The 115,343-nt window shown below is 43.4% G+C and carries 101 protein-coding genes and 1 tRNA gene (1 of these 102 running past the window's edge); 42 read left to right on the forward strand and 60 right to left on the reverse strand.

Annotated elements, in window-relative coordinates; translation table 11 throughout:
• Positions 1-561 precede the first annotated feature (561 nt).
• Together Q4486_RS05105 and Q4486_RS05110 are read left to right on the forward strand one after the other, a co-directional pair.
• Entirely contained in the window at positions 562-1,125 is a 564-nt protein-coding gene (locus Q4486_RS05105) for a SecY-interacting protein Syd (protein ID WP_303518591.1), read from the forward strand.
• A 4-nt stretch (positions 1,126-1,129) separates the two neighbouring features.
• A complete protein-coding gene (locus tag Q4486_RS05110; RefSeq protein ID WP_303416602.1) occupies positions 1,130-1,708 on the forward strand; it encodes a YajG family lipoprotein in 579 nt (192 codons plus the stop codon).
• Between the two features lie 59 nt (positions 1,709-1,767).
• Here Q4486_RS05110 and Q4486_RS05115 read toward each other — a convergent pair whose 3' ends face one another.
• Both Q4486_RS05115 and msrB read right to left on the reverse strand, forming a co-directional pair.
• The gene (locus Q4486_RS05115) at positions 1,768-2,436 is read right to left on the reverse strand and encodes a DNA-3-methyladenine glycosylase I (protein WP_303416603.1); all 669 of its coding nucleotides are present in this window, start codon (positions 2,434-2,436) and stop codon (positions 1,768-1,770) included.
• Positions 2,437-2,440: 4 nt separating this feature from the next.
• Positions 2,441-2,851 (reverse strand): peptide-methionine (R)-S-oxide reductase MsrB, encoded by a 411-nt coding sequence (gene msrB / locus Q4486_RS05120; RefSeq protein WP_303518592.1) that lies wholly within the window; start codon positions 2,849-2,851, stop codon positions 2,441-2,443.
• Between the two features lie 188 nt (positions 2,852-3,039).
• Here msrB and Q4486_RS05125 point away from each other — a divergent pair, with 188 nt between their 5' ends.
• The 3 genes from Q4486_RS05125 (at position 3,040) to Q4486_RS05135 (ending at position 5,704) form a co-directional block, all read left to right on the forward strand.
• Complete coding sequence (locus Q4486_RS05125; RefSeq protein ID WP_303416605.1) at positions 3,040-4,254, forward strand: pyridoxal phosphate-dependent aminotransferase; 1,215 nt, start codon at positions 3,040-3,042, stop codon at positions 4,252-4,254.
• A gap of 108 nt (positions 4,255-4,362) precedes the next feature.
• Positions 4,363-4,734 carry a hypothetical protein gene (locus Q4486_RS05130; RefSeq protein WP_067866935.1) on the forward strand — a complete coding sequence of 124 codons (372 nt, stop codon included), beginning with the start codon at positions 4,363-4,365 and terminating at the stop codon, positions 4,732-4,734.
• A gap of 145 nt (positions 4,735-4,879) precedes the next feature.
• Positions 4,880-5,704, forward strand: coding sequence for an HDOD domain-containing protein (locus tag Q4486_RS05135; RefSeq protein WP_303518593.1), 825 nt, complete (start codon positions 4,880-4,882; stop codon positions 5,702-5,704).
• Between the two features lie 71 nt (positions 5,705-5,775).
• On the opposite strand, the gene Q4486_RS05140 is transcribed toward Q4486_RS05135, so the two are convergent.
• A complete protein-coding gene (locus tag Q4486_RS05140) occupies positions 5,776-6,267 on the reverse strand; it encodes an exonuclease domain-containing protein (RefSeq protein WP_303416607.1) in 492 nt (163 codons plus the stop codon).
• Positions 6,268-7,173 carry a class I SAM-dependent methyltransferase gene (locus tag Q4486_RS05145; protein ID WP_303518594.1) on the reverse strand — a complete coding sequence of 302 codons (906 nt, stop codon included), beginning with the start codon at positions 7,171-7,173 and terminating at the stop codon, positions 6,268-6,270.
• 200 nt (positions 7,174-7,373) lie between these two features.
• Between Q4486_RS05145 and htpX the strand changes: the two genes are divergently transcribed.
• The 9 genes from htpX (at position 7,374) to Q4486_RS05190 (ending at position 20,928) form a co-directional block, all read left to right on the forward strand.
• A complete protein-coding gene (gene htpX / locus Q4486_RS05150; RefSeq protein ID WP_303416609.1) occupies positions 7,374-8,267 on the forward strand; it encodes a protease HtpX in 894 nt (297 codons plus the stop codon).
• Between the two features lie 443 nt (positions 8,268-8,710).
• Positions 8,711-9,523, forward strand: coding sequence for a formate/nitrite transporter family protein (locus tag Q4486_RS05155; RefSeq protein WP_303416610.1), 813 nt, complete (start codon positions 8,711-8,713; stop codon positions 9,521-9,523).
• A gap of 90 nt (positions 9,524-9,613) precedes the next feature.
• The gene (locus Q4486_RS05160; protein ID WP_368500061.1) at positions 9,614-11,338 is read left to right on the forward strand and encodes a protein kinase; all 1,725 of its coding nucleotides are present in this window, start codon (positions 9,614-9,616) and stop codon (positions 11,336-11,338) included.
• A gap of 256 nt (positions 11,339-11,594) precedes the next feature.
• Positions 11,595-13,049, forward strand: a complete 1,455-nt coding sequence (locus tag Q4486_RS05165) for a circularly permuted type 2 ATP-grasp protein (protein ID WP_303416902.1) — start codon at positions 11,595-11,597, stop codon at positions 13,047-13,049.
• Positions 13,050-13,051: 2 nt separating this feature from the next.
• Positions 13,052-14,056: an alpha-E domain-containing protein gene (locus tag Q4486_RS05170; protein WP_303518595.1), complete on the forward strand. Its 1,005-nt coding sequence runs from the start codon at positions 13,052-13,054 to the stop codon at positions 14,054-14,056.
• A 60-nt stretch (positions 14,057-14,116) separates the two neighbouring features.
• Positions 14,117-16,681: a circularly permuted type 2 ATP-grasp protein gene (locus Q4486_RS05175; protein WP_303518596.1), complete on the forward strand. Its 2,565-nt coding sequence runs from the start codon at positions 14,117-14,119 to the stop codon at positions 16,679-16,681.
• Positions 16,678-17,562 (forward strand): transglutaminase family protein, encoded by an 885-nt coding sequence (locus Q4486_RS05180; RefSeq protein ID WP_303518597.1) that lies wholly within the window; start codon positions 16,678-16,680, stop codon positions 17,560-17,562. Before Q4486_RS05175 ends, Q4486_RS05180 begins: the two co-directional genes overlap by 4 nt.
• A 229-nt stretch (positions 17,563-17,791) precedes the next feature.
• Positions 17,792-18,598, forward strand: coding sequence for a formate dehydrogenase accessory sulfurtransferase FdhD (fdhD, locus tag Q4486_RS05185; protein ID WP_303518598.1), 807 nt, complete (start codon positions 17,792-17,794; stop codon positions 18,596-18,598).
• A 17-nt stretch (positions 18,599-18,615) separates the two neighbouring features.
• The gene (locus tag Q4486_RS05190; protein ID WP_303518599.1) at positions 18,616-20,928 is read left to right on the forward strand and encodes an FdhF/YdeP family oxidoreductase; all 2,313 of its coding nucleotides are present in this window, start codon (positions 18,616-18,618) and stop codon (positions 20,926-20,928) included.
• A 14-nt stretch (positions 20,929-20,942) separates the two neighbouring features.
• Here Q4486_RS05190 and eutC read toward each other — a convergent pair whose 3' ends face one another.
• From eutC to Q4486_RS05220, 6 genes are all read right to left on the reverse strand, one after another.
• Positions 20,943-21,785: an ethanolamine ammonia-lyase subunit EutC gene (gene eutC / locus Q4486_RS05195; RefSeq protein WP_303518600.1), complete on the reverse strand. Its 843-nt coding sequence runs from the start codon at positions 21,783-21,785 to the stop codon at positions 20,943-20,945.
• A 1-nt stretch (position 21,786) separates the two neighbouring features.
• Positions 21,787-23,172, reverse strand: coding sequence for an ethanolamine ammonia-lyase subunit EutB (locus tag Q4486_RS05200; protein WP_303518601.1), 1,386 nt, complete (start codon positions 23,170-23,172; stop codon positions 21,787-21,789).
• Between the two features lie 126 nt (positions 23,173-23,298).
• Positions 23,299-23,466, reverse strand: coding sequence for a hypothetical protein (locus tag Q4486_RS05205; RefSeq protein WP_197468053.1), 168 nt, complete (start codon positions 23,464-23,466; stop codon positions 23,299-23,301).
• An 11-nt stretch (positions 23,467-23,477) separates the two neighbouring features.
• Positions 23,478-24,830: an ammonium transporter gene (locus Q4486_RS05210; protein ID WP_303416618.1), complete on the reverse strand. Its 1,353-nt coding sequence runs from the start codon at positions 24,828-24,830 to the stop codon at positions 23,478-23,480.
• A gap of 310 nt (positions 24,831-25,140) precedes the next feature.
• Entirely contained in the window at positions 25,141-25,500 is a 360-nt protein-coding gene (locus Q4486_RS05215; protein WP_303416619.1) for a cupin domain-containing protein, read from the reverse strand.
• A gap of 46 nt (positions 25,501-25,546) precedes the next feature.
• Positions 25,547-27,919, reverse strand: coding sequence for a DUF1989 domain-containing protein (locus Q4486_RS05220; RefSeq protein WP_303518602.1), 2,373 nt, complete (start codon positions 27,917-27,919; stop codon positions 25,547-25,549).
• Positions 27,920-28,201: 282 nt separating this feature from the next.
• Between Q4486_RS05220 and Q4486_RS05225 the strand changes: the two genes are divergently transcribed.
• From Q4486_RS05225 to Q4486_RS05245, 5 genes are all read left to right on the forward strand, one after another.
• Positions 28,202-29,395 (forward strand): sensor histidine kinase, encoded by a 1,194-nt coding sequence (locus Q4486_RS05225; protein WP_303416621.1) that lies wholly within the window; start codon positions 28,202-28,204, stop codon positions 29,393-29,395.
• Positions 29,388-30,071, forward strand: coding sequence for a response regulator transcription factor (locus tag Q4486_RS05230; protein ID WP_303416622.1), 684 nt, complete (start codon positions 29,388-29,390; stop codon positions 30,069-30,071). The genes Q4486_RS05225 and Q4486_RS05230 overlap by 8 nt, the downstream gene beginning before the upstream one ends.
• Positions 30,072-30,075: 4 nt before the next feature.
• Positions 30,076-30,870: a PAS domain-containing protein gene (locus tag Q4486_RS05235; RefSeq protein WP_303416623.1), complete on the forward strand. Its 795-nt coding sequence runs from the start codon at positions 30,076-30,078 to the stop codon at positions 30,868-30,870.
• 171 nt (positions 30,871-31,041) lie between these two features.
• Positions 31,042-32,406: an NAD(P)-binding domain-containing protein gene (locus Q4486_RS05240; RefSeq protein WP_303518603.1), complete on the forward strand. Its 1,365-nt coding sequence runs from the start codon at positions 31,042-31,044 to the stop codon at positions 32,404-32,406.
• Positions 32,407-32,525: 119 nt separating this feature from the next.
• Entirely contained in the window at positions 32,526-32,873 is a 348-nt protein-coding gene (locus tag Q4486_RS05245) for a cupin domain-containing protein (RefSeq protein ID WP_303416625.1), read from the forward strand.
• 81 nt (positions 32,874-32,954) lie between these two features.
• On the opposite strand, the gene Q4486_RS05250 is transcribed toward Q4486_RS05245, so the two are convergent.
• The 17 genes from Q4486_RS05250 to glnT form a co-directional block, all read right to left on the reverse strand.
• Positions 32,955-33,266, reverse strand: coding sequence for an EthD family reductase (locus tag Q4486_RS05250; RefSeq protein ID WP_303518604.1), 312 nt, complete (start codon positions 33,264-33,266; stop codon positions 32,955-32,957).
• A gap of 37 nt (positions 33,267-33,303) precedes the next feature.
• A complete protein-coding gene (locus Q4486_RS05255; protein ID WP_303518605.1) occupies positions 33,304-34,194 on the reverse strand; it encodes a dienelactone hydrolase family protein in 891 nt (296 codons plus the stop codon).
• Positions 34,195-34,379: 185 nt separating this feature from the next.
• The gene (locus Q4486_RS05260; protein ID WP_303518607.1) at positions 34,380-34,865 is read right to left on the reverse strand and encodes a GNAT family N-acetyltransferase; all 486 of its coding nucleotides are present in this window, start codon (positions 34,863-34,865) and stop codon (positions 34,380-34,382) included.
• Between the two features lie 31 nt (positions 34,866-34,896).
• Positions 34,897-35,211 carry a multidrug efflux SMR transporter gene (locus tag Q4486_RS05265; protein WP_303416629.1) on the reverse strand — a complete coding sequence of 105 codons (315 nt, stop codon included), beginning with the start codon at positions 35,209-35,211 and terminating at the stop codon, positions 34,897-34,899.
• 134 nt (positions 35,212-35,345) lie between these two features.
• On the reverse strand, positions 35,346-36,365 hold the full coding sequence (locus Q4486_RS05270; protein ID WP_303518609.1) for a DUF3445 domain-containing protein: 1,020 nt from the start codon (positions 36,363-36,365) through the stop codon (positions 35,346-35,348).
• A gap of 12 nt (positions 36,366-36,377) precedes the next feature.
• Positions 36,378-37,325: a PDR/VanB family oxidoreductase gene (locus Q4486_RS05275; RefSeq protein ID WP_303518611.1), complete on the reverse strand. Its 948-nt coding sequence runs from the start codon at positions 37,323-37,325 to the stop codon at positions 36,378-36,380.
• Entirely contained in the window at positions 37,325-37,852 is a 528-nt protein-coding gene (locus Q4486_RS05280) for a dimethylamine monooxygenase subunit DmmA family protein (RefSeq protein WP_303518612.1), read from the reverse strand. Before Q4486_RS05280 ends, Q4486_RS05275 begins: the two co-directional genes overlap by 1 nt.
• Positions 37,853-38,182: 330 nt before the next feature.
• On the reverse strand, positions 38,183-38,854 hold the full coding sequence (locus tag Q4486_RS05285; protein WP_303518613.1) for a sarcosine oxidase subunit gamma: 672 nt from the start codon (positions 38,852-38,854) through the stop codon (positions 38,183-38,185).
• A 2-nt stretch (positions 38,855-38,856) separates the two neighbouring features.
• On the reverse strand, positions 38,857-41,760 hold the full coding sequence (locus Q4486_RS05290; protein ID WP_303518614.1) for a 2Fe-2S iron-sulfur cluster-binding protein: 2,904 nt from the start codon (positions 41,758-41,760) through the stop codon (positions 38,857-38,859).
• Positions 41,757-42,059, reverse strand: a complete 303-nt coding sequence (locus Q4486_RS05295; RefSeq protein ID WP_303518615.1) for a sarcosine oxidase subunit delta — start codon at positions 42,057-42,059, stop codon at positions 41,757-41,759. The genes Q4486_RS05290 and Q4486_RS05295 overlap by 4 nt, the downstream gene beginning before the upstream one ends.
• Positions 42,060-42,077: 18 nt before the next feature.
• On the reverse strand, positions 42,078-43,325 hold the full coding sequence (locus Q4486_RS05300; protein ID WP_303518616.1) for an FAD-dependent oxidoreductase: 1,248 nt from the start codon (positions 43,323-43,325) through the stop codon (positions 42,078-42,080).
• A 137-nt stretch (positions 43,326-43,462) separates the two neighbouring features.
• The gene (gene folD / locus Q4486_RS05305) at positions 43,463-44,329 is read right to left on the reverse strand and encodes a bifunctional methylenetetrahydrofolate dehydrogenase/methenyltetrahydrofolate cyclohydrolase FolD (RefSeq protein ID WP_303416636.1); all 867 of its coding nucleotides are present in this window, start codon (positions 44,327-44,329) and stop codon (positions 43,463-43,465) included.
• A gap of 11 nt (positions 44,330-44,340) precedes the next feature.
• Entirely contained in the window at positions 44,341-45,207 is an 867-nt protein-coding gene (purU, locus tag Q4486_RS05310) for a formyltetrahydrofolate deformylase (RefSeq protein ID WP_303416637.1), read from the reverse strand.
• 118 nt (positions 45,208-45,325) lie between these two features.
• On the reverse strand, positions 45,326-46,654 hold the full coding sequence (locus Q4486_RS05315) for an FMN-binding glutamate synthase family protein (RefSeq protein WP_303416638.1): 1,329 nt from the start codon (positions 46,652-46,654) through the stop codon (positions 45,326-45,328).
• 25 nt (positions 46,655-46,679) lie between these two features.
• Complete coding sequence (locus tag Q4486_RS05320; protein ID WP_303416639.1) at positions 46,680-47,363, reverse strand: protein glxC; 684 nt, start codon at positions 47,361-47,363, stop codon at positions 46,680-46,682.
• A gap of 23 nt (positions 47,364-47,386) precedes the next feature.
• Positions 47,387-48,289 (reverse strand): glutamine amidotransferase family protein, encoded by a 903-nt coding sequence (locus tag Q4486_RS05325; RefSeq protein WP_303416640.1) that lies wholly within the window; start codon positions 48,287-48,289, stop codon positions 47,387-47,389.
• Positions 48,290-48,328: 39 nt separating this feature from the next.
• Complete coding sequence (gene glnT, locus Q4486_RS05330; RefSeq protein ID WP_303416641.1) at positions 48,329-49,660, reverse strand: type III glutamate--ammonia ligase; 1,332 nt, start codon at positions 49,658-49,660, stop codon at positions 48,329-48,331.
• Positions 49,661-49,934: 274 nt separating this feature from the next.
• On the opposite strand from glnT, the gene Q4486_RS05335 reads away from it, so the two are divergent.
• The gene (locus Q4486_RS05335) at positions 49,935-50,528 is read left to right on the forward strand and encodes a cupin domain-containing protein (protein ID WP_303416642.1); all 594 of its coding nucleotides are present in this window, start codon (positions 49,935-49,937) and stop codon (positions 50,526-50,528) included.
• Positions 50,529-50,921: 393 nt separating this feature from the next.
• Complete coding sequence (locus tag Q4486_RS05340; protein ID WP_303518617.1) at positions 50,922-54,281, forward strand: DUF2126 domain-containing protein; 3,360 nt, start codon at positions 50,922-50,924, stop codon at positions 54,279-54,281.
• A 73-nt stretch (positions 54,282-54,354) separates the two neighbouring features.
• Here the strand turns inward: Q4486_RS05340 and Q4486_RS05345 are convergent, their stop codons facing one another.
• The gene (locus tag Q4486_RS05345; RefSeq protein ID WP_303518618.1) at positions 54,355-55,344 is read right to left on the reverse strand and encodes a YeiH family protein; all 990 of its coding nucleotides are present in this window, start codon (positions 55,342-55,344) and stop codon (positions 54,355-54,357) included.
• A 412-nt stretch (positions 55,345-55,756) separates the two neighbouring features.
• Between Q4486_RS05345 and Q4486_RS05350 the strand changes: the two genes are divergently transcribed.
• Positions 55,757-56,113: a DUF3127 domain-containing protein gene (locus tag Q4486_RS05350; RefSeq protein ID WP_303416645.1), complete on the forward strand. Its 357-nt coding sequence runs from the start codon at positions 55,757-55,759 to the stop codon at positions 56,111-56,113.
• A gap of 189 nt (positions 56,114-56,302) precedes the next feature.
• On the opposite strand, the gene Q4486_RS05355 is transcribed toward Q4486_RS05350, so the two are convergent.
• The 4 genes from Q4486_RS05355 to Q4486_RS05370 form a co-directional block, all read right to left on the reverse strand.
• Complete coding sequence (locus tag Q4486_RS05355) at positions 56,303-57,358, reverse strand: SEL1-like repeat protein (RefSeq protein ID WP_303518619.1); 1,056 nt, start codon at positions 57,356-57,358, stop codon at positions 56,303-56,305.
• 92 nt (positions 57,359-57,450) lie between these two features.
• Positions 57,451-59,088: an autotransporter outer membrane beta-barrel domain-containing protein gene (locus Q4486_RS05360; protein WP_303518621.1), complete on the reverse strand. Its 1,638-nt coding sequence runs from the start codon at positions 59,086-59,088 to the stop codon at positions 57,451-57,453.
• 334 nt (positions 59,089-59,422) lie between these two features.
• The gene (locus tag Q4486_RS05365) at positions 59,423-61,087 is read right to left on the reverse strand and encodes a GMC family oxidoreductase (protein WP_303518623.1); all 1,665 of its coding nucleotides are present in this window, start codon (positions 61,085-61,087) and stop codon (positions 59,423-59,425) included.
• A complete protein-coding gene (locus tag Q4486_RS05370) occupies positions 61,087-61,581 on the reverse strand; it encodes a gluconate 2-dehydrogenase subunit 3 family protein (RefSeq protein ID WP_303416649.1) in 495 nt (164 codons plus the stop codon). Before Q4486_RS05370 ends, Q4486_RS05365 begins: the two co-directional genes overlap by 1 nt.
• Positions 61,582-61,658: 77 nt before the next feature.
• Here Q4486_RS05370 and Q4486_RS05375 point away from each other — a divergent pair, with 77 nt between their 5' ends.
• Positions 61,659-62,495 carry an alpha/beta fold hydrolase gene (locus tag Q4486_RS05375; RefSeq protein ID WP_303416650.1) on the forward strand — a complete coding sequence of 279 codons (837 nt, stop codon included), beginning with the start codon at positions 61,659-61,661 and terminating at the stop codon, positions 62,493-62,495.
• A gap of 226 nt (positions 62,496-62,721) precedes the next feature.
• Here Q4486_RS05375 and Q4486_RS05380 read toward each other — a convergent pair whose 3' ends face one another.
• Positions 62,722-63,393 carry an HAD family phosphatase gene (locus Q4486_RS05380; protein ID WP_303416651.1) on the reverse strand — a complete coding sequence of 224 codons (672 nt, stop codon included), beginning with the start codon at positions 63,391-63,393 and terminating at the stop codon, positions 62,722-62,724.
• Between the two features lie 207 nt (positions 63,394-63,600).
• Between Q4486_RS05380 and Q4486_RS05385 the strand changes: the two genes are divergently transcribed.
• On the forward strand, positions 63,601-65,001 hold the full coding sequence (locus Q4486_RS05385; protein ID WP_303518624.1) for an FAD-dependent oxidoreductase: 1,401 nt from the start codon (positions 63,601-63,603) through the stop codon (positions 64,999-65,001).
• A gap of 67 nt (positions 65,002-65,068) precedes the next feature.
• Here the strand turns inward: Q4486_RS05385 and Q4486_RS05390 are convergent, their stop codons facing one another.
• The 7 genes from Q4486_RS05390 to Q4486_RS05420 form a co-directional block, all read right to left on the reverse strand.
• Positions 65,069-65,974, reverse strand: a complete 906-nt coding sequence (locus tag Q4486_RS05390; protein WP_303518625.1) for an EamA family transporter — start codon at positions 65,972-65,974, stop codon at positions 65,069-65,071.
• Positions 65,975-66,142: 168 nt separating this feature from the next.
• Positions 66,143-66,973: a phosphonoacetaldehyde hydrolase gene (phnX, locus tag Q4486_RS05395; protein ID WP_303518626.1), complete on the reverse strand. Its 831-nt coding sequence runs from the start codon at positions 66,971-66,973 to the stop codon at positions 66,143-66,145.
• Positions 66,974-66,999: 26 nt separating this feature from the next.
• On the reverse strand, positions 67,000-68,109 hold the full coding sequence (locus Q4486_RS05400; protein ID WP_303518627.1) for a 2-aminoethylphosphonate--pyruvate transaminase: 1,110 nt from the start codon (positions 68,107-68,109) through the stop codon (positions 67,000-67,002).
• A 189-nt stretch (positions 68,110-68,298) separates the two neighbouring features.
• Positions 68,299-70,026 (reverse strand): putative 2-aminoethylphosphonate ABC transporter permease subunit, encoded by a 1,728-nt coding sequence (locus Q4486_RS05405; protein WP_303518628.1) that lies wholly within the window; start codon positions 70,024-70,026, stop codon positions 68,299-68,301.
• Positions 70,023-71,099 (reverse strand): putative 2-aminoethylphosphonate ABC transporter ATP-binding protein, encoded by a 1,077-nt coding sequence (locus Q4486_RS05410; protein WP_303518630.1) that lies wholly within the window; start codon positions 71,097-71,099, stop codon positions 70,023-70,025. Before Q4486_RS05410 ends, Q4486_RS05405 begins: the two co-directional genes overlap by 4 nt.
• A 92-nt stretch (positions 71,100-71,191) precedes the next feature.
• Entirely contained in the window at positions 71,192-72,220 is a 1,029-nt protein-coding gene (locus tag Q4486_RS05415) for a putative 2-aminoethylphosphonate ABC transporter substrate-binding protein (RefSeq protein ID WP_303518631.1), read from the reverse strand.
• A 243-nt stretch (positions 72,221-72,463) separates the two neighbouring features.
• Complete coding sequence (locus Q4486_RS05420) at positions 72,464-73,183, reverse strand: UTRA domain-containing protein (protein WP_303518633.1); 720 nt, start codon at positions 73,181-73,183, stop codon at positions 72,464-72,466.
• Between the two features lie 191 nt (positions 73,184-73,374).
• Between Q4486_RS05420 and Q4486_RS05425 the strand changes: the two genes are divergently transcribed.
• A complete protein-coding gene (locus Q4486_RS05425) occupies positions 73,375-74,754 on the forward strand; it encodes an aspartate aminotransferase family protein (protein WP_303518635.1) in 1,380 nt (459 codons plus the stop codon).
• A gap of 140 nt (positions 74,755-74,894) precedes the next feature.
• On the opposite strand, the gene Q4486_RS05430 is transcribed toward Q4486_RS05425, so the two are convergent.
• The 7 genes from Q4486_RS05430 to Q4486_RS05460 all read right to left on the reverse strand — a co-directional run bounded on the left by Q4486_RS05430 (position 74,895) and on the right by Q4486_RS05460 (position 81,397).
• Positions 74,895-75,137 (reverse strand): hypothetical protein, encoded by a 243-nt coding sequence (locus tag Q4486_RS05430; protein WP_303416661.1) that lies wholly within the window; start codon positions 75,135-75,137, stop codon positions 74,895-74,897.
• 177 nt (positions 75,138-75,314) lie between these two features.
• Entirely contained in the window at positions 75,315-75,845 is a 531-nt protein-coding gene (locus Q4486_RS05435; protein ID WP_303416662.1) for a DUF6515 family protein, read from the reverse strand.
• Positions 75,846-76,110: 265 nt separating this feature from the next.
• Positions 76,111-76,761 (reverse strand): peroxiredoxin, encoded by a 651-nt coding sequence (locus Q4486_RS05440; protein WP_067866844.1) that lies wholly within the window; start codon positions 76,759-76,761, stop codon positions 76,111-76,113.
• A gap of 187 nt (positions 76,762-76,948) precedes the next feature.
• Positions 76,949-78,667 carry a SulP family inorganic anion transporter gene (locus Q4486_RS05445; protein WP_303518637.1) on the reverse strand — a complete coding sequence of 573 codons (1,719 nt, stop codon included), beginning with the start codon at positions 78,665-78,667 and terminating at the stop codon, positions 76,949-76,951.
• Positions 78,668-78,746: 79 nt separating this feature from the next.
• Positions 78,747-79,169, reverse strand: a complete 423-nt coding sequence (locus Q4486_RS05450) for a TIGR01244 family sulfur transferase (RefSeq protein WP_067866840.1) — start codon at positions 79,167-79,169, stop codon at positions 78,747-78,749.
• Between the two features lie 13 nt (positions 79,170-79,182).
• Positions 79,183-80,073, reverse strand: coding sequence for an MBL fold metallo-hydrolase (locus Q4486_RS05455; RefSeq protein ID WP_303518639.1), 891 nt, complete (start codon positions 80,071-80,073; stop codon positions 79,183-79,185).
• 112 nt (positions 80,074-80,185) lie between these two features.
• A complete protein-coding gene (locus Q4486_RS05460; protein WP_303518641.1) occupies positions 80,186-81,397 on the reverse strand; it encodes a hypothetical protein in 1,212 nt (403 codons plus the stop codon).
• 233 nt (positions 81,398-81,630) lie between these two features.
• On the opposite strand from Q4486_RS05460, the gene Q4486_RS05465 reads away from it, so the two are divergent.
• From Q4486_RS05465 to Q4486_RS05480, 4 genes are all read left to right on the forward strand, one after another.
• Complete coding sequence (locus Q4486_RS05465) at positions 81,631-82,191, forward strand: rhodanese-like domain-containing protein (RefSeq protein ID WP_303518642.1); 561 nt, start codon at positions 81,631-81,633, stop codon at positions 82,189-82,191.
• A 447-nt stretch (positions 82,192-82,638) separates the two neighbouring features.
• Positions 82,639-83,982, forward strand: a complete 1,344-nt coding sequence (locus Q4486_RS05470) for a hypothetical protein (RefSeq protein WP_303518643.1) — start codon at positions 82,639-82,641, stop codon at positions 83,980-83,982.
• A gap of 268 nt (positions 83,983-84,250) precedes the next feature.
• Positions 84,251-85,132 (forward strand): radical SAM protein, encoded by an 882-nt coding sequence (locus Q4486_RS05475; protein WP_303518644.1) that lies wholly within the window; start codon positions 84,251-84,253, stop codon positions 85,130-85,132.
• Complete coding sequence (locus Q4486_RS05480; RefSeq protein WP_303518645.1) at positions 85,129-87,024, forward strand: AAA family ATPase; 1,896 nt, start codon at positions 85,129-85,131, stop codon at positions 87,022-87,024. Before Q4486_RS05475 ends, Q4486_RS05480 begins: the two co-directional genes overlap by 4 nt.
• A 134-nt stretch (positions 87,025-87,158) precedes the next feature.
• Here the strand turns inward: Q4486_RS05480 and Q4486_RS05485 are convergent, their stop codons facing one another.
• The 4 genes from Q4486_RS05485 to Q4486_RS05500 all read right to left on the reverse strand — a co-directional run bounded on the left by Q4486_RS05485 (position 87,159) and on the right by Q4486_RS05500 (position 94,561).
• Positions 87,159-90,443 carry a type I restriction endonuclease subunit R gene (locus Q4486_RS05485; RefSeq protein WP_303518648.1) on the reverse strand — a complete coding sequence of 1,095 codons (3,285 nt, stop codon included), beginning with the start codon at positions 90,441-90,443 and terminating at the stop codon, positions 87,159-87,161.
• A gap of 75 nt (positions 90,444-90,518) precedes the next feature.
• On the reverse strand, positions 90,519-91,550 hold the full coding sequence (locus Q4486_RS05490) for a virulence RhuM family protein (protein WP_067985520.1): 1,032 nt from the start codon (positions 91,548-91,550) through the stop codon (positions 90,519-90,521).
• Entirely contained in the window at positions 91,543-92,973 is a 1,431-nt protein-coding gene (locus tag Q4486_RS05495; RefSeq protein WP_303518650.1) for a restriction endonuclease subunit S, read from the reverse strand. Before Q4486_RS05495 ends, Q4486_RS05490 begins: the two co-directional genes overlap by 8 nt.
• Positions 92,963-94,561 carry a class I SAM-dependent DNA methyltransferase gene (locus Q4486_RS05500; RefSeq protein ID WP_303518652.1) on the reverse strand — a complete coding sequence of 533 codons (1,599 nt, stop codon included), beginning with the start codon at positions 94,559-94,561 and terminating at the stop codon, positions 92,963-92,965. Before Q4486_RS05500 ends, Q4486_RS05495 begins: the two co-directional genes overlap by 11 nt.
• Before the next feature lie 115 nt (positions 94,562-94,676).
• Here Q4486_RS05500 and Q4486_RS05505 point away from each other — a divergent pair, with 115 nt between their 5' ends.
• A complete protein-coding gene (locus Q4486_RS05505) occupies positions 94,677-94,841 on the forward strand; it encodes a hypothetical protein (RefSeq protein ID WP_303518654.1) in 165 nt (54 codons plus the stop codon).
• Between the two features lie 22 nt (positions 94,842-94,863).
• On the opposite strand, the gene Q4486_RS05510 is transcribed toward Q4486_RS05505, so the two are convergent.
• From Q4486_RS05510 to Q4486_RS05520, 3 genes are all read right to left on the reverse strand, one after another.
• A tRNA-Ala gene (locus Q4486_RS05510) sits at positions 94,864-94,939 on the reverse strand.
• Between the two features lie 196 nt (positions 94,940-95,135).
• The gene (gene gltX / locus Q4486_RS05515) at positions 95,136-96,638 is read right to left on the reverse strand and encodes a glutamate--tRNA ligase (RefSeq protein WP_303518655.1); all 1,503 of its coding nucleotides are present in this window, start codon (positions 96,636-96,638) and stop codon (positions 95,136-95,138) included.
• Positions 96,639-96,770: 132 nt separating this feature from the next.
• Positions 96,771-97,160 carry a diacylglycerol kinase gene (locus Q4486_RS05520; protein WP_067866797.1) on the reverse strand — a complete coding sequence of 130 codons (390 nt, stop codon included), beginning with the start codon at positions 97,158-97,160 and terminating at the stop codon, positions 96,771-96,773.
• 183 nt (positions 97,161-97,343) lie between these two features.
• On the opposite strand from Q4486_RS05520, the gene dusA reads away from it, so the two are divergent.
• The 3 genes from dusA to Q4486_RS05535 all read left to right on the forward strand — a co-directional run bounded on the left by dusA (position 97,344) and on the right by Q4486_RS05535 (position 101,381).
• The gene (gene dusA, locus Q4486_RS05525; RefSeq protein ID WP_303416668.1) at positions 97,344-98,327 is read left to right on the forward strand and encodes a tRNA dihydrouridine(20/20a) synthase DusA; all 984 of its coding nucleotides are present in this window, start codon (positions 97,344-97,346) and stop codon (positions 98,325-98,327) included.
• A 20-nt stretch (positions 98,328-98,347) separates the two neighbouring features.
• A complete protein-coding gene (gene tal, locus Q4486_RS05530) occupies positions 98,348-99,298 on the forward strand; it encodes a transaldolase (protein WP_303518656.1) in 951 nt (316 codons plus the stop codon).
• Between the two features lie 364 nt (positions 99,299-99,662).
• On the forward strand, positions 99,663-101,381 hold the full coding sequence (locus Q4486_RS05535; RefSeq protein WP_303518657.1) for an HAD family hydrolase: 1,719 nt from the start codon (positions 99,663-99,665) through the stop codon (positions 101,379-101,381).
• Positions 101,382-101,389: 8 nt separating this feature from the next.
• On the opposite strand, the gene Q4486_RS05540 is transcribed toward Q4486_RS05535, so the two are convergent.
• Positions 101,390-101,728 carry a DUF2956 domain-containing protein gene (locus Q4486_RS05540; protein ID WP_303518659.1) on the reverse strand — a complete coding sequence of 113 codons (339 nt, stop codon included), beginning with the start codon at positions 101,726-101,728 and terminating at the stop codon, positions 101,390-101,392.
• Between the two features lie 154 nt (positions 101,729-101,882).
• Here Q4486_RS05540 and Q4486_RS05545 point away from each other — a divergent pair, with 154 nt between their 5' ends.
• The 3 genes from Q4486_RS05545 (at position 101,883) to Q4486_RS05555 (ending at position 105,010) form a co-directional block, all read left to right on the forward strand.
• Positions 101,883-102,815, forward strand: coding sequence for a DUF808 domain-containing protein (locus tag Q4486_RS05545; protein ID WP_303518661.1), 933 nt, complete (start codon positions 101,883-101,885; stop codon positions 102,813-102,815).
• 156 nt (positions 102,816-102,971) lie between these two features.
• The gene (gene mgtE, locus Q4486_RS05550; protein WP_303518662.1) at positions 102,972-104,402 is read left to right on the forward strand and encodes a magnesium transporter; all 1,431 of its coding nucleotides are present in this window, start codon (positions 102,972-102,974) and stop codon (positions 104,400-104,402) included.
• 260 nt (positions 104,403-104,662) lie between these two features.
• Entirely contained in the window at positions 104,663-105,010 is a 348-nt protein-coding gene (locus Q4486_RS05555; protein ID WP_303416674.1) for a hypothetical protein, read from the forward strand.
• A gap of 189 nt (positions 105,011-105,199) precedes the next feature.
• Here the strand turns inward: Q4486_RS05555 and Q4486_RS05560 are convergent, their stop codons facing one another.
• A complete protein-coding gene (locus Q4486_RS05560; protein WP_303416675.1) occupies positions 105,200-106,804 on the reverse strand; it encodes an ABC-F family ATPase in 1,605 nt (534 codons plus the stop codon).
• 547 nt (positions 106,805-107,351) lie between these two features.
• Here Q4486_RS05560 and Q4486_RS05565 point away from each other — a divergent pair.
• From Q4486_RS05565 to Q4486_RS05575, 3 genes are all read left to right on the forward strand, one after another.
• The gene (locus Q4486_RS05565) at positions 107,352-108,500 is read left to right on the forward strand and encodes a Na/Pi symporter (protein ID WP_303416676.1); all 1,149 of its coding nucleotides are present in this window, start codon (positions 107,352-107,354) and stop codon (positions 108,498-108,500) included.
• Between the two features lie 14 nt (positions 108,501-108,514).
• Entirely contained in the window at positions 108,515-108,739 is a 225-nt protein-coding gene (locus tag Q4486_RS05570) for a hypothetical protein (protein WP_067985494.1), read from the forward strand.
• 415 nt (positions 108,740-109,154) lie between these two features.
• Positions 109,155-111,200, forward strand: coding sequence for a methyl-accepting chemotaxis protein (locus tag Q4486_RS05575; protein ID WP_303518664.1), 2,046 nt, complete (start codon positions 109,155-109,157; stop codon positions 111,198-111,200).
• 71 nt (positions 111,201-111,271) lie between these two features.
• Here Q4486_RS05575 and Q4486_RS05580 read toward each other — a convergent pair whose 3' ends face one another.
• Positions 111,272-111,835: a hypothetical protein gene (locus Q4486_RS05580; protein WP_303518665.1), complete on the reverse strand. Its 564-nt coding sequence runs from the start codon at positions 111,833-111,835 to the stop codon at positions 111,272-111,274.
• A gap of 39 nt (positions 111,836-111,874) precedes the next feature.
• Positions 111,875-112,711 (reverse strand): 23S rRNA (adenine(2030)-N(6))-methyltransferase RlmJ, encoded by an 837-nt coding sequence (locus Q4486_RS05585; RefSeq protein WP_303416679.1) that lies wholly within the window; start codon positions 112,709-112,711, stop codon positions 111,875-111,877.
• Between the two features lie 328 nt (positions 112,712-113,039).
• On the opposite strand from Q4486_RS05585, the gene Q4486_RS05590 reads away from it, so the two are divergent.
• Complete coding sequence (locus Q4486_RS05590; RefSeq protein ID WP_303518667.1) at positions 113,040-113,279, forward strand: hypothetical protein; 240 nt, start codon at positions 113,040-113,042, stop codon at positions 113,277-113,279.
• Positions 113,280-113,777: 498 nt separating this feature from the next.
• Complete coding sequence (locus Q4486_RS05595; RefSeq protein ID WP_303518668.1) at positions 113,778-114,152, forward strand: hypothetical protein; 375 nt, start codon at positions 113,778-113,780, stop codon at positions 114,150-114,152.
• A gap of 34 nt (positions 114,153-114,186) precedes the next feature.
• On the opposite strand, the gene Q4486_RS05600 is transcribed toward Q4486_RS05595, so the two are convergent.
• Complete coding sequence (locus Q4486_RS05600) at positions 114,187-114,486, reverse strand: hypothetical protein (RefSeq protein WP_303416683.1); 300 nt, start codon at positions 114,484-114,486, stop codon at positions 114,187-114,189.
• A 289-nt stretch (positions 114,487-114,775) separates the two neighbouring features.
• Positions 114,776-115,210 carry a MarR family winged helix-turn-helix transcriptional regulator gene (locus Q4486_RS05605; protein WP_303518670.1) on the reverse strand — a complete coding sequence of 145 codons (435 nt, stop codon included), beginning with the start codon at positions 115,208-115,210 and terminating at the stop codon, positions 114,776-114,778.
• 101 nt (positions 115,211-115,311) lie between these two features.
• On the opposite strand from Q4486_RS05605, the gene Q4486_RS05610 reads away from it, so the two are divergent.
• Positions 115,312-115,343, forward strand: the 5' end (the start) of a protein-coding gene (locus tag Q4486_RS05610; protein ID WP_303518671.1) for a DUF2798 domain-containing protein. It continues 457 nt past the right edge of the window; the window shows 32 of its 489 coding nt (coding positions 1-32); its start codon is at positions 115,312-115,314; the stop codon falls past the right edge of the window.

The following is a 115,343-nucleotide window of genomic DNA, read 5'->3' on the forward strand; positions in this document are numbered from 1 at the left end:
GAATGGACGGGACTCGAACCCGCGACCCCCTGCGTGACAGGCAGGTATTCTAACCAACTGAACTACCACTCCACGTAATACGGGACTCGAACCCGCGACCTCGATCTCCACCTTAAGTGACAGACCGCTATCCCAACGAAGTGAACTACCACTCCACGTATACGGGACTCGAACCCGCGACCTCGATCTCACCTTAAGTGACGACCGTGATCCCAAACCCGCCAAAGACATTAACTTAGCGCCTCAAACGGAGTGCGAATTTTACGGGTTTTAATGTGCATGTCAAACGTTTCAAATAAAAAAAAAGAAAAAGATCATTACTGCTTATTCTTTGTACAAAATCAGTAAGTTAAATAGAAACTTTAATGAAATCATTATGTTCCCATAAATAGTAAACCAAGCTATCCACCCAGACCTAACCTCTAGCTAATAAACCAATATACCCATTCTGAGCACCAATCCCCATATATCGGTATTTATAAATCAAATACGTTAAAATAGCGTTTAACTTAACCCGATCAGTAACACTTACTAACGTTCGAATAACAACTAAGGTATCGCATGTCAGAAAGCTCTGTTAGTTATGCAATGGATCAGTTTATTAACAAATTGATAACCATACAGCCCACACCTCCCAAGATGAGATTTGATGAGGACTGGCCCTCCCTTTGCTATCTAAATAAAGGCAGTGACGGATCTTTAGTCGATTGGCGTCCAACACGCCAACTAAAAGCCAATGATATGTTTACTCGTTTAAGCGCAGCACTTGAAGAAGAGATACATCAAGATATTATTGATTACTACAGTCGCTACTGGTCTGATCCTATCCCTGCAAAATCAGCGGATGGCGATTTAAGCTTACTGCAATCCTGGAATGAAGAAGATTTAGAACGGCTACGAGGCAACTTAATAGGTCATGCACTCTCTAAACGACAGCAAAAACGGCCACTGACTTTTTTTATTGCATGCCCAGAACCTGATAATGATTACTTTATCAGCGTCGATAATTACAGTGGCGAAGTATGGCTAGAAAAACCAGGCAAACCACCAATACGAAAACTAGAAGATACTTTAGCCGCTTTTATTAACGGCCTAAGCCCACGCCCTATAACGGATATGGAGTAATTTAATGCTATCGACTTATTCTTTAAAAATGATGATTCCTGCAGCATTACTAATGCTATTCACAGGCTGCGCATCCTTAAATTCACAAGTGATAGATATCCACCCCGAACTGCAAGTCTCGCGAAAGCTGGATAAAGAGATACGTATAGACGTCCAAGCCCAAGATCTAAGAGCAAACAAAGTCGTAGGTTACCGAGCAACAGACAAAACACCATCCCCTGAAATCATCCTAAAAGACAGTGTAGCCCTACTAAAACACTCCACCGAACACGCTTTAGAGGATATGGGGATTCGCCGCTTCTTTAAAGGCGAATATACAATGAAAGTGAATCTTATCAGTCTAAATTACCAAGTAGAAAAACATGGACTCAAGCAAATCGTTAATTTAGATATGAAAATTAATGTAGACCTAACAAAAGGCAGTAAACGCTACACAGGCAGCTATACAAATGAGAAACAGCACACATTTGTTGGCACTCCATCAGAACAAGAAAATATTAAAATAATTAATGAACTAGTGACTGAAAATATGAATCTAGTCGTGAATGACAAACAACTGCTGGACTTTATTCAATTCAACTAAACCTAAAAACAGGGATATCAGGGGGTAAAGTCTCTGATATCCCTACTAAAACGCAACAACTACCAACCGACAGTAAATGATAATAAACGGCTAATTTGACTTAAAGGCCGCCCCGATTCTACTTGCCAAAGATTAAAACAATCCTGCACTTTTTGCAGATCACGCTTGGCCGTCGGCTTTTTATCGATAATCCCTTGAGCTTTCAATGCTGCGACCACATCATCGGTTAGAATAAAAGAATCTTTCCCCACCATTCTTAAAAAATAAGCACCTGAATTACCACCAAGCTGCTGACCATGTTTTTTAAGGTAAGCCCACAAACCAACAATATCTGAAGTGGGCCAATCAGCTAAAAATCGTGCAAAGCTACCCTTATTTAGAGCTAACTCATGGACCATTAACGCATTATTGCGAGTCGCTTTAATCTTACCCCAATGCCTAATAATCTTATCATTCTGCATCAGTTTTTCGAGCTGCTCATCACTCATCAAACTAATCTTTTCAGGATCAAAGCCAAAGAAAGCTTTCTCGAATTCAGGCCATTTACTGTCAACTAAAGCGTGTTTCAATCCAGCGCGAAACACCCTTCGTGACATAACACTCAACAAGCGATCATCTGCTATCAAAGCAAGCTCTTCTGTTTCTAAAGGCTGAGGGAGTAAAAACTCTATATCATCCTCCAGCTTATGCTGCTTTGCATGCTCATAAATCCACTGAAAACTCTTCATGGTTTTAAACAGACTCCTCATCAAAATCCAATGAGGCTGAGTTAATGCAATAACGAAGCCCTGTAGGCTGCGGCCCATCAGTAAAAACATGCCCTAAATGTGCATCACACCGCGCACAAGTAACCTCTGTTCGCACCATGCCATGAGAAGCATCATGATGTTCTGCTACAACACTTTCCATATTAGGCTGGAAAAAACTAGGCCATCCACAGCCTGAATCGTATTTATGCTCCGAGCTAAATAAAGCCTCACCGCAACATTTACATAAATAAGTACCCTTCTGGTGGCTATTATAATATTCACCGGTAAATGGCCGTTCAGTTCCTTTTTCACGACACACATTGAACTCAGCTGGCGATAAAACTTCGCGCCATTCATCATCTGTCCGACTTATTTTTTCTTTTTTATCACTCATAACTTCTCCAGAACCTTAAATAATCTACAACTAATAATGCTACAGAGCCCTGTATCTATAGGTTTCGCGAAATAAAAGGCGTATGATTATTCTCTTTTTTTAGAGGCTAATCATACCGATTTAGCCACATTGTAATAGGACAACATACAGCTCTATAGATTCCAGCTGATGTTCCGCAGGACATAAAAATGCCAGTAATCCGTAAATCAAACAAGCTAATCAATGTTTGCTATGACATTCGCGGACCTGTTCTTCAAGAAGCAAAACGCCTTGAAGAGGAAGGCCAACGAATTCTTAAATTAAACATTGGCAACCCAGCCCCATGGGGATTTGATGCGCCAGAAGAGATCGTACAGGATGTAATTTACAACCTACCCGCCTCCCAAGGCTATATCGATTCAAAAGGTTTGTTTTCCGCCCGTAAAGCGGTGATGCAAGAGTGTCAGAAAAACGGAATCCGTAATGTAGGCATAGAAGACATTTATATAGGCAATGGTGTATCAGAGCTGATCGTCATGGCCATGCAAGGCCTGCTTAACGATTCAGATGAGATGCTAATCCCTGCACCCGATTACCCACTATGGACCGCCGCAGTTAGTTTAAGTAGCGGGACCCCAGTGCACTACCACTGTGATGAGGAAAAAGGCTGGGCGCCGGACATCGAAGATATCCGCAACAAGATAACTGAGCGCACCAAAGGCATAGTGGTTATCAATCCAAACAACCCTACAGGTGCGGTCTACCCCAAAGCAGTGCTTGAGCAGATCGTTGATCTCGCTCGCGAACATAACCTTATTGTTTTTGCTGACGAGATATACGACAAGATCCTTTATGATGAGGTGGAACACACTTCGCTCGCTTCACTGGCGGAAGATGTTCTGTTTATCTCTTTTAATGGTTTATCAAAATCATACCGCGCCGCAGGTTTTCGCTCTGGTTGGATGATTGTCAGCGGGCCTAAGTATCATGCACGAGACTACATTGATGGTTTAGATATGCTATCAAGCATGCGTTTATGCTCAAACGTACCTACGCAGCACGCAATCCAAACAGCCTTAGGTGGATACCAGAGCATTAATGAATTAATCACTCCCGGTGGCCGTTTATATGAGCAGCGTAACTTAGCTTGGGAGATGCTTAACGACATTCCTGGGGTCAGCTGCGCAAAACCCGAAGGGGCTCTATACCTATTTCCAAAGCTGGATCCAGAAATACACCCGATTCAGAATGACGAAAAAATGGCGCTTGATCTTCTCCTTCAACAAAAAGTATTAATTGTTCAAGGTAGCGGATTTAATGTTCCAGACACTCAACACTTTAGGTTAGTTTTTTTACCTAGAGAAGATGTGCTTGAAGATGCCATTGAACGTATTGGGGTTTTTCTGAAAACCTATAAGCAATAATCAACTAGGCCACTCATTGAGTGGCCTATTTTGTAAAGACATTGTCACGAAACCGTCTTATACTAAAATCGTAATATAAATAAGCCTTTTGAATTAGTGGAACTAAACATGTTTATTAAGGTAAGAAAAAACTGCGGCATCTACATGGAACATAATGGTTTGGAGCAGCGTCACTTAGTGCCTGTTACATCGAACTTTCTTATTAACCTTACGCATGTAGCAGAAATATCGTTTTACACGATTAAAGAAAGCAAGGTTCGCTTTGATCTTGAACACCATGAAGTGACTGTACCACCTCACACTCGTGTAATTCACCTCCAGATGAATTACCTGTACGGTTCATACAAAGAAACAGTTAATGATAAAAAAGCGCGCTTAATTGACCGCTGCTTTTACAAGCTGTACTTCATGCCTGAAGAGATGGGGCAATACGAAGAGATTCGTGAGCAGATTGAAGGCTTAGTTCTCAATCAGCAATGAGAAATCAAAAGGCGGCTAACTTAGCCGCTTTTTCTCAGCACCGCCCTCTTGTGAAGCCTCCCCGACTAATAAAAATAGCGTACATCAAAATATATTTAACCTCCGCCTGAAGTACCTAATAAAAATCTGAGCTCTAAGGGATATTATGGAGATTCGTGAACTACTCAAACAAACGGATAGATTACCTAACGTTCCAGACGTAGTTAGACAACTAATACAGCAGTTAAACAATCCCGCAGCTGATTACGGTGAAATTGCTAAAAAAGTATCTAACGACCAAACCCTCTCTTTAAAAATTCTTCGACTCGTCAACTCCGCCCATTTTGGTTTAAGCCGCAAAGTGTCATCCATTGAGCAAGCTGTAGTCATGCTAGGTATGGTTCGCCTCAAAACACTCGTCATTGCATCAGGCATCGCCGGTTCAGTTCAAGAAGTAAAAGGTATCGACCTTAAAAAATTCTGGAGCGATGCATTTCAAGTTGCCGCATTGTCAAAATGGTTTGCGGAACAAGGTTCTCAAATTAACCCTGACGTAGCGTTTACTGCTGGATTAATTCATAACATCGGGCAACTCTTACTTCATCTAGCCGACCCCATAAAAGCTCAAGCTATCCAAGCTTTAATTGAAGAATCGAACTGTAGTCCTGATGAGGCAGAGAAAGAGTGTTTTGGCTTTACCTCACAAGAAGCGGGGCAAGCACTGCTTGATATGTGGAAGTTTCCTAAAGAACTAGGCGAAGCAGTACTGCAATATAAACATCCTGCCAGCGCTGACAACCCCTCACCTCTTGCAGCTATTGTAAACTTAGCGACATTAGTGCATTTAGCCACACACAAAGGTGAATCGGCGGAAATTTTACAAGCAAAATTTCCTGAAGATATAGCCGTTTTAGCTGGAATTTCATCTAATACTTGCGATGTGCTCGAAGAAGCGCTGATTTTAGACTCAGGCTTAAGCAGTCTAGCTTAATTTATATCGCGGTAAATAAAGCGACGGATAACAGATTATTCTTGTCGCTTTTTTATACCAATCAAAATCGATCAGGCAGTTTCAGGCCCTTGTAGCGTCACCGCTTTAATACATTTAATAATATCTTCAACATCCTGCAACGCACGATGACGTCTTAACTGTGCTTTTGCTAAAAAGCTGAACTGAATACGCTGCTCTTTATTTAATATTCGATCTAAACCCGCCATTCTAAAACTCGGCTGAATACCTGTAGCCTCAAATAAACGGCTTAGCCAAAACAGATCAAATTCAAAGGCATCGCTAATCAACGTTTTTCCTGTCAGCATTTTATTCATACGCTTACAGGCATTAACTATATCTAAACCTTTGCTGACCAAATCATCACGATCTATACCATGCACCTCTTCCGCATGCTCATCCCAATAATGCCAGCCAGCAGCTGATTCAGGATTAATTAGAAAACTATCCTGTTCACCGGTTTTATCATTAATCCAAGCAATCTCAATGGGATAAGACTCCGCGCCCAATCCACTTGCTTCTAGATCAATACAAATTAATTCCACTCATCTCTCCCTAACATACAACAACACTTTTAACCCTTTTTCTAACTCAGCTTCTGGAAAGTCTTCAGGGTTACTTAAACGCTCAACAAACGTAAAGTCTGGGCATTCGTCTAACATCAGCTGTTTTAAAAACTCAGTGCCATTTTTAGGGTCATTATGGCATGCCAAAACTTGGCTTCCCGATTCAGTGAGATCACTCAAACGTCGGATCACTTTACGATAATCTTTTTCTGCGACAAAACTGCCTGGCTGAAAACTAGGTGGATCTATAACAATCACATCATAAGGCCCCAGTTGACGTACACGCTTCCAAGATCTAAATAGATCATAAGCCAGAAACGTGACTCTATCACCTTTAATACGATTTAAACGGTGGTTATCACGCCCAGTACTTATCGCCCCTTTAGACATGTCTACATTAACAACATGATCTGCACCCCCAGCAATGGCAGCAACAGAAAAGGCACAGGTATAGGAAAAAAGGTTAAGCACACGCTTTTGGTTCCCATTCTCTTTAATCCACCGTCGGCCTTCACGCATATCTAAAAACAAGCCACTGTTTTGATTGCGTTGCGGCTTAACATAATAAGACAATCCAAGTTCCTGAGTTTCCATTAGCTCTGGAACCTCTCCCCAAGCCACATCTTGGTTTGCCCCTTTGCCACGCGAGCGTCGCTGCACGACCAATCCCTTAATCTCCGGCAGCGTTTTAAGTGCCTCACTTAACGTTTCAATCCAATCAGGCTCTACATCACGATAAAATCTAGCAACCGCGTAAGGAGGAAACCAATCAATAACCAAATGCTCAAAGCCTTCAAAGCAGTGCCCACGCCCGTGAAAAATTCTACGCGCTTCATTGTCTGAATTAGACAACTGCTTTTTAACTTCGCTCAAGATTGTATGCATTAAGATTCCTAGATAATGAGGATCAAAAAAATCACGCATTATATGCGTGTGTTGCGCTCTACACCAGCGATGATCAAAGTTATTATATTTACCTAATCAATCGAAAAAACTATGCAAACAAACAGGATTAATTCACTTGAAACTTTTCCCTTGCGCCCTAATCTAAGTAACAACTTTTTATCATAGGAACATAGACACAGATGATGCGTATCGGCCTTTTTCTACTCACTAATATTGCCGTACTAATTGTAGCCAGTATCACACTGAATTTACTCGGTGTGGAGCACTACATCTCAAGTTCCGGCCTAAACTTAACCAGCCTACTTATTTTTTGTGCTGTATTTGGCTTTATTGGCTCTTTTATCTCCCTTTTCCTATCCAAAAAAATGGCCAAAATGTCCACAGGTACGGAGATCATAACTCATGCCCGTAACGCTGATGAGCAATGGTTACTTGATACAGTAGCTGAACTGTCCGAAAAAGCAGGTATAAAAATGCCTGAAGTTGGCATCTTCCCTGCCCAACAAGCTAATGCATTTGCTACCGGTTGGAATAAAAATAATGCTTTAGTTGCCGTAAGCTTAGGATTACTACAGCGCTTCCAACGAGAAGAAGTAAAAGCAGTTATGGCCCATGAGATTGGCCATGTTGCCAATGGTGATATGGTAACTATGACCTTAGTGCAGGGGGTCATTAATACTTTTGTTATGTTCTTCGCTCGTATTGCTGGTTACGCTGTAGATAGCTTTTTAAAGAACAGTAACGATAACAGCCCAGCAGGTAGCGGTATCGGCTATTACATCACTGTATTTATCTTTGAAATGATCTTCGCTTTTCTGGCCTCGTTTATTGTTGCTTGGTTCTCCCGTTATCGCGAGTACAGAGCAGACGCAGCTGGCGCGCACCTATCAAGCAACCACGCAATGATCGGTGCTTTACAACGTCTAAAAGCTGAATATGATATGCCAGATCAGATGCCTGGACAGCTCACCGCATTTGGAATAAGCAGCCATATGAAATCTGGGTTGATGGCACTCATGGCAAGCCACCCTCCTTTAGATCAACGTATCGCCGCACTTCAATCAATGAAGTGAAGCTTTTATAGAGTATTTAAATAGATTTCCCCTATGACTTGTAAGGCGAAAATTACGCCTTACAAGTCTTAATAAACCAATACTCCCTACCTATCAATCTCAATATCAAAGCAACACCCAATCCTTGCCCCACAAAAGCGCACAAACCTCAAGCAAGCACTATTAGCTAGCAACTATTATTTTATTTACCTCAAAAAAACATAAATAAATAAATTAAAAACAAGCATAACCATCTGTTTTAAAAGATAATAATAAAATAGGCACAGCTTATGCTTTAAATAAATTCAGATGGTTCTCTAACGAACCAATATTACAGTGAACTAGGACAATGGCGTCCACTAGCTACTCTTTAAGAGAGATAGATAGTGTGCGCTTTTTTTTGGCCAAAAAAACGTGTAATTACTCGATTTAAAAAATTCTAAACATTGAATGAGGCAATAAATATGGCTTACTTACTCCCCTCCGAATTTGTCACGAAGATGGTGGACGCTGGTGAATCTAAGGTTCATATGTCAACACGTGACACATTGATCCGAGCCTATATGGCAGGCGCAATTTTGGCGCTCGCTGCTGTATTTGCAATTACTATCGCCGTTCAAACTGGTGTCTTTCTAATTGGCGCCATGTTGTTCCCCGTTGGTTTTTGTATGCTTTATCTTATGGGCTTTGACTTACTTACAGGGGTTTTTGTCCTCACTCCTCTAGCCTTACTTGATAAACGTCCTGGAGTAACCGTCAACGGTGTATTAAGAAACTGGGGACTTGTTTTCCTTGGTAACTTTGCTGGCGCATTAACTGTAGCTGTCATGATGGCCTTTGTTTTCACCTATGGTTTTAATACGGATCCTGGTGCTGTCGGTGCAAAAATTGCCAGCGTAGGTGAAGCCCGTACTTTAGGTTATGCCGAATATGGCGCAGCCGGTTGGTTCACTATTTTTATACGCGGTATGCTATGTAACTGGATGGTATCTATGGGTGTTGTTGGCGCAATGATATCTACATCAGTAAGCGGTAAAGTCATCGCAATGTGGATGCCAATTATGCTGTTCTTCTTTATGGGGTTCGAGCATTCTGTAGTTAATATGTTCCTTTTCCCATCAGGCATTATTATGGGTGGTGATTTCTCAGTTATGGATTACTTTATCTGGAACGAAATTCCTACAGCACTAGGTAACTTAGTCGGCGGCTTAGCATTCACTGGCTTAACCCTGTACACAACTCATATTAAAACAGCCAAAAAACGTACTATCGCTTAATTTCTTGTACTTTTTTGCTTAGCGTTTTGTGCAACGATACATAAAATAATAAAAGCCCCTATCATTACATGAAGGGGCTTTTTGGTGGATATGATGATAGCCAAACTTAAAGTATCAATTGGGCAGTATTCTGACAAAGGCCGCAAAGAGAGCAATCAGGACTTCCACGGCTTTGTTATCCCAACCAATGCCCAATTGAACCTTAAAGGTATTGCTTGCGCCGTTGCCGATGGCATCAGTAGTAGCCAAGTCAGTCATATAGCAAGCGAAACAGCGATAAAAAGCTTTCTCGATGACTACTACTGCACATCCGATGCTTGGTCAGTACAAACATCAGGCGAGAGAGTGCTATCTGCAGCAAACGCTTGGCTTTACGCACAAACGAGAAACAGCGATTTCCGCTACGATAAAGATAAAGGTTATGTCTGTACCTTTAGTGCAATGATCATTAAAAGTACGACGGCTTATCTATTTCACATTGGTGATTCTAGAATCTATAAATTTCATGATCATGCTTTAGAGCAACTCACTAAAGACCACCGATTATGGATCTCCCAAAACAAAAGCTACCTCAGTCGTGCACTCGGTATTGAGCCACAACTAGAACTTGATTTTTTATCGGTACCAATCGTAAAAAACGACATCTTCATCTTAGCAACCGATGGCGTTTATGAGCATGTAGACGCCACCTTTATAGACAGCGCATTAAAAGAAAACAGTAACGACTTAAACCAAGCAGCCAAAAACATTGTTGAACATGCATTTGAATCGGGTAGTGAGGATAACTTAACTATCCAAATTATCCGTATTGATTCTGTACCACAGCAAGATACAAATGAGATACAACTTCAGGTTGATGATCTCCCTCTCCCCCCCATACTCGTGGCCCGCGAACAGTTTGATGGGTATAAGATTATTCGCGAAATACATGCAACCAGTCGCAGTCATGTTTACCTTGCGGTAGATGATGAAACTAATGAGCACGTTATTCTAAAAATCCCATCGATAGATCTACGCGGTGATCCAGATTACCTTGAGCGCTTTTTAATGGAAGAATGGGTCGCTCGCCGCGTCAATAGCGCCCACGTGTTAAAAGCAGGCAGGCAAACAAGAAAAAGGAACTTCCTCTACACCACGACTGAATATATAGAAGGACAAACATTAAAACAGTGGATGATTGATAACCCTAAACCAAGTATTGAAGCAGTCAGAGCTATTATAGAGCAAGTTGCAAAAGGGTTACGGGCTCTGCATAGAATGGATATTCTTCATCAAGATATAAAACCCGATAACATTATGATCGATGCATCCGGCACAGTAAAAATCATTGACTTTGGTTCAGTTAGAATAGCCGGCATTGTAGAATCTTCCGCAACTCAGGAGCAGTGCGAAATACTAGGCACTGCACTCTATACAGCCCCAGAATACTTTTTGGGCGACATAGGCACTAGCCGCTCAGATCTATATTCACTAGGTGTCTTAACCTATCACATGCTATCTAGTCGTTTCCCTTACGGCACTCAAGTTTCTAAGTCCCGCACTCCCTCTGCGCAAAAGAAGCTCAACTACAACTCGGTCTTAGACGAGGATAGAGAAATACCCGCCTGGATCGATGAGACACTCAAGAAAGCTGTACATCCAAATCCCTATAAACGATATGAAGAGCTATCAGAGTTCATATTTGACCTTAGACACCCCAACAAAACATTCCTTAATAAAAGCCGTCCCCCCTTAATGGAGCGCAATCCCGTACTCGTTTGGCAAGCCATAACCGCTCTACTAACCTGCATCATTATCTACCTACTCAACAAATAGTTGAGTAAACATAACGTAATATTGAGAATGTCCTATAATCATAATGGCTTACCGATCATGTCATCATTTTGCCAAACGCCCCATATATGATCATGCACCAATACTGGCCTGAAACTTGCTGATCCCTATATATACGGCGAATTAAACGCTTAGATAAGATATGCAAACGGTTTAAGCACAATATTGGTGCAGTCAGTATAAATTGGTGCGTATTTAACGTTCGATAGCGCTCAACATTAAGATCAATAATCTGGGTATAGGTATGATTTGGGATAATTATCAATCTAAGCAGCATTATGACGAACTCATCACCCCCACAGGACGTGCTAGAGATTCCGCAAATAAATTAGTGAAACATATCTCCGAAATGGACGAAAAAGATCTTGATAGACGCCGCCAAATGGCTGAGGTGACAATTCAAGAGATGGGGATTTCATTTACCGTTTATACTGAAGAAGGAAACATAGATAGAGCTTGGCCTTTTGACATCATCCCCCGCACAATTCCTGCTCCTCTATGGAAAACAACTGCAGATGGTTTAAAACAGCGTTTGAAAGCCCTCAATATGTTTATTGATGATCTCTATCACGATCAAAATGTAATTAAAGATGGCATCATTCCTGAACATATAATCAAAGAGTCAAAAAACTTTAGACCTGAGTGCGTAGGCGTGAACCCAGCACATGGTGTATGGGCGCACATATGCGGAACCGATTTAGTCAGAGATGCCGACGGACAATTTTACGTTTTAGAGGATAACCTAAGGGTCCCTTCCGGCGTTTCCTACATGCTCGAAAACAGAGCAATAACTAAACGTGTCCTGCCTGAAATGTTCGAAAAAGAAAACATCTTGCCCTTAGATGATTACCCTGAACAACTATTTGATATGCTGCTATCTCTCTCACCCCGAGAGATAGAAGAGCCAGAAATTGTTGTCCTTACACCGGGTATTTTTAACTCCGCTTATTTTGAACATGCCTTTCTAGCACAACAGATGGGGGTCGAGCTCGTTGAAGGCAGTGATCTGTTTGTTGACGATGATGATTGTGTTTATATGAAAACCATCTCCGGCCCTGAAAGAGTCGATGTAATTTATCGTCGTATTGATGATCTTTTCATCGACCCAGAAGTATTCGATAAAGAATCAGTTCTAGGCGTTCCGGGCATGATGAGAGCTTGGAAAGCAGGCAACGTTGCACTGGCCAATGCACCTGGCGCGGGCGTAGCCGATGACAAAGTCATTTATGCCTATGTACCTGAAATTATTGAGTATTACCTCAATGAGAAGCCAATATTGCCTAATGTAGAAACTTTTCTCTGTGAAGATCCAGAGCAAAGAGCTTATGTTTTAGAGCATCTAGATGAACTGGTGATTAAGCCAGCCAATGAATCTGGCGGATATGGAATGCTCATTGGGCCTCACTCGACTAAAAAAGAGCAGGCAACCTTTGCAGAGTTAATTCAAGAAAACCCACGTAACTATATTGCTCAACCTACGCTAAGCTTATCTACAGCTCCAACATTAATTAGCTCTAACACAATGGAACCTAGGCATTTAGATCTGCGCCCTTTCATTCTCCAAGGAAAAAATACTTATGTCACCACGGGAGGCCTTACCCGTGTTGCCATGAAAAAAGGCTCATTGGTTGTCAACTCATCACAAGGTGGTGGCAGTAAAGATACTTGGATCGTCGATACAGAGGATAAATGATTATGCTATCTCGAGTTGCAGAAAGAATTTATTGGAGCGCACGTTACCTAGAACGTGTCGAAAATACAGCAAGATTAGTAGGGGTATACGATAACCTTTTATTCGATTTACCCCGTGATACCAATATTAGTTGGTTTAATCTTATTAGAATAAATAGCTGTACTGATACATTTTCAGAACGCTACAAAGTACAAACTGAGCACAACGTTGTTAAATTCTTATTGGCTGATGATACCAACCCAAGCTCAATGCTATCCTCATTAAAACACGCTAAAGAAAATATCCGAACCACTCGAGATGTACTCCCACAAGATACATGGGAGCAGATAAACGAATTAGACTTATACGCACGCAACAATATCCGCCAAGGTATTAACCGCACGGATCGTCATAAGTTTCTCAACAATATTATCCAACGTTGCCAAGAGATTAACGGCCTTTTTGAAGGCGCTATGAGCCGTGATGCCTCCTGGCAGTTTATGACCCTCGGTCGTAACCTTGAACGGGCTGATATGACAACCCGTATTCTCGATGCGGGCGTATCCATTATGCTACAACCCAATCAAGGTACCCGAATCAATCTCAGCCAAGTGGTATGGGGGAATGTTTTACGCTCACTCAGTGGTTATATGAACTACAGACGAAGCGTTCGTACCGCCATTGAGTCAAAAAAAGTGGCCCGCTTCCTATTAGAAGATGAATATTTCCCTAGAACCATTAACTTCTGCATTAATGAGATGGAAACCGCAGCCAAAAAACTACCTCGTTCAAAAAATATTCTGAAAGATATGAGCGAGTTTAAAAAGCTTCATTACTCTCTTGCCAATGGCAACCCACTTGATGAGAAGTTTCGTGATTACCTCAATCAACTACAGATCAGTATTTCCGACCTACATACTGCCCTTATGACCAATTGGTTTGCCTTCAATATGGGTGATCCACAGGAAGAAATTGTTACTCCTAAGAAACTAGTTCAAAAAGAATATCAGTTTGCTTGCCAGGCATAGCCCTTTATCATCAGATAGGGGCTATAATGAGCCCGAATTTGTTAATTAAAGAGTAAACCAGTGCAAAGCAAGCAGACGCAATCGCAATCGCAAACTCAGGGCGTTCAAGGCCAAAATTTACATTGGTCTTTATCGCCTAATGGGCATTACAACGAAGCTTATGATGAGTTTGGTCAGCCTCGTGCGCACTGGGAGTATCTACTCAATAGTATTAATGCACTCGGCTCATCCGGCTTACAAGACCGTTACCAAAAAGCATCACGTATTTTGCGTGATGATGGTGCAACTTATAATCTAGTCAGTGATCCACTAGGAAAAAACACTTGGGAACTTGATCCCATTCCTATGTTGATCTCCAGTGACGAATGGAGCCAAGTTGAACAAGGCTTAATAGAACGAGCAGAACTCCTAAACTTAGTTCTAAAAGATATTTATGGGCCTCAAGAACTCATAAGACAAGGGGTCATCCCTCCTGAAGTCATCTACAGCCACCCTGGATTTCTCCGCCAATGCAAAGGCATACCAATGCCTGGAGAACGCAGCCTAACACTACATGCTGCCGATATGACTCGCGGTCCCGATGGTAATATGATTATTATTGGTGATCGTACTCAAGCTCCCAGTGGCGCTGGCTATGCGCTAGAAAACAGAACTGTACTCACCCGTGTAATACCGAGCCTTTTTCGCGACAGTCAAGTTCACCGTTTAGCCCTATTCTTTCAGTCACTACGCGTGACCTTGAACGCTCTATCGCCAACCTCGGGTGATGATCCACAAATTGTAATTCTGACACCTGGTGCTTATAGCGAAACTTATTTTGAACATACTTACCTATCAAACTATCTCGGCTATCCGCTTGTTCAAGGCAGTGATTTAACCGTTAGAGATGGGCATGTATGGTTAAAGTCACTCAATGGTCTTCGTAAAGTCGATGTTATTCTGCGCCGTGTAGACGATATATATTGTGATCCAGTCGAACTTAAATCAGATTCCTATCTTGGCATTCCAGGCCTAGTTGAAGTTGTAAGGGCTGGTAATGTTGTCGTCACTAACCCTTTAGGTTCTGGCATATTAGAAACACCAGCCCTCCTGAAATTTATGCCTGCAATTAGCCAGCATTTTTTTGGGCATGAGCTAAAACTACCTTCTGTAAATACATGGTGGTGTGGTGACCCGCAAGATATGCTTTATATCAAAGAGAATATTGACTCTCTGATTATAAAACCGGCAATGCGACAAACAAAAAGCCCAAGCATACACGGCCACACTTTATCAGACTCAGATAAACAAAAAGTACTCGCACGTATTGAAAAAGCACCCTATAACTTTGTGGCGCAAAGCTATATATCGCCGTCATATATACCCGCTTGGCAAGAGCAGCAATTAAAAACACGCCCTTCTATATTCCGTACATTTACCGTTGCAAGTGAAAGTACCTACGCCGTTATGTCTGGCGGGCTCACCCGCGTAGGGCTGTCAGGACAAGATAGTTTTGTATCAAATCAAGTCGGGTCGCAAAGTAAAGATACATGGATATTAGCTTCAGAGCCTGAAAAACAACTATCTCTGGTCGAAGATAGAAGCATCGCGCAAGAATCAAATCTACCTAGCCGTGTCGTTGAAAACCTCTTCTGGTTAGGTCGCTATGCTGAACGGGCGGAATCAACTATACGCTTAATACGTACTGTCTTTATGCAGTTAAATAGTATTGACCCTCTTCCGACGGCCAGTAAAAATCTGCTATTACAAGCACTCTCTAAACAAACAAACTGTTTGCCGGGCTTTATGGCAAGCAGCACGTTATTAAATCAAGATCAGGAATTAATTAAACTCATATTAGATACACAACGTCCTAATAGCATTAAATCCTGCTTATTGTCTGTCTTAACCTGTTCAGAAGAGGTTAAAGAGATGCTTTCGGCAGATACTCACCGTATCGTCAACGATCTACGTGATAACCTTTATGACTTAGAACGTGCCTATGTCGGCGGCATGCCTTCAGCACCGGAAGAGACACTCGATCCATTAGTGACAACACTACTAGCCCTCTCTGGGCTCAGTCATGAAAGCATGCTGAGAGGTATAGGCTGGAAATTCCAAGAAATTGGCCGTCGTGTCGAACGTTCACTACAAACATCGCGCCTAATTCAATCCCTATTAACACCTGAATTAGCTAATGCAGATCAACCGCAAATGTTAGAGGCTGTTCTGCTAAGTGTCGAGGCCTTAATCACCTTTAGACGCCGCTATAGAACCTATAATGATATAGCCCACGGATTAGAACTGTTGATGCTTGATGAAACAAATCCGCGTTCAGTCTTTTTCCAGATTAAGCGTCTACAAACACATTTTGAAGAACTACCGCAGGCAATATCACCGCAGAAACCCGGCTTAAACCCTGCACAAAAAACGATTATTAAATCACTTAATGAGATTCAGCTCGCTGATTTAAATGACTTAGCAAAAGCGGATCCGCAAAGTAAAAAACGCATTGAGTTAGACCGTCTATTAACCGATGTCCGCAAGCAAGTAGAAGAGTTTTCAGTCCTTCTTAGCGACCAATATTTTGACCATAGTGCAGGGCCTCAACAGCTGGCAGAAACACAGGAAATTATCTCCATATGATCTATAAAATAAGACATATTACCGAGTATAAATACCATAGCCCAGTATCTCTATGCTACAACCAGGCTCACCTGCTTCCACGGGACACGCTAGAACAAAACTGCGCACCGAGTAATGTGGTTATTACACCAAAACCTAATTACATGGCCCAACATAGCGACTACTTTGGCAATCACTATATTTATTTCTCTCTACAAAAACCTCACACAAAACTTGTGATCGACGTAACAACAGAGATTAGTAGCCAAAATGAACGAGCTGCATTTGCCCTTGAGCTTGGCATCAGCTGTAAAGCTGCACGCGATATGCTTATGTACAACCAAGATGCAGATACAATTCAGGCCAAAGAATATATCTTAGATTCACCGATGATCCGCCCAAACGCTAACTTAAAATCCTACGCTGAATCACTTTTTCAGGATGATATACCTCTTTTATCTGCTGCTCGCGCGCTCACCACGAAAATATTTAACGACTTCAAATACGATCCAAGTTCTACAACGGTAGCCACCCCTTTAGATGAAGTGTTACAACGAAAAAGTGGTGTTTGCCAAGATTTCGCACATATAGCGATTGGCTGTTTACGGGCGTTAGGCTACCCCGCACGTTACGTTAGTGGCTATCTTGAAACACTACCTCCGCCTGGCCAAGAAAAACTAGTTGGTGCCGACGCATCCCATGCATGGTTTGCTATTTATTCCCCCGGCGAAGGGTGGTTCGAATTCGATCCAACTAATGACGACATACCGAAAGAGCAGCATATTACAACGGCATGGGGACGTGACTATTCTGATGTCACGCCACTTAAAGGCGTTATATTTGATGGTGGCAATAGCCATCAACTAAGCGTATCTGTAGATGTCCGACGCTTAGAACAATAATGTTAAAAGCTTAATTTGATAGCTTCAGCCACAGAAGGTGGGCGACTTGTAGCACTAAAGCCGCCTTCTTATCAGCGACAGTAATTCAGCCCAGTCGGAATTACACCCTAAGTAGATATATTTTTTTAATTTCTTGCTGGGAAACTATATTTACCACTGTTAAATTACTACCCCATTCGCTATGATTCATGTATATATTATATGAAACAGACAAATCTATTTTTGGCTTATGGAATCTAGCCCACATAACTCCGCAAACTTACTCAACATTGAACACCCCTATACTGCAAGCGATCTAGCGCAGGAGATCCCTGTCGCCATATCAGTCAATGATATTTCTCACGCGGTAATGATGTTGACTCCCATCGACCTTGAGTATTTCGCAATCGGTTTTGCATTTAGTGAAGGTATTATTGATCATTATTCGGATCTTCGAGATCTCGATATTTACCAGCATAACGTCGCGCTGCAACAAGGAGAGGGTTTTCAGCTGCCCGCCTACAACATAGCTATGAAAATTAGTCCGAGACAATCTATACGCTATAACAAACAGCATAGTTTTAGACAAGGATTAACCGGCTGTGGTATTTGCGGAACAGCGGCTCTCGACGTAGCGATCCCTGATTTAAACAGCCTTCCGCATTCTGCTTTACCACCAAAAAAGCAGCTACTTCACCTACCTAATACGCTGTTTAGTCTACAGAAATTAAAAGGGGTACATGCAGCATTGTTGCTCTCCCCAGAAGGTGAAGTTGTAACATGTCATGAAGATATTGGTAGGCATAACGCGCTGGACAAGACCATTGGTTTCGCACTAAAAAACAACATCAAACTAAATGGCTTCAGTATTCTAATGAGCAGCCGCTGCAGTGTAGAACTGATTCAAAAAGCGGTTAAAGCAAAGCTATCTACACTGATCCATATATCCAGCCCGAGCCATTTAGCGACTCAAATGGCACACCACTACAACCTCAATCTTATTCAAATCACCCGTAAGGGCGAATTAAAAACCTTTTCCCAGCCACCTATTCTATAAGCTAAAGGATTCCATTCATGAGCGATAAAAAGACTGATATTTCCACATCGCCTGCTTATAAGGCCCCTGCTGGGGGGTGGGGAGCATTAGAAAGCACAACACGCCATTTGTTAGGCAGCAAAAATGCAGTTAAAAACATTAAATCACTACTAAATACCAATCAAAGTGATGGTTTTGATTGCCCCGGCTGTGCATGGGGAGAAGAAAAAACACCCAACAAAATAAAGTTTTGTGAAAACGGTGCAAAGGCCGTCAACTGGGAAGCCACCTCTAAACAGGTCGGTGCTGACTTTTTCAACCAATACACACTGAATTGGCTAAAGAAGCAAAGCAATTACTACCTTGAGTATCAAGGTCGTTTAACCCACCCTATGCGCTACAACAAAGAGAGCGATAAATATCAACCGATTAGCTGGGACGAAGCTTATCGATTAATAACCGACCATCTAAATAAACTTGATAACCCAGATCAGCTTGAACTTTACACCTCAGGACGCGCCAGTAATGAAGCGGCGTACCTATATCAGCTTTTTGGTCGAAGCTTTGGTACCAATAACTTCCCTGATTGCTCAAATATGTGTCACGAAGCCAGCGGATTTGCGTTAACTAGCAGTATTGGGATTGGTAAAGGCACCGTTACTTTAGATGACTTCGAAGATGCTGATGCAATTTTTGTTTTTGGCCAAAATCCCGGCACTAACCATCCTCGTATGTTGGATACATTGCGTAGTGCAATCAAACGTGGTGCTAAAATTGTGATTTTTAATCCACTCAAAGAGCGTGGACTGGAAAAATTTCAACACCCGCAAAGCCCTGTAGAGATGCTTACCAATAACGCCACAACGATGAACTCCCTCTACCTATCACCCAAAATTGGGGGTGATATGGCAGCGATTCGAGGCATGACTAAATCAATCCTCGAATTAGGTTCTGCAAGCAAGCTAGGCACACTCCTTGATCAGGCCTTTATTAATGAACATACCCAAGGAATGGATGAGTACTTACAAACGGTTAAAGAAACACCCTGGGAAAAGATTCTTGATCAGTCAGGCCTGACACGGGATGAGATTGATAAGGCTGCTAGCATCTACATTGAAGCGGATAAGGTAATTAGCACTTGGGCTATGGGTTTAACGCAACATCATCACTCAGTTGCCACACTCCATGAGCTTATCAACTGGATGACATTAGGAGGCAATATAGGCCGCCCAGGCGCGGGCCTCTGTCCTGTTCGAGGGCATAGTAATGTACAAGGCGATAGAACGATGGGGATTAACGAGCGCCCATCAGATCAGTTTTTAGACACATTAGAAGCACAATTTAAAATAGCGATGCCTCGCCAACACGGCCATTCCGCAGTCGAAGCGATTGAGGCTATGCAGTCAGGCGACTGTAAAGTATTTATCGGCCTAGGTGGTAACTTCGCTGCAGCCTCTCCTGATACAGCAGTAACAGAGCACGCCCTAAGCCAATGTGATTTAACCGTACAGATCAGCACTAAGCTAAATCGCTCGCATCTCATTACCGGCAAAGATGCACTTATTCTGCCCTGCCTTGGCCGAACCGATATAGATCAACAAGCAAAAGGCCCTCAAAAGATAACCGTTGAAGACTCCTTTAGCATGGTGCACGCCTCAGCCGGCGTACTTGAACCCAGTTCGACAGAGATGCGCTCAGAACCGGCCATCATCGCAGGTATCGCGAATGCTGTGTTAGGCAGCAAACCTATTGATTGGTTGAAGGTAGTTGAGGACTACAGTGCCATACGGGAATTAGTCGCTCAAACCATTCCTGGTTTCTCCGAATTCAATAGCAAAATTGAACAACCCGGAGGGTTCTATTTGGGCAATACAGCAAGAGACAGAAATTGGATAACTCAAGGGGGCAAAGCGATTATTCACAGCCACCCTCTTCCGGACAGTATCTTACCGGATAAGTCAGCCAAACTTTTACATGAGAAAGTCTTAGTCTTACAAACCCTTCGATCCCACGATCAATATAACACCACTATTTACGGAATGAACGATCGCTATAGAGGTATTAAAGGTGAAAGGGATGTACTGTTTATCAACCCAGCAGATATTCAACGCCTTGGATTTAAAGAGGGGCAGCTAGTCGATATTAAGAGTCTTTGGGATGACGGTCGTACCCGAGAGATAAAAGGGTTCAAACTGGTAGGTTATAGTATACCTGCCGGTAATATTGCAGCTTATTACCCTGAAACTAATCCATTAGTGCCATTAGATAGCTATGGTGTCGACAGTAGAACCCCCACATCCAAGGCCATCGCCGTTGAGCTTTCTAGTCATAAAACAAACCGGATTCTCTGAATCCGGTTTCCGCTCTAATCGAGTAAGAAATTACCTAACTTTGGCTCTTCAAGGGATTCAATAGAATCAGACTGATCTTTTAACTCGACCCCTGAATAATCAAGCTGTAAAGACTGTTTAATGAGCCAGATAAGCTTATCAGCCGCTGCTTCATAAGACATACCAGCGGGCCGGATATTTGAAATACAGTTTCGGTTGGCATCAGAAAAACCTAGTTTAGGCTTATAGGTGAAGTAAACACCGAGACTATCGGGAGAGCTTAATCCAGGTCGTTCACCTACCAACAAAATCATTAACTGAGCATTGAGAATGTCGCCAATCTCATCACCAACAGCGACCCGTCCCTGCTCGACAAGACAAGGGGGCATTTGCGTAATGCCCTCCTCTTTAAGTCGTAAACTAATCTGCTTAAAAAAGTTAGCGGCATGGGACTGAATCGCAAACGATGACAAGCCATCAACAATAGTAATACAAGCCTGCATCGATGGTTCAATAGTCTCGGCGAAAGACGTTAAGGTAGCCGCAGAAGCTACGCTCAACCGACGCCCTAAATCAGGCCGTTGCAAATACTCAGTTCGCCCTTGCGCCCGACTTTTAAGTAAAATCGGCGTAACCGCTTGATCCTGCAATTCACTACACAATTTATCTATATCTAAAGGAAGGTGAACCGCATCTCTCGCGTTCCCATGATCCATCTGGAAGGAGAGCATCGCTTGAGTGGGGATGCTCGTTCCGGCACGACCTAAAGCGATCCGAGCATCGGTATAACGTTTTAACCCAGCCCAATCATTCTCGGTTAAATATCCCTCAGACAACTTATTGGATAAACCATTAGATGATAATTTAGAGTCGGCCATATCAACCTCCAATACGCGCTTGTAGGTGCGAAAATGCTGCAGGTAAACCATCTAACAACAGCCCTTGCTCAGTCGTTATGCCCATTTTTATCAACCATTGCTCAAACTCAGGACTTGGTCTTAAACCTAATATTTTACGAATATACAGGGCATCATGGAACGAGGTGGTTTGATAATTAAGCATAATGTCATCGGAACCGGGAATACCCATAATAAAGTTTACGCCTGCTGCACCTAATTGCGTCAGCAGCATATCCATATCATCTTGATCCGCTTCCGCATGATTGGTGTAACAGATATCGCAGCCCATAGGTAAACCCAACAACTTGCCACAAAAATGATCTTCTAAACCCGCTCTAATAATCTGCTTACCGTTATAAAGATATTCAGGCCCGATAAACCCGACCACCGTATTTACCAACAGTGGCGAAAACTCACGAGCCACTGCATAAGCGCGGGTTTCACAGGTTTGCTGATCTAAACCAAAATGAGCATCCGCCGATAGAGCACTCCCTTGCCCCGTCTCAAAATACATAACATTGTCACCACAACTGCCACGGTTTAGGCTCAGGGCCGCAGAATGTGCCTCTTTGAGGACAGCTAAATCTATACCAAAACTTTTATTAGCTTTTTCAGTTCCCGCAATCGATTGAAAAACCAGATCAACAGGAGCGCCGCGATTAATCGCTTCTAAATGGGTTGTTACGTGAGTTAATACACAAGATTGAGTAGGGATATCATATCGTTGAATAATATCATCCAATAGCTTCATCAACGTGATAACTGAACTTATATTGTCAGTTGCAGGGTTTATTCCAATAACCGCATCACCACTGCCATATAAAAGCCCATCAAGTACACTGGCCGCCACGCCTGTAGGATCATCCGTCGGATGATTAGGTTGTAAACGTGTAGATAATCGCTGAGGTAAACCAATCCTATTGCGAAAAGCCGTAGGATTTGAGCATTTCTTAGCGACGAGAATAAGATCCTGAATCCGCATAATTTTCGATACAGCGGCAACCATTTCTGGCGTTAATCCTAAAGATATATTTTTTAACTGGGTAGTATCCGCTAAATCAGATAATAACCAATTACGAAAATCACCCACTGTAAAAGAGGAGATGGGCCGGAAAGCGTTCTGATCATGCTTATCGATTATCAGGCGGGTCACTTCATCCTCTTCATAAGGAATGAGTGCTTCAGTGAGGAAGGTTTTCAGAGGAAGGTCAGCTAATACCATCTGTGCCGCTACTCGTTCCTGTGATGTTTGAGCCGCAACGCCGGCTAAACGATCACCCGAACGATCAGGGCTGGCTTTGGCCATTACTGTCTTCAGATCAGGAAACACCCAATGGTTGCCTCCAGCAGAAATCGAATAACTCATCTGTTATCTCCCCCCTCCAGTCATAACAAAATAACGCCCACAAAGCGGGCGCTATTTCTTTCAGCCATCTTGCTAAGATGTCTTATTACTAGGACTGAATCAACAATCCTAGTCAGTCATACAAGGTCACTTATAATCTATATAAGTATCGTTCTCATGTTTAACTGAAGCGATAATTGTTCCCAAAGTTACCGCAATAGATAGTGAAAGTATAACCATAATGGCTGTTGGGCTATCAGCGAAAGTAAAGACTGCTTCAGCACCTTCCCACGACGTAATAGGACTTACATTCATAATAAATCTCCTTAAACAGTAACAGTTGAAGTGTTAGTAGGTGTAGTCTCTTGTGCTGTTGCAGGCACTGATTCTGGATAAGCCGCTAATGGAACTTCGACTAAATCCAAACCCGCTTCTTCTGCTTTTGGTGGTACTCGTAAAGCTCCCATTTTGGCCATCACATATGACAAACCAAAACCTGGGATAAACCCTAGAGAAGCCATCACTAATGCGCTCTTAAGCTGACCCATGAAACTAATCGCAGGTGCACCTTCAATAACATTAGGGAAGCCGCTGAAAATACCTAAACCAACAATACCGATAAGACCACCGACACCATGCACAGCAAAGGCGCCTACAGCATCATCAATCTTAAATTTATTAGTTAGGAATTTATCAGCTAGAGGCGCAGCAATACCGCCAGTTATACCCATCAAGAAGGCTAATGGTGGGTAGTACAGATCTAAACCTGGCGCAGCAGAGAAGATACCTGCTAGTGCACCAGACATCATCCAGAATGGCTGACGTGTGATCACGTAAGAACCGATAATACCGCCCGAGAAAGCCATTAATGTATTGAAGCTAATAGATGACAACGTTGTTGGTGTACCGAAGATAGTCGTCCACTGACCGCCGGTTGTATAGATAATACAGCCGCCAAGGAAACCGAAGAAGCCAACAATAATCAACATCAGACCGATAATACTCATCGGTACACTGTGACCTGTAATTGCGAGTGGCGTGCCATCAGGCGCGAAGCGTCCAATACGTGCACCCAAGTTAATGGTTACACCTAGAGCAAAGAACCCTGCGACCATATGAACTGCACCCGCTGCACCGAAGTCATGGAAACCCCAATCAACTGTTAACCAGCCTTGTGGATGCCATCCCCAAGATGCCGCCAAGATCCATACAACAGAGCCAAGAATAATGGCCAGTATAATGAACGAGCTCATACGGATACGTTCAATCACAGCACCGGAGAAGATTGAAGCAGTCGTCGCTGCAAACAATACAAATGCTCCCCAGAAAATACCGCTCGCATTATCCGCTAGGTTAGGTCCCATATTACTCGACCAAGGAAGGCCTGCTGCACCCGCTTCAAAGTCTGGAGTAAAGCCATTGTACATGGCCAAATAGATCCACCAACCAAAGAAAAAGAACGTAGGAATAATAAAGGCAAACGCCAATATATTTTTAACGCCTGAAGCCAGGGCATTTTTTAAACGGGAAGCACCCATCTCGTAGGCTAAAAAACCCGCATGGATAATTACCATCAAACCGGTACACCACCAATAAAATACTTCCATATTGATTGTGCCGGACATCTCAATCAGGTTTTGCAGTTCTGCAATTTTCTGAGCAGTTTCGACCTGGTCCATAAGACCCCCCTATTAGGTTATACAATTCTGTAATTTGATAGGTTTAACGGTATGTAACCCTACCGTTAAGCCTATCCAATCACCTTCGTTGACCTGCTTAATCCCTTAAGTAACGAAGGATATAAAGTTACTCTTCAGTAAATTTTATTTCCTATCAGGAAATGCATAATTTATGCCCAATACAATATTTTCATTTAATTTCAAATACTTATGAATTAATTACGGTATTAGGCATAAAGAAGAAGCACTAGAATTGATCATTTTTAACTCAACGCGCTTCAAGATGATTCAAAAATAGGACGCTAAAAAACTAAGCCTCGCCTTCTTTACGCTGGCCACAGAAGAAACCAATGCCGTAGCTAGGAGACTGGAAAGTAATAACACTACCTTTAGGGAAATAAAGCACATCACCCACCTTCGCATGTACCGTATTACCTTCTTTATCGGTGATGATCATTTCACCCTCAACGATGATTTTCATCTCGTGATATGTGTACTCATAGACCAGAGGCTCATCTGATTTTTCCATACGAAAAAAACCGCTAGCAATTGTTTTATCAGGATCATCAGACACCGCTATATCGCCGATAAATGCGTTACTACCCGGTACTTCCATGCTCGGGAGTTCTGTTTTAATCGCTTGCTGGTAGTAAGTCATCGCTGTAGACATGTTAAATACCTCAATTAGTTAAAATGCGTTTTCAAATAACGTGAATTTATGAACGAACACGCGTTCGTTCGGGATCATAAAAAGGAAGTCCAACCACCTCTCCGGGCAGCCGTTTCTGGAGGCCATCTAACTTGCCGACCTCTAAAAGTGTTTCAGGTGCTGCAAAATCTGGCGCAACGCGACAAAGTGCGATCTGTTTGCTTAATAAGGGCGATGTAGTAGCGCTGGTCACTACGCCGACAGGAAAACGACCATGATAGATAAGATCCCCATGAGCCACCGGCTCATTCCCTTGCAGTACCAAGCCAACTAAGCGTTGTCGACTTTCTGGTGTTTGACGGGCCATCGCCTCACGGCCAATAAAGTTCTCCGCTTTAGTTTTCATTGGTACGGTAAAACCTATACCCGCTTCATAAGGGTTAGTTTCAGGACAAAACTCGTGATCAGCAAAGATTAAGCCCGCTTCAATACGCAACATATCTAAAGCGTCAAAACCTAAAGGTGCAATTTTGTATGGCTGACCTGTCTCCCATACTTGATCCCAAACCGCTTCGGCATCATCCGGGTGACACCAAACCTCAAACCCTAATTCACCGGTATAACCTGTGCGGGACACCATTACAGGGATGCCATCGGGCCCACCTAATCGACCAATCATGAAATGAAACCAAGCAAGTGTATCCATACTCGGCTGACATTCAGGCGCCCAAATAATCTGGCTCAATAACTCACGACTTTTCGGGCCTTGAACTGCGATATTATGTAATTGGTCAGTGGAGTTCCTAACACTTACTTTATAACCTTGCTCTTGCGCTTGATTCTTTAACCACAAGCCGGTGTACGGATCACCACAAACCCATCTAAAGGCTTGTTCACCCATACGAAAGATAGTGCCATCATCAATCATTCCACCCGTTTCATGGCAGATAGCAGAGTACGCGATCTCACCAATAGCTAAGCGCCTAACATTTCGTGTTAAAGCAAATTGTAAAAAGGCTTCAGCATCTGGCCCTGTCACCTCAAACTTTCTAAGAGGCGTTAAATCAATTACGGCTACCCGTTCCCGACAGGCTAAATATTCAGCTTGAGCCCCCCATCCCTCATACTCCGAAGCGACCCAGTACCCACGGTACTCAGTCATCTGTTTAGTCAGTGCAGAAACACGACTGTGAAAGCCTGTTGTTTTAGTCATACGTGGTAGCTCCTGAGGAGAGGTCCGGTAAGCGATAGAACGAGGGAAATGATTATCAGCGGAGTAAATTCGCACATGAATATCAGTAGGCTGCCAACCGTTAGCCGGGTCAATATCATCGGGGCAAGCTGATGATGCACAGATCAGATCACGGGTAGCACGTAGCAATACGTAATCTCCGGCTCGAGACCAAGGCTCATCCATTGATACCGATCCGCACGGTTCAACATGGGTATTAAAAAAGAAGTTTATTGCAGGCCAAGCTGGACGTGGCTTAACCTTATATGGAGCCAATACACGGTTGAAATTATCACTACAGCTAATGTGTCCAAAATAACCGCTATCTTCATAATATTTCGGATTACAGGCCATTAAAAAACTATCGTGGCGACCAACAGTATCTTGTACCACCTCGACCATTGATTGCATATCGGCCCCTAAAAAACGGGAATGGATACCTGGTTGAGGATTACTCATACCTAACAGGGTCCGAGTCGCAACAGCATCGAGAGCTAACTCTTCCCCTTGCTCTAACGCCGCTTTATCAAAAGCTAAAAAATCTGAACACTGCTTACCCGCAACATCAATAATTTGGATCCACTCTCCCGCTTTAACTTCATAGACACGTGCACTTGCACTGGGAATACGCAGTTCCAATTGAGATGGTGCCAAAGGTTCAGGAAGTAATGCTGCTGAGGCATCTAAATAATTAACTTTAACTTCTAACTCAGTAACCGGTACATGGCCCTCTATTGGCATAGATAAACCAGCGGCTGCAACGATAATATTGATATCATCTAACGCCTCAAAGTATGTAGGCTCGGGTGTCGTACTTTGCCCCTCCCCTACTCTTTCGGCTCCAACGGAGATCACCTGAGATAGATGATAATCATTAATACCCCAACCCTTGAGTTGCGCCTGTAACGCCTGCCCTGCCAATTTATTCTCAGCAATTTGAGCATTGATACCCTCAGCAGGTAAGCCACTAACCCCATCTAAATCTAAGGCTGTTGCTAAAAGGTGATTTGCAGACGAGCCTCGACGATCCCGCACAATCAGTTCCGCCAACTGCTCACCATCTTGGCTAAAAATCTGAAAATGATCGCCCCTTTTCAGATCTAATCGGATGGCTTGATGGGCCTCAACACGAAATAATCGAACGCTATTGTCATTTTGCATATTAAGATAGCAAGCATCCGGCAGATCATTTTTCTGATTTACTAACATCTCCACACCCTTACTAAAACCGTCTTTTAAAGTTCAAGATTGGTGCGCTGGGTCTATTAAAGGTCGACTCTAGTGCACGCATATCTCAATCGAATGTTGTCTTTTTTATAATTCCTGGTGGTTATAAATATTTACCATCACTAGAATTCAAACAATCCTCTTGAAGGCATACTCCATTGGGGGTAATTGCGGTAACAGGCATTCAAGTGGCATAAATACTGCTTAACCAGAGAGTGGGGAAAGCGACCTCAACACAAACGATTGGAATCAAGGGGAGGACATATGGCGATAAACATCAAAACATGGCTAGAACAATTTTTTAACGCTTACACTGAAAACCCCAGCCAACCATCCAATCCTGTAAGTGAGGATCTGTTTTCCCTAGGCGATATTGCTTTTGATATAGCAACAACTGACGAAATCAATAAAACCTTACCTCCCTTATTAAAGAAGCTTGAAGCACAACTAAGCCAAAGCTTTTCAGCCGATGAGCAGTGCCGCCTAAAGATCGTATTCAGTTCACCGAGTACCGCAGAAACCTTTGTCCACCATCCATCTGATAGCACCCCACACAGTAAAATACTGCATGCGTTACATCGTTTTTTTACTAATGGGCACAATGATTTAATCCACGACACACTCTATCTAGATGCGCTATCTAACCACTGTTTTCCCGAACCGCTCTATGGTTATAAATTAACTGAAAGTAAAGAGATGAATATTTGGCTATTAGCTATCTTCCCCAATAAAGTACCTAGCGCTAACCAGGTCCGCTGGAAGCTCACTGCCGTAGAAAACGCTTTAAAAAAAGGCTTTTCAGCATGGGCGCAGCAAGAGAAAAAGATAAGTAAAGCGGTTACATCAGAACGTGCCATCCATGCAGCGGAACTACATGATTCTCTAGCACAAGTACTCGGTTATTTAAGAATTAAAAGCGCTAAGCTAGATAGCCTCTGCCAAAGCAATACCTACCATGAATTAAAGCCCGTCACAGAAGATCTGGCGGCTTATACCCATTATGCCTACCGTCAAACACGAGAATTAATCACCTCATCACGTTTATCAATGAAGGGCGATAATTTAACCCAGGCGATTTCCGATTCTGTATCAGAATTTGAACAGCAATCAGCTATTGTTTTTGAATACGACAACCGGCTAAAGAAAAATATCACAAGCCCTAAACAATCTATGCAGCTGCTTTATATCGTTAGAGAGTGCCTCTCCAACATCGTCAGGCACTCACACGCCACCCACGCACGTATTGTCATTAAAGAAACATTAAGTACGCAAATAGAGATATTTATAGAAGATAACGGTATAGGTTTAGATACCAAAAACGCACGTAACGACAGCTTTGGCTTAAAAATCATGCATGAACGAGCAGAACGAATTGATGCACGACTCCTTATCCAACCCCATCCCAACCAAGGAACACAGGTCATACTCACATTGAAGGTTGGAGATAACCATGAGTAATCCCATACATTCAGTGATTGTAGTAGATGACCACCCTTTGTTTCGGCGGGGGGTAGTAGAGCTGCTAAATGACAGCGAGCAATTTAATGTTATTGCCGAGTTTGATGGCGCAACCGACCTTTTAGAACAATTGGATGACCTTTATCCAGATATTCTATTGCTTGATTTACAAATGCCTGAAACCAGCGGTCTAGATATATTACAGCTCATCCGCAAAACAGATGATCAACTAAAAATTATTATCTTAACCGCCTGTAGCGATCATGATCAGCTTTTTTCCGCCTTGAAAAGTGGTGCAAATGGATATCTACAAAAAGATACCCCACCCGATGAGATCATTAAACATTTGGTTAATGTTCTCAATGGCCAGACCGCCCTCAACGAAGACGCGGTAACCTCATTAGCCCACCAGCTACGCGAAACTCACGAAACAGAGGTTAATCAAGCGGATGCCATCTTTTCGGAAATGACCGAGCGCGAACTAGAAACTTTGTCCTATATTGCCCAAGGACTTAATAACAAGTTGATCGCCCGAGAATTAGGTATCAGTGATGGCACCGTCAAAGTCTACGTAAAAAACCTATTAAGAAAACTAAACCTTCATTCACGTTTAGAGTTAGCAGCCTGGGCCCATACAAATAACGCGAAAGAGCATTTTGATCTGGATAAGGATTAATCCCATGAACTTACTAAAATGGCCTCAATCTGTTTTTAATAAGGACAACAGCTTTAATCTTGATGACAGCAATCTTCATGAGACCTTATTCAACAGCCTTGGCGATGTAGTTATGATCATCGATCAAAACCACCGCATATCTCTAGTAAATACCTGCTGGGAAAAAATCACCGGCGTCGCCGCCAGCAGCTCCCATAATTTACTGTTTACGGACTTCCTTCACCCTGAAGATGTAAAAATCTGGAACGACATTATTCGTAAAGTTTTCAATAGCCATGGAAGCGAGCTCGTTTGGTTCCGGATCATTAGCGCCGATGGCAATATTCATTGGTGCGAAATGAGAGTGCAACAACTGAGACCTAATGAACATTACCCGCTCAGTGCAACCCTTTGTGACATTACTCCTCAGATCCGTAACGAACAGATACGTAACGCCAGCCACCGAAGTTTGCAAAGCTTAGTAAACCGTTTACCTGCCATGCTTTACCGTTCTCGAAATAACACCAGTTGGAGCATGGAATATGTGAGTAGCGGCTGCAAAGAACTCACAGGCCTTAGTTCTGAAGAGCTTATCAACCAACCACAAATATCCTATGGCGAATTAATCCACGAAGAGGATGCAGGTTATGTGTGGAATCAAGTACAGTTTTGCCTACAAACCCAACAGGTTTTTGAGCTGCAATATCGTTTAAACCAAGCAAACGGTAAGTGCATCACTGTCAAAGAAAAAGGACGCGGACTCTATTCTGAAAGCGGCATGATTCTAGGCGTAGAAGGCTTTGTGTTCCAGTTTGAATAAACACAAAACAACAGCCCCAAAACCCTGATTACAACTTATATCTACCGTCTTACCCCTTTTTGATTACCCACAGAAGGGAATGTTCCAAACCCCAAAAGCTGATTAATTTAGATCATAACGCTGTATCAACAACAGCCTCCTCATTGATTCTGACGTTTCATGGAGAAACTTATGACTAAACGCATTGCCATTATCGGTGCAGGCCCAAGTGGGCTAGCACAACTTAGAGCCTTCCAATCTGCACAAGCAAAAGGAGCCGAGATTCCAGATATCGTTTGTTTTGAAAAACAAAGCGATTGGGGCGGCCTTTGGAACTACACTTGGAGGACAGGACTCGACGAAAATGGTGAGCCTGTACATGGCAGCATGTATCGCTATTTATGGTCTAACGGACCTAAAGAGTGTTTAGAATTTGCAGATTACAGCTTTGAAGAACATTTCGGTAAAGCAATCGCATCCTACCCTCCTCGTGAGGTATTGTGGGATTACATTAAAGGCCGTGTAGAAAAAGCTGGGGTACGTGATTACATCCGCTTTAATACCCCTGTACGCGACGTTATCTTTAACTCTGATACTTCGACTTTCTCTATCACAGTACATGACCATAATGCCGATGAAGTTTATACCGAAGAGTTTGATTATGTGATCTGTGCCTCGGGCCATTTTTCTACACCTCGGGTGCCTGAATTTGTGGGGTTCCAGAAATTTGGCGGGCGTATACTCCATGCTCACGACTTCCGCGATGCCTTAGAGTTTAAAGATAAAACAATCCTCCTTGTGGGTAGTAGCTACTCCGCCGAAGATATAGGTTCACAATGCTATAAATACGGCGCAAAAAAACTCATTAGCTGCTATAGAACAAACCCTATGGGTTATAAATGGCCTGAAAATTGGGAAGAGAAATCCAATCTCCTTCATGTTGATACAGACACCGCTTACTTTGAAGACGGCAGTTCAGACAAGATCGACGCTATTATTCTATGCACCGGCTACCTCCACCATTTCCCATTTTTACCTGAAGACCTTCGCCTTAAAACAGACAATCGCCTATGGCCTTTAGATCTCTATAAAGGTGTAGTCTGGGAAAATAATCCGCAGATGTTCTACCTCGGCATGCAAGATCAGTGGTACACATTCAATATGTTTGATGCTCAGGCCTGGTATGTCCGCGACATTATTATGGACAGAATCCCTCTGCCATCCAAAGAGGAGATGACCAAAAACTCAATGGAGTGGCGCGAACGGGAACTCCTTCAAGAAACAGCTGAAGATATGTTCACTTTCCAAGGGGATTACATTCTAGAACTGATCGAAGCAACCGATTACCCAACCTTCGATATTGAAGGTGTTAGACAGACCTTCCTTGAATGGAAACACCATAAGAAAGAAAACATCATGACTTTCCGTGATCACTCATACCGCTCATTGATGACCGGCACTATGTCTCCTCCACACCATACACCATGGATTGACGCTTTGGATGATTCATTAGAGGCCTATCTATCAGAGACCATGGAAGTAAAAAAAGCGGGCTAAATAACAGGACTCGCAACGTACAGTAAAAACAAAGCAACCTATGAATAGCGCACTCCCTAGGTTGCCTTTCTGGACAGGAAAGACATTCGCCAACACTTAAAATTTATGAGAATCACACAATGAGCTACATAAAAAAGATTATCGATAAAACAGTGACCTCTATTGATACAGATTTAGAAGGCTGGGAAAAAATATCTGGCACACCTACGATGAAAACCTGGATCGAATACACATCAGAAGATGGCAGTATGATTGCGGGATGTTGGGAAGCAACAGAAGGTAGCTACCGAGCTGAATACAAAAGCTGGGAATATATCCATCTTATTGAAGGTAAAGTAACAATAACACCCGATGGAGAAGAGAGCGTTACGCTATTGCCTGGAGACTCTTTTGTTATTGAAGCTGGCTTTACTGGAGTTTGGGAGATAGAAGAGAAAGTATTTAAACACTTTACGATTAAACTCTAAGCTACTCTGTTAAAAAAAGCCTGATTGAACATTTAAGTTCAGATCAGGCTTATACAAAAAAAGCGTTAATGTAGAGATTACTTAACGCTTAATTTCACTAATCTGAACCTGAGGCTGCACATTAGTAAAATTAGGTATATCACCTAACAACTCGTCAGCATGAGGACCAAACGCGGCTTCAAATGCATCCACAGAATCAAATATCAAATGCCCCATAGCAATAAACCCAGCGGCCTCACCTGGTGCTCCACCAGCGATACCAGCATCAACTGTAAAACTCTTTAGCGTATCGCCTAAACGGTCTAATACAAGCTGTGCATGGGTTGAATTGTAGTAATCCATGTCAAACTTCGCATCTGAACTATTTGGGTACATCACACTGACTTTTATCATTTTTATTTTACCTTTACGATTATCTTAATAAGCTAAACTAACTTAACTTGTTTTGGAAAAATTCGATGGTTCGTTGCCATGCTAACTCAGCATTTGGCTTATCATACCGAGCAGTTGAGTCATTATGGAAGCCATGATTAGCGCCTTTATAAACATGTACTTCATAAGGAACATGTAAACGCTTCAGGTCTTTTTCATAATTAGGCCACGTCTTATTAACCCGTTCATCCAACTCACCTAATTGAACTAACAACGGCGCTTTAATATTCTCTCTTAGTTCCGCTGCAGCTGGCGTGCCATAAAACGGCACGCCTGCAGAAAGGAGATTAGATTCAACGGCTGCTAAATAGTTCACAATATAACCGCCAAAACAAAACCCTACCGCGCCGAGATGGCCATTACTGTTCGGATGGGCTTTGATAAATTTAGCCGCGGCTAAAAAATCCTGTTCTATTTTCGAACGCTCAAGGTTTTTCTGCATCGCCCTACCCTCATCATCATTTCCTGGGTAGCCGCCTAAAGGAAACAGAGCATCCGGCGCAAAGGCGATAAAACCAGCTTTAGCTAAACGGCGAGCAACATCTTTAATATAGGGATTAAGACCTCGATTCTCATGGATAACCAACACAACAGGCAACGGCCCTGAGATGTTTTTAGGTACCACTAAGTAACCCTGCCCTTCATCGTGGCCTAAAGGCGAATCAAAGGTTTCATAAGTCGCCAATATTTCAGGGTCATTAAAAGAGACCTGTTCAGCTAAGGCATAGTTAGGTAATAACGCAGAGGTCAATACAGTCATTGAGTAACCAACAGCCGTTAATGTTCCTAACTTTTTCAAAAAGGTGCGGCGATCCATACCCCCATGGGCATAATCATCATACCAATCGAACGCTTCCTGTGGGATTTCACTCTGATTACGGTCAGACATAACACCTCCTACACACTTGAGTAAGGCTAACATTAAGGGACAACTTATAAGCCCACTTAACATTAGCATAAAACTTTTTCATGAATAGGTTTTAATATGTGATCAACATTACTTTATTTTGCATACTTTATATGGCGCGAGAAAGGTAGCTGAACTTAGGTTCAGCTAAATAGGAGAGAGGTCTATTAAAGTGTTTTTTCCCAAAAAAGGGCCTTACCTATCTTAGGATTTAACTCATAACCAGAAAACCCGAATTTTGTATAGGCTGCTTGTGCGGGCTGATTAGCCTCGAGAACTTCAAGTGTAAGTTTGCAGCAACCTTTATATTTAGCCATCTCTTCCACTTTTTTTAGCATTATTTGGCTAAGCCCTAAGCCTCTATACTCTGGCAGCACAATTACATCGTGGATATTGATAATGGGTTTACACTTAAAGGTAGAGAAAGCATCGAAGCAATTGATAAGACCAGCTGGTTTCTTATCCACGTAACAGATAAAAGAGAAGGCGTGAGGCAACTTAGCTAATTCCGACGCCAAGTTAACCTTAGTATATTCACTGAGAGGATCACCTCCCCCCATAATATCGAGCGCATAGCACGCCAGCAGATCCATCATATCCTTAGTGTCTTGATTACATGTGTAATCAACCAGATCCACTTTAATCTCTTTCAATGTTTATTCCCCAGTATTGATAAAAACGTTCTCACTCAAAAAACTTAAGCCCTGCGATACCCGCTACAATCAGTAATATACAGATAATACGTGTGATACTGCCAGATTCCCCAAGAAAGAAAATCCCATAAGTCGCTAAAGACACAGCACCAATCCCTGACCATGCAGCATAAGCTGTACCAACAGGAATAGTACGCATAGCGACAGACAAGAGACCTAAACTCACAACTACAAGCACTGCGCTTATCAATGAAGGCCACAACTTTGTAAAGCCATCGCTATACTTTAAACCTATAGCCCAACCACACTCTATCAATCCGGCTATCGCTAAATAGACCCATCCCATTGAGTTCACCCTCTAAATATTCTTTCATACAGATAGAAATAGATCAGCTCTTCAGCCCATCACTAATCGCCTTGATAGACGCATTTTTTCTTTATAATAGAGCCCTCAAAAGAGGGCTATAATGGAGATCCTGATTAATTAGCAGGATCGAATTGAGATAGGTAATCAACCACCATCGAATGATAACGACTCAATCCCTTATACTCGATCAACGGTGCTGGGAGTGTTTTCATCGTCCGATGCATCCGTTTTGCCCATTCTGGATTAGTGGCAATATCCTCCAAGCTAATCAGATAAGTACGGATAATAAACATCAGTGCATTACTGCGCGGCATGCGATCCATCACTTGTACCTCAACACGCAGATAAACTTTTTCACCTACGTTATCGGGTGTCACAGAGGTCCTTTCATGGCCCCACTCATGATAAGTCTCAGGCGAAGTGTCCATCCGAGCATTGACGGTTAATGTCCAGTTTAGACGGCGGATGGGACTCCCCACTTGCATGGCCGTCAGATATTTCAATGCGCGCTCAAAAATACCTTCGTTATGGGCCATTGGTACAGGACCATGCCACTCCTTGAAGCTCATACCAGCATCAAACGCGAGCGACCAATCCGCTGGACATGTGACCATTCCTGCATCGAGGAAAAGATCTCCATCGCGCTGATCTAAAAGCGCAAAGTCACCCTGTACCTGACAACCAATATATTCCAGCGGTGGTTTAGGTAACGTACTACTATCACCAAAGGTAAAAGTATCGTGAATATTGAGTAGTTTATTTTCCCATGTCCACTGATCACCCTCAGTCGTCAGCTTGAAGTAATCAGAGTAGTCCTCAGCTAAAGACGTCATTAACCGCTCAAGCATATCCCAACACGCAAGCTCCATATGATCCATCGCAAGACAACGATGAGGCATCGCATCAAGTACTAACTTGCGCTCAGTCATTTCTGATAGGTAATGCTCATCAATATCAAGAAAATGCTCATAGGCTGAGCCCTCACCACCTTTCGGAGTATGTGGCTCCATATTAACGGAATAACGGTACTCATCTTCAGGAAAGGGAAAAGGAAAACGTTTTATCGCCTCAGGGCTGTTTGAGTAGGTAAAATCATCACGGAACGTTTCAACTTCTTTGGGTGCAACTCGCATTATTAGTTCTCCTTAAATATCTAAGACCAGACGTTCACCCGCAGCACGAGAGACACAGGGCATAATTGCGTTACCTGCTGCTTTCTCATCGTCCGAGAGGTATTGATCACGGTGATCTATATCGCCCTCTTCAACAGTACAAACACACTGACCACAAACGCCGCCTCGACATAAGTTAGGTACGGAAATATCCGATGCTTCTAGCGCTTCTAGCAAGCTATCTTCAGCACTGACTTCTACTTGCTGCCCACTGGATTTAATTTCAGCAATAAAGGGCATCCCTGGTTTAGGTGCCGCAAACTCTTCTGAATGAATAACACTGGCAGGTAAGCCTAAGGTTTGTGCTGCCTCCTCCACCGCCTGAATTAACGATTCGGGGCCACAAATATAGATATGCGTGCCTAAAGGCTGCTGGCTTAAGAGTTCTGTCACATCACAGCGCGTATGACGGTCAGAGTCATAACCAAAGTACTTATCGCCTAACTGCTCAGAAAGCTCATTTTTATAAGCGCCTGTTTGCAAACTGCGATACATATAATGAAGTTCAAAATCAGTGTTACGACGAAGCATTTCAGGGATATATGACATAAACGGTGTCACCCCAACGCCCCCAGCTAACATCAAGTGTTTTTTAGCTAGCCAGAAGGGAGAAAACAAATTTGAAGGTGGGCTAATTAGTAATTGATCGCCAACCTTTACCTGCTCATGCATATAGATAGAGCCGCCCCTAGACGTCTCCTGTAAACGAACCGCTATACGGTAACGATTGGTATCCGCAGGGTCACTCAACAGGGAGTATGCGTTTTTATATATCTTCTTTGCGCTCGGCATCTCAACAACAACATGTGCACCCGGCGAAAAAGGATAGAGCTCGTCATCTATAGCTTCTAAGGTAAATTCGCGGATGGTTGGAGCTACTTGGCAAATACTGGCTACTTCTACTTTTATTTGATTACTCATTAGCTTAACTCCACACTTTCTGGGATCTCAGTCGCGTTTTCTGCATTGACTTGATAACCAAAATACGCGGCATGTGATTTAGCAAAATGATCGGTAACAGCTAACAGTTTTCCGCATCCTGCGCAGGTTGCTGGGGCTGTTACTACATGATCGGTTACCGTATAACAGTGGCAGCAAAAAACACTACGTTCCGTATTCAAAGGCGGCAGCATAACCATCTGATCTTCTGTCACGCCTAAAGCTTTTAACTGCTCCCCCACTAACCACATGTACTTTTCTGTACCTGATAAGTAAACCAAGGTGGCCGCAGGTGCATCGGCTAACAACGTCACTAATTGATCCTTAACACTTTCTAGATCCCCGTCATCAACAAGGTCTTTTTTAGCTACGGTTTTGCTCTGATATAGGTCTGAAAAAGCAGTGCTTAATTGTTCACAAATAAACAGGCTATAAGCACAAGGAGCATCACTTATCTCAGATCTATAAATAGGCTTACTTGTAACAACAGAAACACTTTCAGGCTCCATAATGACCTCCAAGTAACAATCCAATTAAGATTTACCGCCACCTTCTGGTGACGATTAATTAAGGTTTCAATAGGAACAATATTTACCATTAGCCACGCCAACACAATTCTCTTCATTGGGTACCCCAAAAGGGGTAGGTTTTTAAAAATAAAATGGCAGACATAAAAAAACCGACACTATGCACAGAGGCAGAGCGCCGGTTGGGGGTTAAATCGACATCAGCTGGGAACCAGTAATCGATTTGGGGGTAATAGATCCACCTCAACAACATGTATAAATTGCCAAGGGGTTACTAATTTATTTTTAACAAGCAGTACTTAAAACCTAAGTTTAAAAAAGATAATTCAGACCCGCTGCTTTACCTCCAAACTCATCCATTGCATCCAACAGACAAGCCCAAAGGTATTCAGCCGCTGCGCTATCACACAAAATGACAAAGTGAGTACCTTCTTTATCCGGTAGATGACTGATAATCGCATTAATTCTTGCGACAGAGGTTTGCGCTATAGAGCCTTTAGGAAACGCCGATTCAGACAGGTCGACACCACAAAGCTTGGCCATAATATCAGGCAGATGCTCACCACTCAGTAGTAAGCATGCATGACTATCTTGGCAATAAACCGGATAACAATCGGCAAATGCACTAGAATCCGCCGAGCAGGTACCGCTCTCCATCGCCCCTAATACCCAAAACTCAGTTTTGCCAAGACGCAATACAGTCTCACCATTAGCTGAATTCAAACATTGGTTTGGCTTTTCCGGAACCGATAAACCCGCCGCACTCAACGCGGCGATAGCATTGGCGCCTCGTATTCCAAACCTATGCTGTACGGACAGGTCAATTAAGGCTGTAAGTGGTTCAAGCTGATCACCATAAGAGACAACTTGAGCTGCAGAAGCGCACGCTTCAAAGTGTGCACCCGCTGTTTCATGCACCCTATACAATGGGCTACGGGCAAGATAAGTCTCTGGCGTAATAATGTTCTTCGTTATCTCTTCCATCACTACATCTCCTGTCTTGCATTGTTTGGATCATAAAACGGCAGACTAACCACCTCTGCTTCGACAATCTGACCATCAACGCGGATACTAATTTTGTCGCCAGGTTCGCTTGAATTAATACCAGCAAAAGCCAAACCCACTATTTTCTTCATCGCTGGAGAGTATTCACATGAAGTGACATTACCGGTAATCCCATCACCTTCTAATACAAGATGTCCCTCCTCAGGTTTTTTACTCTCTGCCGGTAAAGCAAAACCGACCAACTTACGTGTTTGAGGCTGCGCCATAACAATATCCACTGAGCGACAACCAACAAAGAAAGGTTTCTTCCTATTAACCGCCCAATTCATTGATAGCTCTCCTGGATGACTCATTCCATCCGTATCTTGGCTAACAATAACGTGGCCTTTTTCAAGACGTAATAAACGTTGGGTTTCAACACCAAAAGGTTTGATATCAAACGCTTCGCCCGCCTCCATCAGCAGATCCCATAAAGCTTCGCCATAGCGGGATGGCACATGAATCTCATACCCCAATTCACCCACAAAGCCCACACGGAGCAAGCGTGCAGGAATACCTGCCACATCAGCTTCACCGTATGCCAAAAATGGAAAACCTTCCGGCGAAAGGTCGGTATCTGTGACTAACTTTTCTAGCACTTTACGAGCGTCAGGTCCCGCTAAGTTCACAGCACAATAAGCTGAAGTCACATTCAGAATATCTACATCTAAACGCCATTGAGCATTCCACTTGGTCATATCTCGGTACACACGATCGACTCCACTGGTCGTCGCGGTCACATAAAAGTGATCCTCAGCTATTCGACAGGCAACACCATCATCAATAACGACACCATGCTCATTGGTATAAACGGCGTAACGTGTTTTACCGACTGGCTGCTTTAAAAAAGCAAAGGTATAGATACGATTCATAAACTCTGCCGCATCAGGGCCTTTTAACTCAATACCCCCTAATGTACTAACATCGATCAAACCTACTTTATTCCGCACATGTACCGATTCCGCATGGATACACGCATCTCGCTTATTGGGATCACCATAAAAGGCCGGACGCCTCCAGTTACCTGCAGGGATCATTTTGGCCCCTAATTCAAGGTGTCGATGATGCATAGGTGTACGACGGTAAGGATCAAATATACGACCGGCAATATGTGCAAGCTTCTCCGGCGCAAACGGAGGTCTGGCCGTTGTCACACCGGTTTCAGTTACCGTTCTATCCGTTGAGTTTGCAACTAAACGAGCCGTCGGTAGCGCAGAGTGCCGTCCTTGTGAAGGCCCCATACCCACTGTAGAGAAACGTTTAACCAGCTGTACATCGCGATAACCTAAACGCGTAGCATTGACTATATCTTTCGCCTGTAGATCTTCATCAAAATCGATAAAGTCTTTACCTTTAGGATGGCTAAAGATCGGCCAATCAAAATTAGGCTTAACACTACAGCTAACTTTGCCAGGCAGTTCATCACTAAGATTTAAGTTATTCAAAGCAAGCTGAGCAGCCCGTTGCCCATCGGCGACTACTGAATCTAACTGGTGTATACCGTTCACGGAACCGGCAATATGTAGATGCTCCGGCAGCTTTGACAAAGTAAATTCAGCCAACTCATCCGCATAACTAAGCTGTGCACCTGCTTGGCATAACAGCTGATAAGCAGGCATATAACCGGCCGACATACAGAGCAGATCACAGTCAATAATACGGCTGGCGTTACCGACCTCACCTTTAGCGGTGATTTTACGAACATCTACCCCTTTAATGCGTTTATTGCCCTTTTCCGCAAGCGCTTCGTACACAGTATAACCTTGATGTAAGCTAATACCCCGTTCAGATAAAGCATCGATTAACTGAGGCGTTGCGACACCTTCACGCATATCAACGACCGCTTTAACATTCACCCCTTGATCGCTAAGCTCTAAGGCCGTCAAATAGCCATCATCATTACCGGTTAATACAACAGAGCTCTCACCCGGTTTAATGGCATAAAGCTTCATCATTCGCGTAGCTGCACTACACATAACAACACCCGGAAGGTCATTATTGCGGAATACAACGTGCTGTTCGTAAGCACCCGAGGCGATAATGCACTCTTTGGCCCTCACCTTGAATAGGCGCTTACCTTGAATCAAAGGTAAATAGTTATCGGTAAACCATGCATTACACACGGTATCGACCATAACGGTGATATTGTCATGCTCTTCTACTTTTGCGATCAGTTCTGCACGTAAGCGATCAGCCGTGATGCCCTCTATATCAAAACGGTTATAGGCTAAAGCACCACCCATTAACGGCATCTCTTCAACCAATAAAACCTTAGCACCACCGTCCGCTGCCTTAAGCGCAGCACTTAAACCCGCAGGGCCTGAGCCAACCACCATAACATCGGTGAAGAGATATTTTTTATCATAATATTCTGGGGTAAAGTTCAGATCTAACTTACCTAAACCCGCTTTTTCGCGAATATAACCTTCCCATTTATCCCAAACACCCATAGGTTTAAAAAATGAGCGATAGTAGAAACCTACAGGCATAAAACGGCCAAAATTACCCAGAATAGCATCACGGTCTTTATCTAGAGTACCGTTGTAATTCTGCCCTTCGATCTGCATATTCGGTGCAATGGCCGTTCTATCTGCCAACGCATTTGGATCACCACCGAGCTGCACTAAGGTATTGGCATCTTGCCCCGCCATAGTTAAAGGCCCACGAGGACGATGGTATTTGAAAGAACGAGACATCAACCAACGATCATTAGCTAATAATGCACTGGCAATACAATCACCTGCATAACCTTGATAACGCTGCCCTTCAAAAAGAAACTCAACCTGCTCATCACGATTAAGCAACAACCCCATTGGGGCATTTAAGCGCATATTGGTATCACTCATGCCTTAACCTCCGTCGCAGGTGCACTAAACTCAACACGTTCACTAAAAAGTACTGAAGGGTCATAGGTTTTTATAATTTCATCGCTTCCGGTATGCCGCTCAGCGATAAACCAATAACCAGAAGGTGCATGCAACCACCACTCGGTTACTACAGAGATGGCATTGTCAGAGAAGAAAACGTAATCAGCCCACTCTTTATCACTGCAACTATTGGGATCAGGCATCTCTTTCACCTCGCCCCCATGCACAAACTCACTTATATTTCGTAGCCCGTTTAATGGGCAATTCATCATTTTCATAATTCTTACCTCATCCAATCAGTGGCTAGCCGCAGTCGCGCCCATTTCGTTAACTTGGCGGAACGCGTTAAAACGATCCATAGAAAAAGGCTTAATAAGCTCAGGCACCTTGCCGCCACTCGCCACCAGCTCAGCCATTGATTTGCCGCAAATAGGGGTCGATTTAAATCCCCACGTTCCCCAACCCGCATCTAGGTAGTAGTTGTCCACTGGACTCAATCCCATAATCGGGCTGTAATCAGATGTCATATCCGTTAAACCCGCCCATTGGCGCATTAACCGCATATTGGCCATAAAGGGAAAGAGTTCGACTGCGTTAGCTAACAAACTCTCTTTTAAATCCATGGTTGAACGGGTGCTATATAAAGGATATGGATCAGAACCGCCGCCAAAAACTAATTCGCCACGCCCTGTTTGCTGAACATAACAGTGCAATGAAGGCGAGCTGACGAGTGGGTCCAAAAACGGTTTAACCGGCTGAGTTACCATCGCCTGTAATGGGAAAGTTGTGATCGGCATTTTAAAGCCTGCTTTTGCAGCTAAAAGCGAACTATGACCCGCCACCGCTTGCACTACACAGCCACAGCTCACATTGCCGCGGTTCGTTTTAACGCCCGTAACTTTGCCCTGTTGGACAATAACATCAGTTACCTCTGTCAACTGATGTAACTCAACGCCTCGTTGTGTAGCGCCTTTGGCATAACCCCAAGCAACCGCATCATGACGAGCTGTTGCACCATCCATATGCCACAAACCTGCTAGTACCGGCATATCGGCAGGATTCATATTTAAGGTCGGTACAAGCTCTCTTATCTGTTGAGGGTCAATCAGCTCAGTCTTGCCACCAAAATGTTTATTAACTTCTGCTCGTTGACGAAAGCCGCGCACCGCCGCATCAGTGTGTGCAAGTGTCAGCTGTCCGCGTTGTGAATACATAATATTGAAATCAAACTCATTAGATAACTCCTTAAAGAGTTTGACCGATTCGCTGTAAAACTTAACCCCTTCTGAGGTGAGATAGTTTGAACGAATAACCGCTGTATTACGGGCGGTATTACCCCCACCTAAGTAACTCTTTTCCAAGATCGCAACATTAGTGATACCGTGATACTTAGCTAGGTAATAAGCGGTGGCAACACCATGCCCCCCACCGCCGATAATGACGACATCATAATGAGACTTCAGCTCGGTCGGCTTAGGTAAGTCCGCATGCTGCTCAAACGGATAATCTTTATTTAGACCATATTTTAATAGTGAGAAAGGCATTCCTCTCCCTCCTTAAATGTCATATCGCTCAGTGAGAAAATCGAATCAATAGGTTATCTATTAGCTCGATATATGCTTTTACTTGGGTACCCGCTGCTTAAAAAAAGCCTGCTCGAAGAGAATAATTCCAGAGCAGATTAACGTTTCAACTCTTGATTTAGCGCGGCTTGTACTGTGTTTTTCATTAAGCAGGCAATCGTCATAGGGCCAACACCACCAGGAACAGGGGTTATAGCACTGGCAACAGGCTCAACATCTGCAAAATCCACATCACCCACAAGCTTACGTTTACCGTCCCGCTCTATGGCATTAATACCTACATCAATCACGGTAGCCCCTGGTTTAATCCAGCTAGCTTTAACCATTTCTGGACGACCTATAGCTGCCACAACAATATCTGCTTGTGAACAGATAGATTCGATATCTTTAGTCCGTGAATGAACAATAGTTACCGTGCAGTTAGCTTGTAACAACAGAGCAGCCATAGGCTTTCCAACAATATTGGATCGACCAATCACTACGGCCTGTTTGCCACTAAGGTCCGGATGTACATGTTCCAACATAATCATGCAGCCCATAGGCGTACAGGGAACAAGCGATGCCTCCCCGCAGGCTAATGCGCCAACATTTAGAGGGTGGAAGCCATCAACATCCTTAGCAGGATCTATAGCTAATAGAACTTCCTCTTCATTCAGATGCTTAGGCAGCGGCAGCTGTACCAAAATGCCATGCACACTAGGATCAGCATTAAGTGTTTGGATAAGATCGTTTAAGGTTTCCTGTGAACTATCAGCTGGTAACTTGTACTCCAGCGATCTAATTCCAACCTCTTCAGCACGCTTCACTTTATTCCGCACGTAGACCTGACTCGCAGGATCTTCACCCACAAGCACAACAGCAAGCCCCGGCGCTATGCCGAAACGCTCGACAAAAGTAACCACTTCCTCTGCTGTTTTATCGACCACTTGCTGAGAAATCAGCTTGCCATTAATTAACACGGTCATGCTTACCTCTCCTACTTAAAGACAACTGTTTTGTTGCCATCAAGGAAAACTCGGTGATCAACATGCAGCTTAACAGCGCGCGCCAGTGCGACAGTTTCAGTATCACGACCTACAGCAACCAACGCTTCTGGGCTATAGGTGTGATCAACCGGCTGAACCGACTGCTCAATGATAGGCCCTTCATCAAGGTCCGACGTGACATAGTGGGCGGTAGCACCGATTAATTTAACGCCGCGGGTATGGGCTTGATGATAAGGTTTAGCCCCTTTAAAACCGGGTAGGAATGAGTGGTGAATATTAATTGCACGGCCACTCAACTCTTTACATAAATTATCGGAAAGGATCTGCATATAGCGTGCTAAAACAACCAACTCAGTGCCGGTTTCTTCAACAACGTCTAACAATGCCTGCTCCTGTTCGGGTTTATTATCTTTAGTCACTGGTAAGTGAATGAAGCGGATACCCTCTCGCTCGGCCATTGGACGTAAATCTTTGTGATTGGAAACAATGGCGGTGATCTCCATATTGATCTCACCTTTGTGTAAGCGGTACATCAAATCATCCAAACAGTGATCAAACTTACTCACCATGATCAATGTCTTGGTAGGTGCATTCGCGGCCACCATCCGCCAATCCATCTTGAACTTTTCAGAGATAGCTACAAACTCTGCTGAAAGCTGATCTAATTCATACTCTCCCGATTCCACATGGAATCTCATACGCATAAAAAACTGACCGCTTTCAGGATCATCAAACTGGTTCATTTCGCTGATATAACAACCTCTTTCAGATAGAAAAGAGGATACGGCAGCGACTATTCCACTACCTGCGACACAATTGGTTTTAAGAATAAATTCTTTAGTATCTGTACTTTTCATTTTCAAAGTGGCCCTGAGCGGACCCTCCCTAAAGTCTGTTAAATGCTGTTTTGAGATGTCGCAGCCCTCGCGAGGTGGGTTTTCACCTCGCGGTAGCTTTATTTGAAACTCGATTTATTTAGTATTTCTGGCCAGGAATCCAGCTTGTACCCGCGAGTGGAACTCGGGCCATAGCAGCTGACTCAACCGTTAGTGCCACTAAATCTTCAGGCTCTAAATTACGTAAGTCATTTTTACCGCAGGCACGGGCTAAAGTTTGCGCTTCCAGGGTCAATACATTGAGGTAGTTAGCGAGTTTACGACCTGCTTCAACAGGGTCTAAACGCTTCATTAGCTCTGGATCTTGAGTCGAGATACCTGCAGGGTCTTTACCTTCATGGTAATCATCATAGAAACCAGCAGCTGAACCAATTTTCTTAAATTCATCGTCATATTTAGGATGGTTACAACCTAAGGCAACTAAGGCTGCCGTACCAATTGCGACCGCATCAGCACCTAATGCCATACATTTAGCAACATCGGCACCGTTGCGAATACCACCGGAGACGATCAACTGAACTTTACGGTGCATGCCCATCTCTTGCAGTGCTTGAACCGCCTGAGGAATCGCTGCCAATGTAGGAATACCGACATGCTCAATAAAGACATCCTGAGTCGCGGCAGTACCACCTTGCATACCATCCACAACAATGACATCAGCGCCCGCTTTAACCGCTAATTTCACATCATAGTAAGTACGAGTAGCACCCACTTTGATATAAATTGGCACTTGCCAATCAGTGATTTCACGCAGTTCTTGGATCTTAATGGCTAAGTCATCAGGGCCTGTCCAATCTGGATGGCGGCAGGCAGAACGCTGGTCTACACCCATAGGTAAGGTACGCATTTTAGCTACACGGTCAGTGATTTTCTGACCAAGCAGCATACCGCCACCGCCGGGTTTTGCACCTTGTCCTAATACAACCTCAATCGCATCCGCTTTGCGAAGATCATCAGGGTTCATGCCGTAACGGGATGGAAGGTACTGATAAACCAATTTACTAGACTGGCCACGCTCTTCCGGTGTCATACCACCATCGCCAGTTGTAGTCGATGTACCCATAATTGAGGCACCACGGCCTAGCGCTTCTTTTGCATTAGCGGATAACGCACCAAAACTCATACCGGCAATCGTTACGGGAATATCGATCACAATCGGCTTTTTAGCAAAACGAGAGCCTAAGGTAACCGAGGTATTACATTTTTCACGGTACCCTTCCAGCGGGTAACGGGACATACTTGCGCCTAGAAACAACAGATCATCAAAATGGGGGAGCTTTCGCTTAGCACCAAAACCACGAATATCGTAAATGCCGGTTTCAGCCGCACGGCGAATCTCTGTCATCGTTGTACGATCAAAGGTCGCTGACTCGCGTAGGCCATCTTTTACATTAATATCTTCACTCATAATTCTGTCCTCGATGATTCAGCTGTTAGTACGCAGACGCGTTGTCGACTTTAAAGTTATAGAGTTGGCGAGCTGAGCCATAGCGTTTAAATGATTTTGGATCTTCTTCTACACCCGCACGATTAAGTAGCTCTGTTAACTCTTCAATATGCTCTTCACGCATCTCTTTCTCGATGCAGTCCGCGCCTAAAGATTTAACGCTACCTTTGACATAGATATGTGTCTCATACAGTGAATCACCTAAGGCATCACCTGCATCGCCACACACAACAAGGGAACCCGCTTGTCCCATAAAACAGCTCATATGGCCCACATTGCCTTTAACAACAATATCCACGCCTTTCATCGAGATTCCACAACGGGCTCCCGCATTACCTTCAATCACTAGCAACCCACCGTGAGCGGTAGCACCTGCAGCTTGTGAGGCATCACCTTTAACACGAACTGTTCCTGACATCATATTTTCAGCAACACCTTGGCCAGCATTACCAAAAATAGTGACATGAGCTTTTTTGTTCATACCGGCACAGAAATACCCAGCATGACCTTTAATATCGACCGCTAAATTTTGATCGAGTCCACAGGCAATATTGTGTTGGCCTTTAGGTTCTAGAACTTCCCACTCACGAATCGTGCATTCCACCGCCTGATCATGTAAGGCTTGGTTAAGGTCTCGAACTGTGTGTTTTTGCAAATCAATTGTTTTCATCGTCTTATTCCTTAATTCCACACTTACTGATCACGTTCCCAAACATAAATTGTTTCAGGCTCTGGCTCCCACACCTTGGCATTCTCTATGCCCGGCAATGTTGTTAACGCCTGATACTCTGAAGCCATGGCAACATAATCATCAGTTTCAGCCATCACTGCAGGCTTACATGCAATAGGGTCACGTACTACAGCGAAGCCATCTCGTGTACCGATTGTAAATGTGAAGAAACCATCCAGATCTTTAAGTGCGCCTTGCAGTGCTTCATTCAGCGTATCGCCTTTACGTAAGCGATTAGTCAGGTAACCCGCTGCTACTTCTGAATCATTTTCCGTTTGGAATGTCACACCTTCCCGCTTTAACTCTTCACGCAAACGGTTATGGTTAGATAGGGAGCCGTTATGAACCAAGCAAAGATCTTGGCCTGTAGAAAAAGGATGGCTACCTTCCATTGTTACCGCAGATTCAGTCGCCATACGTGTATGACCGATAATGTGGCTACCTTTCATACTCGCTAAGTTAAATGTCTCAGCGATATTTTCAGGTAAACCGACCTCTTTAAGAATCTCTATAGACTGACCTGCACTTAAAATAAGAATGTCAGCCTCTTTTTCAGCAAGGTAATTCTGAATAACCTCCGCTTCGCATCCCACTTTAAACACAGCAACTTTGCTGTTTTTAAACCAATCTACGGTGACGTCTAGATCATCCTTAATACTGCCCGCCAAACTGCCCCAGTCATAATTCTCATCAATATGTCTTAGGGTCAGTTTAGTTGAGCCATCCGGCACCTCATCACCATAAATTGCAAAGCCAGCGCTATCAGGGCCACGATCTGTCATCGCAATAAGCATTGGTGTAAAAAGCGCACCCAGCTGGCTTTCTAATGCCTTGTTTTTCAAATAAAGGCCGACAATTCCACACATATATAAACCCTCGTAATCTTGTCCAATCACATAAAATTTTTAGAAGAATTCTGCGTAACGTTTGGTTTCCCAATCGGATACATGGCGGCTATAGTCGATCCACTCAGCACGCTTAATTTTCAGGAACTCACCCACAACTTCTTTACCTAAACGCTCAGTCAAAACAGTGTCAGCTTCCAATGCATCTAAAGCTTCATTTAAGTTCTGTGGAAGAATTTCAATACCCTCAGCTTCACGCTCTTCAGGAGTCAGGGCGTAAAGGTTAATGTTTTTCGGCTCACCAGGGTCAAGCTCGCGCTCGATACCATCAAGTCCCGCAGCGATCAAAGCAGCGTGCACTAGGTAAGGGTTACAACCGGAATCAGGAAGACGGAATTCAAGACGGCCATAAGGAATACGCACCATTGCAGATCGGTTATTATCACCGTATGCAATATAAGCGGGCGCCCATGTAGATCCTGAAGCGGATCCTCCAACAACAAGGCGCTTATAAGAGTTAACGGTCGGTGCCGCGATTGCACATAGCGCTTTGGCATGATGAAGAAGACCGGCGGTAAAGTGATAAGCCATTTTCGACAAGCCCATACCATTTACATCGCTATCATCGTTGAAAAGGTTTTTACCCTCATCATCGGTAATAGAAAGGTGGAAATGCATACCGTTACCTGTACGATCAGACGCAGGCTTAGGCATAAATGAGCAGATCATTCCAAGGTCGTTTGCAATCTCGCCTGCTGCCATACGCACAAATGTGAAGCGGTCAGCGGATTCAAGTGCATCGCCATAGGTATAGTTAATTTCAAACTGGCCATTCGCATCTTCGTGATCGATTTGATAAACATCAAAATCAACCTTTTGTAAGGATTCCACTAAGGTTTCAAGAAACTCACGGGAACGAGACAAGCCTTTATAGTCATAACAAGGCTTAGCAAGTACATCGGAATCATCTACCGTTTGAAGATCTCCATTCTCATCGCGCTTAAACAGAGAAAATTCAGGCTCAAGCCCTGTATTCAGGGTCCAACCTTGATCAGACAATAGCGCCAACTGTCTTTTGAGTACTACACGACTGTCATAGATATAAGGCTCTTCATTAACGTATCCATCACAAACGATACGTGCATAACCAGGCTGCCAAGGAACAATAGAAAGCGTATCGAGATCACCGCGCGCCATAAAGTCAGGCCCATGCGGTTCCATACCTAAACCCCACACAGCGAAGCCAGCAAAACCTGCCCCTTTGTTAACAACGTCCATCAGACAATGCGCAGGCACCGACTTAGTCTTGGCTACACCATGGATATCGACGAACTGGGCAAGGATATATTTAATCTCGTTGTCACTAATAAACTTCTCAACATCTATAGACATTCTTAGTACTCCGCTTAATCTCCAACATTATATACGTCATCTACTAATAAAATATTCTTTTTAGTAAATTTACTTGCCTAACAGGAAAGCATAATACGTGCCAACGATTTTCTCTTTAGGAATATTTATTTCCCTTTAAGATAAGTCGTTGAATTATAAGGATCTAGTAAAAAATATTTACTTATGGGAATATAAAGTGCCTGAAATTAAAAAAACCAACTCTAATAAAAACGCCCACTTATGCAGCACAAGGCACTAGAATGGAGCAATATTAATGACAGATTCTAAGGGCAACCAATTCGATCTGGACCAATACATAGGCATGAAAGTAAAGAAGGCTCGCCTAGATGAGGGCCTGAAATTAGTCGATGTCGCCAGGATTTCTGGTATTAGCCAAGGAATGGTCAGTAAAATTGAGAATGCACAGGTATCAACCAGCTTAGAAACCCTTAATAAACTATGTTCCGCTATCGGACTTTCTATATCCAAACTATTTAATGATTTTGATAGGCCCGATGGTGGTGCACAATTTACTAAAGCAGGATCCGGCTTAGAGGTCGTCAGACGGGGAACAGAAAAGGGCCATACATATCAACTCTTAACTTATAAAAGGGGCGGAAAAACCGCATTTGAACCTTTTATGATAACCATGGATGACCTTTCAGAGGTGTTCCCAACATTCTCCCATCCTGGTGAAGAGTTTATCTATCTAGTGAGCGGAAAATTAGTCTACCGTCATGGTAATCATCTATATGAGATGGAAGCTGGAGATAGCTTAACCTTTGACGCAGAGATACCACACGGGCCAGAGAAACTCGTAGAGGTCCCAATTCAACTGCTTTCAATTATCAACTATGCAGATGAATAAACAGCCTTAAATTCCGTTATAAGCATAGGTTAAACATCGATATTTATCGGTGTTTAACCACTTTTTTCCCTTTAAGAAAAGCTTGACTGACTCTTACCTCCTCATAAGTAAGTAATAAATAACCGCTCAGGCTTTTATATTCTATACTGATGCTTATAAGCCTTATAAATTCAACTGGCTTAGTTTTTGCTTTATAAATTCACTAACGATATAACATTTAGACATAGTCGTTTTTTGACTAGTAATAAAGACTCTCATTGAGAAAAAGCCCCTGTTATAAAAAGGCTTCATTAATAAAACCCATAAAGTCAGATGATATGGCAACGTTACTTTCATATCTGCCTGCTAATCTAATGACTTAGTAATGTACGTTCAGTTTAGGAGCATTAAGGAATGGCAATTCGGGTAGCTTTAAATCATAAAACCAAATATAAATTTGATCGTAGAGTAAACCTATTTCCCCATGTTCTACGTCTGCGGCCAGCCCCGCATTCCCGTACCCATATTCATGGTTATTCACTTAAGGTTGAACCTGAAGGTCACTTTCTAAACTGGCAACAAGACCCTTTTGGGAACTACCAAGCACGTTTAGTCTTCCCAGAAAAAGCCGATGAATTTAGCATTGAAGTTGAAGTCATTGCCGACATGACAGTGATCAACCCATTTGATTTCTTTGTAGAAGAATATGCAGAAAAATTCCCTTTTAAGTATGACAAACAACTTAAAAAAGAGCTGAAGCCTTACCGAGAATGTACAGAAGAAAGTCCACTATTGGATGAATGGGTCACTAAAATAAGCTTAGAACCCACACCGATTAATGACTTCCTTGTTGCACTCAATCAAAGTTTAGAGAAAGAGATTGATTACGGTATCCGCATGGAGCCCGGTGTTCAAACCTGCGAAGAAACCTTAACGAAAAAGAAAGGTTCTTGCCGTGATACCGCATGGCTGATGGTACAGGTTCTACGCAAAATAGGATTAGCTGCACGATTTACATCGGGTTATCTTGTCCAACTTAAACCTGATGTTAAACCCCTTGATGGCCCTGCCGGAGCTGAAGAAGATTTCACTGATCTACATGCCTGGTGTGAAGTTTATATTCCCGGCGCGGGTTGGATAGGCTTAGATCCAACTTCTGGCTTATTCGCAGGCGAAGGACATATTCCTCTAGCTTGTACACCTGACCCTATTTCAGCCGCACCTGTTACCGGAGCCACTAGTAAATGTGAGGTAGAGTTTGAATTTGAAAACTCTGTCACCCGCATTGTTGAAGACCCTCGCGTAACTAAGCCATACAGCGATGAACAGTGGCAAGATATTATGCAGCTTGGTCATGCTGTAGACGAACAGCTAAATGAACAAGATGTTCGCTTAACGATGGGTGGCGAACCTACCTTTGTGTCGGTTGATGATATGGAATCGCCACAGTGGAATACCGAAGCACTAGGCGATGACAAACTCAGCTTAGCTAAAAGCCTGCTGTTACGTCTACGTGAGGAGTACGCTCCTGGTGGACTATTACATTATGGGCAAGGTAAATGGTATCCCGGCGAAGAGATCCCTCGCTGGGCATTAGGCTGCTTCTGGCGAGAAGATGGTGAACCTTTATGGCATGACCCTTCCTTACTCGCACGTGTAGATAAAGATTATGGGCATGACTTAGACACAGCAGAACGCTTCTTTGAACAACTATGTAGCAATTTAAAGTTGCAAGACCAGTTCATGCAACCCGCCTATGAAGATGCAATCTACTATCTATGGAAAGAGCAAAACTTGCCCAATAATATAGATCCTGTCAAAGGAGATTTTGACGGTGATTTAGAACGCAAACGTATTGCTCAACTGATGCAACGAGGCTTAAGCAAAGCAACGGGCTTTATTTTACCGCTGGAATGGGATTACTTTAATTCAGGCTGGCGCTCTAGCCTATGGCCTATGCGCCGTGATCAAATTGTCTTAATACCCGGTGATTCACCTTTAGGGTTTAGATTACCTCTTGATTCACTGCCAGACCAAGCTGAAACTGAACAGAAAGTACAACCGGAAGCTGATCCGTTCGAATTAGTTCGTCCACTTCCTACCCGAGATGGTCAGGCGGACATCATTGAGCAAGTGGCACCTCCTCGCCCAACTCATTTGAGCAAAACATCGCAAACGGAAGTCATTAGAACCGCACTGTGTATTGAGCCTCGCAACGGCAAGCTCTATCTCTTTATGCCACCGGTTTCATATTTAGAACATTACATCCTACTCATTTCGAGTATTGAAAAAACCGCTGAAGAGTTAGGTATTCCTGTTGTTCTTGAGGGCTATGAGCCACCCAAAGATCACCGGTTGAAGAAACTACTCGTAACACCTGATCCAGGCGTAATAGAAGTCAATATTCACCCAGCCTATAGCTGGGAAGAGCTAGTCGATAATACAACACGCCTTTATCAAGCCGCCCATGAATGCCGTCTAGGAACTGAAAAGTTCATGCTTGATGGACGCCATACAGGTACAGGTGGCGGTAACCATATTACGATTGGGGGTAACACTCCAGCCGACAGTCCTCTACTTCGCAGACCAGATCTACTACGTAGTATTGTCACCTATTGGCAGCATCATCCAGGTCTATCTTATGTGTTCTCAGGTATGTTCATTGGCCCAACCAGCCAAGCACCTCGAGTCGATGAAGCACGAGATGAGATGCTTTACGAACTAGAGATCGCTTTTAATCAGATGCCTGAAGGCATTATTGATCAACCTTGGTTAGTGGATAGAATTCTGCGAAACCTACTTGTCGATATGACGGGTAACACCCATCGCGCAGAGTTCTGTATCGATAAACTTTATGCCCCGGGCACTGCTAGCGGTCGTCAAGGTATTCTTGAGTTCCGCGGTTTTGAAATGCCCCCTCATTCACGAATGGCTTTAGTTCAGGCACTCTTGATTCGAAGCCTAATTGCTCGTTTTTGGGATGAGCCTTACCACAAGCCACTCGCCCGTTGGGGTACAGGACTACATGATAAGTTCATGCTGCCACACTTTGCATGGTCTGATCTGAAAGATGTCGTTAATGATCTACAAGCCCACGGTCTACCTTTCCAACTAGATTGGTTAGCACCGTTTGAAGAGTTCCGTTATCCACATTATGGTCGTGTACAAATTGATAACGTTGCGTTGGAACTGCGTTGGGCGATCGAGCCTTGGCATGTTCTAGGTGAAGAGATCAGCAGCTTTGGTACATCTCGTTATGTAGATTCATCGGTAGAACGTCTACAAGTTAAATTAACAGGATTAGATGAAAGTCGTTACGTCTTAACCTGTAACGGCCATCGCGTGCCACTGCACAATACTGGACGCAATGGTGAATATGTCGCCGGTGTAAGATACAGAGCTTGGCAGCCACCTTCTGCATTACATCCGACGATTGGTGTTCATGCGCCCCTTACCTTTGACTTAATTGATACATGGAATGGCCACAGCATTGGCGGTTGCGTCTATCATGTAAGCCACCAAGGGGGAAGAAGCTATGATACCTACCCTGTTAACGGTCACGAAGCTGAATCTCGTCGTGTAAATCGCTACGATGAATTTGGTCACTCACCGGGCAGTATTACAGGCACAACGGGTGCCCAAGTCGTACGAGAGTTTGGTCCTGATCACTCCAAACCAAAACCTGCACCTATAGGAGATGAAAATTTCACTAAAGAATATCCATATACACTTGATTTAAGGTGTGTAGATTCAGGACGTTACTCACCAACCTAACGGCGGTAGTGAGGTTTAGCATACAGTAACCACACCTCACTTGAGGTGTGGTTAGCTGATACATCCTACATATTTATGTGCGTACACTAAAAAGCCAAATAGCCACAAGAATAGCTAGAAATATAGTTTCAGAAACCATCAACACAATCGGCTTCCAACCCATTAAGGAAAGCTCTTTAAAGGATGCTTTCATGCCTAGGCCCACCATCGCGATAATTAAACACCAACGTGATAACTCAGTCATACCCTCTAAAACCAAAGAAGGTATGTAACCTGCACTATTGATCACTACAATAACCATAAACGCGATCAAAAAACCGGGTAATGGAAGAGATGAACCACCCTCTTTCTTCGCAACCCCGCTCCGAGCAAACATCAATGAAATAACAATAACCACTGGAACAAGCAGAGCAACACGTAGTAACTTAGTAAAGGTCGCTACATCACCAACATCGTCAGACATCATATAACCAGCCCCCACTACTTGCGCAACATCATGGATAGTCGCACCGAGGAAAATACCACTTTCATCGGTTGTAAACCCAAGCTGAGTTACCAGTAATGGATAAGCGATCATCGTAATCGTACTTAAAGCGGTTACACAAATAACAGTGAAAATCAGATTACGCTCTGATTCTTCATCATCAGGCAACACAGCAGATACAGCCAATGCTGCGGATGCACCACAGATCCCCACAGAAGCACCCGATAAAATACTTTGAGACTTACCTAATTTGAGCCAACGACCACACACAACAGCAAAAAGAATCGTTGAAGGCACACCCACTAAAACAATGGCAATGGGCGTTAAACCTAGCCCTAACAGTTCTTCAAAGGTAATCCTTGCACCTAACAGAGCAATACCGAATCTTAATACTGACTTGGCTGAAAACTGAATACCCGATACACAACGCCCTTCCAATGATAGGTAGTTCAAGGACATACCAATCAACAGCGCGTAAAGAATAGTTGGGCCGCCATAGTGTTCAGATACAAAAGTAGCAGCCATTCCTACAACCATACAAAGCAAAAAACCGGGAATCATTTGACTAAACCCAGCCATTCGACCTCCATTAAAAAAAGGCACTTTTTTTCCGATGTGGGACATCATACTCTCCAACATATATACAAGATCACGGGATAACGACCTCCCCTCCCACGAAGCATTCGCGAAAGCCATAAGATCACTACAGACTAGCCATTAAGACCCCATCACATAGATCCGCCTCAGCTTAAACAAGAGTGAACGTCAAGTGAAGGTAATGGAGAAGATTTATAACAAAAAAATCTATGATTAATACAATTCGTTATTACCAAATAGATACAATGTCCAAGAGAAACTAAATAGAGATTCCAACGTTATATACCTAACAGTGACTATATAATTCAGTGAAAAATAGATCGAATCTGAGGTAATCGTTCCTCTTTTCTGGTTTAATTAATCGTTGCGATAGTCTTCTTAAAGGTAGGAAATAATGGCTTACGAGCTATCAGGTAAAGTTAAATTAATTCAAGATCCTCAAACATTTAACAGCGGTTTTACTAAGCGCGAAATGGTCGTCATCGTTGAAGATGGCAAGTACCCGCAGGAGATTAATCTTGAATTTGTTCAAGACAAGGTGAGCTTACTCGACAACCTCCAAGTGGGTCAGGATGTCACAGTTACTTTTGATATTCGTGGCCGGGAATATAACGGCCGTTACTTCAACAATCTCCAAGCCTGGAAAGTTGAAACAGGCTCCTCTATTGATAGCCATATGAATCAAGAACAGCCTCCACTGGACAACTATGCGCCAGAAGCAGCATCCTTCGATGATGATATTCCGTTCTAAAAAACACAAGCGACCAACAAACCGAGTTCTCTATTTACACCTATATCCCCCACTTCTGCTTGGTTGTGGGGAGGCACCCCTCTAAATAAAATGGGGTATAAACAAAAAAACCAGCAGTTACGCTGGTTTCTATAGGCTATTTAGTGTTTACAAACAGGTAAATAGTCACTCACATGCAACGGAATTAACTCAATGGCTGTGAGGCTTTAAATCATAATGCTTGTGCGGGTTATCATGGTTAGAATCAAACCATTCCAATGCATTCTTATGCGCTGTATCAACCTGTTTTTCCGTTAAGTGATGCGCCACAATCGAGCGCATATAATGTGCATCTGAATGTCCATTAGCTGCGGCCAAATCAAACCATTTATAAGCTTCCATCACCTCTTTTTTCACACCTAGCCCATAATAATATTGATGGCCTAAATAATACTGTGCATTCCTATCCCAACCATTTGCCGATTTATGGAACATAGCTAACGCCGCCTCATAGTCGGGTTGCCCATCAATACCAATAAAATCTAGCATAGCTATCGCATATTGCGCTTCAGCATGTCCAGCGTTCGCTGCTTTTTTATACCACTGCTTTGCCACAATAGGGTTTGCTTTTTCACCCCGTCCATTCAGATATAAGTTGCCTAAATAAAACTGCGCATTAACATGCCCCTTTTCAGCGACATGCAGAAGCCATTTTTTCGCTTTTTGATAATCCTTTTCTACACCTTCACCCGATGAAAAAATAATACCCAAGTTGTAAGCCGCTTGCATGTTATCTTTCTCAGCTGCTCGCTCGAACCAATAGGCCGCTTTACTAATATCTTTCGTCACGCCCTGCCCATTCACATACAGGGTTGCTAAACTCACCTGGGATTCTATATGTCCTGCATTGGCAGCTTGCGAAAACCACTTAAACGCTAACGTCAGATCTTGTTTAGCACCTGCCCCCATGTAAAAGATATAACCTAAATTATGAGCGGCCTCTACATGACCTGCCTCTGCGGCAGTATTAAACAATTTAATCGCTTTAGCGGGATTAGCAACACCCAATCTCCCTGAATAATAGATCGCTCCTAAATTATACTGAGCATCACTATTACCTTTTTCAGCGAGCGGCTCTAATAACTCAACAGCCGTTTTAAAGTCACCCTCTGAAGCTTTCTTGATCCCATTTTCAAGCGGCGACGCTAAAGCGACAGCGCTGTTCATACTGACGATCAGCGTTAATAAAAGTGTTACCCATCGCATCTCGATTACCTATTCTGCATTGATGTAATATAATATTTTCCATTAAAAAGCCCGGTACTTAACCGGGCTTAGTACGGCTTAAGTACGCGTTATCAGAACCGCCAATTACCAACAATTTGGCCTTGATAACTCTCATACTCATCTGCTAGCTCAGTATCAAGCAACAATGAAAGCGTAAAATTATCCGAGCGCTGTATATCAAGTCCAAAGCCAATACTATAAACATTACGATGAATATCTTGGCCTTCAGATATAAAGTTACCACCGCCGCCAATGAATGATGTCACTGTATTAGTACCACTATTATTTAACGCGTGACGTAAACCAAACTGAACAGAGGGGGTTACTTCAGCCCCGCTCGTTAGCACTAAGTCTTTACTGATTTTAGCACCTAACAATAACCAGCCCCGATCTACATCCTGTTCTGCAACGTTCAAGGACATCACACCGGCCCCTGTCTCTGTATAACCATCTAGGGTCATGTAAGAGTATTCAAGACCCGCATAAGGGGTAATAGTCATGCCAGACCCTTGCTGAAAAGGCATTCCAGCGGTCACACGCAAAGCGTACATATCACCGGAAAAGTCACCACTCGCGATGCCTGACACACCCGTATCACGTTGTGTTTCGTAATCCTGATAGGCATACGCTAGCATTGACTCTAGGTACCACTTACCAAAATCACGTGAAGCATAAGCCGTAAATTGCCACGTTTCTATATCTGAGCCATCACCGTCTCGGTAATCGCCAAGTTCCACGTCCGTATTGGCATAGGTAAATGCCCCCCCTAAAACCCAATCATTTTCCAATAAGGTATCACCACCCGCAGCAATACCATGGATATCACTTCCGTAACCCGCATAGCCATCGTTACTACCTTGGTGCGCAGACGCACCAAATGCTTTTAGCCACATTGATTGACGGTACTGCTCATCACCTGCTGACAAACCGGTTTCGGCATCATAATTTAGTGCAGTTGTTGAAAAGTTTTGAGAACGAAGGGTGTTTAACCTAACCTGCACAGTATCCAGCGCACCCGTGATTGTTTGGGTAGCCGCTTGCGATAAGGCAGCTCCGGTTTCTGGAGACACTTTTTGTACTGCCGCTTGTCTATCATCATCAGACAACGCTGCCATCTCAGCAATGATCGTCGCCATTTCACCGGTCACATTACCATTTAGCTGGTCTAACATCTCACCCGTACCCGTTGTATTACCGGTTGATACCGGCTCAAAGACCCCTGTTGATCCAACGACTACAACCTGTGATTGGTCAATCAAACCAGCACCGGTTCCATTAAAGGTCTGGCCTTCGAGGTAAATACGGTAACCTTCTAAGGTAAAATCACCCTGCACAGCGGCAAAAGACCATTCCTGATCTGCTGGAAATGTTCCTCCAAGATCAAGTGCATCTAAGGTTGGGTCATTAACATAGAGGTTCGACAGATCTTGAGTCGTTCCTGCTAGCGGGTCATCATATGAAAAGGTTTGGGTATAAGTACCTATAGTGATGGTCATCACATCACCGGCATCCCAGTCCCCACCAAAATTGACAGTGACTGTTCCATCAACACCGCCACCTTCGTAGGTTTTCTGTGTAATAGTTATTCCGGTACCAGTGGTAAGATTAATAGGCGTATTAATAACATTCTGTGTAAACAGATGCCCCGCATTAGCCTGCATACTTCCCAGCAACACGATCAGTGTCAAAAAACGTCTAATGAGAGACATATAGTTCCTATTAAAAACTTGAAGAGACTCATCAGTATAGCCACTGTTGATTCAACAGCAAGGATTTAGATTCAAACAGGAGAATAAACAGGAAATTAAGGCATAATGTTTAAAAAAAGGTTAATTAATAGACAATTAATTAAGATTAACTTAACCTGAACACCCCATATTTACTTGATATTTATAAAAGCCCACATAAAAAAACAAACAGACTTAATACTATTTTTTTGTTTTAAAAACAAAAAACCATTAAACAGGAAAAGCCTAATTATCGACCACTAACAGAGCGCTTACACCTTCACAAATACCCCTTCTCTCTCTTAAAAATGATCACCTAACCTGATTTATTTATAATATGCTTCGCCGCTCGTATGGCTAATGCTTGAATAGTAAGGCTCGGCGATTCCCCCCCACCGGAGCTAGGGAACACACTTGCATCAACAAGATAAAGATTAGCCCAGCGGTGACTCTGGCAAAAACGGTTAACCACCGAGCGTCCTCTATCATTACCCATTCGACATGTCCCAAAAACGTGAGTCGAACTGAATATATCGTAGGAGCTAAACTCCTCAAAAATCTCACCTCCACCCGCTGCACGAAGGACCTCTCTACATTTGTCTGACATAAACGCGATGCGATTAATGGCTTCCTCGTCTAGGTAACTACTAATAACTGGTAACGGCATTCCCGACTCATCTTTATCTATGGATAAGCTTACAAAAGATTTTTCATGGGGGAGGCTTTCACAAATACCCGACACCGACAAAACAGAGCCAAATAAGGCTCTCATTTTCTTTTTATGATCAAGCCCCCAACCGTCTACTACGCGTGTTGCATACGCGCGCGGGCCAAGCAAGTCAGACTCAGCAACCGATGTGCTAAATCGACATCCACCAATCACACCGGGGATAGCATCAGGGTCATTAAAATCCCAACAGATAGCGTCAACCGCGGTCCCTTTATAGCTACCCAGCGCTTGTGGATAAAAACAGCTACTCGTCCAAAGAAGCGTCTCCATAAAGTTTTTTCCGACTTGCCCAGACTCATTACATAACCCATCGGGCGATTGAGCACTCTTTGACGCAAGTAACAAACGTGGTGTCTCAATTGCACCGCCAGCAACCACTAATAAATCACACCGGAGGTGCATCTCTTTCCCTTCGTGTACCAACTGAACACCCGTGACTTTATCCTTATCTCCCGTTTCAATTCTTTTGACCGATACATTGGGCACAACCGTACAAAACCCGGTCGCTACAGCGTGTTTAATATAGGTAAGGTCAACAGTGCCTTTGTCCATCCGTGAACAACCTTTCAAACAACAACCACAATAATTACATGAAGGACGCCCATCCGTTGGTGTCGACAAAATCGCTAATGAATTATGTTCTAGATTAAGACCTAATTGATTAAAACCTCGACTCAAAATCTGGCTATGTGCACACAGCGGGTGGGCTTTTTGCGGAAATGGCGTACTGCGCCAACGCGATCGAGGTGGGTGAGCAGAATTCCCGGCAACCCCCATCATCTCTTCAGCCTGCGTATAAAAGGGTTCCAGCTCCTCATAGGTCAAAGGCCAATCAGCTGCCACACCAAACCGGCTATGCATTTTCATGGCATGTGGATTCATTCGATGGGCTTCAGCACTATAATGCAGCGAACTCCCCCCTATCCCTTGAACACGATGATAACCAAAGGATATGCGTTCATTACTGGTATTTAACAGTCCACGAAGGTGATTCCACGATCTCAGCCCTTTATACTGTTTTTTTAATGGTTGATGGGAGGCAAACTGAACAGCAGGGCTTTTATATTTAGCGGGAAAGCTATCCTCCCAGTGCTGAGTTGTTAATTTAAAATCCACCTCAGGCGCATAAGCAGGCCCAGCATCTAAAACTAAAACCTTTATATTTTCCTGTGCCAACGCCCAAGCCATCGCACCACCGCCAGCACCGGCCCCTACAATGACGACATCATAATCTTCGTGTAAAAAGCCCATTAGCCGATCTCTTGAAAATCAGGATAACCATAGGGCTGAGGAGGCGACTCGATCATGCCCTTCCAGCTTTCCGGTTGAGTGTAGTAAATAAATAGTGCATCATTTTTAATTCGACTAAAAAATAGCTGAACAATACTCGGCGCATCTTGTGTTGAAGCAAGATAGGTCACCCGCTCCTTCTCCCTAGCTCCAAGCGCCGCATAAGGCTTCATAAAATAAGTCTCAGATTGCAGGTCCAACCACGCTAGCCCTTGCTCCAATAAAACAATGTAGTTCTCAATTCGATAGGCATGCGATATGATTTTTTTATGGATATTTAGCTCACTCGCAGAGGGTGTCTCATCTTTAGGTATAAGAACATCAAGAAAAGCAGACAATGTTTCGCTATTCACCCCCACTTTATCTAATGAGGCTGAAGCCGTTCTAATTTGAAACACTAAAGGTGCGATCACTGCCGCTTCACACAAAAGCCCTAAGAACCTTCGCCTATACATAGCTCACTCTTGTAAAATTAATTTAAGAAGGGGAACATCCATGTAGGGAAGCCACCCTAAAAAGGACGCGTTAGCCAATGCAATACACTTCAGCCTTAATAAAGTTAACCCTTATCCTAACACTGACGTTAACAGCCTGCTCCTACAATACCTATCCAACAGCAGAAACGTTAGCCGCCACTAAACACTGGGTGGCAGTAGATATAACAACATCACAATTCACGCTTCGGAGCTATCAACCCGCCGACAAAGTAAAATCTGACCTGTTAACCATCTATATAGAAGGTGATGGTTTCGCTTGGTCATCCCGAACAAAACCCTCATCAGATCCGACACCTAAAAATCCAGTTGCGCTGAAGCTAGCACTTGCCGCACATGAAAATGATAGCCTTTACCTAGCGAGACCCTGTCAATATATCCCAACACAACCTCATTGCAATAACCGCTACTGGACCTCAGCAAGGTACGCTGAAGAGGTTATTCAAGCCATGAATCAAGCCATAGATAAAGCGGTCCAAGACACTGAAGCCAAACACATAAACCTCATTGGGTTTTCAGGAGGTGGAACGGTGGCGACACTGATCGCACTCAGAAGGAATGATATCAACAAAGTCATCACCCTTTCAGCAAACCTCGACCATACAGAGTGGTCCCATTACCATCATGTCTCACCGCTAGCAGACTCTCTGAATCCAGCCCATTACATCAATCAGCTTTCACAGATCGAGCAACATCACTTTGTCGGTGCCAAGGATAAAAATACGCCGCCAATTTTATTACAAAAATTTCACGACAAGTTTCGCCATTTAAAACATAAGGTTTCTATCTATGTCATCGATGGCGTTACACATAACTGCTGTTGGGAACAGCAATGGGTACAACGACTAAAAGGAATAAAAGCGACCGCACCCTGACGCTCTTTATCAGAGTGATAGCGTGTTTGTGTTGGAGACAAATGGGAGTAAAGTCACCCTGACAGCGACTATCTTAGAGTAATAGCATCCATCTGATAGGGTCGTAAAACACACTAACCAACACCCCAACGTTTAACTGAAGATGGCCTTTCATATTGATGAATAGGGGGCGTTATTAAAATCGTAACGGGACTCATCCGCCTACCGTTCCTTAGGTACTACCTATTTACCTCAAACCCTCCTCTTTTAAATGCCACTGCAATACTGGCCAGCTATTTTGTCTAGCTAACTGCGTAAGTGCCTGATCTGGATTAGTTGCCACAGGAAAGGACACAACTTCGAGCAGTGGACGATCATTGATTGAATCAGAAAAGAACGATGCACCTTCCAATGATTCCTCTTGCTCCTCTAGCCATGATTTTAAGCGTGTAACTTTTCCCTTCCCAAAAGAGGGCGTCCCCTGAATTTTGCCGGTGTAGTAAGAGCCGCTAACTTCTAATTCAATGGCGATAAAATCATTTACGTTTAACAGTTCTGCAACCTTTTCAACAATAAAGGAAGATGTTGCAGAGATAATCAAAAGCCGCAGGTTTTGTTCGGTAAGCGCTTTCAACAAAGAAACCGCCTGCGGATATATCACCGGTTTTATATAAGATTCAATAAATACAGGCATTAATGCATGAATCTGCTCGATGGACAAATGCTTCAGTTCGCCAATAAAAAACTCAATGTAATCGTGTTGATCAAGTTGACCTTGCGTATACAACCTCATCAATTCAGCATCACGTTCAACAAAAGACTGATCGACTATGCCTTTTTCAAGCAGGTACTCACAAAATAGAGAACAGCTATCCCCTGCTATCAACGTTTCATCTAAATCAAAAATTGCCAGAGCCATTACCCGTTCTCCAAAATAGTTAACCCTATGCTTAAGTGATAAATACACAGGGGCTCATGATAGGTATTGTCACTTAAGCCAATATCTAAGATTACTCTCGTGACTATATGACTACGCGATGAAGCTTTAGTTAAACCCGCTATAGAAATATGTACTCTTTGGTTTTAACTGCATACAATCAACTGGTATATACCAGAGAAAATACTAATGCAACCAATTCATATGCCATTTTGGCAACAACAAGCACTCTCCCTTGAAGCAGAAGACACTCCAATTGAGCTAACCCAAGCAGTCACTGCAGATATATGTATTGTGGGTGGCGGTTATACTGGTCTCTGGAGTGCGATCAAACTAAAACAGTCCAAGCCGGACCTAAGGATCGTCATTGTAGAAGCCAAGCTGTGTGGTAGCGGTGCCTCAGGTCGCAATGGGGGCTGTATGCTGACATGGTCAACCAAGTATCCATCTCTCGCCCGTTTATTTGGCGAGGAGGAAGCGGGCCGATTAGTAACGGCTTCAGAAAATGCAGTGTATGAGATGGATGCCTTCTGTAAAGAACATAAAATAGAATGTGAACTACGCGTTGACGGTACTTATTATACTGCCAGTAATAGTGCACAGATCGGTAGTATGGATAGCATTGTCAGTCAGCTAACCGCTAAGAAGCTTAATAGTTGGACAAAGCAACCCTTAGAAAAAGTCCAACGGGCAACGGGCTCCTATGCCCATCTTGAAGGTTTATATTCTCCCGCCGCAGGAAGCGTCCAACCGGGAAAATTAGTCAGAGGCTTAAAAACTACCGCAGAAAAGTTGGGCATCACAATATTTGAAAACAGTCCGATGAGCACCCTGATCGAGGGGCAACCCGCGACAGTGGTAACGAGTAAAGGCAGTGTTAACGCAAGCAAAGTCGTTTTAGCAACCAATGCCTGGATGCCCTCACAGTTTCGTGAGTTTGCCCGCAGTGTCACCTTAGTGTCTTCTGACATGCTTATTACTCAACCGATCCCGGCTTTACTAAAAACTATTGGTCTAGAAACAGGCTGCGCTGTTGTTGATTCCCGCACCTTTGTCCACTATTACCGTACAACAGAAGATGGTCGTCTAATGATGGGTAAAGGCGGTAATATGTTTGCTTTTGCCAATAAAGTAAGCCCTGCATTTGACCAACCCAGCCGCTATCAACCTATTCTGCAATCAGCACTTAATAAGTTTTTTCCAAGCATTCCTTGGCATAAAGTAGACACCACCTGGACTGGCCCCTCTGACCGTTCCGTCAGTGGCTTTCCTTTCTTCGGTTATCTCAGAGAAAACCCTAATATTATCTATGGGCTCGGTTATTCTGGTAACGGTGTTGTGCAAACTTACCTAGGCGCCAACATTATCCGCTCATTAGTATTGGAAGAAGATGATGAATGGAGTCGTTCGGGGCTAGCTCAAGGCCCAAGAGGACAATTCCCTCCAGAACCTATTCGTTGGATCGGGGCAATGACTGTTCGCAACGCCATACGACGAAAAGAAGCAGCTGAAGATACAAATAAGTCCCCTTGGTGGTTTGATAAACAACTGGCTAAATTGGCAGCATCAGCAGGGAAATCTGATAAATAATCTATATAGATCTATTACTCAGGCGAACAGACTAACCTCCTCTCGTCTGAGTAAGCAGATTTAACCACTACACCGGCGATAAAATTAAAAAGACACCCGCACACAGCAGAATTAAAGCGACCGACTTAACCCACCCCAGCTGCTCTTTAAATAACAGCACCCCAAGCAAAGCACCTATAGGTATACTGACCTGCCTTAAGGCAACAATCGCACTAATATTTTCTGATAACTGCATCGCCCAAAGCACTAATAAATAGGTGAGCGTAATCATCGCGCCCGTTAGAGCAATGCTTTTTTTCTGGCTGGCTAAAACCGTTTTTAACTTATGCCGATCATCGGCTCTAACTAATTGGACAGTAAAAAGGAAAATGCACGCAGCAATGCCCTCCAACCAAATATAGATCACTGCAACAATCAACCCTGACTGAGGTAAGTGATCAGCCAATTGGTCTATCGCTATTTTATCGGCAATGCTATATCCAGCCGTTGCACTAGCCGCTAATAAGGCAAGTAACATGCAGCGGCTAAAATAATTACCTACCTTAAAATCCCTAAGATGCTGCATAGGTAACAATACTGCTCCCATTAGCACGAGAAACACTCCGATATAGGCCTCCAGGCTAAGAAGAGCTTGCATCCCTAAGACACTACTTATCACCGCGACCAGCATCACGGGGATTGATCGTGCGAGAGGATAAGCCACTGACATTGCTCCTTCTGCATAAGATAATGCCAATGCACTGCAATAGATCGCCTGACAAAAGCCAGAAAGCAGGAGTAAAGGAAGCAAATGGAACAACACCGTGCCCTGATCCCAAACAAAAGGCAAAACTATAGGTGTCAACGGAAGCGTGCCGGCTAAAAAAGCTAAGGAGAAAAATGCAACGGTAGGACTGACTTTCTTACCTAACAGGTTCCATGATGCATGTAATAACGCAGAAAAAATAACTAAGGAAACTGCTAACAAACTCATAATAAACCCTAAAATAAGCAAAAAAGAACCCATAACAGCAAACTGTTATGGGTTATAAATGGAAGTTCAAGCAACTAAAATGCGCTCTGCAATTAACGCCAAAAACCTCCCTCTCTACATGAAACGAATCAGTGATAAGCCATCAATACTCATCACCTTATAAAATATTTAGGGCTGTTCACCACAGGCCAAACGAAGATTAATATCTTCAACAACCTCTGGAAGATCAGCGATAGAATCAATTACATAATGGGCACCACAAGCACGAAAACGCGCATAAGCTTTTCCACGTAGTTTATCCTGTTCCTCTGCACTCAATGCCAACCACTCCTCAAGGTCTAACCCCACTTCATTACCACTGACGGCAACACCGACCGTCCAGCAACCTGCATTAAGCCCCTCTTCAATACCGATCAGTGTGTCATCCACTTTAATTACCGACTGTACCGTTTCAATCTCAAGCTCCAACATATTTTTTAACGTCATATGTGGATAAGGTCGCCCTTTCGGCACTTGGGGGGCACACACATTAGAGAGAGGCACATAACCTTGCTCTGCAGCTTTGGGCAGTAGATCAACAATCATCTCTTCTGCATAACCTGTATTAGCACCAATCTTAATCCCATGCTCTTGCAGATACTCAAATGTCTCTAAAGCACCCGGAATTAATGTCGAGCGGTCCGCAATCGTGCCAATCTGCAAAGGCACAAAATCGTTATAAAGACGATCTATATCCGTTTGGTCGGCTTCTTTACCTTGTGCGGCAAGCCAAGCATCTTTAACACGTGGCATCGCCAATATCTGACGAATATGTTCACGCTTTTCGGCACCCATGGGTGCACGTGCTTCAGCCAAGGTTATGGCTACTTGGTTCTGCTCAAACAGAGCACTAAACGCTTTAATCGGTGCTAGGGAGCCAAAATCAATGGTTGTGCCTGCCCAATCAAAAATTGCAGCAGTAACAGGCCCTGTGTAAGCGCGTTTGTAAGAAAAACTCATTATTTATTTCCTATCGTCATTATCGTTTATAAAGAGACCTGCATCTCATCCAATACTACCGCTACAGCGTCTAACAATTGATCAACCTGCTGATCATATAATTGACCTATATGGCCTAAACGAAAGCTCTCTGCTTCGGTTAGCTTGCCCGGATAAATAATAAAGTTGTGTATCTTTAGGCGGTTATAAAAATCAGTAAACTCAAAGTTTTTATCTGTAGGGCTGAAGAAGGTAGTAATAATGGGAGATAGCCACTGATCCTCTAATAAAGTTTTAAAGCCCAGAGCACGCATACCCATCACCATGCGATCACGATTACGTGCGTAACGGGCATAACGACCTTGAACACCACCTTCAGCTTCGTGCTCTTTAAGTGCCTGTAAAAAGGCGGCTACCACATGGGTTGGTGGTGTAAAGCGCCATTGGCCAGTCTTGGCCATGTAAACCCATTGCTCATATAGATCCAGACACAGGGAATGAGCATTACCTTGGCTCCCTTGCATAATATCCTCACGGACAATCGCATAACCAAAACCAGGTACACCCTCTATACATTTATTTGCCGCTGAGATCAGTGCGTCAAAAGGTAATTTTTGTGCATCTATAGGTAAGGCACCAAACGCACTCATGGCATCAATAATCAGACCACGCCCGGCTTGCTTAACAACCTCTGCAATTTCAGCTACCGGATTTAAAATACCAGAGCTTGTCTCACAATAGACAACAGCCACATGAGTAATCATGGGATCTTCAGCCAGCTTTTTCGCAACCTCTTCTGGCTTAGGTGGCTCATAATCTCCCATATCTATAAAGCAGTATTCACGTCCCATATACTGCAACGATTTACCAATTCGCTGGCCATAAGCGCCATTCATCAGCACTAGAACTTTGCCATCTTTAGGCACCATTGTTCCTAAGGTAGCTTCCACCGCAAAGGATCCGCTGCCCTGCACAGGAACGCATACATGGGTCCCTTTAGCATTTGCAAGATCTAAGATGCGCTCACATACTTCAGCTGTAATTTTATTGAAATCCTGATCCCAAGATCCCCAATCACAGAGCATCGCTTCTTTAGTGCTCATGCTAGTCGTGATAGGACCGGGTGTTAAAAGATAGGGTTGCGTTCGGTTACTCATTTCTATTCGCTCATGACACTGTCCACTAAAAAGTGAACCTATTTAAAGTGAAATCATTCTTGATATATTGCTTACATTCTATCTGGTATAGACCAGATAATAACACCCCAAAAGAGTGACAGTTTTGTTAAATTACGCCTACAAAACTGTTAGGTTATAATTCGCTTTCCGGTATTCCCAACTGGCCAATTAAGTGTCCGCACGCCAACGCTGAGTCCTAGCTAAAAGGTAATGTGAAAAGACCCAATGGATTAACTTAGCCAGAATACAGGTCCCCATAATCAGAACCCCCATCGCTGCGGCTGGGGCAATATCACCAGCATCATCCATATTTAGAACAGCGACCGATGCCAGCATAGTATCGGCCGAATAGATAAAGACGACCGCCGAAACAGTGGTCATCGCATTCATGAAAAGATAACTACCTATCTCCAATAGTGCGGGTAGAGAGACGGGCATAATCACACGCCAGAAAGTGACATAGAATGGAATTTTTAATGATGCAGAAACCGCTTCGAATTCATTATCAATTTGCTTCAACGCTGTTACCGCGGTCAGATGACAGACCGTGTAATAGTGGGCAACCGTGCAAATCACAAGAATTGCCATAGTGCCATAAACAAAATTTAGCGGATTATTAGGTGCATTAAAAAAGAAAACATAGGCTAAACCTAACACCATGCCAGGCACAGCTAAAGGGATCATCGCTGCCAAGTGATATAGCATCCTCAGCGTTTTGAGGCCCTTTATTTTTTCTACTAGATAAGCGTTATAAAAAATAAATAATGTACCTATAAGCGCAGTCCAGCATGCCATCTCTAAAGAGTTGTAATAGGCTTCCCAACCACCGCCATCCATAAGATCAAATTGATAATTAGCAAAAGATAGTGACAAGTTATAAGGCCAGAAACTCACTAATGAAGCGTATACAGCCATACCTAAAACCGTCAAAATAATAATTGGAACAGGTAAGCAAAGCGCTAACATAGTCCAATCTTTAACTGGATTTTTCTTAGGGATTAAAGGCGCTGCACGCGCCGATAACAGCGCCACCTGCTTACGTTGCACCCAACGATCAATCGCGAAAGCAAATAATGCAGGCAGAAGCAGGACAACAGAGACGACAGCACCCATTGAAAAATTCTGCTGCCCGATTACCTGCTTATAGATATCTGTTGCCAACATATTATACTGACCACCAATCACCTTAGGCACACCAAAGTCAGTAATCACTAAAGTAAAGACAACAAATGAAGCGCTGATCAAACCATATTTTATTGATGGCAAGGTAATCGTCATAAAGGTTCGAAAACCTGATGTGCGAAGTACTTTTGCCGACTCATATAAACGAGCATCAGTATTGCTTAACGCTGTCACAAGAATCATCAACGCGTGTGGAAAACACCAAAACGCCAAACCAATCACAATCCCAATGGGGCCATAAATAGTCTCGCCAAACATCAACCCTTTCAACACACCTTGATTACCAAATAGGTATACCAAAGAGATCGCCGGCAGCAGCGAAGGTGCAAAGATCGGCGCCATAAGAAAAACTTTAAAAAAACCACGCCCAGGCATACAGGTTCGAGTCAATGCATAAGCGGTTAACAGCGCTAACCCAATCACTATAAACGTTGTGATGAAAGCGATGGTTAAGGTATGACTGATCGACATCGACAGTGCCGGTGTCGAGAAATAATCAATATAATTAGCCAATCCAATAAAACCACCCTGCTGGTCTTCTACGCTTTTTGACAAAATAGTGTAAAGCGGTAAAACCAACGTGATTAACAGAATAATACTAGCAATTAATAATCCGCTTGCTTGCAGAATTTGATCGCGAGATAAAGTGGCCTTAGGTGTATTTAAAACGGTCTCCTGCGTCAGAGATACCGGGAGGTTTTCAAAAATACTCATAGCACCTCTCCTGCAAACAAATGCAAGCGCTCCTCCGGAAGATCTAATGCTAATTGATCGCCATGAGAGATATTAAAATCACGAATATCATTCATAGAAAAATCGGCAATGATAAGATCGTTCATCCCCTCTACACTCAGCTTAGAGCGCACAAAAGAGCCTAAAAACTCCATTGAAGTAACTTGTGCTAAAAGTCGATTATCGGCCTGTTCAGTATTACGTATACGAATATCTTCAGGACGAATAGCTAAACTGACCCCTGTTTGATCTATCATTGATGCAGCTTGTGGGCAACATACCGAGTTACCACCCACATTGATCGTCTCCTTATCAACGACAGAACAAGGAACAAAGTTCATGGTTCCCACAAACTGAGCGACAAAAGGTGTTTTAGGATAGCTGTAGATCTCTTCTGGTGTGCCTACCTGCTCAATAACACCATGATTCATCACCACAATACGATCAGCCATTGAGAGTGCTTCTTCTTGATCATGGGTCACCATAACGGTAGTGACACCAAGCTTACGTTGCAGCTCTTTAATTTCATGACGAAGATGATGCCTCACTCGTGCATCAAGAGCAGACAAAGGCTCATCCAACAATAACAAACCGGGCGATGTTGCTATGGCGCGGGCCAAGGCAACACGCTGTTGTTGACCACCGGATAGCTGACCAGGAAATTTTGAACCTGAATCTGGCAAACCGATAATATCCAACAACTCCTTCACACGTTCCTTCTGATCAACGCGTTTAACTTTGCGATTTCGTAGGCCATACGCAATATTGTCAGCAACGCTTAGGTTTGGAAAAAGTGCATACGACTGAAAAACAATACCAAAATCACGACTGTCCGGTGACAACCAAGATACGTCTTTACCATCCTGAATGATCCGACCATTACTTTGGATATCTAATCCAGCAATCGCCCGTAACAGTGTGGTCTTTCCACAACCTGACGGCCCCAGGAAACAGACAAATTCCCCCTCATTAATATCCAGTGAAATATTCTTTAACGCGGCAAAATCACCGAAGAACTTATCTAGTTCTATAATTTTAAGGTAGGAATCACTCATCTTTTTTTCCTGATGGGATGATAGATATGGCATAAAAAAATGAGGAGCTAGAGCCCCTCATGCCAGTTCGGAAACACTCGAATAAAAAATGCTTATTTTGGCTCAGATTTACCGTCGTAACGGTTCTGCCATTTAGCGAGAATTTCCTTACGGTTATTCGCAGCCCAAGCAAAGTTGTTATCAATCATCAAAGATTCAGCATCGGCAGGGAAATACTGTACAGGTTTAGCAACACCAGGCATTGCAACAACCGCAAAGCCCTTGTTGTACATCTGGTTAGCATCTTTAGATACAGCAAAATCTAGTAGTTTCTTCGCCGCTGAAAGGTTTTTTGTACCTTTAATTATGGCGGCAGCTTCCATATCCCAACCTAGACCTTCTTGAGGGAAAACAAGATCAATCGGCGCACCTTTATTCTTCAATTTAGCGCCACGAAATGCGAAAGAAACACCGATTGGCGTTTCACCAGAAGCGGCTAATTTACAAGGTTTAGAGCCAGAATGCGTATAACGGCTGATGTTCTGGTGCAAGCCATCCATAAAAGACCAGCCTTTATCTTCACCAAAGATCTGCAACCAAGACGAAACATCTAAGAACCCTGTACCAGATGAGTTAGGGTTAGGCATGATGACATGGCCTTTATAAACAGGCTTAGTTAAATCTTCCCAAGATGTAGGTTTTGGTAGGTTATGCTTTTTAGCTTCAATAGTGTTAAAGCAGATAGAAGCCATCCACGCATTCATACCCACCCATGAAGGAACTTGGTCGGCATCACGGAACTTGCTTGATAGGTTTTCTACGCCTTGAGGCGCATAAGGGCTCAACATCGCTTGCCCTTTTAAAACTAATAAAGAGGTTGCTGCTAATCCCCAAACAGCATCCGCTTGTGGATTCTCTTTTTCAGCTAATAATTTTGCAGTCACAATACCTGTAGAATCGCGAACCCACTTAATTTTAATATCAGGGTATTGCTTGTTAAATTCAGAAGCATAACGTTTAAGGTCATCCGCTTCTAACGCCGTGTATACCGTCAATTCAGTAGCAGCTTGAACAGAACCTGTCAGAGCAACACCCGCAGTCATTAGCGCAATGCTAAGTTTGTTTACTAATTTCACCGTCATCTCCTTAACCCTATTAAATTTTCTGGTATATACCAGTTTGATTAGGGAATATAATAAACAAGGTTTTTGACGGTTTTATTACGTAATTATGTTTCTAGTAAACTTAAATGAGATTACCACGCTTCAATCGGCTCAGAGCCTTGAAATAACAGGGTATATGGCAAAAAAATAATTTGAAAATATTTATATAGATCACTTAATCTAAAGCGGATTAACTAAATTTACAGACAGACGGACAAACAATTAATGCGCACTAAGATTAACTTTCAATTGCAAAGCATCATGACGCCAATGCTCTACATCAAACTCAATAACATGGCCATCCTGATCATAAGATAATCGTTGTATTTCAATAGAGGTATAACCTGCAGGTGCTTGCAACAACTCGGCCTCATACTCATCCAATGAACCTACAATAATATTTAGATCAACTTGGTCATAATCCGTTTGATACTCATCACGAACAACTCGACTTACTGAACGCTCCAACGGTTTATCAAAAACGCCTGGCAATATAGCTTCACGTAGATAGATACGCTCAAAATAAACCGGTCGGTTATTCGCTCCACGCAAACGGTGTAACTCAACTACAGGCTCTCCTAGATCGATCTTCATCGCCTCAGCTAAAAACGCATCGGCAACGATCTTACGTTTAAGAATTTCTCGGCTAAAAGGTATCTGTCCCTGCTCAGAGACATAATCCATAAAATAGATCGCACGACTTGGATCATAGTTGATACGTTCCGGTGTCACGAACCAACCCCGACGATTAGAACGATAAATAAGGCCTTGCGCCTCTAACTGTTTAAGCCCTTCACGGGTTGTTACTCGAGTGGTTTTTAAACGCTCACTAATTTCACGTTCAGATGGCAGTTTGTCATCCGGATTAAGGTCGCCCTTTTTTATACAGTTTCGCAGGTAAGTGACAACGGAAGCGCTTGAAACCGATTTACGGATGGTCATCGAACAGAAAATCCTTGTGTGTAGGCTAATGTGATCAAACCTAATAGAAGTGCCTAATGCTACCCCAAGTACAGAAAAATCACATATGACAATTTTGCTAAGTTTTTATTAAAACTATCATACCCCATTGACAACTTAGGGTATAAAACTCTGTAATCACCCATCTGGTCTATACCAATATGAGATTAATAATGAGTAACAATAATCTACGCAAAGAGGGTGATATTAATCAGAGCACCCAACGTCAAATCTGGCAGCAGGACAATCTCGACTCTGCTGCACAAGCAATGCTAGAACAAGACAGTCGCTATTTCCTACATCAAGCGATGTCCACTCCCTGTCTTGCCCCGTTAGAAGCCGCTGAAGGAATCTATCTGCAAGATACACAGGGCAGAAAATATATGGACTTCCATGGTAATAACGTCCACCAAATCGGTTTTGGTCATCCCTATCTGATTAACAAACTAAAAGAGCAGTTAGATACTCTGCCCTTCTCCACCCGCCGTTATACCAACCAAACAACAATCGATTGCGCACGTAAATTAGCCGCCTTAACACCAAGCGATCTAAACCGTGTGCTGTTTGCACCAGGTGGCACCTCAGTAGTCGGAATGGCGCTCAAACTAGCGCGTATCGTCAGTGGAAAACAGAAAGTTATCTCTCTCTGGGATTCTTTCCATGGCGCTTCTATGGATGCGATCTCTGTTGGCGGAACCCATTCCTTCAATAAAGGCTTAGGCCCACTCATGCCTGGAGTTGAGCATATACCACCACCGACAACTTATAGAGGAGTATTCACAAAAGAGGATGAGGACGATCTTGCTTATGCGGATTATCTTGAATACGTTTTACAGAATGATCCCGACATCGGTGTTTTTATTGCTGAAACGGTCCGTAATACTGATGCCCAATTCCCTAGTAAAGCCTATTGGAAGCGGGTACGGGAACTATGTGATCAATATGGTGTATTACTGATCTTAGATGAAATACCTATCGCTTTAGGACGTACTGGCTATATGTTCGCTTTTGAACATTATGAAATCGAACCGGATTTCCTCTGCCTTGGCAAAGGGCTTGGCGGCGGCATCGTGCCTTTTGCCGCAATGATTACTCGCGATAAGTTTAATATCGCTGAAGATGTATCCCTCGGCCATTATACCCACGAGAAAAGCCCGCTAGGCAGCGCTGCAGCACTTGCAACACTCGAAGTTATAGAGCGGGAAGATCTATTGTGTAAAACCCAAACCCACGGAAAATGGATGAAGAAACAGTTAGAGGGTTTAAAAGACAAATATTCTCTTATTGGTGATATTCGGGGCCGTGGCTTATTGTGGGGAATCGAGTTGGTCAAAGACCCTATAAGTAAAGAACGTGCCTGTGAAGAAGCAGAAGTGGTGATGTACACATGTTTAGAGTTGGGCCTATCGTTTAAAGTATCCCAAGGCAATGTATTGCAACTCTCACCGCCTCTCATCATTACCCAAGAGCAACTACAACAGTCACTATCTATATTAGATCAAGCACTTATGGCAGCAACAACACAGTTTAACTATGCATATATAAAGGAATAATAGCTAAGAGATAAAAACGACCAAACTTATTAAACATGACTGAAAAACAAGCTGACCAATGCCCAATTTTTAACTGAAGATGGCCCTTCATGTTGATTTATATTGAGGCATTGGCCAGATTTTAGATGCAGCTAAACAACCTATCTTTTGTGTTTTGGTCGCTCAGGCAATTCGGATTTACTTAAAATTCCATTACCATCCGCATCAAACTTATCGAAATCCTCCAAAAGAGGCCCTTTAACTTCATCTTTGCTCAATCCACCATCACCATTAACATCAAGCTCCTCAAAGGAAGGTGGCGCTGGACGATCACCCTTTGCCTGCACAGGTAAGACGGTCGAAGACATAATAACCGTCGCTAATAAAAGTACCGCTTTTTTCATGGTAAACCCTCTTTCTCTTTCGTATCACTAACTATTTAAGGAGCCTTAGACAGAACAAAATTCTGTATAAGGCACTCATTTAAAAACTACTTTTCACTGAAAATTTGTTCTAAACCAAGCCCATCAAACCTTTACAGCTTTCCGTTGTACTTAAAGCCCTAATCCAATAATAGCGGCCTAATTCGCATGAATATCAACCACTACATAAACCGCTTTACCATTGACCTCAGAAGGCATAAAAAACTGTCCGTTCAACGTAAAATACTGCACCCCATTAACTAATTGTGCGTAAGCCCCATTAGGCAGCGTGTCTAAAACACTACCCAACTGATACCTAGCCGGCACTGATGTTTTTATCACCTCCACCACTTGGTATTCACGTACCGCAGGCACCCAACGATACAAAACACCTCCATGCCGGAAATAATCATGACCACCCCGCTTAACGACAACTGCGCCATTAGGTAAATGGCGCAAACTACCGGGTGGTTTTTCAACCACCACATAATGCTCACCCGCTTTCCGGTAATACACCCCATCGGATAACCAATACTTAACCCCTTCAATAATCAGGTGAGCTGCCGTTGCAGGTAAAAAATCTACTGGCCCATGAGGTCGCGAATGATGGCCGCCGGGCGCAGCATTAACGCTCCCTGCATTTGCGATTAGAATCCCTACCACTACGAATCCAAAAAGCGCTTTTTTCATGCTGCTATCTCCTATTCAATTAATGAGGCTATAGTGACAGCTAGCTAGGTAAACTTGAGTTAGGAAAAAGTAAAGTTAAGTAAAATCAGGGCGGGACGGTAAAAAACCAACGGAGTTTGTATACCAAAAATAGAAGTTACCTTGTTTTAAAACAGGCTTAAATAAATTAAAACTGGGGACTGGGAATACAGATACAAAAACGCCCTGTCGACAAGCCGAAACTGTGGACAAGGCGTATCATCCTGCAATGAGGATCAACCCCTCATTATGGCTGCTTAGTCGTACGCAGGTAAGGTAGTTTTATATCAACATCACCAAATTTTGCTTTCGCTTCGTCATCATTTAAAGACAAACCAACAATAACATCCTGCCCTACTTCCCAGTTAGCAGGCGTTGCGATAGGTGCTCCAGCGGTTGCTTGTAATGCATCCAACGCACGTAGAACCTCGGCAAAGTTACGGCCAACAGACATTGGGTAGGTCATCGACAGCTGCAGTTTTTTATCTGGGCTGAAGATAAAGACTACACGTACACTAGCAGAATCTGCGGCAGTGCGGCCATCTGGCAAGTAAGCATCGGCCGGTAGCATATCCAGTGCCTTGGCAACCGCCATATCCTCGTCAGCAATAATTGGGAATTTTGCTGGCGCGCCTGAATATTTCTCTATATCTGACTTCCATTCAACATGCTCATCAACACCGTCAACAGACAGGCCAATCACTTTAGTACCACGCTTTTCCCACTCAGCCGCCAGCTGCGCGACTGCACCGAATTCAGTGGTACAAACAGGTGTGAAGTCTTTCGGGTGACTGAACAGGATAGCCCAGCTATCACCGATAAAATCATGCAGTTTGAAGTCGCCTAGATCGGTTTTCAAATCGAGGTTAGGTACGATGTCATTGATTCGAAGTGCCATCTTTCATTTCTCCAGTTATCTTACTTTCGTTGTGACAATTTAGTTTAGTGAGCATTGCTGCTCCTGCTTAATAGCAGAATACTATAAGCTTATAACCAAATAAAATTTATACTAACAATAGGCTTCATAGTAGAAATTTATGGCATGATCGCCATCTATCCTTACAACCTCTCATCAAACGAGGTTTTTAATCTTTATCACCGCTCTTCAACCGCTGCCAAGCAGCAAACGTACTGATAAATATCTCACCGCTCAGATGCTCCGGAAACTCAACACGCTCCAAACGATCCATAACCGGCCCTTTAACTTCGGCCAAGTGCAATTTAATTCCGGTATCCTTCAGGCGCGCATTGATCGATTCCAAACTATCCAATGCTGAAGCATCGATCAGATTGACCGCCTGACAACTGATCACTAAATGCTGAAGTTCTGGGTTTTGGCTAACCAGCGCCTGTATCTGATCCTCCAAATAACGGGCGTTGGCAAAATAGAGACTCTCATCCACCCGAATAATCAACAAATTAGGACTGGTTTCTACTACATGTCGCTCTATATTACGGAAATGCTCGCTGTCAGCCACCCGTCCAACTACTGCGGTATGTGGACGACTTGTGCGATAAATATGTAGCGCTAGAGACAAACCAACCCCAGCGAGAATACCCGCTTCGACCCCTTGCAGCAGAGTAATCACAACCGTTAGCAACATCGCCGAGAAATCAGCTTTAGAATAGCGCCAAGTATGCTTAATCGCATGAATATCAATGAGCGACAGTACCGCAATAATAATTGTCGCCGCCAACGTGGCAATCGGTAACGTCTGCAATAAGGGCGTAAACCAAAGAATAACCACTAAAATGCCCAAGGCAGTAAATGCCCCAGCAGCAGGGGTTCGAGCACCCGCATCAAAATTTACCACCGAGCGAGAAAAACCACCCGTTACCGGCATACCCGTGCTGACCGCAGCGCCAAGGTTGGCACAACCAAGGCCAATTAACTCCTGATCTGGATCGATACGTTCACGACGCTTTGCCGCCAACGTCTGCCCCACTGACACCGACTCGACAAAACCAACAATACTAATCAGCAAAGCACCAACCCACAGTTGCTGCCAAAGGCCGACATCCGTAGACGGCATCGCTAAAGGCGGTAAGCCTGCAGGCACTTCACCGACAACGGCCACCCCCAGCTCGACTAAACCAAACTGAGCGGCTATCCAAGTCGTTACCACAACCGCCAAAATAGGGGCCAAGCGGCCTACACTACCAGTGATTGATCGACTGAAACCCAACCGAGCCAGAAGCCTACCCAGCCAGCGTCTAGTTGCATAAAGAAAGAGTAAAGTTCCACTACCCATCAACAGCGTTGCCAAATTCAATTGTGGCAACGCTTGAATCAAAGCCATCAGCAGTTCGGGCAGATTGTGGCCACTCACCGAAACGCCCAATATATGTTTGAGCTGGCTAAGAGAGATAATCACCGCAGAAGCCGTGATAAAACCAGAAATAACCGGATGACTTAGAAAGTTGGCCAAAAAACCCAGACGAAATAGCCCCATCAGCGTCAGCATAATACCGGAGATAAATGTAAGCAGGATAACCGTTGCTAGATAAGCCTCACCGTCGGGAGAAACAATATTACCGGCTGTGGTCACCGTCATCAGCGCAATTACCGCAACAGGGCCAACCGATAACGCACTACTTGTGCCCAACACCGCATAAATCAATAACGGGGCGATACTGGCATAAAGCCCTACTTCAGGTGGCAATCCCGCCAGCATGGCATAAGCCAATGACTGAGGGACAAGCATCACGGTTACAATCACAGCCGCCATCAGATCCTGATTAAAAATCGCCAAGCGGTAATTTGGCAACCATGTCAAAATCGGGAGATATTTTTTAATATTCACTGCCCACCTATTCCCTTAACGCCCTATTCTCTTAACCTCTAACGCACTTTACTCCCTATTCAAGGCCTAGTCTCAGAGGTCAGCATTGAATAAAGCTATCCTTCTCTGCATGTAAATCATGACCCGCAGCATGGGCGGCCTTCAACAACTGCCCTAAATCACAGCTTTCCTGCTGCACTTGATTGTGAACCCAAAGAGATACCGCGCGGCGACCACTGCGGCAAAAACCCAAAATAGGCGTCGGCAACCTATCAATTGCGGCACCAAAGGCCTCAATCGCTTCCGTTGTATATTCACCCGGTGTCACAGGAATCTCGACCCATTCAATTCCCGCCGCTTCTGCTGCTTGGCGTAGCAGGGAGTCGTCGATATGGTCGTCCGCTTCACCTGGCTGGCGATGACAGATAATCGCGCGAAAGCCAAGGGTTTTCAGCTCTTCAATATCACTGGGATAGATCGCATGGCTGATAGAAAAGCCTGGTTCAAGTTCTTTAATATCCATAAATTCCTCGGTCTTATTTAAATAGGTTGATCGGTACTTTTAGGTACACTTGGCCATTGTCTTCTGCTGGCGGCATCTCACCCGCTCGCATATTGACCTGAACCGATGGCAGAATTAGCCTAGGCATTTCCAACGTATCATCACGCTCAGTGCGCATACGTACAAACTCATCTTCCGTAATACCTTCATGGACGTGCACGTTGTGCTGACGCTGTTCCAAAACGCTAGTTTCATGGCAATACTCGTCTCTATTCGGCGCCTTATAATCATGGCAAAGAAAGATTCGAGTTTCATTGGGTAAGCTGAGCACCTTCTTGATCGAACGAAACAAGGTACGTGCATCACCACCGGGAAAATCACAACGAGCCGTTCCATAATCAGGCATAAACAACGTATCACCCACAAACGCAGCATTACCGATCACATAAGTTAAACAGGCCGGAGTATGCCCTGGCGTATGCAACACATAGCCTTCAAGGTTGCCAATATTAAAACGATCACCTTCCTCAAACAGATGATCAAACTGACTACCATCATGGACAAATTCACTACCGGCATTAAATGCTTTGCCAAAAGTATCCTGCACCACTGTAATGAAAGCGCCAATACCTGTCTTACCACCCAACGCTTGATGTAAGTAAGGTGCTGCCGACAGATGATCAGCATGAACATGGGTTTCAAGAATCCACTCAACCGACAGATCGTTATCACGCACATAAGCAATGATCTCATCCGCCGAGCGCACATCGGTAGAACCACTGGCATAATCAAAATCCAACACCGAATCAATAATGGCACAAGCATTAGAGTCAGGGTCCCGTACTACATAACTAAAAGTATTCGTTGGCTCATCAAAAAAGGCTTTCACCTGAGGCACACACGGAGAAGTTTGGACTTCACTCATGGTATATCTCCTGCTTATAAATATTAGATACATCTAATGTTAAATAAAATTGCGTCGCTTGTCTTCTTCACGCCGTTTAAATTTAACTATGACCTTAATAGCCACAGTGTATTTACTCCATTAACGCAATCTCAACAGGTTTGTGTAGCAACAAACGATGACTCAAACGTAGTAATGCCCCTAGCGTTAAAAACTGAACCACCGCAAGCCCTGCAATCCCCAACCAGTAAACCACGCCAAACGCAGTGACTATACCCCCTTGTACCCACACCAAGTGCCACCAAAACATACCCATCACAAACAGAGCTACACCGGGACAGATCAGGCCAAAACTAACGGGATTACGCTGGTCACCGATAAGATGATCAGTCAAATAACCATTAAGCTGCATCACACGATACCCCAGCAGCATAATGCCCAGCTGCAACATAAAAATGGCTGTCAGAACAACAAACAACCTGCCCTGCTCTACAGGGGTTGCAAAGTGATGACTCAAGCCATGTTGCATCCTCACCCATTCAATCCCAAGCAACGTCATAATCGGGATCAGCATCCAAATACTAGGCGTAGCCTGTTTTTGTAAACCATACTGCAACATCGCTTGCAGGCCCGATATTAAAATCAATACACCGGAGACCACGGCGATTACCAAAAACAGAATCGATAAGGTTGCTGCCAACGCCGCCACAAATGCTAAGTGCGACATAGCCGCCGGTGCGGCAAAGCCAACAGACAACATGGAAAAGGTGAAAACAGCCATCAATGGAGAGAGGTGATTGTGTTCTTCATGGCGATACCCACCGCTAACAAGCATCCGGCTCAAATAACGGCCATAGAGTTTGAGTGACCAAACGCCTATAGCAGTAAACGCCAACAAAGCGAAAGGAAAAAGGTATTCCACAATAGACCATAAACCGGGCACACAGAGCGCACCTAGTGCAAAACAAACATTAACAGTCATCGCAAATGTCAGCGGCTGGGCCATCAACTGCACTTCGCTGGGAGAACCCAATAATCGCTGGTAGGCTTCTGTACTGCGTGCCGCACTATATTCACGAATATTCCAGATCAGCAGCGTAAAGTGCAACAAAGCCAGCAACAACATAAAAAGGGTCGCCAAAATAGCCAGTGGGCGGACTCCAGTAGATAGCGGCGTAATACCGGTCAGTAAGGCCGACAGATGCTGCCAAGTCGGCATAGGGAAGCCCTGATGAGGTACCAACCACATTAGATACATAAAAAATGAGATAGAAAGTCCACCAGCACCCAGTGCTGCCAACCAATAGCTGGGATGCCAAGGCTGCTCAGGGTCTCGTCTTAACATCAGTAATCTCCTTATCTTTGATAATTATAAAGTGAAGGATTGCACTCGACTAACAAGCTTAGAACTAAATCATATTCTCAGCAAAAGCAGACTGAAAGGTTACAACCCTATTGTAATAACCTATTTTATATTAGAAAATACTAATATTTAATAGGCTATTACATTATATTTGCCTTAATACCAGCAGATAGCGGTAACCCTACCGATTTAGTTTTTAAAAGAGAGGACATCCGATGAAGAAATATCTAACTCCACTATTCCTTAGTGTAGTAATGACGCTACCACTAAGCACGGCTCAGGCAAGCGATATTAGCGGTATCACTCCCAAGGCGACCTACGAGCTGGTACAACAAAAACCGGATGAGGTGCTGTTTATTGATGTGCGTGACCCGATTGAAATCATGTTCATTGGCTTTACCGATGAGGTGGATCTAAATATCCCCTACCTAATGGTAGATCGTAGCCAATGGGATGCTAAGAAAAACCGCTTTCGCCTTTACCAAAATCCAGATTTCGCCACTCAAGTTGAACAAGCCCTGCTTGAACGCGGCTTAGACAAACAAGCGACCGTTATCACTATGTGTCGCTCTGGTAGTGAACGAGGCCTACCAAGCGCAGAATTTCTACGCAAACACGGTTTCCCTAATGCAACCTATATGATTAACGGCTTCCAAGGTGACAGCGCCAAAGCAGGCGAAAAAACCGGCTTCCGTATCCAAAACGGCTGGCAGAACTCTGGCCTACCTTGGGGTAGCAAGCCCAATCCAGAAAAGATCTACCGTATTGATCGTTGAGCATGGGGATACGGGGCCACTAGGCCCCGCTTTCACTTAGCTAAAGTGAATATTTTGTAGATAGTACTATAGGTAGTAAAAACAAAAAAACCAGCAATGATACTGGTTTCAGGACAGTCTTGGATGGATTAAGACGTAAGTTATTTAAACGAAGTCCATCACCATTTTTTGGGGAATTGCCATTATGTTCCGATCATCAGTTAAACATACCTTTACTTATATTGAGGTCAATAAGGAAAAGGGGCCCAAGCATACGTAACACTTGAAGCGCTAACTCAACTTTTAAAGAGCCTCAAATCTGCACAAACGAGCAAAACCCACCAAAAAAACATTTATATCGTAATTAATTACGACATAATTACTTAAAAAACGTAATTGATTTAAATTTAGCTTTTTTGATTCTTTTAGTATGATTCGCGTCTTACCAATCAACGACGAGAATCAACCATGCCTAGATCAGACAAATTCTCTTTAGAAGATACTAAAAGACTTTTGGACCATGCCGTCAGCGCAAGCTCAAATATGACGGCAACGAAAGTTGCCAAATTTATAGACGTACCTCCTCCCAGAATATCAGAGGGAAGAAGAAAGGAGTGGCGCTTAAGTCAACATGAAGCAGATACTTTAATTGCGGAATATGGACAACCGAGAGCTAAGCCAGGGCTGTTTGTAAGTGCTGAAGGAAGGGATAGCATTAAATCTTTTATCGAATTAGAACCTTCGACCTCAAAAATGCGGCATTTCAAAAAAGTCTCTAGCCTGCATCATTCTAGCCAATTTCTTAACTCAGTCGCACAAAAAATCGCGATCATTGGCGAGGACGATAAAATCATTACTGCTTACGAGGAGTTTTCAGAGGAAGGTGATGAGCTTTTAAACTTGGAAGAGCAAAGCAAAGCGCGTAAAGCCAGGGCACAGAAAAAACATTCCTCAGCTGAGTTTAGAAAGCAAAAGCTAGATATACTACTAGCTGTAATGCAAACGCCAAAATTCTCTAAATGGCTCAAAGAAGCCAGGTTGTATTTTGACAAACTCCGTAAGCAATTTGATGACCCAGAGAAGGTTTATTTCAGCATGGGAGCGACTGGCTATTACGGTATCAATGAAATACAGAACCTTACGCCAAATGGCGATAATGAGCATCTATCCTCTGAGGGAAGCCTGCATAAGCTATTAGAAGAATATGGTCTGAAGCCTTCTCTTTACTTTAATGAAACGAGCCTGCTTCTATTCGGCACACTAGAACAGCTCTTTCGAGAGTTGGAATCATCAAACACCAACAAAAGCCTCATTTCTGAAAATGAAAATACTCTAATGGAAATAAAGGATTATGTTATCACAGGCGAAAAAATCTGGTCTCATGAAGGTCGATTCACTGAACCTAAGCTCGGGCTACCCGGCATCGAAGAAATATTCTTCCCTGACATTGAAAACAGGCCTGATTGGACCTACCCACTGCTTTTAAGCAATAACAGATTAAAGTCACCGGATGAAAAGGATGAAAACTCACTGTCGGTTGACCGTTGGACAACTTATGAGATTTCATTATTTCTCAAAGATAACTGTGATTACGCCCTTCTGCTCTCATTAGGCAGTTATGAAAACAGATACAATGATGTGATACACCACCCTGAACGATTTATCATCATCCCAAATATACCAGGCCTGCAACTATTCAAAGAGCTGGATGAAATGAGGAAGTGGCTAACATTGCCCGAGCTACCACTAAACAATATAAAAAAGGACATAGCCAAGCACGGTGGCTATATACCTGGTGCCATTGTTATTTAACTAAACGAATACAAGGAAGAGTCACGCTACAAATGATATCTGTGGGTTCGCCTAAGAGGGTTGATGCCACGAGCATATCGACTAAAATACCCAACGCTTAATGGACTGATCAAGCAACGATGAATGGAAAATTTAACTTAATCGCCGCCGATTATGAACATTACATTCATCGCTTTTTTAAGCCTAGTGAGCGAACTTGGCAAGCACATCCAGGCGCTGCCTGTATTACTTATGGATATATTTAGCGTGGTTCAACGGAGTGAAGTACATGAAGAATGCCTTAGAACCTAATTCTCTAGGAAATAATAGTCCCCTGAGACCCAAGAAAATTGCAGCACCTTTTCTCAGCTCTGACAAATTTCAAATAAAGGAGTTGGAGCTCTCTCTGAATACAAAATGTAATTTACGATGCAGTAACTGTGGATTTAAAGTCCCTGACCAGCCTGAGCCATTCAGTAATGATATGGGTATTGACCAGCACATCGATAGTCTGATCATCCTAAAAAAAATGGGTATTCGCATAGGAAAAGTTGTTCTTGTGGGCGGTGAAATAACGCTACATAAAGACCTCAACTCAGACATAAAAAAAATTAAAGAAGTCATGATCGCAGATCAACTGGAAGTCGTTACTAACGGCTTATATCCCCAAGGAATCGATAGCATAACTCTGGATCTAATCGATAGCCTAGTGATTAGCGATTATGTACGAACAGAAGATTTTGACAGTATTTGGAAACAATATGTTCAATCATTACATAGTGAGTTTAACATCAGCTTTCGCCGCAAAGACTTCTGGGATGACTGGAACACCCCTGTTTCGATGTCTGCTGATACGACTCAGACAGCTTGGAATACATGCTTCTATCGCAACTATGACATTACCCTAGAGCGAGGTAGGCTATTTAGCTGTTCACGAATTGCAAAAAATAGAAAAGACAATGAAGGCCTGAACATTAACGATATCAAGAATATATCTGACGTTGAGACATATCTAAACTCAACCACCCCCAAACCTTCTTGTTCAACGTGCTCTCCCGTTGCAGGGCTGCCAGAAGTCATCGTAGCTCAACAAGATGATGGAAAAGAAGTGACGCTGTCGAGAGCAGCGATCAGACATATGGAGCAGTCCATCCAAGGAGTAAGACCATGAGCAGTAAAAATAAGCTGTACATGATTGTGGGAGTGCCAGGTTCAGGCAAAACAACTTTAGCGCGAAAACTAGCTCAGCAGGCTAGTCACTCTCATTGCCTTTCCTGTTCTGAATTACTCAGAGCAATAATGCAAGAACAGGGCATTGATAGCTGGTCAATGTTTGATGATTTAGACAAAACAGCAAGATTCCAACTGGTCAATCTTGTCACCCTCAAGCTAGAGCATCTGAAAACGCAACATAGAACTATCTACGCTGATGCTCATATGTTGGTTAAAAACAGGGCTACTAGTACCTTTGAAGTCGCATTAACGCAATCTGACGCAGAGATTCTGGATGGATTAATCTTCTTAGATACGCAGCCAGTAACAGTTCAAGAAAATACACACCGTGATAATGAGTTAAATACGCGAAAGCGACCCAATACGCCATTAATGCAGATTGAATCTCATAGAAAGCTGGAATTGGAGGCCGCTCAACAATATTGTGAGCAACACGCTGTTTCACTTTATGTGATCAATAACAGAGATAACAGCTACTCAATTACAGAGATTTTAGAACGTCTCACAGCTGGAAATGTCCTCGCGCCTGCAACAAAAAACTCGCTCAATAATCAACTATCAACTCATTTAGAACATATCGGTGCGCAAGGAGGACCCGCGTTAGTTCTTGATGGAGACCGGACGTTCAGTGAAGCTGATGCTTTTAGGCTTATTGATTCAAAGCTTGGATTACGAACACTGAATCGACAAGTATTCGAAAGCTTTGGCTACAATCTTCAGAGCTATATTAAAGTGAGTGAAAACTGGAAACGAACCTCTATATTCAAGTACATCGATACACTTACAAAAGTAGCTGAAGAAATACAAATTCGTTCTGAATGGTTAGAGATTTTATCCCAAATGCCAAAAGAAATACCTGTATTTTTGGTAACTGCAGGCATTCCACAATTATGGCAGCATCTTCTTTACAAGCATCAGCTTGATCACGTCAAAGTAATCGGTGGAACCCATCCATACCTTGATAAAGAGCTGATTACACACAGCAGCAAGGCAGACATTGTTGCCCTACTGAAACAGAAAGGGTATTGGGTGCTGGCCGCAGGTGACAGCCCTATTGATGCACCAATGTTAAATGAAGCTGATTTAGCAATCATTGCACCTGATAGCAAAGGAAACTTACCGTTAATCAATGAGTTAGATCACCAGAAAGAATGGTTTTATTTAGCAGCCGAGGGATATAAAGAAAAAAACAATTCTATTTCTGCCACCGCCATATGTAATGCCATTTCCAGAAAAGCTAAGTTCGCAAAATATCACTACCTTAACCAAGTTGATGGGACTGCGATCACAAGCGCACATAACCGATCTAAAAATGCTAGAGCGGATCGCCTAAAGATTAAAAATGAGCATAAGAAAATTGGAGAATTATTTCTTAACGAGCTTTGCGCAAGCAATCCTGATGTATCTGCTTCAAATACAGTGGTAGTAGGTGTAGAACGATCCGGTAGATACTTAGCTGAAGGGGCTACAGATATGCTTGGCTGCCCTCTTCTGAGTGCATACGAAGTCAGTAGTATCCATACAGAAAGAGATAACGAATATGATACGAGAATGATCATTAAGCACCTTGAACCAGATATAGAGAATATTGTCATCTATGACTCTGTTATCCATACTGGGGATACAATACAAAAAACACTCAGTGGAATACCAAAAGACCATCAATCTCGTATATTGATTTTTTGTACTGAAATAAACGAAGGTGCGCTAAAGGTAATTAAGGATTTAAGTCAAAGGGCTGAATTCTACTGCCTTCGTATCTCTAGCCGTAAAAATAAGCCCTCAGGATGTGTTGATATGGGAGCCAAGTTGTACGGCACACTTTCTTAGTATTCTGTACGAAAAAAATACACCTCTGTCCCTCGCCTATTATGATCAGAGATAACGACTAAAATAGACCATCGCACGTTAAGAGTGATTAACGTGCGATGTGGAAAGCCTTCACATATTTTTCCATTCTACCCTCACCCCCGATTTCTCTTAAAATTCTCCGCTTGTTCCAAGATCTTTTTATAGACATCATCATTAGCCACCGGAGGATAACCATATTTGGCCAGTAGTAAGATTAACTTCACTTGTAGCTCGGCTTTGATATCTTCCCGTTGGTTCCATGCGGGGAAGCTGGCGACGCTATCGACCTCTTCCTTGGCATGTTTCGCCAGTTCGATCATCTTATCTTCAGGGTAGGTGAAGTCATACTTAATCGACAGGGATTTTAAGATGTCGTAAAACGCTTTCTCTTCAAAGTCGATGCCCATATCGGCAAAGGATGTCATTTCGTTTTTTAGGTCATGGTACAGGTCGATAATTTCATTAGAGAAGTCTTCCAGCACGCTGCTAACAAGCACATCATCTTCTTTACGTTCGTTGTATTTATCCACCAGCGCTTTGAACTTTTTAGAGAAATCGACCGCTTGCACTTTGTTGGTTTTGGAGACTTCACCAATGGCTTTTTCCAGCAGTTTTTGCAGCAGTTTAATCTTGGTATTTGGCAGTTTTATTTTGTCGATTTTAGCTAGATAATCTTCATCAAAAATATCAATCTCACCCTCTCCAGCGGATGCTTCCTCACCCAGCTTAAAGATCTCTTCGACACCATCGCTTTTAATCGCTTCGGCGATCATATCGCGCACTTTGGCGTTCATCTGTGCCGTATCCGGTGCTACACCTCGGGTTAGCTTGTGGATAATAGAGCGGATCGCCATATAAAAGTGAATATGGTCACGCTCATCTTTGCTGATCTGCTCGTTACCACAGCAGATGTCATAGGCAGCCTTTAAGCGCTTGGTAATATCCATAAAGCGCTTTTCGGTTTTTTCCGTTTGCATTGCATATTCAGCGGCTTCGTTGAGACAGTTTAACTGGCCAACAGGATCACCGGTGAAATAATCTGAGCTATCAAAATGATAATAAGCCTTGTTGAGTAGGTCTAAGTGGTTACGCACTTCAACAATCGAGGCAGCAATATCTTCAAAGTTATCACTGCCACTGCCACCAAACTGTTTTAGCGCTTTGTTCATCTGGGTTTTAATGCCGATGTAATCCACCACCAGCCCTTTGCTCTTGCCAGCAAACTTGCGGTTTACCCGTGAGATCGTTTGTATCAAGTTATGTTGTGAAACAGGTTTATCTATATACATAGTATCGAGAAACGGTACATCAAAGCCGGTCAGCCACATATCCACCACGATGGCGATTTTAAAGTTAGATTTAGCCTGCTTAAATTGGCGATCCAGCTCTTTACGATCATCTTTAGTGCCTAGCAGATCCCACAGCGCTTTCTCATCATCTTTATTGCGCGTCATCACCATGCGCACCCGCGCAGAGGCTTTTATCTCCTTACGCTCTTTGTCACTAAGTGATTCACCTTTAGCGCATTCCAGCACCTCAAACCACTCAGGGCGTAAGCGCTCTAACTCCTGATACAGCTGATAGGCAATTTGGCGAGAGCTACTGACAAACATCGCCTTGCCCGCCACGGTAGAGCCTTCAGCAACACGATCTTCATAATGGGCGACAAAGTCTTTAGCTAACGCGCGAATACGATCGGGATCGCCCAAAATCGCCCCCATGCTGGCCATCGCTTTTTTGCTGTCGTCTATCTGGTAATCACTCGCGCCATCGTCGGCACATTGCTGATAGTAAGCTTCAATCTCTTGTAGCTTGCTGTTATCCAGAACCACTTTTGCCGCACGCCCTTCATAGACAATGCGCACGGTAATCTCATCCTTGACGGACTCGTTCATGGTGTAGCTATCTACCACCGTACCAAACACATCCAAAGTGGCATCAATAGGCGTACCGGTAAAACCCACATAGGTGGCGTTCGGCAGAGAGTCATGTAGATATTTAGCAAAGCCGTAGGTTTTCTTAACCCCTCGGTCTTTACCTTCAGTCACCACCGAGATTTTTTGCTCTAAATTAATCTGGCTACGGTGAGCCTCATCAGAAATACAGATCACATTACAGCGATCCGTTAATAGCGCCACATCTTCGGTAAACTTATGAATCGTAGTTAAAAACACACCACCACTCTGGCGGCCCTGCAGTTTGGCACGCAAGTCAGCACGGGAGGTCACTGTTTCAACAATCTGATCGCCAATATAGGTTTTGGCATTGGTAAACTGCTTAGAGAGTTGATCATCTAAATCGGTACGGTCGGTAATCAAGACAATAGTAGGGCTGGCAAAGTCCACGCTCTTCATCAACAGGCGCGCCAAAAATTGCATGGTAAAGCTTTTGCCGCAACCGGTGGCACCAAAATAGGTTCCGCCTTTACCATCGCCAACAATCTCACCTTCACTATTAGGTCGTTTCTGATGCGCTTTAATGCTTTGGTAAAGCTTAGTGGCCGCATAATACTGCGGATAACGACAGACGATTTTGATCTCTTGATGGCTCTTATCAGGGAAATAGATAAAGTGCCGAATCACCTCACGTAAACGCTGCTGATCAAACAGCCCTTGCAGCATACTGGTGAGCGAGCTGATGCCATCCTTTTCCGCCGTCTCATTACCGTTGACCTTGCGCCAGCCATAATAAAACTCATAAGGCGCAAACAGGGTGCCCATTTTGTTATTCACCCCATCACTGATCACACAGAGGGCGTTGTAAACAAATAACTGGGGAATATCACGGCGGTAACGGGTGCAGATTTGCACGTAAGCATCGTGAATAGTGGCTTCTTCACGAATAGCGCTTTTAAACTCAAACAACACCAGCGGCAAACCATTGATATACAAAATGCCATCAGGAATACGCAGCTCACCGCCACTGGCAGAAGCCACGCCTTCAATCTCTAGCTGGTTAACGATTTTAAAAAGGTTATTCGTGTGCGGCTGATAGCTTGCGCCCTCTTCGGCAACAATGGATAGCTGATCCACCTCATCTACCGTTGGCACCCGCATCGCTGCAAGGTCGCTGTAATCGATAAGCTGTATATAGAGGTCTTTATCATTAGGGTCTTCGCGTTTGAGTAAAAAGCCATCACTCAACCACTTACAGAAGGTTTTGTTACTCTCATACAGATCACTCGCCGAGAGCAACTCTAACTGACGGATAATGCCGTCGATCTCATGCTCAGTAATACCCTCACTGGCATATTGCTGACTTAAAAAAGCACGCAGATCCGATTTGATCAATACCTCAGTGGTTCCCCGCGAAAGATCACTGCCCAACACATGGGGATAACCCTGCTCCTCCAGTAGTTGGATAATGGCACTTTCTAATTGGGCTTCGGTAAATTTCACGGCACGACATCCTGTTGTGTTTTGTCAGCGTTGTACGCTTAGCTGTTGCTTCAATGTAATTGGGTAATACAAGGTTTAATCACGGCTGGGCAAGTTTTTCAGCATACGATCAAAATCAGATTCGATAGGCTGCCGCTTATTAAACTTCTCGTATTCAGCATGAGCCTTTTCTTTCGCTTGATCCCGTGTAACCGTACCATAGCCTTCCAGCACTTCGTATTCGTTAAAGCTTAAAAATTTCTCCACACTGAGGGCAAAATTTTGCATCGTAAAGCTATTGCGTCGTTCAATAATACGTTCGATATAATCAAAAAAGCCCGCCACTGCGGCCTCTAACTGTTTGATCTCTTTTTCACTTAAATAGTTTTTACCCACCGTAGTATCAGACTTTAAAATACGGCCTTCAGGCGCATGCTTAAACGTATTCATCCCCATCAATGGCTGAGTGCTATCGGCTTTATTGTAGATAAGCTCGCTAGATGTATTACCCGTAATCGCAAAATGAAACTGATCTTGCACATGAGCATAGAACTGACGGGTGGTATCTGATTTCGGATCATAATCAATACTACACTCAGCAAAAATATCCGTGATTTGTTGGTAGATACGTCGTTCGCTCGCGCGAATAGAGCGGACCCGTTCCAACAACTCACGAAAATAGTCTTTACCGAAGTAGCGACCATTTTTAAGGCGCTCATCATCCATGGCAAAGCCTTTAATGATGTACTCTTTAATTAGCGCCGTCGCCCAGATTCTAAACTGAGTGGCTTGTACCGAATTGACCCGATAGCCGACCGAGATCACCGCATCGAGGTTATAGTATTTTGTGGTGGTTTTTTGTGTCTTGCCCGCTATAGCGCCATGTGCAGTGGTGTTTTCCAAAAAGGAAACAACCACTTTTTCATCTAACTCACCGCTTTCAAAAATATTTTTTAAGTGCTTTGAAATAGCAGGCACACCCACGGCAAACAGCTCTGACATTCGTTTTTGTGTCAGCCAAAGGGTTTCGTTATTCAACAACACCTCTACCTTCACATCACCACTCGGGGCGGTGTAAAGCAGAAACTCAGTGCTTTGATCTTGCAGGCTGAGGGGTTTATCACTCATAGGCAGACTCAGCAACAGACGGTTTAGTTTCGCTATCGAGCATAGACTCAGGCAGACGCAGTTCGCCGGAGATCAGTTTAGGGAGTAGAGTGTCGCGGAGTTTTTCGAGATCTTTATTCTGAATTTGCAACTGAAAATGCTTATTATAGTAATTATCTAAAATTAGTTTGGAAAACGTATCCAACACAGTTTGATTATCAGGAATGGATATTTTTATCGCCGATAACTCTTTGAAAGTTATTTGAGGAAAAGTTCCTGACCTTAATTCCGCTATACTTTGCAGTTCGTTAATACTGCTTTCTAAAGTAAGAACGAAGTATGCAAACTTAGAATCCACAACCCCCTTAGATCTAAGAACCATTAATTTAGTCGATACGACATATTCATCGCTCTCAAAATTAACATAAGCAAAACGCTTATTCTTAGGTCTAATCTCACTATACAAAATATCACCTAGTTGTATTGATTTTTTTGCTTGCCCGGGGAGTGAAGATGCGACTGAGTAGTCACTATGCAAAAAGACCCCAGCGTCTATATCTCCGGTATTCAAGAAAATAACGCTATCAACTGTTTTTAACGGGTATGTATTAGAAACGGAATCGACAAGCTGCGTCATATCTGTAACCTCCCACCCCTTCGGCACCCAGCCCAACTCCTCTGTTTCTTCAAACTCACTGGGGAATAACTGGCGCATATCATCGGGCAAGGGTTGATGATCCGGTTTGGCGAGTTGTTGCTGGCGGCGCTGGGCGCGTGCTTGCAGTTCCTCGGGGATAGAATTACCCGCGGCTAAGGCATTGTCGATCACCGGATCAAAATCCACAAACCAACTTTTAAACAGGGCTTGCGCCATCTGCTCTAGGGTTTGGTTGGTTTGGCGATTGAGCTCGATTTTGTTGTCTAAAATTCGACAATGGTTAGCAATACTATCTTGAATAATTTTAGGAGGCCTAGGCACCTCCAACTTTGCTAAATCTGATCCAGTAATCCCTGAAACAGCTGTTTGTCTTAAAATAGTCCCTAATAACCACTTTCCAATAGGAGAATTAAATAAATAATAATAAAACTCTGGATTAGCCTGACTCTCATTGAGTCTAACCCTTATAATGGATGATTCAAAAGTGGTAGGGGCTTCCACCGACAAAACAATAGAGCACTTTCCAGCGCCCTCTGCTGTTAATGAACGACGTGCAAAAATCAAATCACCTTCATTGAGTAATGATTTTTCTTTCTCTTTTTCTGTCAAATCTACAAGCTTCATTTCAACATCTGATGTTAACCGAGAAAACCTAAAAAGCTCTCCCATATTAATGATCTTACAGCCATGCCCATGAAACTCTTTCTTTTTATAAACTCCGTTCCTCAATGGCGCACAAAAAAGGCTTTCAAATGAAACCTTTTCCCACACTAGACTATTCCCCATAACCCAGCCCCTCTAAGTTCTGACGAATGGTTTTATCCAGCGCTTCCGCTTCTTTCATCTGGCGATAGAGGGTTTGGCTAAGTTCACGCATTTTATCTTCAAAGGGGATGCCATCGTCTTCGATATCCGCCGCGCCCACATAGCGGCCGGGGGTGAGGACGTAATCATTCTTTTGAATATCCGCTAAGCTGGCCGCTTTGCAGTAACCGGCCACATCTTCATACTGTGCCAGTGTGCCGCTGCCATCCTGCGTTTCACCGCGCCATGCGTGGTAAGTGCCTGCGATTTTGGCTAGATCATCGGAGGTCAGCTCTTTATGAATACGGCTGGCCATGGTGCCCATCTGACGGGCATCGATAAACAGGGTTTCCCCTTGGCGGTTACGATAGCCGCGGATTTTATCTTCACCTTTGTTTTTGGTGAGGAACCATAAACACACGGGGATCTGGGTGGTGTAGAACAGCTGCCCCGGTAGCGCGATCATGCAATCCACATGGTCGTTGTCGATAATCTCTTGGCGAATAGTACCTTCGCCACTGGTGTTAGAACTCATGGAGCCATTGGCCAAGACAAAACCGGCGGTGCCGCTTTCGCTGAGTTTACTGAGTATATGCAGTATCCACGCATAGTTAGCATTACCGGTGGGCGGTACGGTATAGCCGGCCCAGCGGGGATCATCAACTAGCTCATTATCAGCGCGCCACTGTTTTTGGTTAAACGGCGGGTTAGCCATAATGTAATCGGCTTTAAGATCAGGGTGCTGATCTTTAAAGAAGGTATTGCCTGCAACATCCCCCAAGTTGCCGTTAATCCCCCGAATGGCGAGGTTCATTTTGGCGAGCTTATAGGTGGCGCTGGTGTATTCCTGGCCGTAGATCGAGATCTCTTTTTGGTTGCCGTTGTGACTGTTCACAAACTTGATCGATTGCACAAACATGCCGCCCGAGCCGCAGCAAGGGTCGTAGATTTTACCTTTGTAGGGTTCCAGCATTTCGGCCAATAGTGCCACTACCGATTTAGGCGTATAGAACTCGCCTCCGCCTTTACCTTCACTGGCGGCAAATTTACCGAGGAAGTATTCATAGACCCGACCGACCAGATCTTCTTCGCTCATCTGGCATTCGTTGGCCAGCGTATCAATATTGTTAATGGTATCGAGCAACGCCGCCAGCTTGCTGCTTTCTAAGCCTAAACGAGAGAAGTAGTTATCCGGCAAGGCACCCGCCAGAGATTTGTTGGTTTTCTCGATGGCGTGCAGCGCGGTATCGATTTTAAGGGCGATATCATCCTGCTTGCTGTGTTTAATCAACGTCGCCCAACGCGCCTCTTCACTGAGGTAAAACACATTGCTCTGGGCATAAAACGGCACCATATCAACAAACTGTTCTTTACCATCATCAATGAGCGCTTGGCGATGGGCTTCAAACTTGTCACTGATAAATTTAAGAAAGATCAAACTCAACACGATGTGTTTGTATTCAGATGACTCGACGCTGCCACGTAGTTTATTGGCGCTGTCCCAAAGGGATTCTTCAAAGGAGGTGTTTTGTTTTTTTGACGATTTAGATTTTGCGGGTGCTTTAGCCATTGCAGAAACGATTCCATTGTATAAGTAACACGCCCTTCCTGGGATGATTCTATTGGGTAAGGGCGAGCCTTAAAAAAAAAGCTGTATCTAATAGTGAACCTAATAGGGCTAGATTTTGGCAGAAATTAACCCTTATGTCGCCCTGTGTTTAACTCAAAAACCGCAGCAATTAAGATTAATTAAAAACGCAGATCTATACCTAAAGCAGGAACAACAGGAAACGCTGGACACAAAAAAACCAGCAATGACGCTGGTTTCAGGACAGTCTTGGATGGATTAAGACGTAGATTATTAAAACAAGATGGTGGAGCCTAGGAGGATCGAACTCCTGACCTGTTCGCTGCCAGCGAACCGCTCTCCCAGCTGAGCTAAGGCCCCATATTGAGTGGGCGTTATAGTAATGAGGGGTGTTTAGCCTGTCAAGCAAATTGAAGGGGTGAAATTCAATTAGTTCAATACCTTACCTGAGACGGCTTTATTCAGAGCTTTCGGCCAGACAGCCGTGCGACGTAAAGGCTGGCCGCCTACAACCTAGCTGCTTGTAGGTGCCGGCCTTTATCTCTGTAAAACCTGCTTAGCCTTCGATCTGGCTGCTTAGGTCACGGTACTCTTTTTCCCAACGCTTGGCTTCTTTCTTAGAGGGGCCACCCAGTACGTTCACCGCATGGCGTAAACGGGCGCGGGTCATATCAGGGCCTAGAATGGCCATAGAGTCCATTACCGATACGGTTTGATTTGTACCTGCAATTGCTATAAATAGCGGGAATAGGAAGTCACGGATCTTAAAGCCCATTGCATCGGCCAACTGTTTTAGTTGGCTGAATAGACGGTCTTTATCCCACTGGCTTTCAGTATCTAATAGCCAAACTGCATATTGCAGCATACGGCGGATGTCGTCTTTTTCGAGGGACTTATGTTCAAAATCCCCTTCGCTAATATCTAACATGCCCGCTAGGAAGAAGCTCGCCAATGGCGCAACGTCGGACAGTGTTTCAACCCGCTGTTGAATCAAAGGAACGATCTGCATCAGGTATTCAGGGTTGAGTGCCCACTCCTGATATTTGGCAGCAAATTGTTCGGTCGTTAGGTCTTCACGTAACCATAGGCCGTTTAACCAGCTCAGTTTGGTCTGGTCAAAGATTGGGCCGCCTAGAGATACTCGTTGAATATCAAAATTATCAAACATCGCCTGACGCGTAAATTTCTCGCTTTCATCCGGCATTGACCAACCCATACGTGCTAAGTAGTTCAGCAAGGCTTCTGGCAAAAAACCCATACGTTGGTAATACAGAATACTGGTTGGGTTTTTACGTTTAGATAGTTTTGACTTATCAGGGTTACGCAGCAATGGCATATGACAAAGCTTAGGCATATCCCAACCAAAATATTGGTAAAGCAGCTGATGTTTAGGTGCTGAGTTGATCCACTCTTCACCACGGATAACATGGCTGATCTCCATCAGGTGATCATCAACCACGTTCGCTAAATGATAGGTTGGCATCCCATCGGATTTAAGTAGGATCTGCGCATCGACCATGCCCCACTCTAGTTCGATCGGGCCACGTAGCATATCCTCAACAACACACACACCTTCGCCTTCAGGTACACACATACGCACAACATAAGGTGCACCTGCGGCTTTACGCTTTGCCACCTCCTCTTCAGGTAGTGCAAGGTCGCTCTGTTTTAGCGCCGTATGGCCACCCGCAGCACGACGTGCAGTACGTAATTCATCTAGCTCCTCACCGGTGCGGTAGCAGAGAAAGGCTTTGCCTTCATCAACCAGCTGCATCGCATATTTTGCATAACTGTCTTTACGCTCGCTTTGACGATAGGGACCGTGTGGGCCACCGACATCGGGACCTTCATCCCACTCCAAACCTAACCAGCGTAGAGAATCAAGAATCTTCTGTTCTGACTCATCCGTGCTACGCGTTTGATCGGTATCTTCAATACGCAAGATGAACTGACCGCCATGCTGACGGGCAAAAGCTAAGTTAAACAGCGCAATATAGGCGGTGCCTACATGGGGGTCACCTGTTGGAGAAGGTGCAACACGAGTACGAACAGTCGTCATTGGTGTCCTTGGAGTCGATAAATTTAAAGAAATTTTATGGGAGGGAATTATATACTTAGCGGCCCATTATGAGCCACTAAGAAATGTATCAGTACGCTATCTTGACAAGAAAAATGTTCAATATGTGGCAAACTATGAATAATTAGTCCATAGAATGGCCCACCAGATCAACGCCCCCATCCCGAGTGCAACCATCACAACAGCAGACCCTAAATCTTTTGCTAAGCCGGCCAAGGCATGAAACTCTGTTCCCGCACGATCAACAACTGCCTCAATAGCAGTATTGACTAGCTCAAATGCCAGTACCAACAAGCAGGTACAAATTAAGGCTGCTAACTGTATTGGCGTCTCTGCAACTACAAAAGATAAAGGGATTAAAACAGCGCTTGCCCAAGTTTCATAACGAAAAGCCGGCTCTTGTGCGTACGCGGCTTTGAGCCCTTGCCATGAGTATATAGACGCATAATAAAAGCGTTTAAACCCTGTGTTTTTTGTTGTAAACCCGTTTTCTTTCTCAGCCATATCGCTTTAAAACCTTTAAATAGACGATGCTCCGATTAAGGCCTTAGGCTAACATTTACCCTAAAGATACCCAACCATTATCAAGCTTTATGCAGCGCAAAAAAATCAGACAGTATATAATCTCGTCCGAGATCTAACATCACCTTTAATGCACCCACTTAATACGATAAGCCCTACACATTAATGACCATAGCTAAAGATACGCTAAACCGTCGTTTCACGGTTGCACCCATGATGGATTGGACAGATAAACACTGTCGTTATTTCCATCGTTTACTCAGTAAAGAAGCGGTCCTCTATACAGAGATGGTGACTACCGGCGCACTTATTCACGCAGAAGCCGACCGTTTTCTTCGTTACAACAAAGAGGAACAACCGGTCGCACTTCAGCTCGGTGGCAGTAATGCCGCAGAACTGGCGCAGTGTAGCAAGATGGCTGAAGATTATGGTTACAATGAAGTGAACCTTAATGTTGGCTGCCCAAGTGATCGTGTGCAAAACAATATGATCGGTGCCTGCCTAATGGAGCACCCACAACGGGTATCTGATTGTCTTGAACAGATGCAAGCGGCTGTCGATATTCCTGTTACGATCAAGCATCGTTTAGGGATTGATGATATGGACAGCTATGATGAGCTAAAAGAGTTTGTTGACGTTGTCCGTCAATCAGGCTGTAAAGTCTTTATTATCCACGCTCGAAAAGCGATTTTGCAGGGACTGAGCCCAAAAGAGAACCGCGATGTGCCACCGTTAAAATACGACTGGGTCTATCGCATTAAACAAGAATGTCCAGAGCTTGAAGTCCATATTAACGGTGGGATTAAAACCATTGAACAATGTCACACACATCTGCAACATGTTGATGGTGTAATGTTAGGGCGCGAAGCGTACCAAAACCCCTATTTATTAGCAGAGGTCGATCAAGCTTTTTATGGCAGCACTGCGCCAATCATTGGCCGCAAAGAAGCTGCGTTAGCTATGATCCCTTATATTGAGGGCCAATTAGAACAAGGTGTCAGCTTAAACCATATAGTGCGCCACATGTTGGGGCTTTTTCATGCTCAACGGGGCGGTAAACAGTTCCGACGCTTTATTAGCGAAAATGCCCATAAACCTGGAGCCTCAATTGAGGTACTCTTAGCAGCACTGGAACGTGTACCCGATTAGAAAACGGATTATTAGATATTATGACAACGCAGTTAGAACAGCTTAAACAGATCACGACCGTCGTAGCCGATACGGGCGATATTGAAGCCATTGCTCGTTTTACGCCAGTGGACGCAACGACTAACCCCTCTCTTATGCTAAAAGCAGCCGAGTTGCCGCAGTATCAATCACTCCTTGTTACCGCTAAGGAATGGGCAACAGGTAAAGGCGGTTCTGAGCAGGAACAACTGGACAACATGACTGACCGCTTAGCGGTTGAAATTGGTCGTGAGATTCTTAATATCATTCCCGGCCGTATCTCTACCGAAGTTGATGCACGTTTGTCTTTTAATACCGAAGCAACCCTTGAGCGTGCACGTAAACTGATCAGCCTTTACGCTGAAGCTGGCATAGGTAAAGAGCGCATTCTGATTAAGATCGCCTCAACTTGGGAAGGTATCCAAGCGGCGCGTCAGCTAGAGCAGGAAGGTATCAACTGTAACTTAACCTTGTTGTTTAGTTTTGCCCAAGCTGCGGCCTGTGCGGATGCGGGTGTTTTCCTTATCTCCCCTTTTGTCGGCCGTATTCTTGATTGGTATAAAGCCAATGAAGAGGGTGATTTTAGCGGTGCAAATGACCCCGGCGTTCTATCCGTTACCAATATCTACAACTACTACAAAGCCAATGGCTACAACACTATTGTGATGGGCGCGAGCTTCCGTAATATTGGTGAGATCCAAGAGCTAGCAGGTTGTGACCGTTTAACGATTGCTCCAGCGCTAATGCAAGAGCTAGAAGATAACAATGCAGCACTGCCCACTAAACTCTCAGCCGCAAATGCAAGGTCTGAGCAGGGTAAGTTATCCCTAAGCGAAGCTGAGTTCCGTTGGATGATGAATGAAGATCCAATGGCCACAGAGAAGCTAGCCCAAGGTATTCGCAGCTTTGCCGCCGACCAAGTTAAGCTAGAACAACTGCTGGCAAAGATCTAAACACTACGCACTATCCCCATCGCCTCTAACCGGCGGTGAGCATTAAGAGGCTAACCTTTTCTGAAGGTTAGCCTTTTTTATAGCGTTTTATTTTCCCTGCTGTTTTTCATGGGCGTTTTTCATATTTATCGGCTCTGGCATATTCGCTCTGGCACTCGTTCCGAGCATAAAGGTGAGCTCCTACAGAAAAGGCCTTGCATGTAGGAGGCCAACCTTTGGCCGAAGGGTTAAGAAAAAATACTCTAGTTCCTGTCTATACTGATATTCATATGGTTCATGACTTTTCTCTACATAGTTCATGACTATTCTCTACATGGTTCATGACTGTTCTCTACATAGTTCATGACGTATAAGGAGATCCGGTATGCCTAATACAACACAGGCGCGTATTGAAAACAGCGTTCTACTCCCCTGCCCTAAACTGATGTTATTCGACTGGCATGGTACGCTGGTTGATACCCACCAAGCGATGTATCAAGCCATTGAAGAGATGCTAGCTCAACTTGATGAATTGGACTTAGTACGTCACCTCCTACCTGAAGAAGATGCCAAAACAGAAGATGATGAAAAGCTGATCCGTTATATACGTATCTATCGCCACCTTCATCCCCGTGTATTAGCTGAACAGCGCATCTCTAGAACAGACGTTTTCGATGCCATATTTGGTGATAATGATGAAGCCAACCAGATCGCTCACAAAGCCTATAACGATTGCTACCGTCATCACTATGGCAGCGTAAAACCGTTCCAAGATGGAATGTACGAATATCTCATCTATCTTAAAAAACTTGGGATTAAAATTGGGGTCGTTACCAACCGTAGTCGTGAATTTCTCGACCCTGAATTAGCCCTAGTTGAGGGTGGTCGATGGAAAGATCTCTTCGATGTAACCTTATGCGGCGATGAGATGCAGCGTTACAAGCCTGCGCCGGACGCTATGCTACAAGCCGCAAAACAGCTAAATTTAAAGGCTGATGAGCACTTATGGTATGTAGGGGATAGCGTCACCGATATGATGACCGCGACTAAAGCCGGCGTCACTCGTGTTTTCTATAACGGCGCACTCTGGGCACCCCATTGGTTTGAGCAGGTTTTTGCCGAGCACGCCCACCATCGCTACGATCCCGATATTATTATTGATGACTTTGATGAACTACTCGATCTAGTGTTAGCTAGTAAGAAAACCGAGCTATCTCCAACGCTACTTTCTGAACGCCCTGCTCGATTACCGCCCCGCCAACCTAAAGCGGAACACAAAGAACCTGACTGGCACCCTGCGGTTGCAAAACTGACCTACCCTAAAGTGATCCTCTTTGATTGGCATGCCACACTGGTGGATACCTTAGATGCGATGTATCACGCCGTAGATGATATGTTGAAAGAGTTAAAAGAGCTGGGGTTATTAGAGCACCTAGTTGATACCGCTAAGTGCAAATCCCCTGATGATCAACGCCTCGTCGAATATGTCCGTGATAATTTAAGCCTTCACCCGAAAATAAAGATCGACCGTAAAATATCCCGTACTGATATTTTTGAGATTCTCTTTGCTGATAACCATGTGGCAAAAACCTTAGCTCACAAGGGCTTCACAGAGCATTACCGTAAATACTATGGAACCGCCCTTCCCTTTGAAGCGAAAGTAAAAAACATGCTTGAAGGGTTGCGTAAATTAGGCCTTATTGTTGGTGTTATCACCAATAGAGATCGTGAATTTTTTGTCCATGAACTCAACACCGTCGATGGCGGTTGGGCCCATCTATTTGATACCGAGATCTGTGGCGATGATACGGTTGAGCGTAAACCCCACACAGACCAAATACTAAAAGCAGCCGAGAACTTAAATATCCCCCTCGGCGCCGACATTTGGTATGTAGGCGACAGCACTACTGACGTGATTGCCGCCAAATCAGCGGGGATTACTAGTGTATTTTTTAACGGTGCCCAATGGGATCTACCTTGGTTAAACAAGATTTTCCCCGGTACTGAACGCTACCCTTATAAACCTGATGTCGTTGTAAATGACTTCTCTGAATTTTGGGCTTTAGTGCTCTCATGTCGAAAAAACAGACCAAGAAACGAATGAGTCGTTGGCTATGCCACCAGATAAATATACGCAATAAACGCCACCCAACTCAGGAGTAAAAGCGCCCAAGGGAGTTTGCTTTGCTGATAGATAACGTCTGGTGTCAGGGCGCTGTCGTCCGTTTGCTGCGCAGTCAGGCTGCTCGCTTTTTCATTCAACTTACGTTTCTGTTTATCTAAAGCGCGCGCTTTTTCCTTATTGCGTTTTTTATACTCCTCAATCCCTTTTTGAATACCTTGGGCAATCAACTTGGTTTGCTCTTTTGTCTGGCCTGGCTTTTGTGTCGCCTTCGCCACCTGCATCGCTTCAGCAACCACTTCATCCGATACCTTTAATTTCTTCGCCATACATGCTCCTAAGATTTGGCATCTATTATCACTGTAAGTAAGATTGAATAACAGGCTCGATTCTAAATCTGATCAACGACGAGTCAGAGCATATTCATATAAACTCGTTATACTACTCGCTCCTAAATCAACAGCTTACTTAAGGATATATAACATGGCTGGCTCCAGCTTTTTCGCGCTAATTGATGATATTGCAACCCTGCTGGATGACGTAGCGAGTATGACAAAAGTCGCCGCACGAAAAACCGCAGGCGTATTAGGTGATGATTTAGCTTTAAATGCTGAGCAAGTCTCCGGTGTTAAAGCTGATAGGGAGCTACCCGTTATCTGGGCGGTTGCTAAAGGCTCTTTGCTGAATAAAATGATTCTTGTGCCTGCTGCTCTAGCCATTAGTTACTTTATTCCATGGCTTATTACGCCCCTATTAATGCTTGGCGGACTGTTTTTATGCTTTGAAGGATTTGAGAAAGTATTCCACGCCCTATTCCACTCGAAAGAATCAAAAGAAGCCCATCATAAAGAACTTAAATCGGCGATTGAAAATACAGATGTAGACATTGTTGAATTTGAGAAACAGAAAATAAAAGGCGCTATTAGAACTGATTTTATCTTATCCGCAGAGATAATCGTTATTACTTTAGGCACAGTGGCGGGCGCTGCACTACTCACCCAACTCTCCGTATTAATTGGTCTTTCTTTTATTATTACCGTAGGTGTATATGGCATAGTGGCGGGCATTGTTAGGTTAGATGATATGGGGCTCTATTTAATTCGTAACCCTGATAGCGGCCGTTTTCAGAAAGCCTTAGGTCGAGGAATCTTATCCGCTGCGCCAAAACTGATGAAAGCGCTTTCAATTATCGGCACGATCGCCATGTTTATGGTGGGTGGTGGAATACTTGTTCATGGTTTACCTTTCTTGCATCATTTTATTGAGCAGGTAACAGACGGTTCCGGCACTATATTAATGGTCATTGTCTCCACGCTATTAGAGGCATTAAGTGGTGTTATTGCTGGTGCACTTGTTCTTATCCTTGTTCAGGCCATTAAAGCAATTATCCCTAGTAAACTAACAACAGCAGAATAATACTAATCATAAAACGGCTGTTTATTGACCCTATGATTAAGGATAGCTACCTCCTCCTTTAAATACTTATGTAGCTATCCCCTTTAAAGCAAACCGCGTATCGCCTGTAACAATGTGCAAATATAATGCTTAAATATCTATAGCTGGAGCAAGACCTTGTCCGACTCTCACTCTCAACATTTATCACAATCGATCCAGCGTATTCAGTTACTTATCAATCGAAAAGAGGTAATTGAAGCTTGGTTGCATAGCCAGAACAAACAGCCTAAACATTCGCTCGTGGAATCATTAACCCACAGACAGCATTTAACCGAACTTGGCCAGCTCATTAATCGGTTACACCCTGCAGATACCGCTCTACTCCTTGAATCTATTCCACCAGAACAGCGCCCTTTGATCTGGCATTTAATTGATGAAGAGAAAGCAGGTGCTGTATTACTTGAGCTGTCTGATTCAGTAAAACATGAGCTCATTAACCACTCTGACACTCAGATTCTAACCGCCGCTGCCCAGCACCTTGAAAGTGATGAGATCGCCGATTTAGTACAAGATCTGCCAAAAGATGTGGCCCCTGATTTACTCTTCTCCCTATCAAGCGAAGAGCGTGACCGCGTCCGTTCCGCTATGAGTTTTCCTGAAGAGTGCGTTGGCGCTTGGATGGAGTTTGATATGCCCGTTGTCCGTGATGATATATCACTCGATGTCGTACTAAGGTTTTTTCGACGCCAAGGATCTCTGCCTGATAACTCGGGTCAGATCATGGTCATTGATGATTATGGGCATCTAAAAGGAACCCTCGCATTAGAGGATCTATTAACCCATAGTGGCGACTTACCTATAGCCGATGTTCTCGACGATAAGCCCATTACGTTTCACACTAATAGTTCTGCCGAAGAGGCTGCTCGCAGCTTTGAGCGCTACGAGTTAATTGTCGCACCGGTTGTTAACGCCCATAACAAGCTCGTAGGTATACTGCGTGTCACCGCCTTAATGGATTTAATAGCGGAACAGGCCCATAAAAAACTACTCCTTAATGCGGGTTTGAATAAAGAGGAAAACCTATTTGATCCTATATCAAAGTCCGCAAAAAACCGCTGGCCTTGGATCGCCCTGAACCTTTTAATTGTCTTTATTGCTTCACGTATTATTGATCAGTTTGAAACTGTAATTACCCAAGTCGTCGCACTAGCAGCCCTACTCCCTATCACCGCTAATATTGGCGGTAATGCAGGAAATCAAGTGGTTGCGTTAGTTATACGCGGTTTAGCTACAAAACAATTAACTGCAAGCAACACGCTGCAACTACTAAGAAAAGAGCTTTCCATCTCCCTTATGAATGGCCTTATATGGGGCTGCATTACCGCTTTTATTACCTATCTTCTCTATAGCAATATTTACCTTTCTTTAGTCATGATGCTCGCTATGTTAAGCACTATGTTGTTTGCCTCCCTTATCGGAGTAGCGATCCCCATTGCATTAAAACGTCTTGGACAAGATCCCGCCTTAGGCAGCAGCGTTATCATCACAGGTACTACCGATACATTGGGCTTTTTAATATTCTTAGGGCTCGCCGCTGTGATTTTATAAAACCTTCGGCCAAAGGTTGGGGTTCTATTTAGGAGCTCACCTTTACGCCCCCAACGAATAAATAACACAGCTACACCAAAAAACGCGCCGCCAACTAAGCGGCCAGCTCAGCCGATAAAAAACTCCTACAGTGCTAAGGTTAAATTAAGACTTTTTCTTATATTTACCATCGCTAATTAACCGTATGATTGGGCCTATCCTGTTAACTCAATATTTAGCTGTTATTGATAACCTTTCCTCTACAAGGAATGTAGAAAGTTATGTCCAGCGTATCCTTAAAACTCATTAAAGATTTAGATGATTTTAAATTCATCTATTACTGGGCTTGCCCTCATAGCGGCCAAATCAGCCCTAACCTGCCAACCTTACTGCATGCAAGTGAATGGTTAGTTGACTACCAAGCTAAAAAATATCAAAACACCGAGCGACGAAAATCTACAACAGACCGTCGTAGACGAGCTTATAAATCCAGCTCACCCGATATGGAACTCATCTATTCAAGACGTATTAATCCAGAAGGTCGGCGCGTAACCGATAGACTTCCTACCGTTGACTTAGATATGACGCCGGATAAATGCAGGGAAGTGAGGGATCAATTTATAAACTAATGCAAATAATGCGGTGTTAGATATATCCTCTCTGCCGAAAAACACACATAAAAAAAGCTGAACCCTGTGAATAGATAGACTCAACCCCATTTAAGCGGTCCCACTATCGTCAACAAACAGCTGTTCAGCTTTATTTTAAAAGGTGGCCAACCTAATGGCCTCCTTCAACAATGCCCTTAGTCGTTGTAACTAAGCAACCTTGCTGGCTTTCTCTTGATCCGTTAAGTACTCATCATAGGTACCTTGGAAGTCGATCACTTTATGATCCTTTATCTCAAGAATACGCGTCGCAAGTGATGATACAAATTCACGGTCGTGGCTAACAAATATAATCGTACCATCATAATTCGCTAAACCATTATTCAACGCTTCGATAGATTCCATATCTAAATGGTTGGTTGGCTCATCTAAGATCAAAACATTTGTATCTGACATCATCAGTTTGCCAAACAATAGACGGTTTTTCTCACCACCTGAACATACTTTTGCTTTTTTGTTGGCATCATCTGCTGTGAAGAGCAAACGCCCCAACATACCACGTACCGCTAGATCATCATGTTTTGGTGTACGCCATTGCGACATCCACTCAAACAAAGTCAGGTCATTATCAAATTCATCACTACTATCTTGTGGGCAGTAACCGATCTCTGCATTTTCTGCCCATTTTATTTCACCATGATTCACGTTAAGTTCGTTAAGCAAGCAACGTAATAAGGTTGTTTTACCAACACCGTTCTCACCGATCACCGCTAACTTAGCACCCGCTTCAAGAATCATATGGCCGCCAGAAAAAAGTACTTCGCCATCAAATCCATGGGAAATATCTTCAATAACTAACGCTTGGCGGTGCAATTTTTGATGCTGTTTCATCGTAATATAAGGCGCAACACGACTGGATGGTTTAACTTCATCTAGTTTTATTTTTTCCATGCGTTTAGCACGGGATGTTGCCTGTTTAGCTTTTGATGCATTGGCAGAGAAGCGGTTTACAAACTGCTGAAGATCGTCTATTTCAGCCGCTTTCTTAGCATTGTCCGCATGAAGCTGTTCACGAATAAGCGTAGATGCTGCAACAAAGTCTTCGTAGTTACCTGGGAATATACGCAACTCACCATAATCTATATCAGCCATATGGGTACAAACTGAATTCAAGAAATGACGGTCATGGGAGATGATAATCATTGTACATTTACGCTGGTTCAATAGCTCTTCAAGCCAGGTAATCGTATGAATATCCAAGTTGTTGGTCGGCTCATCCAATAACAGGATATCTGGATTAGCAAACAACGCCTGCGCCAAAAGAACACGTAGTTTCCAACCGGGAGCAACTTGGCTCATTGGGCCCCAATGCAACTCTTCTGCAATACCAGCTGAAAGAAGGATCTCACCCGCACGACTTTCTGCGGTATAGCCATCCATTTCAGCAAACTCACCTTCAAGGTGGGCGACCTTCATTCCATCTTCTTCAGACATCTCAGGTAAAGAATAGATACGATCACGCTCTTGCTTAACCTTCCATAGAGGAGCATCCCCCATGATAACGGCATCAATAACGCTGTACTCTTCAAAAGCGAACTGATCTTGGCTCAGTGTGCCAACGGTATAACCCGGTGTAATGGAGACATTACCGGATGTGGGTACCAGCTCCCCACTGAGGATCTTCATAAACGTTGACTTACCACAGCCATTCGCACCGATAAGACCGTAACGGTTACCATTACCAAACTTGGCTGAAATGTTTTCGAACAAAGGCTTAGAGCCAAACTGCATGGTGATGTTTGCGGTAGAAATCAAAAGAGAGGTACCTAAGAGATAATATGAAGAACACAGGCCCCTACAAAAGGCCTAAATATGGGAGGCGCACTATAAAGATTTATGCCCGAAATGTCGAGGTAAATCGTACAAGAAACACACAATTATACGTATAAAAATTGCCGGCGGGCCTCCCCTATTATTAAATATTTATGCTTTATATTTGTGAAAAACAATCACTCTGCTCCGTTTTAAGTTAAAGAAACGGAGATGATGAATTCACTGAGCAACTTATACCTTTGATCCACTTTATATAGAGTCAGATAATTAGGTCATAAATAACATGTCGCTAGTACTGCACTAAAAACCATTAGATTAACAATAGAGCGCCTTTATAGACGTACTACTCAAGAAATGCTTTTCACGCCTTACTTCTCTTTAGGTAACACGCATATCTTTTGAACGCGCCCCTTTTCCTACTCTATTTTTTGAGGGGGGAGCTTTCTTCTTAACTTATCGTTAGTCATATTTCTGCAAAGTTCCAGAGGTACTATCCATTTGCCTCTCAACTATTAGGTAGAACCCCAACATGGAAAATAATCAAGCGGTACTTCCCAAGCAAAACGAGTATCAAAACTATCTACAATGGATAATGGTTAGCTTTTTAGTCTACTTATTGATCTGTGCTGTTGGCATGATAGGTAGTGGATTTAAAATGGCCTCGGCCGGTCATGCGAGTGAACTCTTTTCTTTCGCTAGCAATCCTTTTGCAGGGCTTGTCGTTGGTATCATAGCCACAGCATTAATTCAGTCATCGTCTACCGTCTCCTCAATTATTGTGGGGCTTGTGGCTGGTGGCCTTCCTGTAGAGCTTGCGGTTCCTATGATTATGGGGGCCAACGTAGGTACATCTATCACGAACACGATCGTCTCCCTTGGTCACGTCCGTGCGAAAGAAGAATTCAAGCGCGCTTTTTCAGCCGCAACCGTACACGACTTCTTTAATTTACTGTCTGTAATGATTTTCTTACCATTGGAAATCGCCTTTGGTCTTTTAGAGAAAATAGGCAGTTGGTTATCAAGCCTATTTTACGGTTCTGGTGACTCATCGATTAAGAGCTTTAACTTTGTAAAAACAGCAACAGCCCCAGTCGTCAATACAGTTAAAGATGTAACCCATTCTTTCGGCGATCAACTTGGCGGTATTGCGTTGATCTTAATTGGTATTGGTCTCATCTTTATTGCCATTACCATGGTCGGTAAGTTGTTGAAAAAGCTGATGGTAGGCAAAGCTAAAGATATTATGCACACAGCGATTGGTCGCGGACCTTTATCGGGTATTGCATCAGGTACTTTAGTCACTATTTTTGTCCAATCATCATCTACAACCACATCCTTAATGGTGCCACTTGCAGGCTCTGGCGCATTCAAATTGAAGGATATTTATCCATTCACGTTGGGCGCAAATATTGGTACTTGTGTGACAGCCGTACTTGCAGCCACCGCTGTGACAGGTAACGCACAAGCGGCACTACAAATCGCCTTTATTCACCTTGTTTATAATATTCTAGGTGTCGTGCTAATTTATGGTCTACCACTACTAAGAAATATACCGGTTAAATGTGCGGAAGCATTAGGTGGAATAGCGGCTGAAAATAAACTTGCCGCTCTAGGTTATATTTTAGGCGTGTTCTTTGTCGCCCCAGCCCTTTGTTTGGGCATTAGCAGCCAACTTTAATTAAGGGGAATCCTATGAGCAATTTACAAATATTGTCCACTGAGAGACTAAACAAATTAATCGATGAAACACAGCTAACACTGCAAGAGTTAAAGCAAGAAGTGATTCGTCGTGAACATCTCAAACAAGAGCATGAGATCAAAGATTTAGAGCACCACATGAGTAGTGCGGAGTTCAATTTGAATAGCATTAAGAATTTTATTGCTTATCTTCTTGAAGAATCCAAAAAGAACAAATAAATACAAAGAGAGAATAATAAAAAACCAATTTCCGAGATGGGAATTGGTTTTTTTTGCTTTACATCCCTAAAAAATAATAAGCTTAGCCCGCCACCAACCTAAGCCCTCGCGTATTTTTCTAAAGTCTTCGCGTATTTTTCTAGTGTGCAACCTACCAAGGTTTATTATCTTAAATATCGAGGTACAGCCGCACAAAAAGCCTTCCCTTCACAGGACTATAACTCATCTCGAATTAGCAAATTTCACTAGACCGAACCTACAGAAACTTATCAATATGTATTGTTTTAGATCAAATAAGCAGAACTTAAGTATCAAGCATATGATTTTACTGATTTTAATATTGCTTTTCATAATGTAGTTAAGTAGTTTCGCTACATCGTAAAATAAAAGTTCATCACTTTAGGTTGTCTTTACAATGCCCTCATTTTTCCGTGATTCCTCTATAGTTAAACAGCTTACCTACATAATGTTAGTCATCGTTGTAGTTATATTTACAACATTAAACGTATTTATAAACCGTGAAGTTGATAATGCTTTCATGGAAACCGTTAAGCGATCAGTCGAGCAGCAGGTGGACCACCTATCTCATAATATTGATTTTTTTAATCAAACTCTGCGCCAACAAACCGCTGAACTTGGCTCAGCTTTTTTCAGTATGTTCCCCGGTGAAATCACTACAGATGACTTTCTTAAAGACTATGTAGGTCAATACGAAGTGCCTCTATTGGTAAATAATGGAGAGGTTATTAGCAACGATTTCAGCAAAGCGGACCAATTTAGCGAACTGACCGGTGCTACTGCGACTATATTTATGCGTGTAGGTGATGACTTTTTGAGAGTGAGCACCTCTCTTCGTACGGCTGATGGAAAACGCGCTATAGGCACGATGCTCGATAAGACTCACCCTGGATATAAACAACTTATTAGCGGCGATGAATATATAGGCCCTGCATATATTTTCGGCCGTCACTACATGACCAAGTATGTCCCCTTTAAAAATGAGAATGGCGACGTAGCGGGCCTTTTTTATGTCGGTTTAGATTACACCTCACATTTAGATGCCCTTAAAGAATCTATTACTCAACTTAGTATTGGTAAAAAAGGTTACGCTTACATTGTTAATCTAGAAGAAGGCGAACACTTTGGTGAGCTAGTTTTACATCCGAACAATAAAGTAAACAAAATATCTGAGATCTCTGAACATGGTAATGAACTGCTAGAGATCATAAAAAATAACCCACGTGGTACTCGACAGTTATCAGTAAAAGCCCCTGATGGAACAATACAAAATCAACTGATCGCTTTTACACAAAACACACAGTGGAATTGGGGCGTGGTTGTTCAAAGTGATACCGCCGAGTTAACTCAAGCTAAAGACATTTTACTGGTAGAAATGACCGTTATCTCGGTTATCAGCGCCATTGTGATCACCCTACTTCTACTTATTACCTTACGTACTCGTCTTCAACCTATCGCTCAAATATGCAACTACATGCAGGCGATTGGTAAAGGGGATCTAACCACTGTTATCAGTACAGATATGGGTTCCGAAAACAGTCAAAATGAGATCCACTTACTCAGCCGCAGCGCCAAAGCCACCGTTGCAGGGTTACGTAATGTTACTCAACAGTTAAACAACACTATGCAGACAATAACGACACACCTCAATACAGTGTCAGGCGGTATCACCCGCTTAAATGGGGATTTAGATCGCCAACAACAAGAAACAGAGATGGTCGCCTCCGCTATATCTGAAATGACAGCAACCTCCGAAGAGGTTGCAAGTAATGCAGCCTCTGCTGCTCAACAAACACAGCTAGCCAATAACGAAGCTAAAAATGGTGATCAGTTAGTACAACAGGTTGTTAGCTCAATCGAAAGCATCTCTAGTGAAGTGAATGAACTTACCGGCATGATTGAGCAAGTTGAATCTAACAGTAACGCAATCGGCACAGTGATGGATGTGATTCAGAATATAGCTGAACAAACCAATTTACTGGCCCTAAATGCGGCGATTGAAGCAGCACGAGCAGGTGATGCTGGACGTGGTTTCTCGGTTGTTGCTGATGAAGTGCGTAACCTTGCCCAGCAAACAGCCAACTCCACTACCGAAATCAGAGAGATGATCGAGCGTCTACAAGGCAACACTCGTAATGCTGTAGAGCGAATGGAGCTAAGCAACGATAAAGTTAAGTGCAGTGTTGATATGACCTCTCAAGCTGGGGAAGCACTGACCGCTATTACCGCCTCAGTTACCAATATTTCAGATTCGAGTATGCAGATCGCATCGGCCGCTGAAGAGCAAACTGCCGTGAGTGAAGATATCAGTCGCAATGTTGAAAATATTAGTAACATCGCGATGGAAACCGCTCAGTCAAGTCAACAGATGGCCAATGCGATCTACGAATTAGATAATGCGGGTAAAGAACTACAACGTGTAGTGAACCTGTTTAAAACCTAATCAATAACCGAAATCAGCAACCTACACTCCATAGGTGTGTAGGTTGCCATTAACTCTATCGGTATAAAGTTTTAATCCCAAGTTATACGGCCAGCACACAGCATACAGCCTTTCTCAAAGCTATCTTCAAGATCACCGGTCTGTACCGTTTCACATGTTTCACAGCGACCGGGGGGGCGATGCTCCTCTAAACAGCCTAAACATAACCACTGTTCATCAAATTCAAACACCGTGCCATGGCTTTTACAACAGATATGGCATAAAGCCTGTGCGCCTTCATAATGATCAGCGGGCTCCTCTCCACACACTTTCGGCTCATTCTGCTTAACTACCTCAGTATATGTGAAAGGATGTGAACAACTAAGGCAATGCTGATACTTAGCTCCATCATAGGCACTTACAGTGCCACACTGACAAAGCATACGTACAAAACGTACCCGTGTTCGACACAACAGACAGTGACTAAAATAGATGGGCGCAAAGCCTTGTTCTTCGACCGCCGCATGATAGCCACACTGGGGACAATCAATTAGCTTAGCCCCATGATCAAGGTGAGCTTGTAACTCTGAGGTCAACGCATCAAACTGACTTTTCAGCGCAGGATCAGTTCTAGAGCAGGCATCTGATACAGACAAAACCGTTTCCTTATATTGATAAGATCGAGCTTGCTCAAGCTACTCTTCGACTAACTGATCACACTGGAAAATGGGCTCATCAGTTTCACCTAAAGTCCGCGCTAACTTCGGTAGTAACTTGGTCATTTTATCAAAGAGTCCCCAAGGTGGATTCACTACAATCATGCCCGATGAGGTCATGCCATGCTCATCCGAATCAGGTGAAACACCTAGCTCAAAGCACTGGATATTTTTAATCCCACTGCGGATAAACTTGTTCTTCATCTTATTAATCGTTGCCCGATCGACCACCGGATACCAGAGAGCATAAGTTCCTGTAGCAAACTTTTTATGTGCCTTTACTATGGCTTTAACCACCTCATCATATTCAGTTTTAACCTCATAAGATGGATCAATTAAAATAAAGCCTCGACGACTTGCCGGAGGCATAAGCGCATCCATCCCTTTTAAGCCGTCACTACAGGTCACTTTAATCTTCCGCTGTCGACTGGTATTCAGACAGAGATATTGGAAATCTTCTGGATGTAACTCAAACAGCCAAGCACGATCTTGTGGTCGTAAAAAGTATTTCGCTAACAAGGGCGAACCTGGATAAAGATTACTCTTTCCCGCTTCGTTATAAGATTTAATCACCTTAAAATAGCTCGCAAGTTCTGGATAATCGGCTTCCTTCAGCTTACCGATACCATTCACATGCTCCTCTAATTTACGGGCATGTGCCGACTTAAAGTTGAAAAGCCCTGCCCCAGAATGGGTATCAATATATTCAAAGGGTTTATCTTTTTTAGTCAGATGTTCTAACACCTCAACCGCAACAATATGCTTGAGAATGTCGGCAAAGTTACCTGCATGAAAGGAGTGTCTATAACTTAGCAAAGGGATATCTCTTTAGATGATAAGCAGAGAAGAGTCACTGCTGAATAGCGCTATTTTACTTGGAAATAGAGAAACACAAAACGGTTTATCGCAATATAAAAACATTAAGCCGTTAAAGTACACACTGAACCCTTATGCGCTGTTCCTACAACCGTTGCAAGAAACCCTTTTAACGGCCTGCGCTCCAGAAGCAATTGCTACAGCCCACTGCACTTTAATCTATAGAAAGACGATAGATTATAGATCAGCTTCTCATATAGCTTAGGCACAGACCTTCCTATATCTAAATGGTAAAGTAGTGGATCTATCAATTAGATGAAGCTCAATAATGGATAAATTACAGCGTGCAATCGACCTTATAGAGCAGGATGAATGGGATCAAGCTCACAACTTAGTGCAAGATGGTAATAATAAATATTACTACCTTATACACGGCCTACTACATAGAATTGAAGGTGATATTTCAAATGCTCAATACTGGTATAACAGAGCGAATGAACCACTACCAGACAACACAACCGATGCTGAAACGGATCGGATAAAAACGTTCATTAAGCATCTTGCCTAAGCCAACAGCTAAACCTTAGCGTTATCAACAAATAGGGATATTTGTGAACTTTATCGATAAATTTTCATTACAAAAACATGAAGGTAAATACGAAAACCGCCCTTTAAAATCGTTGCTATATTACAAGGGTCGAGCACTAGGTATAAAAGTCCCCGGCTATATTATTGATAAACAGTTTGAATTTACCCAATACTTTCTCCTATTTTTAAGTTGGGATTGCCCTTTTGAGGAAGGTTGTGAAATTATAGTGCTCAATAAACAACATAAAAGGGTTGCTCACTATAGCTTTAACGCAGCCTACAATAGCTACCATTTACAAGACGTTATAGAACTATCAGACAATCACTATAAATTAATATTTAATACGGTTGATAGCTTTGAGCTCACAATTAATTACCCCAAAAAACATCTGTTTAGCAAAGTCATTAACCTGAGCAAAATTGATCAATAGGCCCAATTAAACAAGGACAAATACAGCCCGTATTTCAGTTTATTATTATGAAATTAATCGCAAAAATTGCCGACAAAAATGAAGCTATCTCCATTAAATACCGACTAGAAGGCTTAGGTATACCGATCTTTATCGGCAGCGAGAATACAGGGCCAACATCTGGAATGCCCCCTTTTGCTGACAGCTACACGATATGGGCAGAGATTGATTCTCAAGGTCAATGTGCATTTAAAGCCTTAGAAGATGAAACTTATACACCGATTAAACCTATAAACATTGCTGAATACAGACAATTTATCGAACAAACTAAACAAGAGCGCCGCAACTCTTTCAGTCGCTTCAATAACCATATTATGACCGTCATCGTTTTAGCTGGCGCTAGTTATTTTGCTTACCGACTATACCTTGCCCTGAGCGCATAAAGCTCGAAGCTAAACCTTCTAACCCTATAATCCTTCAACGGCTCCAGCTAAATTCAACGACTTTGTCATCGACAATTTTAATGGTCCAGATCACACTACTCTCCTCGCGATCTTGATAGTACCAGTACTCTGTACGACCCCAGCGTTTACAATAATCTCGCTTTTTATCTAAGCAAACCCTCTCGCTTCTTTTCCGAAGTGGTTCACCTGCTGCAAGAAATAATTTTGTCGCCGTATCGCCCCGTACAATGTAATTACCATCTTTCCCTTTAAAGCGGGAAGCATTTACATTCAGCGACAAAGTGACAGCGAGTATTATAATGATCCATTTCACAATATAGCTCCTATTAGCATTGCTCATTACACGCGTACAGAATAACGAGCGTGGTAAGTTGTTTCCATTTGACAACAAAGAAAGTCATTTTACTTATTCGAATAGAAAAATAATTAAGGAAGCTAAACGGAGGACATAAAGCGGTAAGATATACGCCCGACAACACTCAACTTATCTACACAATAGGCCAAAGGCTGACCTCCTACACTACCGATTCCTGTAGGAGTTCACCCCGTGAACGAAGGGCTATGGTGAATATTTGTCTTACACAGGGTCCAATCTCACTGGATTAATTATTCTCCTCATAAAGGTTATTTGCCATTAACTCAGAAATACGCTCAAATTCCGCTAGTTCTTCTCGCTTTAGGTTTTTTGTCATCTTATTGACCGTATCAGCATCAATTTTCATCACCTCCTCAACTACAGCAATACCCGCATTAGTGATACTTAGATAATGGCTTCGCTTATCATTAGGGTTGGGTTCTCTTTCGATTAAACCTTTATCAATCAGAGTGTTAATTAATCGTGTCACCTGCCCTTTATCGCGTCCAAGAATATCCACTATATCCACCGCTGTGCACGGTTTTTTCCTATCAACAATCTTCAGCACTCGAATATGCATAGGCGTGATATCTAAACTTAGTTGCTCTGTTTTTTTATACATTTGGCGCTTTAATCCATGGACTAAGCGAAATAAGTTCTCTAATGATTTTTGATTAGACATCTCGACTACTCTTTTAAATATAGTTGACAATATCAACCATTAAGAAATATAGTTGCTATTATCAACTATACAGTAATTTGCTTCAAAACAGGAAAACCATTATGAACACCCCCACTGAGCTGCCATTACCGAG

It is taken from the genome of Neptuniibacter sp. 2_MG-2023 (assembly GCF_030547495.1).
GTDB lineage: Bacteria > Pseudomonadota > Gammaproteobacteria > Pseudomonadales > Balneatricaceae > Neptuniibacter.

Coding starts and splice junctions, on each gene's coding strand:
- Q4486_RS05390 (WP_303518625.1), bottom strand. CDS start 65,974: ATGAGTTTGTTAGCAGTTTCCTTAGTTATTTTTTCTGCGTTATTACAT.
- Q4486_RS05450 (WP_067866840.1), bottom strand. CDS start 79,169: ATGGATATTAAAGAACTTGAACCAGGCTTTTCTATCAGCCATGCGATC.
- dusA (WP_303416668.1), top strand. CDS start 97,344: ATGACCATAGCTAAAGATACGCTAAACCGTCGTTTCACGGTTGCACCC.
- Q4486_RS05365 (WP_303518623.1), bottom strand. CDS start 61,087: ATGGGCTTTTTACACGAAGATTATGATGTCGTCATTGTAGGGGCCGGT.
- Q4486_RS05590 (WP_303518667.1), top strand. CDS start 113,040: ATGGATAAATTACAGCGTGCAATCGACCTTATAGAGCAGGATGAATGG.
- Q4486_RS05210 (WP_303416618.1), bottom strand. CDS start 24,830: ATGGACCAGGTCGAAACTGCTCAGAAAATTGCAGAACTGCAAAACCTG.
- Q4486_RS05220 (WP_303518602.1), bottom strand. CDS start 27,919: ATGTTAGTAAATCAGAAAAATGATCTGCCGGATGCTTGCTATCTTAAT.
- folD (WP_303416636.1), bottom strand. CDS start 44,329: ATGACCGTGTTAATTAATGGCAAGCTGATTTCTCAGCAAGTGGTCGAT.
- Q4486_RS05240 (WP_303518603.1), top strand. CDS start 31,042: ATGACTAAACGCATTGCCATTATCGGTGCAGGCCCAAGTGGGCTAGCA.
- Q4486_RS05340 (WP_303518617.1), top strand. CDS start 50,922: ATGGCAATTCGGGTAGCTTTAAATCATAAAACCAAATATAAATTTGAT.
- Q4486_RS05325 (WP_303416640.1), bottom strand. CDS start 48,289: ATGTGTGGAATTGTCGGCCTTTATTTGAAAAACAAGGCATTAGAAAGC.
- Q4486_RS05125 (WP_303416605.1), top strand. CDS start 3,040: ATGCCAGTAATCCGTAAATCAAACAAGCTAATCAATGTTTGCTATGAC.
- Q4486_RS05540 (WP_303518659.1), bottom strand. CDS start 101,728: ATGGCGAAGAAATTAAAGGTATCGGATGAAGTGGTTGCTGAAGCGATG.
- Q4486_RS05130 (WP_067866935.1), top strand. CDS start 4,363: ATGTTTATTAAGGTAAGAAAAAACTGCGGCATCTACATGGAACATAAT.
- Q4486_RS05335 (WP_303416642.1), top strand. CDS start 49,935: ATGACAGATTCTAAGGGCAACCAATTCGATCTGGACCAATACATAGGC.
- Q4486_RS05155 (WP_303416610.1), top strand. CDS start 8,711: ATGGCTTACTTACTCCCCTCCGAATTTGTCACGAAGATGGTGGACGCT.
- Q4486_RS05360 (WP_303518621.1), bottom strand. CDS start 59,088: ATGTCTCTCATTAGACGTTTTTTGACACTGATCGTGTTGCTGGGAAGT.
- tal (WP_303518656.1), top strand. CDS start 98,348: ATGACAACGCAGTTAGAACAGCTTAAACAGATCACGACCGTCGTAGCC.
- Q4486_RS05405 (WP_303518628.1), bottom strand. CDS start 70,026: ATGAGTATTTTTGAAAACCTCCCGGTATCTCTGACGCAGGAGACCGTT.
- Q4486_RS05295 (WP_303518615.1), bottom strand. CDS start 42,059: ATGAAAATGATGAATTGCCCATTAAACGGGCTACGAAATATAAGTGAG.
- Q4486_RS05475 (WP_303518644.1), top strand. CDS start 84,251: ATGAAGAATGCCTTAGAACCTAATTCTCTAGGAAATAATAGTCCCCTG.
- Q4486_RS05205 (WP_197468053.1), bottom strand. CDS start 23,466: ATGAATGTAAGTCCTATTACGTCGTGGGAAGGTGCTGAAGCAGTCTTT.
- Q4486_RS05245 (WP_303416625.1), top strand. CDS start 32,526: ATGAGCTACATAAAAAAGATTATCGATAAAACAGTGACCTCTATTGAT.
- Q4486_RS05480 (WP_303518645.1), top strand. CDS start 85,129: ATGAGCAGTAAAAATAAGCTGTACATGATTGTGGGAGTGCCAGGTTCA.
- Q4486_RS05380 (WP_303416651.1), bottom strand. CDS start 63,393: ATGGCTCTGGCAATTTTTGATTTAGATGAAACGTTGATAGCAGGGGAT.
- phnX (WP_303518626.1), bottom strand. CDS start 66,973: ATGAGTTTTTCTTACAAACGCGCTTACACAGGGCCTGTTACTGCTGCA.
- Q4486_RS05290 (WP_303518614.1), bottom strand. CDS start 41,760: ATGAGTGATACCAATATGCGCTTAAATGCCCCAATGGGGTTGTTGCTT.
- Q4486_RS05350 (WP_303416645.1), top strand. CDS start 55,757: ATGGCTTACGAGCTATCAGGTAAAGTTAAATTAATTCAAGATCCTCAA.
- htpX (WP_303416609.1), top strand. CDS start 7,374: ATGATGCGTATCGGCCTTTTTCTACTCACTAATATTGCCGTACTAATT.
- fdhD (WP_303518598.1), top strand. CDS start 17,792: ATGGAATCTAGCCCACATAACTCCGCAAACTTACTCAACATTGAACAC.
- gltX (WP_303518655.1), bottom strand. CDS start 96,638: ATGACGACTGTTCGTACTCGTGTTGCACCTTCTCCAACAGGTGACCCC.
- Q4486_RS05545 (WP_303518661.1), top strand. CDS start 101,883: ATGGCTGGCTCCAGCTTTTTCGCGCTAATTGATGATATTGCAACCCTG.
- Q4486_RS05410 (WP_303518630.1), bottom strand. CDS start 71,099: ATGAGTGATTCCTACCTTAAAATTATAGAACTAGATAAGTTCTTCGGT.
- Q4486_RS05595 (WP_303518668.1), top strand. CDS start 113,778: ATGAAATTAATCGCAAAAATTGCCGACAAAAATGAAGCTATCTCCATT.
- Q4486_RS05355 (WP_303518619.1), bottom strand. CDS start 57,358: ATGCGATGGGTAACACTTTTATTAACGCTGATCGTCAGTATGAACAGC.
- Q4486_RS05135 (WP_303518593.1), top strand. CDS start 4,880: ATGGAGATTCGTGAACTACTCAAACAAACGGATAGATTACCTAACGTT.
- Q4486_RS05565 (WP_303416676.1), top strand. CDS start 107,352: ATGGAAAATAATCAAGCGGTACTTCCCAAGCAAAACGAGTATCAAAAC.
- Q4486_RS05520 (WP_067866797.1), bottom strand. CDS start 97,160: ATGGCTGAGAAAGAAAACGGGTTTACAACAAAAAACACAGGGTTTAAA.
- Q4486_RS05430 (WP_303416661.1), bottom strand. CDS start 75,137: ATGAAAAAAGCGGTACTTTTATTAGCGACGGTTATTATGTCTTCGACC.
- Q4486_RS05320 (WP_303416639.1), bottom strand. CDS start 47,363: ATGAAAACAATTGATTTGCAAAAACACACAGTTCGAGACCTTAACCAA.
- Q4486_RS05535 (WP_303518657.1), top strand. CDS start 99,663: ATGCCTAATACAACACAGGCGCGTATTGAAAACAGCGTTCTACTCCCC.
- Q4486_RS05280 (WP_303518612.1), bottom strand. CDS start 37,852: ATGGAGCCTGAAAGTGTTTCTGTTGTTACAAGTAAGCCTATTTATAGA.
- Q4486_RS05300 (WP_303518616.1), bottom strand. CDS start 43,325: ATGCCTTTCTCACTATTAAAATATGGTCTAAATAAAGATTATCCGTTT.
- Q4486_RS05400 (WP_303518627.1), bottom strand. CDS start 68,109: ATGAGTAACCGAACGCAACCCTATCTTTTAACACCCGGTCCTATCACG.
- Q4486_RS05435 (WP_303416662.1), bottom strand. CDS start 75,845: ATGAAAAAAGCGCTTTTTGGATTCGTAGTGGTAGGGATTCTAATCGCA.
- Q4486_RS05255 (WP_303518605.1), bottom strand. CDS start 34,194: ATGTCTGACCGTAATCAGAGTGAAATCCCACAGGAAGCGTTCGATTGG.
- Q4486_RS05285 (WP_303518613.1), bottom strand. CDS start 38,854: ATGGAAGAGATAACGAAGAACATTATTACGCCAGAGACTTATCTTGCC.
- Q4486_RS05605 (WP_303518670.1), bottom strand. CDS start 115,210: ATGTCTAATCAAAAATCATTAGAGAACTTATTTCGCTTAGTCCATGGA.
- Q4486_RS05385 (WP_303518624.1), top strand. CDS start 63,601: ATGCAACCAATTCATATGCCATTTTGGCAACAACAAGCACTCTCCCTT.
- Q4486_RS05170 (WP_303518595.1), top strand. CDS start 13,052: ATGCTATCTCGAGTTGCAGAAAGAATTTATTGGAGCGCACGTTACCTA.
- Q4486_RS05490 (WP_067985520.1), bottom strand. CDS start 91,550: ATGAGTGATAAACCCCTCAGCCTGCAAGATCAAAGCACTGAGTTTCTG.
- Q4486_RS05500 (WP_303518652.1), bottom strand. CDS start 94,561: ATGGCTAAAGCACCCGCAAAATCTAAATCGTCAAAAAAACAAAACACC.
- Q4486_RS05345 (WP_303518618.1), bottom strand. CDS start 55,344: ATGGCTGGGTTTAGTCAAATGATTCCCGGTTTTTTGCTTTGTATGGTT.
- purU (WP_303416637.1), bottom strand. CDS start 45,207: ATGAAAAGTACAGATACTAAAGAATTTATTCTTAAAACCAATTGTGTC.
- Q4486_RS05425 (WP_303518635.1), top strand. CDS start 73,375: ATGAGTAACAATAATCTACGCAAAGAGGGTGATATTAATCAGAGCACC.
- Q4486_RS05230 (WP_303416622.1), top strand. CDS start 29,388: ATGAGTAATCCCATACATTCAGTGATTGTAGTAGATGACCACCCTTTG.
- Q4486_RS05235 (WP_303416623.1), top strand. CDS start 30,076: ATGAACTTACTAAAATGGCCTCAATCTGTTTTTAATAAGGACAACAGC.
- Q4486_RS05570 (WP_067985494.1), top strand. CDS start 108,515: ATGAGCAATTTACAAATATTGTCCACTGAGAGACTAAACAAATTAATC.
- Q4486_RS05315 (WP_303416638.1), bottom strand. CDS start 46,654: ATGAGTGAAGATATTAATGTAAAAGATGGCCTACGCGAGTCAGCGACC.
- Q4486_RS05370 (WP_303416649.1), bottom strand. CDS start 61,581: ATGTATAGGCGAAGGTTCTTAGGGCTTTTGTGTGAAGCGGCAGTGATC.
- Q4486_RS05275 (WP_303518611.1), bottom strand. CDS start 37,325: ATGAGTAATCAAATAAAAGTAGAAGTAGCCAGTATTTGCCAAGTAGCT.
- msrB (WP_303518592.1), bottom strand. CDS start 2,851: ATGAGTGATAAAAAAGAAAAAATAAGTCGGACAGATGATGAATGGCGC.
- Q4486_RS05555 (WP_303416674.1), top strand. CDS start 104,663: ATGTCCAGCGTATCCTTAAAACTCATTAAAGATTTAGATGATTTTAAA.
- Q4486_RS05105 (WP_303518591.1), top strand. CDS start 562: ATGTCAGAAAGCTCTGTTAGTTATGCAATGGATCAGTTTATTAACAAA.
- Q4486_RS05250 (WP_303518604.1), bottom strand. CDS start 33,266: ATGATAAAAGTCAGTGTGATGTACCCAAATAGTTCAGATGCGAAGTTT.
- Q4486_RS05460 (WP_303518641.1), bottom strand. CDS start 81,397: ATGTTAAGACGAGACCCTGAGCAGCCTTGGCATCCCAGCTATTGGTTG.
- Q4486_RS05455 (WP_303518639.1), bottom strand. CDS start 80,073: ATGAGTGAAGTCCAAACTTCTCCGTGTGTGCCTCAGGTGAAAGCCTTT.
- glnT (WP_303416641.1), bottom strand. CDS start 49,660: ATGTCTATAGATGTTGAGAAGTTTATTAGTGACAACGAGATTAAATAT.
- Q4486_RS05190 (WP_303518599.1), top strand. CDS start 18,616: ATGAGCGATAAAAAGACTGATATTTCCACATCGCCTGCTTATAAGGCC.
- eutC (WP_303518600.1), bottom strand. CDS start 21,785: ATGGCCGACTCTAAATTATCATCTAATGGTTTATCCAATAAGTTGTCT.
- Q4486_RS05270 (WP_303518609.1), bottom strand. CDS start 36,365: ATGCGAGTTGCACCCAAAGAAGTTGAAACGTTCCGTGATGATTTTACC.
- Q4486_RS05180 (WP_303518597.1), top strand. CDS start 16,678: ATGATCTATAAAATAAGACATATTACCGAGTATAAATACCATAGCCCA.
- Q4486_RS05200 (WP_303518601.1), bottom strand. CDS start 23,172: ATGAGTTATTCGATTTCTGCTGGAGGCAACCATTGGGTGTTTCCTGAT.
- Q4486_RS05495 (WP_303518650.1), bottom strand. CDS start 92,973: ATGGGGAATAGTCTAGTGTGGGAAAAGGTTTCATTTGAAAGCCTTTTT.
- Q4486_RS05375 (WP_303416650.1), top strand. CDS start 61,659: ATGCAATACACTTCAGCCTTAATAAAGTTAACCCTTATCCTAACACTG.
- Q4486_RS05160 (WP_368500061.1), top strand. CDS start 9,614: ATGATGATAGCCAAACTTAAAGTATCAATTGGGCAGTATTCTGACAAA.
- Q4486_RS05110 (WP_303416602.1), top strand. CDS start 1,130: ATGCTATCGACTTATTCTTTAAAAATGATGATTCCTGCAGCATTACTA.
- Q4486_RS05415 (WP_303518631.1), bottom strand. CDS start 72,220: ATGACGGTGAAATTAGTAAACAAACTTAGCATTGCGCTAATGACTGCG.
- Q4486_RS05265 (WP_303416629.1), bottom strand. CDS start 35,211: ATGGGATGGGTCTATTTAGCGATAGCCGGATTGATAGAGTGTGGTTGG.
- Q4486_RS05225 (WP_303416621.1), top strand. CDS start 28,202: ATGGCGATAAACATCAAAACATGGCTAGAACAATTTTTTAACGCTTAC.
- Q4486_RS05465 (WP_303518642.1), top strand. CDS start 81,631: ATGAAGAAATATCTAACTCCACTATTCCTTAGTGTAGTAATGACGCTA.
- Q4486_RS05145 (WP_303518594.1), bottom strand. CDS start 7,173: ATGCATACAATCTTGAGCGAAGTTAAAAAGCAGTTGTCTAATTCAGAC.
- Q4486_RS05575 (WP_303518664.1), top strand. CDS start 109,155: ATGCCCTCATTTTTCCGTGATTCCTCTATAGTTAAACAGCTTACCTAC.
- Q4486_RS05215 (WP_303416619.1), bottom strand. CDS start 25,500: ATGTCTACAGCGATGACTTACTACCAGCAAGCGATTAAAACAGAACTC.
- Q4486_RS05440 (WP_067866844.1), bottom strand. CDS start 76,761: ATGGCACTTCGAATCAATGACATCGTACCTAACCTCGATTTGAAAACC.
- Q4486_RS05115 (WP_303416603.1), bottom strand. CDS start 2,436: ATGAAGAGTTTTCAGTGGATTTATGAGCATGCAAAGCAGCATAAGCTG.
- Q4486_RS05470 (WP_303518643.1), top strand. CDS start 82,639: ATGCCTAGATCAGACAAATTCTCTTTAGAAGATACTAAAAGACTTTTG.
- Q4486_RS05420 (WP_303518633.1), bottom strand. CDS start 73,183: ATGACCATCCGTAAATCGGTTTCAAGCGCTTCCGTTGTCACTTACCTG.